The organism is Curtobacterium sp. PhB190 (assembly GCF_004365385.1).
Taxonomy (GTDB): Bacteria; Actinomycetota; Actinomycetes; order Actinomycetales; family Microbacteriaceae; genus Curtobacterium.
This window is the reverse complement of the sequence record NZ_SODN01000001.1, coordinates 284700-400042: the sequence shown is the minus strand read 5'-3', so window position 1 is coordinate 400042 and position 115343 is coordinate 284700. Positions and strand designations below refer to the sequence as shown.

The 115343-nt window shown below is 71.1% G+C and carries 101 protein-coding genes (2 of these 101 cut by a window edge); 40 read left to right on the top strand and 61 right to left on the bottom strand.

What is annotated here, in order from left to right; translation table 11 throughout:
* The 12 genes from EDF47_RS01795 to EDF47_RS01740 form a co-directional block, all read right to left on the bottom strand.
* Positions 1-742: the 5' portion of a hypothetical protein gene (locus EDF47_RS01795; RefSeq protein ID WP_133936636.1), read on the bottom strand. It extends 191 nt beyond the left edge of the window; 742 of the gene's 933 nt are visible here — the first part of the coding sequence; it begins with the start codon at positions 740-742; its stop codon lies off the left edge, out of view.
* The gene (locus EDF47_RS01790; protein WP_123292762.1) at positions 717-2771 is read right to left on the bottom strand and encodes a flagellar biosynthesis protein FlhA; all 2055 of its coding nucleotides are present in this window, start codon (positions 2769-2771) and stop codon (positions 717-719) included. The genes EDF47_RS01795 and EDF47_RS01790 overlap by 26 nt, the downstream gene beginning before the upstream one ends.
* Positions 2768-3961: an EscU/YscU/HrcU family type III secretion system export apparatus switch protein gene (locus EDF47_RS01785; RefSeq protein WP_123292761.1), complete on the bottom strand. Its 1194-nt coding sequence runs from the start codon at positions 3959-3961 to the stop codon at positions 2768-2770. Before EDF47_RS01785 ends, EDF47_RS01790 begins: the two co-directional genes overlap by 4 nt.
* A 6-nt stretch (positions 3962-3967) precedes the next feature.
* Positions 3968-4726: a flagellar biosynthetic protein FliR gene (locus EDF47_RS01780; RefSeq protein ID WP_131879997.1), complete on the bottom strand. Its 759-nt coding sequence runs from the start codon at positions 4724-4726 to the stop codon at positions 3968-3970.
* Positions 4726-5001, bottom strand: coding sequence for a flagellar biosynthesis protein FliQ (gene fliQ, locus EDF47_RS01775; protein WP_111084131.1), 276 nt, complete (start codon positions 4999-5001; stop codon positions 4726-4728). Before fliQ ends, EDF47_RS01780 begins: the two co-directional genes overlap by 1 nt.
* A 9-nt stretch (positions 5002-5010) precedes the next feature.
* Positions 5011-5757 carry a flagellar type III secretion system pore protein FliP gene (gene fliP / locus EDF47_RS01770; RefSeq protein ID WP_243698096.1) on the bottom strand — a complete coding sequence of 249 codons (747 nt, stop codon included), beginning with the start codon at positions 5755-5757 and terminating at the stop codon, positions 5011-5013.
* Between the two features lie 68 nt (positions 5758-5825).
* A complete protein-coding gene (locus EDF47_RS01765) occupies positions 5826-6353 on the bottom strand; it encodes a flagellar biosynthetic protein FliO (protein ID WP_123938086.1) in 528 nt (175 codons plus the stop codon).
* A 7-nt stretch (positions 6354-6360) separates the two neighbouring features.
* Positions 6361-7065, bottom strand: a complete 705-nt coding sequence (gene fliN, locus EDF47_RS01760) for a flagellar motor switch protein FliN (RefSeq protein ID WP_123292757.1) — start codon at positions 7063-7065, stop codon at positions 6361-6363.
* Complete coding sequence (locus tag EDF47_RS01755) at positions 7065-7943, bottom strand: flagellar motor switch protein FliM (protein WP_133936637.1); 879 nt, start codon at positions 7941-7943, stop codon at positions 7065-7067. The genes fliN and EDF47_RS01755 overlap by 1 nt, the downstream gene beginning before the upstream one ends.
* Before the next feature lie 88 nt (positions 7944-8031).
* Positions 8032-8961: a flagellar motor protein MotB gene (locus EDF47_RS01750; protein WP_133936638.1), complete on the bottom strand. Its 930-nt coding sequence runs from the start codon at positions 8959-8961 to the stop codon at positions 8032-8034.
* 2 nt (positions 8962-8963) lie between these two features.
* Positions 8964-9788 carry a MotA/TolQ/ExbB proton channel family protein gene (locus EDF47_RS01745; RefSeq protein ID WP_131879989.1) on the bottom strand — a complete coding sequence of 275 codons (825 nt, stop codon included), beginning with the start codon at positions 9786-9788 and terminating at the stop codon, positions 8964-8966.
* A 1-nt stretch (position 9789) separates the two neighbouring features.
* Entirely contained in the window at positions 9790-10071 is a 282-nt protein-coding gene (locus tag EDF47_RS01740; protein WP_131879987.1) for a flagellar FlbD family protein, read from the bottom strand.
* A 239-nt stretch (positions 10072-10310) separates the two neighbouring features.
* Between EDF47_RS01740 and EDF47_RS01735 the strand changes: the two genes are divergently transcribed.
* From EDF47_RS01735 to EDF47_RS01710, 6 genes are all read left to right on the top strand, one after another.
* Complete coding sequence (locus tag EDF47_RS01735; RefSeq protein ID WP_131879985.1) at positions 10311-11150, top strand: DUF4397 domain-containing protein; 840 nt, start codon at positions 10311-10313, stop codon at positions 11148-11150.
* A gap of 50 nt (positions 11151-11200) precedes the next feature.
* The gene (locus EDF47_RS01730) at positions 11201-11800 is read left to right on the top strand and encodes a class F sortase (RefSeq protein ID WP_132100410.1); all 600 of its coding nucleotides are present in this window, start codon (positions 11201-11203) and stop codon (positions 11798-11800) included.
* Between the two features lie 68 nt (positions 11801-11868).
* Entirely contained in the window at positions 11869-12414 is a 546-nt protein-coding gene (locus tag EDF47_RS01725; protein ID WP_131879981.1) for a sigma-70 family RNA polymerase sigma factor, read from the top strand.
* Positions 12411-13160: an anti-sigma factor gene (locus tag EDF47_RS01720; RefSeq protein WP_131879979.1), complete on the top strand. Its 750-nt coding sequence runs from the start codon at positions 12411-12413 to the stop codon at positions 13158-13160. The genes EDF47_RS01725 and EDF47_RS01720 overlap by 4 nt, the downstream gene beginning before the upstream one ends.
* 108 nt (positions 13161-13268) lie before the next feature.
* On the top strand, positions 13269-14837 hold the full coding sequence (locus tag EDF47_RS01715; RefSeq protein ID WP_185002989.1) for a UDP-N-acetylglucosamine 1-carboxyvinyltransferase: 1569 nt from the start codon (positions 13269-13271) through the stop codon (positions 14835-14837).
* A gap of 165 nt (positions 14838-15002) precedes the next feature.
* On the top strand, positions 15003-16130 hold the full coding sequence (locus EDF47_RS01710; RefSeq protein WP_165932374.1) for a DUF475 domain-containing protein: 1128 nt from the start codon (positions 15003-15005) through the stop codon (positions 16128-16130).
* A 1-nt stretch (position 16131) separates the two neighbouring features.
* On the opposite strand, the gene EDF47_RS01705 is transcribed toward EDF47_RS01710, so the two are convergent.
* On the bottom strand, positions 16132-17472 hold the full coding sequence (locus EDF47_RS01705; protein WP_243698090.1) for an MFS transporter: 1341 nt from the start codon (positions 17470-17472) through the stop codon (positions 16132-16134).
* A 216-nt stretch (positions 17473-17688) separates the two neighbouring features.
* Between EDF47_RS01705 and EDF47_RS01700 the strand changes: the two genes are divergently transcribed.
* The 3 genes from EDF47_RS01700 to EDF47_RS01690 all read left to right on the top strand — a co-directional run bounded on the left by EDF47_RS01700 (position 17689) and on the right by EDF47_RS01690 (position 22813).
* Positions 17689-20661, top strand: a complete 2973-nt coding sequence (locus EDF47_RS01700; RefSeq protein ID WP_133936639.1) for a glycosyl hydrolase — start codon at positions 17689-17691, stop codon at positions 20659-20661.
* Complete coding sequence (locus tag EDF47_RS01695; protein ID WP_123292749.1) at positions 20658-21152, top strand: MarR family transcriptional regulator; 495 nt, start codon at positions 20658-20660, stop codon at positions 21150-21152. The genes EDF47_RS01700 and EDF47_RS01695 overlap by 4 nt, the downstream gene beginning before the upstream one ends.
* 80 nt (positions 21153-21232) lie before the next feature.
* Entirely contained in the window at positions 21233-22813 is a 1581-nt protein-coding gene (locus EDF47_RS01690) for a Na+/H+ antiporter (RefSeq protein WP_131846864.1), read from the top strand.
* A 58-nt stretch (positions 22814-22871) separates the two neighbouring features.
* Here the strand turns inward: EDF47_RS01690 and EDF47_RS01685 are convergent, their stop codons facing one another.
* The 5 genes from EDF47_RS01685 to EDF47_RS01665 all read right to left on the bottom strand — a co-directional run bounded on the left by EDF47_RS01685 (position 22872) and on the right by EDF47_RS01665 (position 26640).
* Positions 22872-23720, bottom strand: coding sequence for a formylglycine-generating enzyme family protein (locus EDF47_RS01685; protein ID WP_131880222.1), 849 nt, complete (start codon positions 23718-23720; stop codon positions 22872-22874).
* A 50-nt stretch (positions 23721-23770) separates the two neighbouring features.
* Positions 23771-25312, bottom strand: coding sequence for an arylsulfatase (locus EDF47_RS01680; RefSeq protein ID WP_123292748.1), 1542 nt, complete (start codon positions 25310-25312; stop codon positions 23771-23773).
* A gap of 103 nt (positions 25313-25415) precedes the next feature.
* Complete coding sequence (locus EDF47_RS01675; protein ID WP_123292747.1) at positions 25416-25721, bottom strand: hypothetical protein; 306 nt, start codon at positions 25719-25721, stop codon at positions 25416-25418.
* A complete protein-coding gene (locus tag EDF47_RS01670; RefSeq protein ID WP_123339568.1) occupies positions 25718-26224 on the bottom strand; it encodes a DUF1269 domain-containing protein in 507 nt (168 codons plus the stop codon). Before EDF47_RS01670 ends, EDF47_RS01675 begins: the two co-directional genes overlap by 4 nt.
* Complete coding sequence (locus tag EDF47_RS01665) at positions 26221-26640, bottom strand: SHOCT domain-containing protein (protein ID WP_123339567.1); 420 nt, start codon at positions 26638-26640, stop codon at positions 26221-26223. Before EDF47_RS01665 ends, EDF47_RS01670 begins: the two co-directional genes overlap by 4 nt.
* Positions 26641-26794: 154 nt before the next feature.
* Between EDF47_RS01665 and EDF47_RS01660 the strand changes: the two genes are divergently transcribed.
* From EDF47_RS01660 to EDF47_RS01645, 4 genes are all read left to right on the top strand, one after another.
* A complete protein-coding gene (locus EDF47_RS01660) occupies positions 26795-27709 on the top strand; it encodes an HAD family hydrolase (protein WP_131879970.1) in 915 nt (304 codons plus the stop codon).
* Positions 27706-33720, top strand: a complete 6015-nt coding sequence (locus tag EDF47_RS01655; RefSeq protein WP_131879967.1) for an isopeptide-forming domain-containing fimbrial protein — start codon at positions 27706-27708, stop codon at positions 33718-33720. Before EDF47_RS01660 ends, EDF47_RS01655 begins: the two co-directional genes overlap by 4 nt.
* Before the next feature lie 74 nt (positions 33721-33794).
* Positions 33795-34793: an alpha/beta hydrolase gene (locus tag EDF47_RS01650; protein ID WP_243648784.1), complete on the top strand. Its 999-nt coding sequence runs from the start codon at positions 33795-33797 to the stop codon at positions 34791-34793.
* Positions 34794-34811: 18 nt separating this feature from the next.
* A complete protein-coding gene (locus EDF47_RS01645; protein ID WP_243648785.1) occupies positions 34812-35441 on the top strand; it encodes a hypothetical protein in 630 nt (209 codons plus the stop codon).
* Between the two features lie 86 nt (positions 35442-35527).
* Here EDF47_RS01645 and EDF47_RS01640 read toward each other — a convergent pair whose 3' ends face one another.
* The 18 genes from EDF47_RS01640 to EDF47_RS01555 all read right to left on the bottom strand — a co-directional run bounded on the left by EDF47_RS01640 (position 35528) and on the right by EDF47_RS01555 (position 50650).
* Positions 35528-36070: a DoxX family protein gene (locus tag EDF47_RS01640; protein ID WP_133936640.1), complete on the bottom strand. Its 543-nt coding sequence runs from the start codon at positions 36068-36070 to the stop codon at positions 35528-35530.
* A 153-nt stretch (positions 36071-36223) separates the two neighbouring features.
* The gene (locus tag EDF47_RS01635) at positions 36224-37399 is read right to left on the bottom strand and encodes a flagellar hook protein FlgE (RefSeq protein ID WP_123292728.1); all 1176 of its coding nucleotides are present in this window, start codon (positions 37397-37399) and stop codon (positions 36224-36226) included.
* Between the two features lie 50 nt (positions 37400-37449).
* The gene (locus EDF47_RS01630) at positions 37450-37893 is read right to left on the bottom strand and encodes a flagellar hook capping FlgD N-terminal domain-containing protein (RefSeq protein ID WP_133936641.1); all 444 of its coding nucleotides are present in this window, start codon (positions 37891-37893) and stop codon (positions 37450-37452) included.
* 25 nt (positions 37894-37918) lie between these two features.
* Complete coding sequence (locus tag EDF47_RS01625; protein WP_133936642.1) at positions 37919-39385, bottom strand: flagellar hook-length control protein FliK; 1467 nt, start codon at positions 39383-39385, stop codon at positions 37919-37921.
* Positions 39382-40116, bottom strand: coding sequence for a C40 family peptidase (locus EDF47_RS01620; RefSeq protein ID WP_131879957.1), 735 nt, complete (start codon positions 40114-40116; stop codon positions 39382-39384). Before EDF47_RS01620 ends, EDF47_RS01625 begins: the two co-directional genes overlap by 4 nt.
* Complete coding sequence (locus tag EDF47_RS01615) at positions 40113-40544, bottom strand: flagellar FliJ family protein (RefSeq protein ID WP_123292724.1); 432 nt, start codon at positions 40542-40544, stop codon at positions 40113-40115. The genes EDF47_RS01620 and EDF47_RS01615 overlap by 4 nt, the downstream gene beginning before the upstream one ends.
* Positions 40544-41887 (bottom strand): FliI/YscN family ATPase, encoded by a 1344-nt coding sequence (locus tag EDF47_RS01610; RefSeq protein ID WP_133936643.1) that lies wholly within the window; start codon positions 41885-41887, stop codon positions 40544-40546. The genes EDF47_RS01615 and EDF47_RS01610 overlap by 1 nt, the downstream gene beginning before the upstream one ends.
* Positions 41884-42546, bottom strand: a complete 663-nt coding sequence (locus EDF47_RS01605) for a hypothetical protein (RefSeq protein WP_123292722.1) — start codon at positions 42544-42546, stop codon at positions 41884-41886. Before EDF47_RS01605 ends, EDF47_RS01610 begins: the two co-directional genes overlap by 4 nt.
* Positions 42539-43597 (bottom strand): flagellar motor switch protein FliG, encoded by a 1059-nt coding sequence (gene fliG, locus EDF47_RS01600; protein ID WP_132100467.1) that lies wholly within the window; start codon positions 43595-43597, stop codon positions 42539-42541. The genes EDF47_RS01605 and fliG overlap by 8 nt, the downstream gene beginning before the upstream one ends.
* A gap of 8 nt (positions 43598-43605) precedes the next feature.
* A complete protein-coding gene (fliF, locus tag EDF47_RS01595; protein WP_133936644.1) occupies positions 43606-45279 on the bottom strand; it encodes a flagellar basal-body MS-ring/collar protein FliF in 1674 nt (557 codons plus the stop codon).
* Complete coding sequence (fliE, locus tag EDF47_RS01590; protein ID WP_131879949.1) at positions 45279-45614, bottom strand: flagellar hook-basal body complex protein FliE; 336 nt, start codon at positions 45612-45614, stop codon at positions 45279-45281. Before fliE ends, fliF begins: the two co-directional genes overlap by 1 nt.
* Positions 45614-46009 carry a flagellar basal body rod C-terminal domain-containing protein gene (locus tag EDF47_RS01585; protein WP_235035933.1) on the bottom strand — a complete coding sequence of 132 codons (396 nt, stop codon included), beginning with the start codon at positions 46007-46009 and terminating at the stop codon, positions 45614-45616. Before EDF47_RS01585 ends, fliE begins: the two co-directional genes overlap by 1 nt.
* Entirely contained in the window at positions 46006-46350 is a 345-nt protein-coding gene (locus tag EDF47_RS01580) for a flagellar basal body protein (protein WP_123292719.1), read from the bottom strand. Before EDF47_RS01580 ends, EDF47_RS01585 begins: the two co-directional genes overlap by 4 nt.
* A 219-nt stretch (positions 46351-46569) precedes the next feature.
* Positions 46570-46908, bottom strand: a complete 339-nt coding sequence (locus tag EDF47_RS01575; protein ID WP_133936645.1) for a hypothetical protein — start codon at positions 46906-46908, stop codon at positions 46570-46572.
* Positions 46898-47371, bottom strand: a complete 474-nt coding sequence (locus EDF47_RS01570; RefSeq protein ID WP_131879945.1) for a flagellar export chaperone FliS — start codon at positions 47369-47371, stop codon at positions 46898-46900. The genes EDF47_RS01575 and EDF47_RS01570 overlap by 11 nt, the downstream gene beginning before the upstream one ends.
* A 10-nt stretch (positions 47372-47381) precedes the next feature.
* A complete protein-coding gene (gene fliD / locus EDF47_RS01565; protein WP_243833985.1) occupies positions 47382-48770 on the bottom strand; it encodes a flagellar filament capping protein FliD in 1389 nt (462 codons plus the stop codon).
* Positions 48771-48874: 104 nt separating this feature from the next.
* Positions 48875-49714, bottom strand: a complete 840-nt coding sequence (locus EDF47_RS01560) for a flagellin (protein ID WP_207913253.1) — start codon at positions 49712-49714, stop codon at positions 48875-48877.
* A 117-nt stretch (positions 49715-49831) separates the two neighbouring features.
* The gene (locus EDF47_RS01555) at positions 49832-50650 is read right to left on the bottom strand and encodes a sigma-70 family RNA polymerase sigma factor (RefSeq protein WP_131879943.1); all 819 of its coding nucleotides are present in this window, start codon (positions 50648-50650) and stop codon (positions 49832-49834) included.
* Positions 50651-51105: 455 nt separating this feature from the next.
* On the opposite strand from EDF47_RS01555, the gene EDF47_RS01550 reads away from it, so the two are divergent.
* The 5 genes from EDF47_RS01550 to EDF47_RS01530 all read left to right on the top strand — a co-directional run bounded on the left by EDF47_RS01550 (position 51106) and on the right by EDF47_RS01530 (position 55448).
* Positions 51106-51591 (top strand): flagellar protein FlgN, encoded by a 486-nt coding sequence (locus tag EDF47_RS01550; RefSeq protein WP_123292716.1) that lies wholly within the window; start codon positions 51106-51108, stop codon positions 51589-51591.
* 4 nt (positions 51592-51595) lie between these two features.
* Positions 51596-53017, top strand: a complete 1422-nt coding sequence (gene flgK / locus EDF47_RS01545) for a flagellar hook-associated protein FlgK (RefSeq protein ID WP_131879941.1) — start codon at positions 51596-51598, stop codon at positions 53015-53017.
* Between the two features lie 2 nt (positions 53018-53019).
* Positions 53020-53901 carry a flagellar hook-associated protein FlgL gene (flgL, locus tag EDF47_RS20290; RefSeq protein ID WP_131879939.1) on the top strand — a complete coding sequence of 294 codons (882 nt, stop codon included), beginning with the start codon at positions 53020-53022 and terminating at the stop codon, positions 53899-53901.
* Positions 53898-54266 carry a flagellar assembly protein FliW gene (locus EDF47_RS01535; RefSeq protein ID WP_111086356.1) on the top strand — a complete coding sequence of 123 codons (369 nt, stop codon included), beginning with the start codon at positions 53898-53900 and terminating at the stop codon, positions 54264-54266. Before flgL ends, EDF47_RS01535 begins: the two co-directional genes overlap by 4 nt.
* A gap of 258 nt (positions 54267-54524) precedes the next feature.
* Positions 54525-55448 carry a hypothetical protein gene (locus EDF47_RS01530; RefSeq protein WP_131879938.1) on the top strand — a complete coding sequence of 308 codons (924 nt, stop codon included), beginning with the start codon at positions 54525-54527 and terminating at the stop codon, positions 55446-55448.
* A gap of 35 nt (positions 55449-55483) precedes the next feature.
* Here EDF47_RS01530 and EDF47_RS01525 read toward each other — a convergent pair whose 3' ends face one another.
* Positions 55484-56113: a hypothetical protein gene (locus EDF47_RS01525; protein ID WP_131879936.1), complete on the bottom strand. Its 630-nt coding sequence runs from the start codon at positions 56111-56113 to the stop codon at positions 55484-55486.
* A gap of 38 nt (positions 56114-56151) precedes the next feature.
* Between EDF47_RS01525 and EDF47_RS01520 the strand changes: the two genes are divergently transcribed.
* Positions 56152-57054 carry a hypothetical protein gene (locus tag EDF47_RS01520; protein ID WP_207906706.1) on the top strand — a complete coding sequence of 301 codons (903 nt, stop codon included), beginning with the start codon at positions 56152-56154 and terminating at the stop codon, positions 57052-57054.
* Positions 57055-57132: 78 nt separating this feature from the next.
* On the opposite strand, the gene EDF47_RS01515 is transcribed toward EDF47_RS01520, so the two are convergent.
* On the bottom strand, positions 57133-58101 hold the full coding sequence (locus tag EDF47_RS01515; protein ID WP_132100472.1) for a beta-ketoacyl-ACP synthase 3: 969 nt from the start codon (positions 58099-58101) through the stop codon (positions 57133-57135).
* Between the two features lie 131 nt (positions 58102-58232).
* Here EDF47_RS01515 and EDF47_RS01510 point away from each other — a divergent pair, with 131 nt between their 5' ends.
* Complete coding sequence (locus EDF47_RS01510) at positions 58233-59204, top strand: aldo/keto reductase (protein ID WP_131879932.1); 972 nt, start codon at positions 58233-58235, stop codon at positions 59202-59204.
* A 139-nt stretch (positions 59205-59343) separates the two neighbouring features.
* Here EDF47_RS01510 and EDF47_RS01505 read toward each other — a convergent pair whose 3' ends face one another.
* From EDF47_RS01505 to zapE, 3 genes are all read right to left on the bottom strand, one after another.
* Positions 59344-59994, bottom strand: a complete 651-nt coding sequence (locus tag EDF47_RS01505) for a tyrosine-protein phosphatase (protein ID WP_131879930.1) — start codon at positions 59992-59994, stop codon at positions 59344-59346.
* A gap of 130 nt (positions 59995-60124) precedes the next feature.
* Positions 60125-61399: an ammonium transporter gene (locus EDF47_RS01500; protein WP_111086361.1), complete on the bottom strand. Its 1275-nt coding sequence runs from the start codon at positions 61397-61399 to the stop codon at positions 60125-60127.
* Positions 61400-61604: 205 nt separating this feature from the next.
* Positions 61605-62624: a cell division protein ZapE gene (zapE, locus tag EDF47_RS01495; protein ID WP_123292707.1), complete on the bottom strand. Its 1020-nt coding sequence runs from the start codon at positions 62622-62624 to the stop codon at positions 61605-61607.
* A 136-nt stretch (positions 62625-62760) separates the two neighbouring features.
* On the opposite strand from zapE, the gene EDF47_RS01490 reads away from it, so the two are divergent.
* From EDF47_RS01490 to EDF47_RS01465, 6 genes are all read left to right on the top strand, one after another.
* Entirely contained in the window at positions 62761-63666 is a 906-nt protein-coding gene (locus EDF47_RS01490; RefSeq protein ID WP_123292706.1) for a sulfurtransferase, read from the top strand.
* Positions 63663-64121, top strand: coding sequence for a SufE family protein (locus EDF47_RS01485; protein WP_123938160.1), 459 nt, complete (start codon positions 63663-63665; stop codon positions 64119-64121). Before EDF47_RS01490 ends, EDF47_RS01485 begins: the two co-directional genes overlap by 4 nt.
* Positions 64122-64265: 144 nt before the next feature.
* Entirely contained in the window at positions 64266-69641 is a 5376-nt protein-coding gene (locus EDF47_RS01480; RefSeq protein ID WP_131879928.1) for a DUF6531 domain-containing protein, read from the top strand.
* Positions 69629-70048, top strand: a complete 420-nt coding sequence (locus EDF47_RS01475; RefSeq protein ID WP_123938162.1) for a DUF6188 family protein — start codon at positions 69629-69631, stop codon at positions 70046-70048. The genes EDF47_RS01480 and EDF47_RS01475 overlap by 13 nt, the downstream gene beginning before the upstream one ends.
* 274 nt (positions 70049-70322) lie before the next feature.
* A complete protein-coding gene (locus EDF47_RS01470; protein WP_123938163.1) occupies positions 70323-70772 on the top strand; it encodes a hypothetical protein in 450 nt (149 codons plus the stop codon).
* A 199-nt stretch (positions 70773-70971) separates the two neighbouring features.
* Positions 70972-71331, top strand: coding sequence for a hypothetical protein (locus tag EDF47_RS01465; protein WP_123938164.1), 360 nt, complete (start codon positions 70972-70974; stop codon positions 71329-71331).
* A gap of 128 nt (positions 71332-71459) precedes the next feature.
* Here the strand turns inward: EDF47_RS01465 and EDF47_RS01460 are convergent, their stop codons facing one another.
* Positions 71460-72683, bottom strand: a complete 1224-nt coding sequence (locus EDF47_RS01460) for an alpha/beta fold hydrolase (RefSeq protein ID WP_165918834.1) — start codon at positions 72681-72683, stop codon at positions 71460-71462.
* A 23-nt stretch (positions 72684-72706) separates the two neighbouring features.
* Here EDF47_RS01460 and EDF47_RS01455 point away from each other — a divergent pair, with 23 nt between their 5' ends.
* The 4 genes from EDF47_RS01455 (at position 72707) to EDF47_RS01440 (ending at position 78030) form a co-directional block, all read left to right on the top strand.
* Positions 72707-73288, top strand: coding sequence for a DUF3000 domain-containing protein (locus EDF47_RS01455; RefSeq protein ID WP_123938166.1), 582 nt, complete (start codon positions 72707-72709; stop codon positions 73286-73288).
* Between the two features lie 71 nt (positions 73289-73359).
* On the top strand, positions 73360-74541 hold the full coding sequence (locus EDF47_RS01450; protein WP_123938445.1) for an HRDC domain-containing protein: 1182 nt from the start codon (positions 73360-73362) through the stop codon (positions 74539-74541).
* A gap of 127 nt (positions 74542-74668) precedes the next feature.
* Positions 74669-75889 carry a thiolase family protein gene (locus EDF47_RS01445; RefSeq protein ID WP_123292696.1) on the top strand — a complete coding sequence of 407 codons (1221 nt, stop codon included), beginning with the start codon at positions 74669-74671 and terminating at the stop codon, positions 75887-75889.
* The gene (locus tag EDF47_RS01440; RefSeq protein ID WP_131879926.1) at positions 75886-78030 is read left to right on the top strand and encodes a 3-hydroxyacyl-CoA dehydrogenase NAD-binding domain-containing protein; all 2145 of its coding nucleotides are present in this window, start codon (positions 75886-75888) and stop codon (positions 78028-78030) included. Before EDF47_RS01445 ends, EDF47_RS01440 begins: the two co-directional genes overlap by 4 nt.
* A gap of 147 nt (positions 78031-78177) precedes the next feature.
* Here EDF47_RS01440 and EDF47_RS01435 read toward each other — a convergent pair whose 3' ends face one another.
* From EDF47_RS01435 to dut, 6 genes are all read right to left on the bottom strand, one after another.
* Positions 78178-78912 (bottom strand): hypothetical protein, encoded by a 735-nt coding sequence (locus EDF47_RS01435; RefSeq protein ID WP_123938168.1) that lies wholly within the window; start codon positions 78910-78912, stop codon positions 78178-78180.
* A gap of 68 nt (positions 78913-78980) precedes the next feature.
* Positions 78981-80912 carry a 1-deoxy-D-xylulose-5-phosphate synthase gene (dxs, locus tag EDF47_RS01430; RefSeq protein WP_123938169.1) on the bottom strand — a complete coding sequence of 644 codons (1932 nt, stop codon included), beginning with the start codon at positions 80910-80912 and terminating at the stop codon, positions 78981-78983.
* 200 nt (positions 80913-81112) lie between these two features.
* Entirely contained in the window at positions 81113-83929 is a 2817-nt protein-coding gene (gene acnA, locus EDF47_RS01425; protein ID WP_123292691.1) for an aconitate hydratase AcnA, read from the bottom strand.
* 129 nt (positions 83930-84058) lie between these two features.
* Complete coding sequence (locus EDF47_RS01420; protein ID WP_133936646.1) at positions 84059-84841, bottom strand: DUF3159 domain-containing protein; 783 nt, start codon at positions 84839-84841, stop codon at positions 84059-84061.
* Positions 84842-84866: 25 nt separating this feature from the next.
* On the bottom strand, positions 84867-85604 hold the full coding sequence (locus tag EDF47_RS01415) for a DUF3710 domain-containing protein (protein ID WP_228505736.1): 738 nt from the start codon (positions 85602-85604) through the stop codon (positions 84867-84869).
* Positions 85601-86092 carry a dUTP diphosphatase gene (dut, locus tag EDF47_RS01410; protein ID WP_133936647.1) on the bottom strand — a complete coding sequence of 164 codons (492 nt, stop codon included), beginning with the start codon at positions 86090-86092 and terminating at the stop codon, positions 85601-85603. Before dut ends, EDF47_RS01415 begins: the two co-directional genes overlap by 4 nt.
* 66 nt (positions 86093-86158) lie before the next feature.
* On the opposite strand from dut, the gene EDF47_RS01405 reads away from it, so the two are divergent.
* Both EDF47_RS01405 and EDF47_RS01400 read left to right on the top strand, forming a co-directional pair.
* Positions 86159-86596, top strand: a complete 438-nt coding sequence (locus EDF47_RS01405; protein ID WP_123938171.1) for a DUF3093 domain-containing protein — start codon at positions 86159-86161, stop codon at positions 86594-86596.
* A 29-nt stretch (positions 86597-86625) separates the two neighbouring features.
* Positions 86626-88782, top strand: coding sequence for an acyltransferase family protein (locus EDF47_RS01400; RefSeq protein WP_133936648.1), 2157 nt, complete (start codon positions 86626-86628; stop codon positions 88780-88782).
* Between the two features lie 99 nt (positions 88783-88881).
* On the opposite strand, the gene EDF47_RS01395 is transcribed toward EDF47_RS01400, so the two are convergent.
* Positions 88882-89181: a DUF4193 domain-containing protein gene (locus tag EDF47_RS01395; protein WP_031263038.1), complete on the bottom strand. Its 300-nt coding sequence runs from the start codon at positions 89179-89181 to the stop codon at positions 88882-88884.
* A 276-nt stretch (positions 89182-89457) separates the two neighbouring features.
* On the opposite strand from EDF47_RS01395, the gene sepH reads away from it, so the two are divergent.
* Positions 89458-90483 carry a septation protein SepH gene (sepH, locus tag EDF47_RS01390; RefSeq protein ID WP_165900980.1) on the top strand — a complete coding sequence of 342 codons (1026 nt, stop codon included), beginning with the start codon at positions 89458-89460 and terminating at the stop codon, positions 90481-90483.
* A gap of 47 nt (positions 90484-90530) precedes the next feature.
* Here the strand turns inward: sepH and EDF47_RS01385 are convergent, their stop codons facing one another.
* Complete coding sequence (locus EDF47_RS01385) at positions 90531-91697, bottom strand: nucleotide pyrophosphatase/phosphodiesterase family protein (protein ID WP_132100476.1); 1167 nt, start codon at positions 91695-91697, stop codon at positions 90531-90533.
* A 26-nt stretch (positions 91698-91723) separates the two neighbouring features.
* Here EDF47_RS01385 and EDF47_RS01380 point away from each other — a divergent pair, with 26 nt between their 5' ends.
* Positions 91724-94210: a DNA topoisomerase (ATP-hydrolyzing) gene (locus EDF47_RS01380; protein ID WP_123292685.1), complete on the top strand. Its 2487-nt coding sequence runs from the start codon at positions 91724-91726 to the stop codon at positions 94208-94210.
* Between the two features lie 227 nt (positions 94211-94437).
* Here the strand turns inward: EDF47_RS01380 and EDF47_RS01375 are convergent, their stop codons facing one another.
* Positions 94438-96564, bottom strand: a complete 2127-nt coding sequence (locus EDF47_RS01375; RefSeq protein WP_132100477.1) for a DNA topoisomerase IV subunit B — start codon at positions 96562-96564, stop codon at positions 94438-94440.
* A 168-nt stretch (positions 96565-96732) separates the two neighbouring features.
* On the opposite strand from EDF47_RS01375, the gene EDF47_RS01370 reads away from it, so the two are divergent.
* A complete protein-coding gene (locus tag EDF47_RS01370; protein ID WP_071255055.1) occupies positions 96733-96957 on the top strand; it encodes a hypothetical protein in 225 nt (74 codons plus the stop codon).
* Positions 96958-97094: 137 nt separating this feature from the next.
* On the opposite strand, the gene EDF47_RS01365 is transcribed toward EDF47_RS01370, so the two are convergent.
* The 5 genes from EDF47_RS01365 to EDF47_RS01345 all read right to left on the bottom strand — a co-directional run bounded on the left by EDF47_RS01365 (position 97095) and on the right by EDF47_RS01345 (position 102978).
* Positions 97095-97868 (bottom strand): hypothetical protein, encoded by a 774-nt coding sequence (locus EDF47_RS01365; protein WP_131878740.1) that lies wholly within the window; start codon positions 97866-97868, stop codon positions 97095-97097.
* On the bottom strand, positions 97865-99124 hold the full coding sequence (locus tag EDF47_RS01360; RefSeq protein WP_131878742.1) for a MurT ligase domain-containing protein: 1260 nt from the start codon (positions 99122-99124) through the stop codon (positions 97865-97867). The genes EDF47_RS01365 and EDF47_RS01360 overlap by 4 nt, the downstream gene beginning before the upstream one ends.
* A 4-nt stretch (positions 99125-99128) precedes the next feature.
* The gene (locus EDF47_RS01355) at positions 99129-100379 is read right to left on the bottom strand and encodes an RNA polymerase sigma factor (protein ID WP_123292681.1); all 1251 of its coding nucleotides are present in this window, start codon (positions 100377-100379) and stop codon (positions 99129-99131) included.
* A 193-nt stretch (positions 100380-100572) separates the two neighbouring features.
* Complete coding sequence (locus EDF47_RS01350; RefSeq protein WP_123938178.1) at positions 100573-101892, bottom strand: MFS transporter; 1320 nt, start codon at positions 101890-101892, stop codon at positions 100573-100575.
* Positions 101893-102048: 156 nt separating this feature from the next.
* Positions 102049-102978: a PAC2 family protein gene (locus tag EDF47_RS01345; protein WP_131879155.1), complete on the bottom strand. Its 930-nt coding sequence runs from the start codon at positions 102976-102978 to the stop codon at positions 102049-102051.
* A gap of 75 nt (positions 102979-103053) precedes the next feature.
* On the opposite strand from EDF47_RS01345, the gene EDF47_RS01340 reads away from it, so the two are divergent.
* From EDF47_RS01340 to sucB, 3 genes are all read left to right on the top strand, one after another.
* Positions 103054-104532 carry a leucyl aminopeptidase gene (locus tag EDF47_RS01340; protein ID WP_131846138.1) on the top strand — a complete coding sequence of 493 codons (1479 nt, stop codon included), beginning with the start codon at positions 103054-103056 and terminating at the stop codon, positions 104530-104532.
* Positions 104533-104686: 154 nt separating this feature from the next.
* Entirely contained in the window at positions 104687-106060 is a 1374-nt protein-coding gene (gene lpdA / locus EDF47_RS01335) for a dihydrolipoyl dehydrogenase (protein WP_123292677.1), read from the top strand.
* A 73-nt stretch (positions 106061-106133) separates the two neighbouring features.
* Positions 106134-107633, top strand: coding sequence for a 2-oxoglutarate dehydrogenase, E2 component, dihydrolipoamide succinyltransferase (gene sucB, locus EDF47_RS01330; RefSeq protein ID WP_131878746.1), 1500 nt, complete (start codon positions 106134-106136; stop codon positions 107631-107633).
* Positions 107634-107743: 110 nt separating this feature from the next.
* Here sucB and EDF47_RS01325 read toward each other — a convergent pair whose 3' ends face one another.
* Positions 107744-108574 (bottom strand): hypothetical protein, encoded by an 831-nt coding sequence (locus EDF47_RS01325; protein ID WP_131878748.1) that lies wholly within the window; start codon positions 108572-108574, stop codon positions 107744-107746.
* 128 nt (positions 108575-108702) lie between these two features.
* Between EDF47_RS01325 and EDF47_RS01320 the strand changes: the two genes are divergently transcribed.
* Positions 108703-109416 (top strand): DUF4191 domain-containing protein, encoded by a 714-nt coding sequence (locus EDF47_RS01320; RefSeq protein WP_133936649.1) that lies wholly within the window; start codon positions 108703-108705, stop codon positions 109414-109416.
* 184 nt (positions 109417-109600) lie between these two features.
* Here EDF47_RS01320 and EDF47_RS01315 read toward each other — a convergent pair whose 3' ends face one another.
* Positions 109601-110056 carry an RDD family protein gene (locus tag EDF47_RS01315; protein WP_123292673.1) on the bottom strand — a complete coding sequence of 152 codons (456 nt, stop codon included), beginning with the start codon at positions 110054-110056 and terminating at the stop codon, positions 109601-109603.
* Positions 110057-110198: 142 nt separating this feature from the next.
* On the opposite strand from EDF47_RS01315, the gene glnA reads away from it, so the two are divergent.
* Positions 110199-111623, top strand: a complete 1425-nt coding sequence (gene glnA, locus EDF47_RS01310; RefSeq protein WP_111087015.1) for a type I glutamate--ammonia ligase — start codon at positions 110199-110201, stop codon at positions 111621-111623.
* A 358-nt stretch (positions 111624-111981) separates the two neighbouring features.
* On the opposite strand, the gene EDF47_RS01305 is transcribed toward glnA, so the two are convergent.
* The 3 genes in view from EDF47_RS01305 to EDF47_RS01295 are tightly spaced (each overlapping or abutting the next) and all read right to left on the bottom strand, a layout consistent with a single transcriptional unit that may run on beyond the window.
* Complete coding sequence (locus tag EDF47_RS01305; protein WP_133936650.1) at positions 111982-113409, bottom strand: UDP-glucose/GDP-mannose dehydrogenase family protein; 1428 nt, start codon at positions 113407-113409, stop codon at positions 111982-111984.
* A complete protein-coding gene (locus EDF47_RS01300) occupies positions 113406-115025 on the bottom strand; it encodes a glycosyl hydrolase (protein ID WP_133936651.1) in 1620 nt (539 codons plus the stop codon). The genes EDF47_RS01305 and EDF47_RS01300 overlap by 4 nt, the downstream gene beginning before the upstream one ends.
* Positions 115018-115343: the 3' end of a glycosyltransferase family 2 protein gene (locus EDF47_RS01295; RefSeq protein ID WP_133936652.1), read on the bottom strand. Its footprint extends 1276 nt past the window's final position; the window shows 326 of its 1602 coding nt (coding positions 1277-1602); its start codon lies off the right edge, out of view; it ends in the stop codon at positions 115018-115020. Before EDF47_RS01295 ends, EDF47_RS01300 begins: the two co-directional genes overlap by 8 nt.

Below are 115343 nucleotides of genomic sequence, written 5' to 3'. Positions count from 1 at the left end.
CGGTCGCCCGGTCGTCCCACGCGGCGACGGCGAGCACCGCGTGGCCGTCGCGCACGCCGTCGGCACGCGCGAGGATCGCCGACCGCCGGTCGGCGGCGTCCGTCGGCCGCAGCGCGTGCCGGACGGCGAACAGCCCGGCCGCGGCGTCGACGTCGTTCGCCCGGCCGACCAACAGGACCAGGTCACCGTCAGCAGACCGCACTGCCGGGACAGCAGACCGCACGGCAGGCGCCGTGGACCGGGCCGCGCGCCGGCCGGGCGCGACGTCGGGGACGGTGGTCGGGCCTCCTGGCAGGGTGTCGGTGACGGCCTGGAGGCGCGGGTCGACGTCCGCAGGCCCGTCCGCTCCGGGCAGTGCGCGCGTCGGGCGCGGGGCGCTCCCCGTGATCCCGTCCGCCACGAAGCCGTCGAGCACCGACGCGAACGCGTCGGCACGCGTCGCCTGGGTGCCGTCACCGCGCGCGATGCGGGCCTCGGCGGCGTCGGCGTCGGCGAGCAGCGCCGCGATGCCGATCCGCTGGACGGGTGAGTCGGCGATCACGACGCGTGCGGTCGGGGTCTCCCCCGGTTCCGGCACCTCGACGGTGGCCTCGACGTGCGCCTTGCGGAACAGCCCGCCGATGCCCGGCGTGGTGACCCGCTCGGCGGCGACGATCCGTGCACCCGCGCCGAACTCGGTCCGGACGGCGTCGCGGACCTCGTCGAGCGTTGCGCCGTTACGCTGCAATCGGGTCGGCGGCACGGACCACTCCCACGGTCTCGATGGTGGAGCCCGCGGCGGTGGCCTCCTGGTACGACAGCACCGGGAGCCCGTTCGACTGGGCGGCGACCATGCGGTGCACGGCCGGGCGGAGCTGCGGGGCGCAGACCAGGACGGCGGACAGCCCCTGGTCCTCGATGCTGCGCACGGCATCGCGGACGGAGCCCAGGACCTGCTCGATGCGGTGGGCGTCGAGGACGATCTGGCTGCCCTGTTCGGATGGCCGCAGCCCCTCGAGCATCGACTGCTCGAGCAGCGGGTCGATCATGATGACGCGCAGGGTGCCCTGGTCGGTGTACCGGGCTGCGAGGGCGGGGCCGAGCGCGGCGCGGGCGGCCTCGACCAGCCCCTCGGGGTCGGTGGAGGCCTTGGCGCGCAGGGTCAGCGCCTCGCAGATCCGCCCGAGGTCGTTGATCGGCACGCGTTCGGCGAGCAGGCCCTGCAGCACGCGCTGGAGTTCGGCCATCGAGAGCATGCCCGGCACGAGTTCCTCGACCGCGGCGGGGTTGACCTGCTTGACGCCCTCGGTCAGGACCTTGACGTCCTCGCGGGTGAGCAGGCGAGCGGCGTTGTCACCGATGACGGCCTGCAGGTGCGTGACGAGCACGGACACCCGGTCGATCACGGTGGCGCCGGTCATCTCGGCGGCGTGCCGGAGTTCGGCGGGCACCCACTTGCCGGTCAGGCCGAACACGGGCTCGACCGTCGAGGTGCCCGGCAGCCCGTCCAGGTGGTCGCCGAGCGCCAGGACGCTGCGGGCCGGGGCGGTGCCGCGGCCGGCCTCGACGCCGGCGATCCGGATGGCGTAGGTCGACGGCGGCAGGTCGATGCTGTCGCGGGTGCGGACCGGCGGCACGACGATGCCCATGTCGACGGCGATCTTGCGACGGAGGGCACGGACCCGGCCGAGCAGGTCGTCGGAGGCGCCGGACACCATGTCGACCAGGTCGGGCGCCAGCAGGATCTCGAGGGCGTGCACGCGCATCTGCTCGATGAGGTCCTCGGGGGTGTCGCCGGAGGGCGCGGCGGCTTCGAGGGCCTGCTGCTCGGCGGCGGCGGACTCGGCGTTCGCGGCGTTCCGGCCGATGCGCCACGCGGTGAACAGCAGGGTCGCACCGACGAGCAGGAAGGGCAGGATCGGCATGCCGGGGATGAACCCCATCGCGATGGCGGCGACGCCGGCGATCATCAGGGCGTTGCGCGACTGCGAGAGCTGGGTGGCGGCCGAGGCACCCATCTCGGACTCCGCGCCGGAGCGCGTGACGATCATGCCGGTGGAGACCGCCATGAGCAGGGCCGGGATCTGCGTGACGAGGCCGTCGCCGATCGTCAGGATGCCGTACTTCGACAGGGCGTCGGTGGCGGACAGCCCGTTCTGCAGCATGCCGATCGCGATGCCGCCGATCAGGTTGATGATGATGATCAGGATGCCGGCGATCGCGTCGCCCTTGACGAACTTCGAGGCGCCGTCCATCGCGCCGTAGAAGTCGGCCTCGGCGGAGACCGCGGCGCGGCGGTCCTTCGCCTGCTGGTCGGTGATGAGCCCGGCGTTCAGGTCGGCGTCGATCGCCATCTGCTTGCCGGGCATGGCGTCGAGGGTGAACCGTGCCCCGACCTCGGCGACGCGCTCGGCACCCTTCGTCACGACGACGAACTGGATGACGATGAGGATCAGGAAGATCACCGCGCCGATGATGATCGACCCGGACACGGCGACGTGGCCGAACGCCTGGATGACGTCGCCGGCGAAGCCCTCGCCGAGCACGAGCCGGGTCGACGCCACGTTCAGGCCGAGGCGGAACAGTGTTGCGACGAGCAGCAGCGACGGGAACACCGAGAAGTCGAGCGGCTTCTTCACGAACAGCGTCGTGAGCAGGATCACCAGCGCCAGCAGGATGTTGATGATGATCAGGAAGTCGAGCAGGAACGACGGCACCGGCAGGATCAGCAGCAGGATGATGCCGACGATGAACACCGGGACGACGAGCTTCGGCAGGTCCTTGCGGTTCATGCGGGGAGTCCTTCGGTCGGGGTCTCGGCGATGCGCGGTGCGCGGAGTTTGCGGGGGCGGAGGTCACCGGTCAGCGTGGCCGGGTCGATGACGCTCGCCACCTCGTCGGGCGTGGTCGGCCTCGGCGGTGCGTGGGTGCCGGCAGCGGCGCCGCGGGCCTTCAGAGCCATCACGAACGACAGCACCCGGGCGACCGGCGTGTACAGGTCGACGGGGATCTCGTGCCCGAGCTCGCACGCGGCGTGCAGCGCTCGGGTGAGCGGGACGTCGCGCACGATCGGCACACGGTCCTCCTCCGCCCGGGCACGGATGACGTCGGCGACGGGCCCGGCGCCCTTCGCGACCACCCGCGGTGCGGCCTTGCCCGGCTCGTACTTGAGCGCGACGGCGTAGTGGGTCGGGTTCGTCATGACGACGTCCGCGGTGCCGACCGCCTGGATCATCCGGTTGCGGCTCATCGCGAGCTGGCGGGAGCGGCGCTGACCCTTGACGAGCGGGTCGCCGTCGCTCTTCTTCTGCTCGTCCTTGACCTCGCGCTTGGTCATCATGGTGCGCTTGCGGTTGCGCCGGATGACCACGAGCACGTCGATCGCGGCGAGGACGAGCCCGGCGGCGATCGCGGCGCGGAGCAGGGTGCCCGCGCCGTCCGCTGCTGCCTCGAGCACGGCGGACAACGGCAGCGAGCCGCTGGTCATGAGCACGGGCATCAGGCCCTGCACGGCGAACCAGAGCACGAGGCCGACGACGGTGGTCTTCAGCAGCGCCTTCGCCCCGTTCCAGAGCGCCTGGACGCCGAACACGCGCTTGAGGCCCGCGATGGGGTCGAAGTGCGACGCCTCGGGCGCGAGCTTGCGGATGTGCACCCCGCCCTGCGCGACGGCGGCCGCGGTGACGGCGACGAGCACCACCGCGAGCATCGGGCCGAGGGTCGCGCCGACGCTGGCCATCGCGTCGCCGAACACGTGGTTCATGGTGCCGATCGTCGGGTTCGCGATGACGGACTGCACGGCGACGAGCTGTGCCGTACCGGCGGCCGCCGCGTTGCCGATCATCGACGGCACCATGAGGGCGACGACGGCGATGCCGATCCACGCACCGAGGTCCTGGGACCGGCCGAGCTGGCCCTTCCGGTGGACCTCCTGCATGCGCTTCTGGGTGGCCTTCTCGGACTTCTCACCACTGTCGGACACGGCGCCTCACCCCCGTCCCGTGATCGCCTGGACGGCTTCACCGGTCAGCGACGACACCACCGAGGGCAGGGCCATGAAGAGCGCTCCGGCGAACAGGACGGTCAGCCCGATCTTGATCGGGAACCCCATCTGGAACGCGTTGAGGGCCGGTGCGACACGGGTGAGCAGGCCGAGGCCGACGTCCGCCAGGAACAGCACGACCACCAGGGGGCCGGCGATCTGCAGCGTCGCCAGGAACATCTGCGACATCGCCGCCACGAGCAGGTGGGCCAGACCGTCGACCGCGAAGCTGCCGGTGAGCGGCACGGCATCGAAGGAGCGCACGAGCCCACCGACGATGAGCTGGTACCCGCCCGAGGTGAACAGGAGCGCGAGCGCCGCCATCTGGAACAGCCGGGTGAACTGGGCGCCGTTGACCTGCGACTGCGGGTCGAACGCCTGCGCGAGCGTGAACCCGCCGAACAGGTCGATGAGCGCACCGGCGGACTGCACCGCGGCGAACACCAGGAACACCAGGAAGCCGAGCGACAACCCGACGACGAGCTGGGTGAGCAGCGCGAGCAGGAAGGGCCCGGTGTCGAGCGACTCGTAGCCGACGGCGACGCGGGGGGCGACGCCGATCGCCAGGCCGAGCCCGAGGATCACCTTCACGGTGCCGGGGAACGCCCGGTACGAGAACGGCGGCGCGATGACGAAGAACGCGACGAGCCGGACGCCGGCGAGCATGGTCGCCTCCAGACGGTCGGCGTTGATCGCGAGCTCCATCAGCCGCTGCCGAGGAGCTTCGGGATCATGTCGAAGGCGACGTGCGTGAACGCCACCATCTCCGAGATCATCCAGTTGCCGCAGACGACCAGGGCGATCGCGACGGCGACCGCCTTCGGCACGAACGAGAGCGTGACCTCCTGGATCTGGGTCACGGACTGGAACAGCGAGATCGCGAACCCTACGACGAGCGACGTGACGAGCACCGGAGCGGCGAGCTTGCCCGCGACCAGGAGCGCCTGGAGGACCAGGTCGATGACGGCCTGCTGGTTCATGCGTGCCCCCTAGACAACGTGGTAGCTCTCGATGAGCGACGTGATGATGAGGCCCCAGCCGTCGACCAGGACGAAGAGCAGGATCTTGAAGGGCAGCGAGATCATGACCGGCGGGAGCATCATCATGCCCATCGACATGAGTGCCGCCGAGACGACGAGGTCGATCACCAGGAACGGGATGAAGATGACGAACCCGATGATGAACGCGCTGCGGAGCTCCGAGATGATGAACGCCGGGATGACGGTCGTCATCGGCACGTCGGCCATCGACTTCGGGTTGTCGAGCCCTGCGGCGCGGGTGATCAGGGCGAGGTCCTCGTCGCGGGTCTGGTGCAGCATGAAGGTCCGGAGCGGCTTCGTGCCGATCTCGACGGCCTGGTTGAAGTCGAGGTGGCCGGCCAGGTAGGGCTGCAGGGCGTCGTCGTTGATGTGCCCGAGCACCGGCGCCATCACGAACAGCGACAGGAACAGCGCCAGGCCCGCGATCACCTGGTTCGGCGGGATCGACTGCAGGCCCAGGGCGTTCCGGGTCATCGCGAGGACGACGAAGATCTTCGTGAACGACGTCATCATGAGCATGAGCGCCGGGGCGACGCTGAGCAGCGTGATGCCGATGAGCGTCACGACGGCCGACGACGGGGTGCCGTCCGGGCCGTTCACGCTGACGCTGAAGTCGCCGTTCGCGGGAGCGGTCGGCGTCGCGGGGGCGGTCGGTTCGACGACGCCGGCGGCGTGGGCACCGGTCGCGGTGAGCATGAGGAAGCCGGCGACGACCGCCAGCCCGAGCAGGACGAGGGCGGCGGTGCGTCCGGTGCGGACCGCGGTCACCCGGCGCGCCGGTTCCGCAGGGCGGCGGCCGCCTGCCGCCAGGTGTCGACCGACAGGATCGAGCCCTGGAGCTGCTGCGCGGTCGGCACCGTGGTGCGCTGCGGACGACGGTTGCGCGGGCGCATCGGCAGCGGCGTCGCCGCGTCGGCCGGGAGGCTCTCGGTTGCGTCCGTCTGCAGTGTCAGTTCCTGACCGAACGCGTCGGCCGACGGGGCGGGACGCACGGGCAGCTGCACGGGTCCGGTCACGATGGTGAGCTCCGGAGCGGGCGCCTGCCCGCTCGTGAGCAGGCTGACGCCCTGCTCCGACACCCCGAGCACCAGGCGCTCCCCCTCGACGTCCACCACCACGACGCTCGCCTTGCCGCCGAGGCCCTGGCGACCGACGACCTCGACGGTCGCCGCACGGCGCCCGGAGGTCTTGCCCGCGAAGCGCTTCTTGCTGGCACGGTGCAGCACCCACATGAGGGCGAGCACGACGCCGAGCGACAGCGCGACGCGGAGCGTGATGAGGAGGGTGTCCACGCGGGGCTCAGAGGGATTCGGCGACGTCGAGGATGCGGGTGATCCGGACGGCGTAGTCCTGGTCGACGACGACGACCTCGCCGTGCGCGATGAGGCGACCGTTCAGCAGGACGTCGGCGGGCGCACCGGCGCTGCGGTCGAGTTCGACGACCGCGCCGGGCTCCATGCCGAGCACGTCGCGGACCGACATGCGGGTGCGGCCGATCTCCACGGTCAGGGTCATCTCGACGTTGTTGATGCGGCCGAGGTTGCCGGCGGGCACCCCGACGGGTGCGGCGGCCGAGACCGTGCCGTGCTCGCGCACCCGGATGCCGAACCAGCCGCTCGGGACACCACCGGCGGTCAGCTCGAACACCACCGTGTCGGGGTCGGCCAGCAGCGCGGCCGCCGACTCGCGGCTCGCCTCACCGAGGACCCCGACGCCGAGCACGGACGCGGCGGCCTCGAGCGACGGACGCAGCACGTCGGTGACGGCCACGATCCCGTGGTCGGTACCGCCGGCAGCGATGACGGCCTCGAGGTCGGTGAGCACGAGGGCCAGATCGGCCGACAGGCCGCCGACGAACGACGCGACCACGGCGTCGGTCGCCGCTTCGAGCACGACCGGGGTCGCGCCTCCCGGCAGCAGCAGCGCACCCAGCGGGACGGCCGTCGGCAGCTGCGCCGCGAGCGACTCGGCCGCGGTGGTCTGGAGGGTGGTCGTTTCGGTCATCAGTGCTGCTCCGTGCTCGTGGTGGTGACGACGATGCCGGCGAGGCGCGAGCCGTTCGCGCCGACCGCGGCGGTGCCGACGGGTTCACCGTCGACCGCGATGGTGAGGGGGCGGTGCTGCGGGTGCGGCAGCGGCAGGACGTCGCCGACCGCGAGCCGGAGCACCTGCGTGGGCAGGACCGTCGCCGGGGCGAAGCGCAGGCTGACGCCGACGGGGACGCCCGCGAGCTGCGCGTCGAGCAGGGCCTGGGCGTCAGCGGGCGACACGTGGGCGGCGGCCTCACCGAGCTGCGGCAGCACGGCCTCGGCCGGCAACGCGAGCGTGCCGGGGGCGACGCGGTCGCCGACGCGGATCGAGAACGCCGCGACGATCATCAGGTCGCCCTTCTGGGCGGCCTGGGCGAACTGCGAGTTGAACTGGAAGCCACCAGCCGTGACGTCGTGCGCGAGCAACCCGCCGAACGAGTAGCGGAGGTCGTCGAGGGCGTCCTCGACGATCTTGCGCACGAGGGCCTGCTCGATGGGCGTGAAGGTGCGCTCCGGGGTCGGCAGCGGCTTCGAGGCGCCGAGCGCGTGCGAGACCCAGGTCAGCGCGGCGTCGAGCGGGACCTGCAGGACGCCCTTCGGGGCGACGTCCGCGATCGGCAGCAGCACCATGCCGGTGAGCGCGGGCAGCGAGGCGGCGTACTCGTCGTACGTCACCATCTGCACCTGCTCGCAGGTGACCTGGCTCACGGCGCGCACCTTCGCGGTGAGCTGCGTGCCCCACTGCCGCGCGAAGGTCTCGAACGCGAGCTCGAGGACCCGGGCGTGCTCGCGGGCGAGCGTCGACGGGCGCGCGAAGTCGTACACCTCGGGCGCTGGCAGGGTCTCGGTCACGGGTGCGTCTATCGGTCGCCTGTGCGGCACCCGTCAGTGCTGTACCCCGTACTGGGGATGCGGGGTCTCCAGCCCCGTCGATCGTGCGTCAGCCCTGGCGTGCTCCGTCCTGCGCCTTCGCCAGTGCCGGCATCAGCGCGCTGACGTCCTGGTCGGCGTTCGACAGGACCACGATGTCGACCCGTCGGTTCAGGGCGAGGTCCTGGTCGGTCCCGCCCTTCGCGAGCGGCCGGCTCGACCCGAAGCCGACGCTCTGCACGTGGTCGCCCGGCATCCCGCCGCGCTCGACCAGGTCGCGCAGCACCCCCGTCGCCCGGGCCGCGCTGAGCTCCCAGTTGGTGGCGTACGGTGCCGTCGAGTTCCGCTGGTCGGCGTGCCCCTCGACGCTGACGTAGTGGTGGCTCGTCTTCAGGACCGGTGCGATCGCGTCCATGATCGACTTCGCCTGCTCGGACAGGTCCGCGCTGTTCGTGCCGAAGTAGGTCTCACTGCCGACGAGGCGGACGATCAGGCCGCGGGCGTCGACGGTGAACTGCACGTTCGCGGTCTGGCCGGCCTTCGCGAGGTTCTGCTTGATCGCCTGCTCGATCGCGGTGAGGTCGTCGAGCTCCTTCTGGGCGTCGGCGAGGTCCTGCTTCGTCGCGGTCACCGGCACGACGGTCGACGCGGGGTCGACGTTGGTGTCCTTCGTGCCGGACGACGCCGTCGAGTGGTCGGCCTGCGACTTGTCGGTGGAGTACCCGGAACCGTCCTCCACCTGGTCCTTCGTCACCACCGTGCCGCTGGCGGTGTCGACCTTCTGCGACTTCACCTCGCCGAAGCCGGTCGCCAGGGAGTTCTTCAGGGCGATGTACTTCTCCTGGTCGACCGTCGACATGGCGAACAGCACCAGGAACATGCACATCAGCACCGTGATCATGTCCATGTACGACGCCATCCAGCGCTCGTCGGGGTGCTCGGCCTCGTCGTGGCCCTTCTTCGCACGACCGCGGCCACGGCCACGGGGGTTGGCGCTCATCGTCAGGCCGCCAGCTGTTGGTCGTCGGCGTCGGCGTCTTGCTTGTTCTTGCCGGCCTTGCCCTTCGAGGTGTCGGTGCGCGCTGCCGGCGGCACCATCGCCTTGAGGCGTTCACCGAGCAGGCGGGGCTGGCTGCCGGCCTGGACCGCGAGCAGCCCCTCCATCAGGAGCGTCTGGCGGTCCGACTCGAGCTGTGCGAGCTTCCGGAGCTTGCCGCCGATCGGCAGCCACATGAAGTTCGCGGTGAGCAGGCCCCACAGGGTCGCGACGAACGCGCTCGCGATGAGGGGACCGAGCTCGTCGGGCTTGCCGAGGTTCGCGAGCACGTGGGTCAGGGACACGACGGTGCCGATGATGCCGACCGTCGGGGCGAAGCCGCCGAGTCCCATGAAGAACGCACTCGCACTGCGCGTGGGGGCCGCGTTCGACTCGATCTCGTCCTCGAGCAGGATCCGCAGCTCGTCGCCGTCGGTGCCGTCCGCGATGTTCTGCAGCGCCTTCTTCATGAACGGGTCGTCGTGCTTGTCGGCCTCCTGCTCGAGGGCGAGCAGACCGTTCGACCGAGCCGTCTCCGCCAGGCCCACGACGTCATCGATGACCGACTGCGGCGGCGTGACCTTGCCGGTGAACGCCTTCGGGACGGCCTTGAAGCTCGCGATGGCGTCCTTCAGCGTGGTGCTCGCGATGCCGCAGCCGATGGTCGCACCGAACACGAGCAGCATCGGCGCGGGCAGGAACAGCCCGGCGAGCTCGACGTGCTCCATCTCGACCATGCCGAACAGGGCGCCGAAGGCGAGCAGGATCCCGATGATCGTCGCGATGTCCACGTCAGCGTCCCCCGTCCTGCGTGCGGAGGGGGGCGACCGCGGCGAGCGTCGGCTGGGGGCCGGTGGCGTTCCGCGCGGTCGGCAGGTCGGTGCCGTAGGCCATGCCGACGATGCGGGCGCGGTACGCGGCGATCAGGTCGATGACGTCGGCCATGGACTCGCGGACGATGTACTTCGCCCCGTCGACCATGATGAGCGTCGTGTCCGGCGTCTCGTGGATGCGCTCCACGAGGTCGGGGTTGACAGCGAATGCGCTGCCGTTGAGTCGTGTGACGACGATCATGGCCCGTCCTGGTTCTCGATCGTCCCGCCGCCGTCCGTGGGGCGGGATGCTGCCCGTCCGTGGGCCTGCACGGAGGTCTATCGGCGGGTGGGGCCGGGGCGTTAGCAGCGGTCTGGCGGCGGCTCGGCTGATCCGCACGGATCCGGTGCATCCGATCGGGGTCCACGGCAGGTAGTGGGGGTACGACGTCGATGACGACGCCGTCCGCTCCGGCCCGGACCGGCCCGAAGGAGAACGCCATGCGCAAGACACTCGTCACCGGCCTGAGCGCCGGTGTGCTGTTCGCGGCCGCCGCGGTCGTACTGCCCGCCACCGCCGCGACCGCCGCCACCGGTGAGGCGACACTCTCGGTCCTCCACGCCGTCCCGGACGTCACCGTGGACGTGTACCTCGACGGGAAGCGGGCGATCGACGACTTCACTCCCGGCACCCTCGCCGGTCCGATGATGGTGCCGGCAGGTGCACACCAACTCGCCATCACCGCCTCGGACGCCGCCGACGCGTCGAAGCCGATCATCGGACCGGCGGACGTCTCGTTCGACGCGGGCGGCAACTACACCGCGGTCGCACACGACGCGGCGGACGGATCACCGACCGCCACGGTGTTCACCAACGACACCTCCGCCGTGCCCGCCGGCCAGGGGCGTCTCGTCGTCCGGCACGTCGCGGCCGCACCCGCGGTCGACGTCCTCGCCGGCGGGAAGGCCGTCGTCACGAACCTGTCGAACCCGGACGAGCAGGCACTGGAACTGGCGGCCGGCACGGTCTCGGCGACCGTCGCCGCGACCGGGACGACCGACCCCGTGATCGGCCCGGCAGACGTCGCGGTCACGGCCGGCGCCGACACCATCGTGTACGCGTGGGGCAGCCTGGACGACTCGAACCTCGCGCTCGCCACGCAGACGATCTCGGACCTCGGTGGCACGCCGAACGGTGTCCCCGCCGGCAACGCGGGTCTGGTGGCCACGAACGGTCAGGACTCCCTGCCGCTCGTCGGTGGTGCTGCAGCGGCCCTGGCCGCAGCCGCCGCGATCGGTGCCGTGCTGCTCCGTCGACGCACCGCAGCGGCCCGCCGCTGAACGTGCGGTTCCCAGTGCGGTCCGTCACGGTGACGGCCATCGTCGTCGCCGTGGCGGTCGCATCCCTGACCGGGTGCTCGTCGGCCGGATACGCCCCCGACGGGCAGCCGCCCGCCCTGCCGACGAGCACCCCCACTCCGGTCCCGACGGCGTTCTCGACCGCGGTGCCGCAGCAGGCAGCCACCATCCCCCCGGTCCGGCGCGCACCGGCTCCGACCGGCATCGTCGTCGACCACGACGGCATCAGCGCCCCCGTCCAGCCCGAGGGCGTCGACGGCAGCGGGGCGATGGGCCTCCCGCCCGACCCCGCGACCGCCGGGTGGTACCGGTTCGGCCCAGCGCCGTCGTCACCGGAGGGCACCGTCGTGCTCGCCGCCCACGTCGACGCCGTCGGGTACGGTATCGGACCCTTCGCCCGGCTCCGGGACGTCCCCCGCGGGACGACGGTCACCCTCACCGACGCTGCCGGTGCCGACACCCGGTGGCGGATCGACTCCGTCAGCACGCTCGAGAAGCAGGGCCTCCCCTGGGGAGACGTGTTCCGCGACGACGGACCGCGCCGACTCGTCCTGGTCACGTGCGGCGGCCGGTTCGACACGAGCACCGGACACTACGAGAGCAACCTCGTCGTCACCGCGGCACCGATCTGACCGAGGCGACCGACGGCCGCTTACGATCAGGTCGTGGTCGACGACGACCGCACCAGCGACAGGAAGACGTGACGACCATCCTCCCGGACGACGGCGAACTCTCCGACGCGTTCAGCGCCGGGGGCGAGCGCGCCCTGCGCGCCGTCTACGAACGCTGGTCGTCGCTCGTGTACTCCTTGGCCCTGCGGGCGCTGTCGGACCCGGCAGCCGCGGAGGACGTCACGCAGCAGGTCTTCGTGAAGGCCTGGCAGCGGAGCGCCAGCTACGACCCTGCCAGGGGTCCGCTCGGCGCCTGGCTGGTCGGCATCACCCGCAACTGCATCGTCGACGCCCTGAACGATCGCCGTCGGCACGCCAGCGCAGCCGACCCCGAAGTCGTCGAAGCGACGACGCCCGCACCGGAACCGGCGTTCGACCTGGCGGAGCGCGCACTGGTCGCGGGCGAGCTCGACCGACTCGACGAGACACCGAGACGAGTGATGCGACTGGCGTTCTACGACGACCTCAGCCATCGTGAGATCGCCGAACGGCTCGACCTGCCGCTGGGCACCGTGAAGAGCCACATCCACCGGAGTCTGGCTCGGCTCCGAACACGTCTGGAGGTGATCGAATGAAGCACGTCGACGACGAGACCCTGGCGATGCTCGCGGTCTCCGACCAGGTGGCTGAGGACGACGTCGCCGAACACCTGGCGTCCTGCGCCCGGTGCCGCGACGAGGTCGCCGTGCTGCAGCGGGTCGCCGCCGTCACGCGGGCGTCCGACGACCTCGAGCTCATCGCGCCACCGGACCACGTGTGGGACCGGATCGCGGCCGAGATCGCGCAGACGCCGCAGCAGGTGACCGCCCCCGTCGACCCGCGGTCCCACGTCGTGTCCCGTCGACCCCGGTCGGCCACGCGTCTTCGTCGTCTCGTGACGGTCCTGATCGCGGGTGCCGGCGTCCTCGCGGTCGTCCTGGGCATCGGCGTGGCGACCGGCGTCGTCCCCGGGTTGCCCCGTGGGGGCACCGAGACCGTCCTCGCGAACACCGAACTCGCGGCGCTCCCCGGCTGGTCCGGCACGTCCGGTACCGCCGAACTCGAACGCGACCGGGACGGGCGGGTGACGCTCGTGGTCGACCTGCACGGTGAACGCGGTCGATCCGGTACCGGTCCGCTCCGCGAGGTCTGGATGATGCGGTCCGACCTCGCCGGCCTGGTGAGCGTCGGCTACCTGGACGGCGACCGCGGCACCTTCACCGTGCCCGCCGACCTGGACACCGCGCGGTTCCCCGTGGTCGACGTCTCCGCCGAAGCGGACGACGGCGACCCGGCGCACTCCGGCGACTCGATCGTGCGCGGGACGCTGACCGATCCCTGAGCGTCTTCGTCCCCCGAATTCTCAGCTGTGACGTATTCGAGACCTCGGGGCGCGCAACGGGTGTCGTTCTCCAGTCGTTTTATCTCATGAGCGTGTTACGTTGGCGCCATGTCCGACACCACCACCGTCGTCTCGCCGGCCACCCCGGCATCCGCCGCCCCGCTCCGCGAGGTCGGTGCCCTCATCCGGGGCGCCCGCAAGGGCCGCAGCATGACCCAGGCGCAGCTCGCCGAACGCGTCGGCACCAGCCAGAGCGCGATCAACCGCATCGAACAGGGCGGCCAGAACCTGTCCCTCGAGATGCTCACCCGCATCAGCGACGCCCTCGACCAGCAGATCGTCTCGATCGGCGGCGCCCCGCAGCGTGCCCACCTGCGCGTGCAGGGCGGCCGGAAGCTCAGCGGCTCCATCGCCGTCAACTCGAGCAAGAACGCCGCCGTCGCGCTGCTCTGCGCCTCGCTGCTCAACCGCGGCGTCACCCGCCTGCACAAGGTCGCCAGGATCGTCGAGGTCGACCGGATCATCGACGTCCTCCGCAGCCTCGGCGCGAGCGTCACGTGGTCCGAGGACGGCGAGACCCTCGAGATCGTCGCACCGTCCGACCTGCACCTCGACGCGATCGACGCCGACGCCGCCCGCCGCACCCGCAGCGTCCTGATGTTCCTCGGTCCGCTCAGCGGCCGGTACGAGTCCTTCCGGCTCCCGTACGCCGGTGGCTGCGACCTCGGCACCCGCACGGTCGAGCCGCACCTCATCGCGCTGCGCCCCTTCGGCGTCGACGTCGAGGCGACCTCCGGCTGGTACGAGGTCGGCGTCGCGAACCAGGACGTCCCCACGAAGTCCGTCGTCCTCACCGAGCGCGGCGACACCGTCACCGAGAACGCGATCCTCGCCGCGGCCGCCCGCGACGGCGAGACCGTCATCCGCAACGCCAGCCCCAACTACATGGTGCAGGACCTCTGCTTCTTCCTCGAGCTGCTCGGGGTGCAGGTCGAGGGCATCGGCACCACGACGCTCCGCATCACCGGCAAGAGCCGCATCGACGAGGTCGTGGACTACTGGCCGAGCGAGGACCCGGTCGAGGCCATGAGCCTGCTGACCGCCGGCATCGTCACCGACTCCACGCTCACCGTCACCCGAGCGCCGATCGAGTTCCTCGAGATCGAGCTCGCGACCCTGGCCGAGATGGGCCTGCGGTTCGACGTCACCGACGAGTACCCCGCCGCGAACGGCCGCACCCGCCTGGTCGACATCACCGTGCACCCGTCCGAGCTGCACGCCCCGATCGACAAGATCCACGCGATGCCGTTCCCCGGGCTGAACATCGACAACCTGCCGTTCTTCGTGGTCATCGCCGCGATGGCCGAGGGCACCACGCTCGTGCACGACTGGGTCTACGAGGGCCGGGCGATCCACCTGCTCGACCTGACCCGCCTCGGCGCGAGCGTCACCCTGCGCGACCCGCACCGCCTCGACGTCACCGGTCCGACGCACTTCTCCGGTGCCGAGATCAGCTGCCCGCCGGCCCTCCGCCCCGCGGTGGTCATCCTGCTGGCGATGCTCGCGGCGAAGGGCGAGAGCGTCCTGCGCAACGTGGGCATCATCGCCCGCGGCTACGAGCAGCTGCAGGAACGGCTGAACTCCCTCGGCGCGTCCATCGAGACCTTCCACGACTGAGGCGACCGCCTGCCCGCGTGACCCGACGGCCCGTCCCCGCAAGTGGGGACGGGCCGTCACCCGTTCTGCGCGGATCGACCCGTGCCTCCAGGCTGATGCGCAGGAGCGCTCCACCACCCATCCAGGCGACCGGTGCTGGATGGGGTGATGGCCACGAGATCGCTCTTGACCGTCCCCCTGTCCATCACCGTCGCGGCCGCCGCGGCGGCCTGGTTCGTCCTCGGCCCCGCCGCCGCGCTGGCGTTCGTCGCGCTCGCGCTCCTCGAGATCGCGATGGCCGCCGACTCGTCGGTGCCGATGGCCGGCATCGCGGGACGGCTGCACTCCCCCGCCCGGCGCCTGTTCCTGTCGCTCGGGATCGTCGCAGGCGTCCTCGCGATGCGGCTGCTCCTGCCGCCGGCTGCCGTCGCGGTCGGCGACGCGACCGACCCCGCGAGCTCCGTGCAGGAAGCCGTCTTCGCCCCCGGCTCGTTCTCGGCGCACCTCGCCGAGGTGCGCCCCGCCCTCGCCGCCTTCGGCGCCGCCTTCATCTGGCTCGTGTTCGCCGAGTACCTGTTCAACACCGACCGTGCGTCGCGCAGGTCCTGGCTGGGCCGCCTGGAGGCCCGGCTCGCCGCCGTCGCGCGTCCTCGCGTCTGGTCCCTGGTCACCGCTGCGACGGGGGTCGCCGTCACGGCCGTCCTCGTCGGCGTCGACCGCGCATGGTCGCCGGGTGCCCTGCTGCCGGTCGTGCTCGGCGGTGCGGCGGGCATCGTCGCGTACCTCGGGTCGAAGCGCGTCGCCGCCTGGGCGCTCGACGGGGTCGGCTCGGACACCGCGTCGATCGGGGTCGGGCGGGGTGCCTGGCGGATCCACGCCCACGCGTCGACCGTCGTGTTCGAGCGGGGGCTCGTGGTGTTCATGCTGTTCGAGATCCTGGACGGCGTGTACAGCCTGTCCGGGTCCGGGACCCTCGGCGCCGACGGCCTCGGAGCGCTCGAACAGGCGGCGGTCGCGGTGGCGGCGATCGGCGTCGGTGCCGTGTTCCTGGCGCGGTTGACCTCACGGTTGGACGAGGCCGCGGGACTGAAGCGGCTGCGGTACCTGAAGGCCGGGGCGGCGTACGTGCTCGGAGTGCTCGCGGTGCTGCTGTGGGCGAGCCTGCTCGTGCCGATCCCCGGGGTCGTCGTCGCCTGGTTCGGCAGCGTGGTGATCGGTTCGGCGCTCGCGAGCTCGTTGCCGTGGCGGGCGTGGTGGCGGCGGGTGGCGCGGGGGTCCGCGAGGTCGCGCAGCAGCAGCGGCCTCGCTCCGTGAGTCAGCGGTGGTCGCGGCGAGCGGCGGCTGCGGGAGCGTCATCGCGGACACCGGCGGCGAAGAGTGCCTCCTGCGCGTCGGCGAGGTCCTTGCCCTCGATCGAGAACGCGTCGAAGACCGCGTGCCGGAACCCGAGCCACCCGACCACGACACCGACCGCGACGAGCGCCGTGAGGATGCCGTACATGACCTCGGGGTGGTCGAGGAGCAGCGGGGTCACGAACGCCAGCAGCGCCGCGGCGATCCGGGCCACCGCGATGATCGTGCCCTGGACCGAACCGCGGAGCAACGTCGGGAACGACTCCTGTGACCAGACCTTCATGATCGCCTCGAAGGCGAACGCGTTGCCCACCGCGCCGAACGCGAGCATCGCGACGAGGGTCGGCAGCGAGAAGCCGAACACGAGCGGCAGGCCGTAGCTCACCACGAGGCACACGGCGCCGACGATGTAGAACGGCATCCGCAGCCGACCGTCGACGATGCGCATGAACCAGAACGCGAGCAGCATCCCGATCGGCACGCTGACCAGGTTCATCGTCGAGAAGAACGGCACCGACAGCCCGACGACGTTGACGGCCACGTAGGCGCCGAACTGCCCGCCGGTGTTCGCACCGAGGTTCGTCAACGTGTAGAAGACCAGCAGGGACAGGAACGGCAGCAGGAAGATGCGCTGCGTCAGCACGTCGCGGATGCCGTGGCGGGCAGCACGGACGGTGTGTACGCCCGCGGCCTTCTCGGCATGGGCGTCGGACCACGTGGTGGACTCCGGGATCGTGAAGCGCAGGACCATCACGACGAGTGCGACGACCCCGACGTGCGCGAACATGATCTGACCACCGGCGCGGCCGAGGTCCCCGACGCCCGCCGAGATGGCGTAGGTCGCCAGGATCCCGGCGAACCAGAGCACCTGGGAGAAGCCGACGAGCTTACCCCGGTTCTCGTCGGTCGCCGCCTCGGAGATCGTCGCGAGCGAGACCGGCAGGTCCGCTCCGGTGCCGAGGCCGACGAGGATCGTGCCGATGAGCAGCCCCGCGAACGCCGGGCTCGCCACCAGGACCCCCGCACCGACGACGGTCATCGCCATCGTCACGATGAACACCGCCCGACGACCGAACAGGTCACCGAGCCGGCCGCCGGAGAGCGCGCCGATCGCGATGCAGAACGTGAGCGCGCCGGAGAGCACCCCGATCTGCGTGCCGGTGATGCCGATCGACTGCTGGTACAGGACGAGCGCGGTGCCGGAACTCACGATCGCGGCCGCGTCGATGTACGAGGCCATCCCCGAGACGACGGCGACCCACCAGGGGTGCGGTCGCCGGGCGGGCTGCTGGGGTCGGTTCACTGCGTTCTCCTTTGAACGTCGGCCGAACACCGGATGAAACGGTTCAACCGGTCGGCGGCACTGTAGCTCGCCGAGTGCCGCAACCGCAAGGATCGTTCACTCCGCCTGCTGCCCACAGCCTCGCTGTTCGTTTCCTGAGGACATTGACTTCTGCGAATCCCAGAACCTACGGTCATCGCAGCGGCACCGTCGCCGCGCGTTCCCGAGGAGAACACCATGTCGATCGAGCACCTCGCCCGTGGCGTCGCCCATCCGGCCATCGAGTACCGTCCGGAGCTGCGGTGGTGGCTCGCCGAGGGCCTGCACACCGATGTGACCCTCCGACGCGAGGTCGACACCGCCCACGCACTCGGGTTCGGCGGCATGGAGTTCCTGGCGATGGACGAAGGAGCGATCGACCACGGCCGGTACGGCTGGGGATCCGAGGAGTGGGTGCACGACTCGCAGATCGTCGTCGAGGAGACCACCGCCAGGGGCATGTCGGTCAGCTTCACGTCCGGGACGAACTGGTCGAACGCGAACCTGCCGACGATCGACGCAGACCACCCCGCCGCTGCGCAGGAACTCGACGTCGTGCACGAGGACCTGCCCGGCGGGACGAGCCGCTCGGGTGCGCTCCGTCGGATCGACCTCGACGCGCCGATCGCACACACGACGCTCCCCGGTGAACGCGGGACGGTGCGCGTCCAGACGCTCGTCGCGGTGGTCGCGACGCGCGTCGTCCCGGACTCCGCCGGTTCCGGCGCCGCGACCGTGCTGGACCCCGGCTCGGTGGTGGACCTGACCAGCGCGGTCACCGACGAGGCGCTCGACTGGACCGCACCGGAGGGCGGCACGTGGCGCTTGTCCACGTTCTGGAGCCACGGCACCGGCCAGACGGCGTCACCGTCGGCGACGGTCAACTGGACGGTGAACTACCTGGAGCGAGCGGGCGTCGACGCCGTGATCGACTACTGGGAACACGTCGTCCTGACCGCTGAGCTCCGCGCCGAGATCGCCCGCAACCCCCGTGCCCAGATGTACATGGACTCCCTCGAGCTGTCGACCTACGGCGCCGGTGGCCTCTTCTGGGGAGCGCACGTCGCCGAGGAGTTCCGGACGCGCCGCGGCTACCCGATCACGCCGTGGCTGCCGTTCCTGACCCGCAGCGCCCCGTTCATGGCGTCGAGCACCACGCACCACGCCGAACCGGTGCCGGACCGGGCGGTCGACGTCGAGAAGGTCCGCTTCGACTACGTCCGGACGCTCACCGACCTGTACATCGAGAACATGCTGCGCCCGTTCGCGGCGTTCCTGCACGCCAACGGCATGACGCTGCGGTCCGAGATCAGCTACGGGCTGCCGTTCGAGTTGACGCGCCCCGGGCCGGAGGTCGACGGGATCGAGACGGAGTCGCTCGAGTTCGCCGCCCAGATCGACGCGTACCGGCTGCTCGCAGGGCCGGCGCACCTGTTCGGCAAGCAGTACTCGTCGGAGACCGGTGCGACGACCCGCAACCACATGCTCGACCACCGGTTCTACGACCAGATCGTCGCGACGCAGCTCGCCGCCGGCATCACGAAGACCGTCCTGCACGGCTGGGCGAGCACCACGGGCGCCGAGGGCGTCACGAGCTGGCCGGGACACGAGGGCATGTGGAGCATGTTCTCGGAGCGCTTCGACGCCCGGCAGCCCGCTGCCGAGTTCTACCCGCTCTGGAACGACGCGATCGGCCGGTACCAGTACGTCCTGCGCCAGGGACGCCCGCGGATCGACGTCGGCATCCTGCACACCGACCACTTCACCGACAACGCGTCCGGCATGGTGTTCTGCGACGCCGACGGTGGCCGCGTCCCCGACGAGGTCGCCTACGGCCAGTACTGGATGCGCGACCGGCAGAACCACTGGTGGCGCGACCTCGGCATGCAGGACGCCGGGTGGACGTACGAGTTCCTCGACGGGTCGCTGCTGCTCCGCGACGACGTCCGGGTGGACGGCGGCCTGGTGCAACCGGACGGCCCCGGGTACCAGGCACTGCTCGTCTTCCAGAGCGCGCTCGATGCCGACGTCGCAGCACGCCTGCTCGCCTGGGCCGAGGACGGCGTGCGGATCCTCGTCGTGCACGGCACGCGTGAGCTCAAGTCGCTGATCGCCGGGACGGACACGCACCACCCCCGAGCGGCCGCCCGCACCCCGGGCCTCGACGGACGCGACGCCGAGCTCGCGGACACCGTCGAGCGGCTGCTGGCCCTGCCGTCGGTGACCGCGATCGACGACGCCGCCGACACCGTCGCCGCCCTGCGCGGCCTCGGCGTGACCGGCCGCGCCGAGTTCGTGACGGAGGACCGGAGCGTCCTGTCGCACCTGCGCGAGGACGGTGACCTGCTGCACGTGTACCTGTACCACTTCCTGTACGAGACGACCTCGGCGACCACCGTGGAGGTCGCGCTGCCCGGCACCGGCGCGGTGTACCGCGTCGACGCCTGGTCCGGCGCGGTGTTCCCCCACCCGGCCGCACGGACCGAGGGCGACCGGACGATCGTCACCGTGGACCTCGCGCCCGGTGAGACCGCGCTGTTCACGCTCGACCGCAGCGGGCCTGCGCGCGAGACCGCACTCGACGCCCGGCTCGGCGGACGCACGACGACCGACGTCGTCGTCGAGATGACCGACTGGCGGATCGCGGTCGAGAGCTGGGACGCGGGCGGTGAGGAGCTCATCACCGAGGACCGCGGCCACGGCTACGTCACGCGCGAGGTCCGGCCGCTGACCGACGTCCGACGACTCGACGCCGGTACCGGTCCGCTCCGTCCGTGGAAGGACCTGCCCGCCGTGGGACCGGAGGTCTCCGGGGTCGGCGAGTACGCCACGTCGTTCTCCGTCGACACGGTGGACGACGACGGCGCCCGGTTCCTGCTCGACCTCGGGTCGACGGCCGGCGGGCTCGGTTCGGTCGTGCTCAACGGCGGACCGGCACGCGGGTTCGACACCTCGCACCCGGTGGTCGACGTCACCGACGACCTGCGCGTGGGAGAGAACACGGTGGTCGTGCGGGTCGCCAGCTCACTCAACAACCGGTTGCTCGCCCGCGGGTACTACGAGGACGTCCCCGACGTCATCGCGCAGCTGCTCGGCGACCCCGACGCGGTGCAGACGACACACGTCCGCGACCACGGCCTGCTCGGTCCCGTTCGTCTGGTGGTCGGATGACCCGTCGCGGCGGACGACCGAGCGGTGTGGACCTGCGCCCCGTCATCACCCCCGACCCGTTCGACATCCGGGTCGCGCTCGCGGGCATCGTGCACTGGGCGGACAGCCCGCAGGTCCGGCAGCGCATGATGACCGCGATCGACTTCCCGGTGGCCGATCTGTCGATGTTCCTGGTGGTCAACCAGCTGACCTACCGCGGCGCGACGAAGCCGAGCGTGCTCGCGGGGGCGTTGGGCACCGGTCGTGCCAACCTCACGAAGATCGCGAACCGGCTCGAGGACATCGGGCTCGTGGTACGGGTACCGGCTCCCGATGACGAGCGCAGCGTGTTGATCGCGCTCACCGCCGAGGGCCGCGGGTACGGCGAGCGGATCAGCGACCAGCTCAGCCAGGACCTCGATGCGGTCCTCGCCCACTGGGGTCCGAAGGACGTCGACGCCCTCCGGCGGGTGCTCGCGCGCCTGCGACACGACGCGGCGAACGGGTCCTGAGCCGAGCGTCGCTCCGGCACCCGTGTGCACGATCACCGTCGGCCGCGTTGACTGGAGTGTCGGTCGAACGAGGAGTGCACGTGCTGGGTCCTGAACTGGTGGTCGTCCTCGGCCTCGCCATCGCACTGACGGCGGGGATCGCGGACCGGATCCGGGTGGCCCCTCCGGTCCTGCTGCTCGTCTTCGGCGCTGCGCTGGCCTTCGTGCCGGAGTTCGCGGACGTCGAGCTGCCGGCCGACGCCGTCCTGCTGTTGTTCCTGCCGGCGCTCCTGTACTGGGAGAGTCTGACGACGTCGCTGCGCGAGATCCGGAAGAACCTGCGCGGCATCGTCCTGATGGGCACGCTGCTCGTCGTCGCCACGGCGGGCGCCGTCGCCGTCCTGCTCCACCTGCTCGGCATGCCGTGGGGTCCGGCCTGGGTGCTCGGCGCCGCCGTGGCCCCGACCGACGCGACCGCGGTCGGAGTGCTCACGAAGATGCTGCCGCGCCGGAACGTCACCGTGCTGCGGGCGGAGAGCCTGGTGAACGACGGCACGACCCTCGTCGTCTACGGCATCGCGGTCGCCGTCACGGTGGGCACGCAGGAACTCACGTTCTGGGGCGTGTCGGGGATGCTCGTCCTGTCGTACCTCGGTGGGGTCGCCGCGGGGCTCGCCGCGGCGTGGGTCGGCACGCTCGTGCTGCGCCGGGTCGACACCGTGGTGCTCGAGAACCTCGTCACGCTCCTCGTGCCGTTCGGTGCGTTCCTGGCTGCCGAGGCGATCGGCGCCTCCGGTGTGCTCGCCGTGGTGGCGGCCGGCATCGTCGTCAGCCAGGTCGGGCCGAAGCTCGACCGCGCCGAGACCCGGCAGCAGGTCCGCGCCTTCTGGTCGTTCCTGACGTTCCTGCTCAACGGTGCACTGTTCGTCCTGGTCGGCATCGAGGCGATGGTCGCGGCCCGGGCGCTGACGCCGTCCGAGCTGCTCCGCGCCGTCGGCGTCGTCCTGGCCGTCGCGGTCGTGCTCGTCGTGGTCCGGTTCGCGTTCCTCAACGCCGCGGGCGGCACCGTCTGGCTCGTCACCCGTCGCACGGGAGGCGCGCCCCGCGAGGGCCACCGCGACCGGCTCGTGAGCGGCTTCGCCGGGTTCCGCGGCGCGGTCTCGCTGGCGATGGCCGTCGCCGTCCCCCGCGTTCTGGAGTCCGGAGCGGACTTCCCGGACCGCGACCTCATCGTCTTCGTCACGGCGGGCGTGGTCGTCGTCACCATCGTCGGTCAGGCACTCGTGCTGCCGGCGGTCCTGCGGCGGGCTGCGCTGCCCGAGGACGAGTCGGTCGGTGAGGAACGTCGCTACGCCGAGCGGACCGCGATCGAGGAGGCCCTCGACGCCCTGCCGCGGTTGGCACGGTCGACCGGAGCCGACCAGGCCACCGTCGACCGGGTGCGCAAGGACTACGAGGCGCACCTGGACGTCATCCAGGCGCGCGAGGAGGACGACGACGAGCACCCGGCGGTGCAGCGGCACGACACCGCCGTCGCGCTCGAGCTCGCCCTGGTGCAGCACAAGGCCGCGACCCTGCTGCGGCTCCGTGACTCGGACGAGATCGACGACCTGGTGCTCCGCCAGGTCCGCGCCGGCTACGACGCGGAAGAGGCGCGACTCGACGGCATCACCCCCGCGTAGCGGGACACCGGACGGGGCGGTCAGACCGGTCGCGCGCGGTCAGACCGGTCGGGGGCGGTCAGCCCGCGATGCGGAAGCCGATGTGGCTCATCCCGGTGTCGGACTCCTGGCCACGCCGTGCCGCCGGACGGTACCGGCGGCAGTAGCTGTCGGCGCACAGGAACGATCCGCCCTTCACGACCCGGCGCTCGACGGTCACGGCCTCGGACGCCGGCGCACAGCAGTCGTGCTCGGCGGCGGGGTCCACGTACCGGTCGCTCGTCCACTCCCAGACGTTGCCCGCCGTGTCGTGCAGACCGTAGCCGTTCGGTGGGAACGACCCGACCGGCGACGTCCGTCCGTACCCGCGTTCCGCGCGCCAGGGGAAGTCGCCGTGCCAGTAGTTCGCGCGCCGCTCCCCGGGGCGCTCCGCCTCGTCCCCCCAGGTGAACTCCGCGCCCTCGAGGCCACCGCGCGCCGCGAACTCCCACTCGGCTTCGGTGGGCAGTCGCCCGCCCGCCCACACCGCGTAGGCAGCCGCGTCCTCGTGGGCCACGTGCACGACCGGGTGGTCGGCGCGGTCGGCGATGGTCGAGCCGGGACCGGAGGGACGACGCCAGTTCGCGCCGGGCGTCCACGCCCACCACTGGCTGAGGTGTCGGAGGTCCACCGGCCCGCTCGTCCCGGTGAACACCATCGAGCCGGCGTGCAGGTTCTCGGCCGGGGCACCGGGGAACTGCGCCGGGTCGAGGGGCCGCTCCGCCACCGTGCGGTACCCGGTGGCACGGACGAACGCCGCGAACTCCCGGTTCGTCACGGCCTGCGGGGCGATCTCGAACGCGGCGACGGTGACGCTGCGCGCCGGGGACTCCTCCGGGTAGTGCTGGTCGGAGCCCATCGTGAACGCGCCGCCGGCGATCCGCACCATCGAGGAGCGGATCGCCGTGGCGGTGGCCGGGCCGGTGGTGGTCGGCACCGTCAGTCGCCGCCGGCCAGGAACGACTGCAGCTTGTCGACCGCCTGGTCGATGCTGAACGTCGCCGCGCGCTGTCGTGGCGGGAACTCCTCGAAGGTGTCCAGGAACTGGGTGACCAGCGTCGTGGCGGCGAGCAGCAGGTAGTCGTTCTCGAACAACCAGTCGAAGTACGTGTTCGACGTCTGGTCCGCTCGTTCGAACGGGTCGGTCCGCAGGTTGTAGAGCTTCGGGACCCGCAGCACGACGAACGGATCGAACCAGACCTGCAGGGTGCCGGTGACGCGCTGCTCCATGAACACCGCCTTCCAGTTGTCGAACCGGAGCGCGAGGACGTCGCCGTCGTCCGAGAAGTACACCAGGCCCGGTCGCGGACCCTGCTCGACCTCCCCGGTCAGGTACGGCAGGAAGTCGTAGCCGTCGATGTGCACCTTGTAGGTCCGGTCGCCGATCGTCTTCCCGACCTTGAGCTCCTCGACCGTGGTCGTGTCCCCCACCGCCGCCAGGAACGTCGGGAGCCAGTCGTGGTGCTGGATGATCGCGTTCGAGATCGACCCCGCCTCGATGTGGCCGGGCCAGCGGATCATCTGCGGGACCCGGAACGCGCCCTCCCAGTTCGTGTTCTTCTCACTGCGGAACGGGGTCATCCCGCCGTCCGGCCACGTGTTCATGTGCGGGCCGTTGTCCGTGGAGTAGATCACGATCGTGTCGTCCGCGATCCCGAGCTCGTCGAGCTGGTCGAGGAGCGAGCCGACCACCAGGTCGTGGTCGATCATCGTGTCGTGGTACGGCGACTGCCACCGGCCGGCCTGCCCCCGGCTCTCCGGCTTCGGGTGCGTCCGGAAGTGCATGTGGGTGGTGTTCATCCAGACGAAGAACGGGGTCTCGGACTCCGCCTGACGCCCGATGAAGTCCATCGCGGCGTCCGCGAACTCCTCGTCGATGGTCTCCATGCGCTTCTTGGTCAGCGGGCCGGTGTCCTCGACGCGCTGCTTGCCACGTCGTCCGTATCGACCGTCCTCGGTGTCGTCGTCCTCGTCGGTCGACCACGAGTGGATCACGCCGCGCGGCCGGGCCCGCTCGTTGAAGGCCGGGAACTCCTCGATGGACGGCCAGTTCGCCGACTCGGGCTCCTCCTCCGCGTTCAGGTGGTACAGGTTGCCGTAGAACTCGTCGAACCCGTGCGCCGTCGGCAAGAACTCGTTCTTGTCGCCGAGGTGGTTCTTGCCGAACTGCCCGGTGGCGTACCCGTGCGGCTTCAGCACCTCGGCGATCGTCGGGTCCTCGGCGCGGAGCCCCAGGTCCGCGCCGGGCATGCCCACCTTGCTGAGCCCCGTGCGGAACACGCTCTGTCCTGTGATGAAGGACGACCGGCCGGCGGTGCAGCTCTGCTCCCCGTAGGAGTCGGTGAAGCGCATGCCCTCATCCGCGATCCGGTCGATGTTCGGTGTGCGGTAGCCCATCAGGCCATCGCTGTAGGCGCTCAGGTTCGTGATCCCGATGTCATCGCCCCAGATGACCAGGATGTTCGGCTTGTCCTTCGGCATCGCTGTCCTCCTCGTTCGTGTGGTCGTGCTCGTGCATGGATCGTGCTCGGGTGCGCTCCGGTGCGGGCCACCCCGACCGGGTGAGATCGTGGACGTCGTCTGCTCAGCCCGTCAGCAGCGCGACGGCCACCGCGACGGCGGTCGCCAGCGCACACGCGATCGGCAGGAGCCCGAGTCCCTGGGCCGCCGTGGCGGTCGACCGCACCACCAGGTGCCGACCGTCGAACCGGCGCAGCAGGAACCCCAGGACCACGACGACCACGAGGCCGACCCCCGCGATCGGGAGCGTCCACCACCAGTCGAGGGGCGCCACGAGGCCGAAGACGACGAAGAAGGCCACGGTGGACACGAGCGACGCCGCCGTCACGAGGACGAGTGTCCGAGCCGATGGACCGACTGCGCTCGTCACGGGTGCCCACCAAGGTCGTGCGCGATCGCCCGGAGGTCCTCGTCGGAGAGCGTCGTCCGGAGCACCGTGCCGCCGAGGTCCGTCATCGCGCCGACGAGCCGGTCCCCGTCGACCGACGCCACCGAGACGATGACGGCCGCCCCGCCCCGCGCCAGCTCGGCGGCGAGACGCTCCCGGAAGTCCGCGTCCACGCCGGCACGGTCCAGGCTCGCGAAGAGCGCCCCCACCGCACCGCCGACGACGAGCCCCGCGAACGGCATGAGGAACAGGAACCCGAGCACGGTGCCGAACACCGCGCTCGAGGCCGCCCGTGCACCACGCTGCGAATCACGCCCGGTGGAGTCGACGTGGGTGCGACCATGCTCGTCGACGTGCACGACGGCGATGCCGTCGAGGGCGATCTCCGCGCGGCGGTCGAGGCGCAGTGCGGCGTCGTGCGCCGCCCGGGCGCCGTCGTCGTCGTCGAAGGCGATGACGACAAGCTCGGTCGCCCGGTCGCTCACGCCGCAGCCGGTGCCGGCGCCGCGCGGGTGCTGCCGACCGCGTTCGCCTTGATCGCGTCGAACTCCGCCGCCGTGATCGTGCCGGCGTCGAGGAGTGCGCGTGCCTTCGCGATCTCGTCGGACGGGGACGTGCCCGCCACGGTGCGGATGTAGCCGTCGGCGGCGTCCTTCTGCCGCTGGGCGGACTCCGCGCTGCGGTCCGCCATCCCACGACCGCGTGCGATCAGGTAGACGAACGTCGTCAGGAACGGCACGAAGACCAGGAAGAAGACCCAGATCGCTTTGTACCACCCGCTGAGCGAACGATCCCGCACGAGGTCCGCGAGGACCGAGAAGAGCGCCATGAGCGAGGCGATGAGCGCCGAGATGAGCAGCCCGTACCAGATCACTGCCCAGAACGTGTACCAGAAGTCCATGATCGTGTTCCCTTCAGGAGTGCGTGGGCGTGCTGTCTAGCGCCGACGGCGCGCGGCCGGCACCACCCGCTTCGGGCGATCCGGCGCGACGGGCTTCCCGGTTCACCCGATCAGGATGGTGCGCACCGGCCCGCGCGGCCGGACGATCCGGGGCATGGACACACTCCCCTCCTGGCGCCCGGGGCACGCCCGCGACGCCGTCGAACAGTTCCTGGCCCGCACGACCGGCGGGGACACCCCGCTGCCGGTCGACGACCGCGTCGCCGTCTTCGACAACGACGGCACGCTCTGGAACGAGAAGCCGATGCCGACCCAGCTGCACTGGCTCGTCCAGCAGTGGGCCGCTGCAGCGTCCGCCGACCCGGAGCTCGCTCGCACGCAGCCCTACGCGGCCGCGCAGTCCGGTGACCTGTCGTGGATCGGGGGCGCCGTCGACCGGCACGCGAGCGGGGACGACTCCGATCTCCGGCTACTGCTGGCGGCGGTGGGGCGTGCGACCGCCGGCATGAGCGTCGACGACTACCGACGGCTCGTGTCGGACTTCTACGCGCACGCCGAACACCCCGTGCTCGGCGTTCCCTACGCGGCGACGGTCTACCAGCCGATGGTCGAGCTCGTGCGGCTCCTGCACGAGCACGGGTTCACCTGCTACGTGGTGTCCGCGGGGGAACGCGACTTCATGCGTCCCATGACGGAGCAGAACTACGGCATCGCCCCGGAACACGTCATCGGCTCCGCCATGGGCCTGGAGTACGTCGACGGCGAGGTCCGCTACGTCGACGCACTCGCGTTCTTCGACGACGGCCCGGAGAAGCCCGTCCGGGTCTGGAGCCGGATCGGACGGCGGCCGGCGGTCGCGGTCGGGAACTCCGACGGCGACCGGGAGATGCTCGAGTACACCGTGCCCGGCCACGCAGGACTCCGTCTGCTCGTCCACCACGACGACGACACCGGCCGCGGCGACCAGCCGTACGACAAGGGCGCCGAGGTCGTGCTCCGTGAGGCCGACGAGCGCGACATCACCGTGGTCAGCGTCCGCGACGACTGGGCCACGGTGTTCCCGACGTGAAGCGCATCGGCCGGAACCACGTGCTGCGCTCGGCGATCGCCGCGACGACCGCGGTGCTCCTCGCGACCGGGGCGATCGTGACGACAGCGGTCCCCGCATCGGCTGCGGACCCTGCGGCGATCGAGGTGAACAAGCTGGTCGACGGCGGCAAGAGCGCCACCCTCGGCCCCGGCGACGAGTTCACCTTCACGATCCGACTCGGGTGCGATGACGCCGACTGTGTGGACGCCCGGATCGTCGACACCCTGCCGGCGGAGCTCGAGGGCTTCCCGATCGTCGACCTCAGCGCCACTCCGCCCAACCCCGCCGCGCCGGCAGACCCGGACTGGGTCGTCACCCACACCGGCTGCGGCGGCACACCGGCGACGGTCGTCACCAGCGACCCGCCGTGCGTGGGCACCCTCGAGTTCGTCCAACCGCTCGCCGACGGCTCCCAGGGCCTCGCCGCGGGCCAGGCGTACACGCTCACGGCGACCCTTCGGGTCCCCGCCGACCTCCCGCCGACGTGGCCCCACAACGGCCAGCCGATCACGAACACCGGTACCGGCACCGCGGACAACGCCGCGACCGCGTCCAGCGCCGCGAAGGTCACCGTGGACATCCCGACGACCGTCGACGTCGCGACGACGAAGTCCTGGACGCCCACGAACGAGCAGTACTCCCCCGGCGCACCGTCGACCATCGAGCTCTCCGCCTCGAACGCGTCGAACGTCCCCGCCACGTCCCTCGTCGTCCAGGACCCGTCGAACGCGGCGGAGGGTGCGGCGACGCTGGACGCCACGAACCCGTTCCGGTACGTCGACGTCACCGGACCCGGCACGATCGCCCTGCCCGCAGGAGCGACCGCCGTGCAGGTCGACGCGTACGTGCTCGACCCCGGGACCGGCACCTATCGCTGGGTCACCGGGACTCCTTCGCCGCCGGGATCCGCGACGTTCCCGGCCGGCGTCGACGACGCCGACGTCGCCGGGGTCCGGTACACCTTCACCGGCCCGGACGGGGCCGTCCTCACGCCCGGCGATCCGGCTGCCTCGATCCAACTCGACGTCGGACAGCGCAGCACCGAGCGGGACTCCGACGTCGAGCTCGGCGAGGGATGGTCCGCCACGAACACCGCCGCCGCCACCGTCTCGGTCCCCGGGCAGGACCCCGCGACGAGCACGGCCTCCGCCGAACACACCGTCTCACCGACGAACCTCGGAGCAGCGGTCACCAAGTCGATCGACCCGGCGCGGGTCCCCGCGGGCACGAACGCGGTCGGCAGCGTGACCGCCACGAACACGTCGGACGGACCGGTCGAGGAACTCCGCGTCAGCGACCTCGACTACTTCACCGCCGACGTCGGCTTCGCCGGGTTCAGCAGTCCGCTCGCGTACCCCGCGACCGCCACCGGCGCCGACGTCGTCTGGCACTTCAGCGACGGGACGACCCGCACCGATCCGTTCGCCGACGGCGACACCCCGGCGGCCGCGGCCCCGGACGGCACCTTCGTGACCGGGTTCGAGATCGTGTACGACGGCCCGATCGATGCCGACGCGACGACGACGACGCGCTTCGGCATCGACACCGCGCTCGATGCTGCCGACGACGCACCACTCCGGACCACCAACCGTGCGACGGCCTCCGTACGCAACGGGGGTACGACCGCCGACGACGGCGCGTCCGCGCCGCTCGACGTGTTCCGCCCGGACATCGAGATCGCGCTCTCCAAGACCCTCAGCCCGCAGGAGCCGATCGCACCGGGCGGGACGGTCGTGGCCCAGCTCCCGGCCACGACCAGCACGGACTCCGCGTTCGTGACCCCGACGACGATCACCATCGAGGACGTCGCGCCGACGCCCCACGACGACGGATCGTTCTGGAACGCGTTCGACCCGGTCGCGATCGCGCCCACGCAGGTGCCCGCGGGCACCACGCTGACCATCGACTACACGTCCGACGACGGCGCCACCTGGCAGCCGCTCCCGATCGACGGCCTCCCCGCCACCGGCCCGACGAACTTCTCCGGCACCGTCCCCGCCGACCTCCGAAGCGCGATCACCGGACTCCGGTTCGTGTTCACGAACCCGGACGGCTTCCCGCAGGGCACCACCGTGCAACCCAACGTCGTCTCGCAGGCCCGTGCGGACCAGCGGTACGGCGGTGGATCGACGAGCACCCCCGACGCCGGTCCGTCGACCTACACCAACACGGCGACCGCACAGGGCGAGGGTGCCGTCGACGGCGGCACCACCATCGAGAGCGACGTCGTCGAGGCCGACGCCGACGCCGACATCGAGTCGACGACCGGGACGGGGAGCACGATCGCCGGGAAGCGGTGGACCGACACCGACTTCGCCACCGACCGGACCACCGTGGACAGCCAGTCCGGCGAGCAGTTCGGGTCCGTCCTCGAGTGGGGCTCGCGGACGACCGGGACGTCCCAGATCGTCGTCACCGATCCAGCAGGCAACGCGGGGAACCCGGCCGCCACCGTCTTCCAGGCGTTCGACCTCGAGTCGATCGACCCGATCGCGGTGAGCACCGACCCGCTCTGGCGGTGGGACACCGTCACCTCCGTCGAGCTCTTCAGCGACGGGACGTGGTCCACCGTCCCGGCGCCGACCTCCGGCTGGGTCGACCAGACCGGCTTCGTCGGGTACGCGCTGACGAGCGAGCAGACCGCTGCGACGACGGGCGTCCGGATCACCGTGGCGCCCGACGACGACGCCCGCGCGGCGAGCACCGACCCGACCCGACCCGTTCCGGGGTCGGGGATCGCCACGAGCACGACGCCGCGACCGTTCCACCTCACCTGGGAGCTCCGGAACTCCCTCCGAGCACCGGGCACCGCCGACGTCGAGTGGGTGAACGGCACCACCGACTACAACCTCAGCACCGCCGGGTCCGTCCGCAACGCGGTCGACGTCACGGCCACGACCGACGACGGAGACCAGAGCTCCACTGCGGTCGACGACCTCGTCATCCTCGACCGGCCGCCCCTCGTCGGGCTCGCGAAGACCTCCGAGCACGACAGCCTCGCCGTCCCGGCACGCGGTGACGTCGACCCCGACGAGTACCCCACGAACGACTTCACCGTCACCGCCACGAACGGCTCCGCCTCGCGCGCGTCGTACGTCCGCGTGACCGACCCGATGCCGTGCACACCGGCGACCCTCTCCGACTGCACGAGCGACCCCGACGCGTGGTCGGCGGACCCCTTCGACGGAGCCGACTCCACGACCGGCAACCCGTTCGAACGGTTCACCCTCACCGGACTCGACTTCAGCGTCGACGACGACGAGGTCGACGCGGACGCATCGACGGTGACGTTGCTGCACCGGAGTGACACCGGGACGACCTCCAGCAGCACGACCTCGATCACCGGCGCCCGGGCCCAGACCGCGGCACAGCTCGCGGACGTCGTCGGCGTCAGCGTCGTCTACCAGGGCACGGACCCCACCCGCACCGGCGGGACCATCTCCACCGGCCGACCGCTGACCATGACGATGCACACGCAGTTGCGGGCGACGCTCCGGAGCCTGCCGTCCGTCCCCGTGACCGCGACGACCACCGTCACGAACCGGGCGTTCGCGCAGTCGTACGACCCCGTCCTGGCGCCGTCCGGTCAGACCAGCACCCCGACGGACACGGCCTCCGCGGCCGTCGCGCTGGTCCGCGGCGTCCTCGACGTCACCGCGGAGAAGACCTTCACACCGGACACCCTGCTCGAGGCCGACCGCAGCGACACGATCGACGTGCGCCTCGACGGTGCGCAGGGCGACGACGCGACGGTCTCGCCGGACACGGTGACCATCGAGGACACCGACCAGGACTTCTGGAACGACGTCCGGCTCGCAGCGTTCTCCGCGGACGACGTGACGTTCCCGGCCGGGGCCGACCGGGTGAGCGTCGACGTCCAGCTCGACGGCCAGCCTGCGTGGGAGCTCGGGGCGGCATCCGACTCGGCGACGTTGCCGACGTCTGACACGGCCGCGATCACGGGCATCCGCTTCGTCTTCGACCGAGCGGACGGCGACGTCCTCTCCCACGCCGACCCGCCGGCAGCCTGGACCGCCGCCGCGGTGCTCCACGTCGTCGTGCTCCCGGTCGGCCGGGACGGTGCACCCGTCCGGTTCCCCGGCACCCTCGACGACTCGGCGACCGTCACCGCCCACCGCAGCGACGACACGCTCTTCCCCGACGCCACCGCCGCCGCGGACGACACCCTCACGCTCGACCCGGGTACCCGCCAGCTCGACGTCGCCAAGGCGCCCGCGAACGACCAGCACACCGTGCCGGTCGGGACCCCGGTCCCGTGGACCGTCACGATGCGCAACACCGGGACCGGCATCGTCACGCTGACGTCCGTGCGCGACGAGCTCCCCGAGGGCCTCACGTGGGACGGAACGGACCCGACGTTCCGCACCTCGCCCGACGGGACCCTGTCCGCCGACGTCACGACGGTCCAGGACGGCCGGACGATCACGTTCACCTGGCCCACCGACGACGACCGGATGGCCCCGGACGAGACGTTCACCATCACGATCCCCCTGACGCTGGAACCCGGTCTGCACGAGGACGAGCGCGCCACGAACTCGGCCGTCGCCGTCACCGGCTCGGCGCTCGACCGCTGCACGAACGACTCCGGCAACGGGCAGGGCACCATCTCGGGACTCCCTGCCGAGGAGTGCGGCACGACCAACTACGTGCAGCCCACGCCCGGGCCGGCGCTGCAGACGAGCAAGGCGGTGCGTGGCGACGTCGTCGACCCGCTCGTCTCGGGTGCGTCCGACCCGTCGGACCCAGGCACGTCCTGCACCCCGGACGACGACGGCTTCACCCTCCCGCCCTGCGTCGCCGCCACGCGTGTCGGCGGGACCGACGAGTGGCGCGTCCGGACGACGAACACCGGCACCGTCGACCAGGACCGGGTCACCTTCGTCGACCCGCTCCCGCAGCCCGGCGACCGGCTCCTCGCGACCGGGGCTCCGCGTGGGAGCAGCTACCGGCCGGTGTTCGACGACTCCTTCGGCGTGGAGGTCGACGCACCGCTCGGTGCGACGACGACCTGGCAGGTCACGACCGACCGCACCGTGTGCTCGACCACCGACTCGACGACCTGGACGGACGACTCGCTCTGCTCGACGAACACGTGGACCGCGAACGATGCGTTCACCGGCGACTGGGACGACGTGACGGGCCTGCGCGTCTCGGTCGACCTCGGGTCCGTCGGCGGGCTCGACCCGGGCGAAGCCGTCACGGCCCGGTACCGCACCGTCGACGAGCCGGTGACCGCCGCGCACCCGGACGGTGTCCCCACGACGGTCCCGCTCCGCGACGAGACGGCCTTCAACCAGGTCGGGACCACCGCCACACTGAGCGACGGCGGACTCCCGATCGCCCAGGCGCCGGTGAAGGTCGGCGTCGCACCGTCCGTCGGGTCGATGCTCATCCGGAAGCAGGTGACGGGCGCCGGCGCAGGCCGAGCCCCTGATCGGTTCGACGCCGACGTCCGGTGCGAGGTGGCCGGTGTCGCGCTCGACCTGGGTGGTGCCGCCGTGGTGGCCCTCACGTCCGAGAACGCCCTCGAGGCGCGCATCGACGGCATCCCGGTCGGCGCCACCTGCGACGTCGCGGAACGCGGTGCGGTGGGCGCGTACGGGGAGGACGCCCGGACCGTCGCTCCGGGCACGGTCCGGGTGCTGGTCGCATCGACAGCCGACCAGAGCGTGCCGACCCTGCAGGTCGTGACGATCACCAACGACTACGACTTCACCCCCACCCCGCCGACGCCGACCCCGACCCCGACACCCACACCGGCACCGGGCCCTCCGTCGGTGACACCGGGTGGGGACGGCAGCGGGTCGGGTCCGGTCGGCCCCGCTCCGGACTCCCTGGCGTCCACGGGCTACGACGGTCGTCAGGCGGTCGTGGCGCTCGCCATCGCCGCGCTCCTGCTCACCGGTGGCATCGCGATCCGCCGTTCCACCCGCCGTCGGCGTCGAGACGGGACCAGGTGGTCCGGGTGAGGACGCGCCCGGGTGCGGGGCCGACGAGACGAGCCCGTCGCGGCGACGATCCGTCGAGCGGGTGGGCCCCGGACGTGCTCGGTCCCGACTTCGAGGCCCGCTCGTTGCCGCTCGAGGACGACGACGAAGGACCGGTGACCGCGACCCTGGTGCGGCGCACCCGGACCCACCGGCTCCCGCGACGGTGGCGGACCGCGATCCCGTGGCGGTCGGGCCACCTCCCCCTGGGCGGCGCCGACGTGCTCTACGTCCACGGATGGTCCGACTACTTCTTCCAACGCGAGATGGCCGAGCACCTCGAGGCGCTCGGCGCGCGCTTCTTCGCACTGGACCTCCGCAAGTACGGCCGGAGTCTGCTGCCGCACCAGACCCCCGGGTACGTCGACGACCTCGCCGTCTACGACGAGGACATCGCTGCGGCACTCGACACCATCGGGCACGGTGACCCCGAGCACGGACGTCGGCGACTCATCCTGTTCGGCCACTCGACCGGCGGGCTGACGCTGGCGCTCTGGAACAGCCGCCACCGGGGTGTGGCCGCCGGACTGGTGCTCAACAGTCCGTGGCTGGAGTTCCAGGCGACCGGCTTCGCCCGCGAGCTGATCGCTCCGCTGATGAAGCTCGGCGCGCGACGCAACCCCCTTGCTCCGCTCCCGACCGTCGACCCCGGCTTCTACACCCGCGCCGTGTCGAGCGGGTCCGACGGCAGCTGGACCTACAACCAGGCCTGGCGTCCGGAGCGCGGCTTCCCGCTCCACCCGGGGTGGCTCGCGGCGGTGTTCGCCGGTCAGGACCAGGTCGCCCACGGGCTCGGTGCCGAGACCCCGACGCTCGTGCTGCTCAGCACGCACAGCCTGCTGTCCCCGAAGTGGTCGGAGGAGATGACCCACGTCGACGTCGCACTGAACGTCGACGCCGTCGCGCACCGGGCACTCTCGCTGGGCGACGACGTCAGCGTCGCCCGGATCCACGGCGCCCTGCACGACGTGATGCTCTCGGAACCCCGGGTCCGCGAGACCGCCTACACCGCCATCCGACGGTGGGCACGCACGCTCCCCCTGCCGGGCGCCTGACCGACCAGGACGATGACGATGACGATGACCGAGAAGCCCGAGCGCCCCCACTGGACGCGCCGACGCGAGGTGGCGACCGTGGTCCTCCTCTCGATCACCGCGGTGGTGACCGCCTGGTGCGGCTTCCAGGCGTCGAAGTGGGGCGGCGAGATGTCCATCTCGTTCAGCCAGGCGTCGAGCGCCCGGATCCAGGCCGCCGACGCCGCGTCCGGCGCGCGCGACGCACGGCAGTGGGACGTCACCATCTGGGTGCAGTGGGTGCTCGCCGATTCACGGGACGACGCCACGCTCCGCAGCTACGTGCAGGAGCGGTTCTCCCCGGAGCTCCGCACCGCGTTCGAGGAGTGGGACGGTACCGGTCGGACCGCGGACGGGCCGTTCGCGACGGACGCGTACGTGCCCGCCGGATCGGACCGCGCGGCAACGCTCTCGGCGAAGGCCGACCGGCAGTTCGACCGTGCCCTCGCCGACAACCAGCAGTCCGACGACTACTCGCTCCTGACGGTGCTGTTCGCCCTCGTCCTGTTCTTCGCGGCCGTGTCGGACCGAGGTGGCCGCGAGTGGGCCCGCATCGCGTTGTTCGTCGCCGCGGTCATCGGCCTCGTCGGCGGGGCGTGCCTGCTCGCCACGTTCCCCGTCCTGGTCTGAGACGGGCGCGAGCGCGGCAGGAGCGCCGACCACGGACAGGACGGGAGGCCCGGTGCCAGCTGGCACCGGGCCTCCCGTCTCGTGGTCTACGCGTCTTCGGGCGCCGCCGCGTCGGACGCGAGCGCCTTCCGACGCTGCGCGACCTGGACCGCGATCGCGACCGGGATCGCGGCGAGGGCGACCGCCCGGAGCCACGGGCGGTCGAACACGTGCCGGGTGGCGTGGTCGAGCGACACCGGACCGGGGCCGCCGAGCGCGAACATCGCCGCCGAGAAGCCGAGGAACGCCGGGAACTCGAAGCCGCCGTCCGCGTTGAAGAAGCCGTTCGGGGTGTGCACGCTCGACGCGACGCCCATCGTCGTCGCGGCGCCCGCACCGGCGATCGGGGTGGCGAGCCCGAGTGCCAGGGCGGCACCGGAGCCGGCCTCGCCGATGCCGGCCAGCACGGCGTTCCGCTTGGCGGGGCGGAACCCCATCGCGTGCATGCCCTGCGCGGTGCCCTCGATGCCTCCGCCGCCGAACGCGCCGAAGAGCTTCTGGGAGCCGTGCGAGGCGAGCACGGCTCCGAGGGCGATGCGGAGCAGGGTCTTGGCGGTGACCGAAGCGGTACCAGTGGTGTGCGAGCTCATGCGCGCGACGGTACGCCGCGACGGTCCGCCGCGACCGGCGATCGTGAGCAGAAATGGTCGGGTCGCCCGGAGGCACCCGACCATTTCTGCTCACGAAGCGCACGACGCGAAGCGCGACGCGCAGCGCACGGCGCCGCGACGCGCGCAGCGCGCCTACCGCTTCAGGTTCGTCAGCTCCTGCAGCACCTCGTCCGAGGTCGTGATGATGCGCGCGTTCGCCTGGAACCCGCGCTGCGCCACGATCAGGTTCGTGAACTCCTGCGACAGGTCGACGTTCGACATCTCGAGGGTGCCCGCCGCGAGCGACCCGACGCCGGCCGAACCGGGACCGCCGACGGTCGCGGTGCCCGAGTTCCCGGTGGCGCGGTAGCCCGAGGCGCCGGTCTTCTCGAGGCCCGCCGGGTTGGCGAACGTCGCGAGGGCGATGCGGCCGAGGGCGAGCGACGCACCGTTCGAGAACGTGCCCGTGACGGTGCCGTCCTTCGAGATGGCGTAGCCCTGCAGGGCGCCGGCTTCGCGGCCGTTCTGCGAGCCGATCGACGCGGTGTTGAGCGAGGCGAAGCCCGTGAGCTCCCCCATGTCGACGGCGATGCCGCCGACCGTGAGGGCGCCGCCGGAGGTCAGCTTGCCGTCGGTGCCGAACGTGAGCGACCCGTTCGTGGTGGTCCCCTGACCGTTGCGTGCGGTGACGTCCCAGCCGGTGCCGGTGCGCGTGTAGGCGAGGGACATTGTGTGCTTGGCGCCCGAGGCGTCGTAGACGGTGGCCTCGCGGGTGATGGTGTCGCCGACGGCGGTCTCGGACGGCAGGTTGCCGGCGACCGAGGCCGAGGTGGTGCGGACGGCCGGTGCAGCGGCGTCGAGCGGCAGCGTGATGTCGGCGAGGCCGCCGTTGTCGTTGACCACGCCGTTGGTGGCCGGGTAGCCCTGCACGATCTTGCCGTCGGCGGTGACCAGGCGGCCGTCCGCGTCGAAGTCGAACGCACCGGCGCGGGTGTAGACGGTGTCGTTGCCGAGGCGGGTGACGAAGAAGCCGTCGCCGGAGATCATCAGGTCGGTGGCCTTGCCGGTGGCCTGGGCGGAGCCCTGCGCGAAGTTGGTGGAGACGCCGGCGACCTGGACGCCGAGGCCGATCTGCGCCGGGTTGGTGCCGCCGACACCGGTCTGCGGTCCGCCGGCACCCTGGGTCATCTGCGACAGGGTGTCCTGGAAGACCGTCGACGAGGCCTTGAAGCCGACGGTGTTGACGTTGGCGATGTTGTTGCCGGTGACGTCGAGCATCTGCTGGTGCGAGCGGAGGCCGGAGATCCCGGAGTAGAGCGAGCGGAGCATGGTGCGTCCTTTCGGAGAGGCAGGGAGAGCAGGAAGGGGAAGAAGAACGGTCAGGAAGCCGGAGCGGTGGTGGTGATGCCGGAGATCACGTCGAGAGCGACCTCCTTCCCGTTCACGGTGACCGTGGGCACGCTGTTCGCGTACGACACGGCCGAGGCGGTCCCGGTGACGGCGGTACTCGTCGCAGCGTCGGTGTAGCTGACCTGCTTGCCGACGAGGTTCGCGGCGGCGATGCGCATCTGGAGCGAGAAGTTCTCGTTCCCCGTCGTGGTCTGGTTGGTGATCTGCTCCATCATCGCGAGCTGCGTCTGCTGGCTGATCATCTGGTTGGTGTCCATCGGCGACGACGGGTCCTGGTTCTGCAGCTGCGTGACGAGCAGCTTCATGAACACCTCGGAGTCCATCGTCTGGGACTTCTTCGCGGTCGAGTTCGCGGCGAGGGCCGCGGCCTGGGCAGCCTGGTCCACGCTGCCGGTGATGGCGTCGATGGGCATGGTCTGGTTCCTGTTCGTGAGCCGGTCAGGCGAGGACGTCGAGTCCCGCGGAGCGGATGGTGGAGGTGGACGTGGCGGCTGCGGAGGCTGGCTGCGCGGCGGAGGTGCGCCGTGCCTCCAGGCCGGTGTCGGCACGCAGGCGGCCGTCGGCCGGTCGCTGGTCGCGACCCGCCGACGTGCCCGGGTGGTTCTGCGACGACAGGTCGAGCGTGGTGCTCAGCCCGGTGCCGGCGGCGTCGCGCCGCAGGTCGGGCAGCACCTGGCGGACCGCGTCGCGTCCCGCTTCGGACGCCGCGAACAGCTCGACGTGCATGCCGTGCGCCGTCACGTGCGCGCGGACCGTGACCGGTCCGAGGCTGTCGGGCACGACCTGCACCGTGACGATGTGCTCCCCGGGGCCGGCCTGCGCGAGCGAGAACACCGGTCGCGCGAGCTGCTGCCCGAGGGGCGCGGGCGTGGCCGACGGAGCGGCGGCCGCCGTGACCGGGGCGGGCGCGGCGGTCGGCGTGGTGGGCAGGACGAAGGGCGTCTCGCCGCCGCGCGTGGTGGTGACCGCCGGGAGGCCCGGATCACCCGCCGTCGATCCCTGCTGGTCCGTCCCGTGGCCGGTCTGCCCACCCTGCGCGGCGGTCGCCGCTGCCACCGTGACGACGGCCGGGGTCGCGGTCGCGGAGCCGTCGGTGGGCTGGGTGGGCTGGGTGGTCGGGCCGGTCGGCTGGAGCGCCGCTGCTGCTGCGGCTGCAGCGGCAGTGGCAGTGGGCGCGCTGCTCGTGCTCGTGCTCGTGATCGTGACTCCGACGGTGCCGGTGCCGGTGCCGGTCGTCCCGCCGGACGGCGTGCCGGGCCTCGGGATGTCCGACGCCGGTGACGGTGCGGACCCGTCGGTGGGGACTACGGCGGTCGGGGCCGGTGCCGGTACGGCGGCGGATGCGGCGGACGCCGTGGTGTTTGCCGACGGCGGGACCGCGGCGCCCGTGTCAGTGGGAGCCCCGGTGGCAGCGGCGGGGACGGCAGCAGACGTTGTCGACGTGGTCGTCTCCGGGGCGGGCGTCGTCGGCACCACGGTGACGTCCTGCGCCGTCAGCTCGGGCGCGTTCGACGTCGCCGGCGTGAGCGGCTCAGCCGGGATCGTCGCTGCGACCGGAAGCGTCGAGACTGAGGCGGGCACCGTCCCGGTGGGCATGGGCATGGGCGTGGGCGTGAGCGCCTGGGCCTCCACGGCGACACCGGTCGCGCCGTCAGCGACAGCCGCCACGTCTGTCCCGGTGCTGGTCGTCGAAGCGTTCGGCGCCGTGGTCGAACCGGTGTCGTCGGCTGCGCGGGAGTCGTCCCGGCGTGCCGGTGCACGCTCGCCGGCACGACGATCGGTCGCGGCGGCCGCGGACAAGGCGGCGTCGAACGACCCGGCACCGCCGGCGTCGGACGTGGCGCGGGCGGGCGCAGCGCTGCTCGTCGGAGCGGGCGCGGGCTGGGTGGCGATGGTCAGGCTCATGCGGCGCTCCCGGACTGCATCATGGACAGCAGCGCGGCGGTCTGCAGGTCGGTGGCGCTGCTCGCGGCGGTGGTCGCGGTCGTCGCCGGGGTGGCGGACGCCTGCGCCGGCACGATGCGGCGGATGGTGGCGATGTCGGCGTCCGAGTACCAGTTGTCGACGATGCGGACGTCCTTGCCGGGGCGCGGCGCGTGCAGCACCTTGCCGTCGCCGACGTAGATGACGACGTGGCCCTCGCCCTTCGGGATGATCAGGTCGCCGGGCTGTGCGTCCTTCAGGGAGCCGACCTCGACGCCCATCTTCGCCTGGTCCGGCACGACCCGCGGCATGGTGACGCCGAGGTCCTTGAACACCGTCTGCACCAGGCCCGAGCAGTCCATGCCAGAGGTCGTCGTGCCGCCGAACACGTAGGGCACGCCGAGGTACTTCTTCGCGTCCGCGACGACGTCCGACCCGGTGGCGCCGCTGCCCGTCGCGAGGGTGCCCGCGCCAGCGTCGACCGACGTGGCGGGCGCGCTGCTGGTGGTCGCCGCAGCGGCGGCAGCAGCGGTCGCGGTCCCGGTGCCGGTGTTCCCGGTCGCCGTGGCCAGGGCGTCGGCGAAGGCGCTCGACGACGCGCTGGTCGACCCGGCGGACGACGACGTACTCGTCGCCGCGGCCGAGCCACCGCGCAGGGTGTCGATCTGGGAGCGGATCTCGGAGATCCGGGAGAGCACCGCTTCGACGCTCATCGGGCACCACCTTCCGTGCGGCGTCGTGCCGCGATCTCGTCGAGGGCGTTCTGTTCGGTGCGGAGTTCCTCGGCGGCCTGCTCGGCGGCGTGCTTGCCCTCGAGCTTCTCCAGGCCGACCGCGGCACGGCGTGCGGCGGTGTACTCCTCCTGTGCCCGGTCGGCGTCCGCGCGGCGGGTCCGGACCACGGCGTCGAGCTCCTCGAGCATCCCGCGGGTCGCAGCACGCGCAGCGGCGACGGCGCTCAGGGTCGCGGCGTCCTCGATCGGCTGCGCGCCCTCGGCGTCGGCGAGGCTGCGGCGCGCGGCGATCCGGGCGTCGGCGGCATCGCGCACGCGCTCGTTCGCGGTCGCGAGCGAGGCAGCGGCGCGGTCCTGTTCGGTGTGCCGCAGGCGCAGGAGCCCCGCGAGCGGGAACCGGCGGGCCATCACGACACCCCCAGCTGCTGCACGAGACCGCCGAGTCGCTGCCAGGACGCGTCGGCGGTCGCCCGCTCGTCCATCCCCTGGCGCAGGAACGCGTCGATCGCACCCTGGTGGTCGACGGCGGCGTCGACGAGCGGGTTCGAGCCGCGCTGGTACGCGCCGACGTCGAGCAGGTCCTGGGCGGCGGCGCGCGCGGCCATCACCTTGCGGAGGGTCGTCGCGGCGCCGCGCTGCGCCGGGCCGGTCACCTTCGAGGCCACACGGGACACCGAGCCGAGGGCGTCCACGGACGGGAAGTGCCCGGTGATCGCGAGCTTCCGGTCGAGCACGACGTGACCGTCCAGGATGCTGCGGGCGGCGTCGGCGATCGGTTCGTTGTGGTCGTCGCCGTCGACCAGCACGGTGTACATGCCGGTGATGCTGCCGACGCGGTCCGTCCCGGCACGCTCGAGCAGCCCGGCGAGCACGGAGAACGTCGACGGCGGGTAGCCCCGGGTGGCCGGCGGCTCCCCCACCGAGAGCCCGATCTCACGCTGCGCCATCGCGACGCGGGTGAGCGAGTCCATCATGAGCACGACGTCCTGGCCGGCGTCGCGGAACGACTCGGCGATGCGGGTGGCCACGAACGCGGCGCGCAGACGCATGAGGGCGGGCTCGTCCGAGGTCGACACGACGACGATCGAGCGGGCGAGGCCCTCGGCGCCGAGGTCGTCCTCGAGGAACTCGCGCACCTCGCGGCCACGCTCCCCGACCAGTGCGATCACGTTGACGGCGGCGTCGCTCCCCCGGGCGATCATCGACAGCAGCGACGACTTGCCGACACCGGAGCCCGCGAAGAGCCCCATGCGCTGGCCACGGCCGACGGTGGTGAGGGTGTCGAGCACCCGCACGCCGAGCTGCATCGGGGTGTCGATGCGGGTGCGTGCCATCGCGTTCGGGGTCGCGTGGTCGAGCGGCACCCAGTCGACGGGCTCACCACCGGCACCGACGAGCGGTCCGCGGTCGTCGATCGGCCGGCCGAGCCCGTCGAGCACTCGGCCGAACAACCCGGCACCCGTCGGCACGAGCACCGGCCGGCCGGTGGGGCGTGCGGGGGTGCCGGCGGTCACACCGGTGAGGCGTCCGAGGGGCATGCAGCGCACGCCGGTGGCGTCGGTCGCGACGACCTCGACGGCGGTCTGCACGCCGTCCTCCGGTCCGACCGTGACGACCTCGCCGACGTGGGCGTCGAGCCCGGCGATCGTCAGCCCGAGGCCGACGGCGCTCGTGACGACGCCGACCCGCTGGGGTGCGGCCTGCCGCAGGGCGTCGTCGAGCCCGCGGGGGCGGAGCAGCGTGGCGGTCACGCGGACACCCCCTGCAGCTCGACACCGAGCGCGGTGCGGGCACGGTCGAGTGCGGTGGCGATCCGGGCGTCGAGGATGCCGTCCGGCAGGTCGACGACGGCGTCGCCGTCCCGCAGCGCGGGGTCGGCGACCACGGGCACCGGCAGGTCGACGTCGGCGACGCGTGCGGCGTCCGCCGGGCTGAGCCGGACGGCCACCGGGACGCTGCGGTCGATGGACGCGAGCGCCCGCCGGACGGTGGTCTCGGCACCGGACGTGATCCGGGCCTCCCGGTCGTCATCGGTACCGACCGCCGGACGGGAGGCACGGATCTCGTACCCGACGATCGCCTCGGCCAGGTCCGTGGCCGCGCTGGCGACGGACGCCTCGGCGTCGCTGAGGACGGGCGCGACCGTGGACAGCATCGCGTTCGTCGCGGCGTCGAGGACGGCGATGCGGCGGACGGTGTCCGCGCGCAGCGACGCGGTCAGCGCGGCGTGCTCGGCCTGCAGGCGGGCGCGCAGGGCGTCCGTCTCGGCCTGTGCGGCGCGGAGTCCCGCGGTGTAGCCGGCGGCGTGGCCGCGGACGTCGGCACCCGACGCACGGTCGGTCGCGGCGGCGGTGCCGATCGCGGGGAAGGCGATGCGCTGCACGGTGCCGGCGGTCGTGGTGTCAGTCAACGAGCTCGTCCTCCTCGGCACGGTGCACGGTGATGACGCCCTGCGCCTCGAGCTCGCGCACGGAACGGACGACCTCGGCGCGCGCTTCCTCGACCTGCGAGACGCGGACCGGGCCCATGGCCTGCAGTTCGTCGTCGAGCAGCGAGCGGTTGCGCTCGGACACGTTCGCGCGGATCGTCTCGACGACGGGTCCGGCGGCACCCTTCATGGCGGTCGCGAGGAGCTTCGAGTCGATGCCACGCAGCACCTGCTGGATGTCGCGGGACTCGAGCTTCACGATGTCCTCGAAGGTGAGCATGCGCGAGCGGATGTCCTCGGCGAGTTCCGGGTCGCGGGCCTCGAGTCCGTCGAGCACGGCCTTCTCGGTGGCGACGTCGGAGCGGTTGATGATGTCGACCAGGGGCGCGATGCCGCCGACGACCTCGACGCTCTCGCGCGGCGACACGACGGCGCCGGCGCGCTGCCGCAGGACACCGGCGACGATCCCGACGGCCTCGGGGGTCGCGCTGCCCATCGTGGCGAACGCCTGCGCGACGTCGGTGCGGACGCGCTCGTCGACACCCGCGAGGACGGCGCTCGCCTGACCGGGCTTGAGGTGTGCCAGGACGAGGGCGATGGTCTGGGGCAGCTCGCCCTCGAGCAGGGTGATGACCTGCCCGGGCTCGGCGTCGTCGAGGAAGTCGAAGGACTGGCCGGCCAGGTTCGAGGCGAGTCGGTCCATCACGCCGGCGGCGCGCTCGGCGCCGAAGGACGCCTCGAGCAGCCCGAGCGCGGTCTCCTTGCCGCCACGCTTCTGCAGCCGGCCGCTCATCGTGATCCGGTGGAACTCCGACATGGTCTGGTCGACGACGGTGTCCTCGACGCGGCGCATCCGGACGATCTCGGCCGAGATCTCCTCGGCCTCCATCTCGGTGAACTGCTTCATCACCTCGGCCGCGCGGTCGGTGTCCATCTGCATGAGGATGAGCGCGACCTTCTGGGCGCCGGTCAGCGCACGGTCGTTCGAGCCCTTGCCGGTGCCCGGGCCGTTGCCGTTGCTGCCGCTCGGCATCAGGGCGCTCACACCGGTGCCCGGTCGTCGAGGAGCCCGCGCAGGAGCTCGGCAGTGTGCTTCGGGTCGCGTTCGGCCAGCGCGGAGATGTCCTGACGGCGGCGCTCGGCCGTGATCTCGTCGGTCGTCAGCACCTCGGTCGGCGGGTCACCGGCGGGCATCGTCGAGAGCACGGCGGTGGGGGCGTCACCGGCACCGAGGGTCGCGCGGTCGGCGGCGCCGTCCATCGCGAGGGGCAGCTGGAACGTCTCGCCGGCGAAGGCGTCGAGTTCGCCGAGGTCGACGGCCTCGCGCTCCTGCTTCCGGCTGCGACGGGCGATGACGAACATGACCGCGATGAGCGCGAGCAGGATGCCGATGACGATGCCGGCGGTGCGGATCGACGACCACAGGGCTTCCTGCTGGTCGGCCTTCTGCTGCGCCTCGAGGGCCTTCGCAGCCTGGTCGGCTCCGCTGGTGTCGAAGTCCATCATCGCGACCTTCACCTGGTCGCCGCGGTCCTGGTCGACACCGGCGGCGGCCGACACCAGGTCGTTGATGCTCTGCAGGTTCGCGTTCTGCACGGCGTCGGCCTTCGAGTTCAGCGCGACCGAGATGGTCTGCCGGTCGAGGGACCCCGACGGGATCTGCGTGGTCTCGGTGGTGTGGTCGACGGCGTTGTTCTTGGTCGCCGACTCGTTGGTGTAGCCGTCGTCACCGGTGCCGCTCGTGGCGGTGCCGTTCGGCACCGCGATGTTGTCCGGGCCGAGGACCCCGGTCGCACCGCTCGACGCCCCCGCGGCACCCGAGCCGTACTGCTCGGTGGTGCTCGACTCGTTGAGCGCGACCGGACCGGAGGTCGGTGACGTGTAGCTCTCCGACGTGCGGGTGCCGGACTCCTGGTTCATCGTGCCGGAGACCACGACGGTCGCGTTGCCGGCGCCGAGGGTGGTGTCGAGCAGGTCCTGGATCTTCTTGCTCGTCGCGGCGTCGTAGTCGGCGGCCTGGTCGGCACCGCTGCCGGTCGCACCGGTCCCGACGGCGGACAGCGTCTGCCCCTTGGCGTCGACGACCGAGACGTCGGTGGTCTGCATGCCCTCGACCGAGGCGCTGGTCAGGTGCACGATCGCCTGCACCTGGTCGGTGCTCAGCTGCGTGCCGTTGTCGGTGGCGATGAACACCGACGCCGTCGGGTCCTTCTCCTCGGACACGAACACGGACTTCTCCGGGATCGCGAGCTGCACGGTCGCGGTCTGCACGCCGTCCATCGCACCGATGGTCTTGGCGAGCTCGCCCTCCATCGCCCGCTTGTAGGTGACGTCCTGCTGGAACTCCGAGCTCGTCACGCCCATCTGGTCGAGCAGCGAGTAGCCGCCCTCGTTCGACGACGGCAGCCCGTTCGACGCGGCCTTGAGGCGCTCCGAGTACACCTGCGCCTGCGGCACCAGGATCGTCGCGCCGCCGTCGGTGAGCTGGTACGGCACACCGTCGGTCTGCAGCTGGTCGGTGATGGAACTCGCGTCGGCGGCGGCCAGCCCGGTGAAGAGCGGCGCGTAGGACGCCTTGCCGAGCCACGACGCCAGGGCGATCCCCCCGAGCACGAGCGCGGCGATCACCAGGATCGCGATGGTGCGCTGGGCGGCGGAGAAGCCCTTCACGTACGCGGACAGGCGCGCGAAGACGTTCTTGACGGCGACGGGCATCAGGCCTGCATCCTCATGATCTCGTTGAACGCGTCGACGCCCTTGTTGCGGACGGCGGAGACGAGCTCGAGCGTGACCTGCGCGCGGGTGGCGGCGATGGTCGCGTCGTGGATGTCGTCGAGGTTGCCGGTGACGGCCTTGAGCGCGAGGGTCTTCGAGTCGCTCTGCAGCGCCTGCAGCCCGTCGACGGCGTTCCCGAGGCTGGCGGCGAACCCGCTGCCGTCGGTGCTGGTCGCACCCGTAGCGCCGGTGACGTCGCTGGAGGTGCCGGACACACTGGTCAGTGCGTTCGTCATCGCGTTGGTGGTCACACCGTTGACGGCGTCGATGGGCATCAGTTCTTCCCGATCTGCAGTGCCGCCTCGTAGGCGGTCTTGGCACGGTCGACCACGGCGGCGTTCGCCTGGTAGCCGCGCTGGGCCATGATGAGGTCCGCCATCTGCGTGCCGAGGTCGATGTCCGGCATGCGGACGTAGCCCTCGTCGTTCGCGAGCGGGTTGTCCGGGTCGTAGGTCACGCGGCCGGCGGCGCTGCCGAACGCGGCGCCCTTGACGTAGGCGCCGGACACGCCGTTGCCCTCCTGGACCTCGACGTAGCGGGCCTGGAACGCGGTGTCGTCCATCGACTTCACGGTGTTCGCGTTCGCCATGTTGTCGGCGACGGCGTCGAGCCACTTCCGGTGCACGGTCATGCCGGTGCTCGCGATGCCGATCGCGTCGAAGGTCGTCACGAGTTCGTCCGCATCGCCGCACGGACGCTCGTGAGCTCGGAGTTCATCGCCTGCGTGGCGAACTGGTACCGGAGCACGGTGTCGACGTTGGAGAGCGTCTCCTCGTCGAGGTTGACGTTGTTGCCGTTCGTGTTCGTCGGCTCGAGGCTGCGGGCGACCGTCGGCGCGGTGTTCCCGCTGCCGTCGGTGATCGACTTCGCCAGGGCGTCCTCGAACTGGACCTTCTCGGCGTGGTAGTTCGGCGTGTTGATGTTCGCGATGTTGTTCGCGATCACCTTCTGGCGCATCGACAGGCCGTCGAGTGCGCTCTGCAGCGCGACGCTCGTCACGGAATCGAACACGGTGGTCCCCTCGTCAGGCGTCGCCCGTGGGACGTCGCCGTGCGGTGGTGGCCGATCCGTGGCCGAACTGGTGAGCGATCCGTGCTCGTGTGGCGCTATCGGTGCCCGTCCCCGGCCGCGTTAGCCCTCGCCCCGAACGGGGGTGGCACCACTTCTGCGACAGACCACTCGTCGAACGACGCGTGCTTCGTCGCGGAACAGGTGTGGCGGGAGCGCGGGTCAGGCGGACGCGTCGAGGTACACCGCGCCACGGGGCTCGCGGGTCGCGTCGACGGCGCGCAGCGCACCGAGGTGCTCGAGCGTCGCCCGTCGGTCCGACTCCAGTTCCGAGATGCGGTCGCGCTGCGCAGCGAGCAGTCGGGAGGCACGCCCCACCAACGCGCGCGGCACCGGACCCAGCCCGGCCGGCTCCGACCACCCCACCACGGCCGTGGGGTCGGCCGCCTGTCGGGCGGCGTCGTGTTCCAGGGAGTCGAGCAGGGCCTCCCAGGCGAGGCGGTGGTCGACCTGCTCGGGCGACGGTGTCGTTTCACGCGACGGTGCCGGTTCAGGCGACACCGAGGGCTCCGCCCGTCGACTGCTGGCGGGTCGGCGTCGCCGGCAGCGACGCGGCAGCGTCGTGCCACGACTGCCGCAGGGGTTCGAGGATCCGGATGCAGTCGCGCGTCGCCTGGACATCACGGTGCACGTTCGCGGTGATGAGGGACGTCGACGCGTAGTTGTAGACGGCGAGCAGGCCCTCGCCCCCGTCCCAGACGTCGATCCGCAGCGTGGACGACAGCTCGCCGACGATCGCCTGCGCGTGCAGCAGCTGCTCGCGGGCGGCGTCCCAGTCGGCGCTGGTCTGTGCGGCCTCGGCGCGGTGCAGGTCGAGCAGCAACCGGTCGTAGAGCATCGTGACGAGCTGCGCCGGGGTGGCCGACAGGACGGCCTCGTTCGTGTACTGGGCGCGACGCTGGTCGGTCACGGTGCGGGGCTGCGCGGCCTGGCGGAAGGCGGCGGCCTGGAAGTCGAAGGTCATGGTGATCCCGTCAGCTCGTCGTCGCCGCGAGCTGGCTGGCGAGCCAGCTGGACTGGGACTGGAGCTTGCTGAGGCTGGTCTCGAGCGACGAGTACAGCGTCTGGAGCGATGCGCGGCGCATCGTGAGTCGGTCGGTCCAGCTGTCTATCTGGGTGTTGAGGTCCTTGGCGACCGCCTGCTGGCCGGTGATCGTCGTGGTGATGGACCCGTCGTACTTGTCGGACGCGGCGGTGGCGGCGGCACCCACGTTCGCGGCGACGCCGGACAGCATCGCCTGCGTGCCCTCGGGGTCGGTGGCGAGGGCCTTCTGGAAGACCTCGGCGTCGAAGGTGAAGCTGCCGTCCTTGGTGATCGAGATGCCGATCGACGACGGCGACTTCCCGCCGACGGGCGCCGACATGGTGCTGCCCAGGCGCTGCACGGCGTCGCGCGTGGTGCCGTCGCCCATCAGGACCCCGGCGGTCGTGGTCGTCGACCCGCTGGTGGCACTCGTGCTGCTCGTCACCGCGGTGTTCGTCTTGTAGTAGGCCGAGACCGCGTTCATCGCGTCGACGAGTCCGGACGCCACGGACTGGGCCTTCGTGGTGTCCTGCGCGACGCCGACCGTGACCGGGTCCGTCGAGGCCCTCGACACGGTGACGCTGAGCCCGGGGACCAGGTCGGTGAACGTGTTCGTCGCGCTCGTGATCGTCTGCTCGGCGGCGGTGCCGGCCCACAGCGTGACGCTGGCGTCCTTCGCCTGGGCGACGACCGCGGCGCCGACCTCGGTCAGCACGTTCGTCGCGGTGCCGGCGGTCACCTGGTCGGCGGTCCCCCGGTACACCTCGAAGCCCCCCGCGGCCCCGGTCTTGGCGGACGTGAGCTGCAGCCGGTAGAGCTTGGTGCCGTCGGCGGCCGCACCCGCGGCGACCTTCGTGGCGGTGACGCCGGCCCCGGACTTGTTGATCGCCGACACCGTGTCGTCGAGGGAGCCCGACGACGGCGTGACGGTGGTCTTCGTGCCGTCGGCACCCACCAGGGTGATCGGTTCGGCAGCGGCCGACCACGTGGACATCGCGGCGGTGACCCCGACCTGGGCGGACGCGGTCGAACCGACGCTGAACGTCAGCGACCCGGCGCTCGCGTTCGTGCCGGTGACGGCGGTGACGCCCGACGACGAGCTCGTGGCCGTGAACAGGTCGAGCGAGGTCGCCTTGGCGGCGTCCTTCGCCTTGGTCGCGAGGGCCTGCACCAACCCGTTGATCGTCTGCAGTGACGAGATGAACGAGTTGGTGCTCGTGAGCTTGTTCTTGAGCAGGGTCTGCGGCACGCCCTCGACGCTCATCAACGAGTTGATGAGGTCGGTCGTCTTGAGCCCGCTGACGAGCCCGTCGATCGCGAGGCTGGTGCTCGAGGACACGGACGATGACATCGTCGACACTCCCTGGCGTCGTGGGGATGGTCAGGAGGGCGACGCCGCCTCCCGGGAAGCCTGAACGATCCCGGAAGGCGGCGTCGTGGGTGCTAGCGCAGGAGCGAGAGCACGCCCTGCGTGCTCTGGTTCGCCTGCGCGAGCATCGACGTGCCGGCCTGGCTGAGGATGTTGTCGCGCGTGTACTTGACCATCTCCTCGGCCATGTCGACGTCGGTGATGCGCGAACCGGCAGCGGTGAGGTTCTCCTTGGCCACGTTCGTCACGTTGATGGCGTGGTCGAAGCGGTTCTGGACAGCACCGATGCTCGAACGTGCCGAGGACACGTACTTGATCTGCTCGTCGATCGCGGTGATGGCGGCCTGAGCGTTCGTCGCGCTGTCGAAGGTGAGGGCGCCGACAGCGGTCGACACGGACTCCACGTTGGACTTCGACAGGTCGACCTCGATCTGGCTCGCCGCGTCGCCGTTGGCGCCGACCTGGAACTTCAGGACGCCTGCAGCGCCGGCGGAGCCGTCGAGCAGGTTGATGCCGTTGAAGTTGGTCGACTGCGAGATGCGGGTGAGCTCCTTGGTGAGCTCGCCGACCTCGGTGGTGATCGCCGTGCGCGAGTCCTCGTTGTTCGAGTCGTTACCGGCCTGGACGGCCAGGTCGCGCATGCGCTGGAGGATCGAGTGGGTCTCGGTGAGCCCACCTTCAGCGGTCTGCACGACGGAGATGCCGTCCTGCGCGTTGCGGGCGGCGACCGTGAGGCCACCGACCTGGGACTTCAGCCCCTCGGAGATCGACAGACCGGCCGCGTCGTCGGCAGCACGGTTGATGCGGAGACCCGACGAGAGCTTCTCGAGGGACTTCGACAGGTCGTTCTGCGTCGAGTTGAGGTTCCGGTACGTGTTGAGTGCCGAGAGGTTGGTGTTGATGGACATACCCATGGTGGTTTCCTCCGTGAATGCTGGGTCGTACTACAGCCCGTCCGTGGGCTGACGTGGATGACTCTCGACCGGGTGCCGGGAGTCGTTAGGGAATCGACGGAAATACCCGTCGACGGTTCAGCTCGCCGCCACGGCGACCGGCGCGGTCGCGTCGTGGACGGCACGTGCGACGCCGGCGGCGGCGTTCGACGCGACGCGTGCGAGGTAGGCGCTCCGGCGGGCCGCGGTGGTGCGCGAGGCGGGTTCGGCGGCGGCACCGCCGTCCCCGTAGTGGGCGGCCAGTCCGTCGCGGAGCAGGCGCATCGCCTCGGAGCGCTGCTGCGAGACGGCGGAGTGCGTGATGCCGAGTTCCGCGGCGACGTCGGTCACCGAGCGGTCCCCGAAGTAGACGGCCTCGACGACGAAGCGCATCCGCTCGGGCAGTGCCTCGACGGCTGCGCGCAGGTAGCGGCGCTTCTCGGTCTCGAGCAGGTCGTCGCCGGGCAACGGCAGGTCGGCGGCGACGAGGTCGGGCACGGTCTCGTCGAGCGGCGCGACGATGCGGGCCGCGTCGCTCATGGCGTCCGAGGCGGTCTGCCGGTCGACACCCATCGCGTCCGCGATCTCCTGCACGCCGACGCTCCGGCCGAGTCGGGCGGACAGGGCCTCCTGCGTGGCGAGGGTCTCGCGGATCCGCTTCCGGGTGCCACGGGATGCCCAGTCGGCCGAGCGCATGTCGTCGGCGAGGGCTCCGGCGATCCGGGTCCGGGCGTAGGCGCCGAAGGGGACGCCGAGGGTGGGGTCGAACGCGTCGGCAGCGGCGACGAGGGCGAGGGAGCCGACGGCGGCGAGGTCGTCGCGGTCCAGGTGCGTGGCACGGGAGCGGACGTCGGCGACGATGTAGCCCACGAGCGGGAGGTGCTCCACGATCATCGCGTTGCGTGCGGTGCGGTCCATGCTGATCCCCTGATCGACCTGACGTGACTGTCTCGACTCACCCGTCCCTGGGCACGACGGACGCCGGCCTCGGATGGCCGGTGCGTACGCCGAAGACCCGCCCGGTTCCCTCCGAGCGGTGCACCCCGCGCCCCTGTGAGGCGGTTCGAGGTCGCCCTCGTGGTGCGTTCTGAATGTATCGGCTGGCAATGTCCTGAACAGGGGTTCATCCGTCCCCAGTGCGGGGGCATTCGCGGTGTTTCCCGGTCGGCATTTGGGGGGACCCAGCGCGTAGAACGACCGTTTCCGTCCCCCGGACGGGGTGCGTTTCCCGATTGTCCGGGAGGCCCGGGGGACGTCCGCCTCGCAGGTCACGTCCCCCGCCGCTTACGACCACCGCCGTCGGGTCGATAGGTCTCGGTGTCCGCCGGATGGTGGACCCGAACACCCGACGACGACCCACACGGGAGGAGCTGATGAGCGTGAACGACCTGTCCGCCGTGCTCTGGCGCGAACGCGAACTGCTCGAGCTGCTCACCTTCAAGCTCGAGGAGGAGCAGCTCCTGCTCACCGCGGGCCGTTCCCGCTGGGTGTCGCACGCCAGCCGCGAGGTCGAGCAGGTCCTCGAACGACTCCGCAGCACCGGACTCGAGCGCGCCGCGTCGAGTGCCGAGGTCGCCGAGGAGTGGGGCGTCCCCGCCGATGCACCCCTGCGCGACGTCGTCGCCGCAGCGCCGAACGGCCCGTGGGGCGAGATCCTCGCCGCGCACCTGACCGCGATGGTCGAGCTGACCACCCAGATCGGCGCCCTGCGCGACGAGAACGACCGCTTCCTGCGCACCGCCGCCCAGGCCACCGAGGAGACCCTCGCCGGCACCGTGACGACCGCCGCGACCTACGACGCCTCGGGCACCTCCGGTCCCGGCTCCGACGGCGCTCGCCTGTTCGAGGGGACCCTGTAACCCCGTGGTCAGCACCTTCGGCTCCCTCGCCACCGCGTACTCCGGCCTCGCCGCAGCCCGTGCCGGCATCGACGTCACCGGCCAGAACATCGCGAACGCCGGCACCGCCGGGTACACGCGGCAGCGCGTCACGCAGAACTCCATCCCCGCGACGCAGACCGGGTTCATGCGCGGCACCGCCGCCCTCGCCGGTCAGGGCGTCTCCGTCGACGGCATCGCCCGCCTGGCATCGCTGACGCTCGACGTCGGCGTCCGGGTCGCCGCGGGGTCCTCCGCCTACGCCGACGCCCGTGCGACGGCACTGTCCGCCCTCGAGGCCGGCCTGCACGAGCCCGGCAAGGACGGCCTGAGCGCCAAGCTCGATGCCTTCTGGTCGTCGTGGAGCGAACTCGCCAGTCACCCCGACGACCCGGGTGCCGCCAGCGCCGTCCTCGGCGCAGCGGGCACCGTCGCCTCGGCGCTGGCAGCCGGATCGAAGGCCGTCGACGCGCAGTGGTCCTCGGTCCGGGGCACCGCGGCCGGCCAGGTGACCCAGCTGAACGACGCCGCGAAGCAGGTGGCCGACCTGAACGGGCGGATCCGCACCGCACTGGCCTCCGGCGGCACCGCGAACGAACTCCTCGACCAGCGTGACCAGCTCACCGAGCAGATCGCGACGCTCGCCGGCGGGACGACCCGCACCAACGCGGACGGCACGGTCGACGTGCTGCTCGGCGGCAACCCGCTCGTGCAGGGCACCGACGCCCGCGCCGTCGCCCTCGGCGGTGGCGAACGCCTCGCCGACGGCGCCGCGGTCACCCTGACCTGGACCTCCGGCACCGCCGGCGCGGTGTCCCTCAGCGGCGGGTCGATCGGTGGCGCCCTCGCCGTCCTCGCCCCGGCGAACGGGAACGGCACGGGCGGCGCGCTCGCCCAGGCCGCCGCGTCCTACGACGCCGTCGCGACCCAGCTCGCGGCGACCGTCAACGCCGTCCATGCCACCGGCACGACCCCGGCCGGCACCACCGGCACCGCGTTCTTCGCCCTCGCGGCGGGCGTCCCCGCAGCGCAGGGCCTGTCCGTCGTCCCGACGGACGGCACCGGCCTGGCGACGCGGAACGCGGCGGGGCAGCTCGACGACTCGTTCGCCGATGCGCTCTCGCGACTCGGCACGGGCCCTGGAGCCGCCGACACGACCTGGGCGACGTTCGTGGCGGGGGTGGGCACCGCCTCCCGGTCGGCCGCGACGGAGTCGACGCTCACCGGACTCGCCCTGACCAACGCGCGCACCCAGCAGCAGTCGGGCGCCGGCGTCGACCTCGACGAGGAGAACGTGAACCTGCTGAGCTACCAGCACGCGTACCAGGGCGCGGCACGCGTCCTGACCGCCGTCGACGAGATGCTCGACACCATCATCAACCGCGTCGGACTCGTCGGGAGGGGCTGATCGTGATCACCCGGGTGACCACCCAGATGTCGATGGCCGCGGCCTCGGCACGGCTGCAGACCGGTGCGGCGCGCGTGGCGCAGCTGACCGAGCAGGCCACCACGCTGCAGGCGATCCAGAAGCCGTCCGACGACCCGGTCGGCACCGCGTCGTCGATGCAGGTCCGCAAGGAACAGGCCGCCGCCGCGCAGCACACGCGCAACGCGAACGACGCCGTCGCCTGGCTCGCGACCACCGACAGCGCCCTGTCCAGCGTCTACTCGGTGCTGAACAGCGTGCGGGACCTGACCGTGCAGGCGGCGAACTCCGGCACCATGAGCGACACCGACCGCGACGCCTTCATCACGCAGTTCCAGTCGCTGAAGTCCGACCTCGAGGCACGGGCCAACACGACCTACGGCACCCGCTCGGTCTTCGCCGGCGCCTCGACCGCCGCCGCCGCGTACGACCCGGCGACCGGGTGGGCGGCCTCCGGCACGGACGTCTCCCGCCGGATCGGCGACGGCACCACCGTGCGCGTCGACACCGCCGGGGCGGACGTCTTCGGCACCGGCGCGTCGTCCGTGTTCGGGGTGCTCGACTCCATCGTCAGCGACCTGCAGAACGGGGTGAACGTGAACGCGCGGATCGACGACGTCGACGGCGCGCTCGGGGCCGTCCGCGGCGCCCAGGCCGACGTCGGTGTCCGGCACGCGACCGCCCTCGCCGCGCAGGACTCGCTGAAGACGGCAGCCGTCTCACTCGAGAACCGCCGCGCCGGCATCGAGGACGTCGACCTCGCCAAGGCCGTCCTCGACCTGCAGGTGCAGCAGACCAACTACCAGGCAGCCCTCGCCGTCACCGCGAAGGTCCTGCAGCCGACCCTGATGGACTACCTCCGATGAGCATCTCCCTGACCTTCGCCGTCCCGCCGTTCGGCCTGTCCCCCGCACCGGTCTTCACGCTGACCCCGGTGGACGGCGCCGAGGGCCTGTTCACCCTCGTCGGGGGTTCCTCGCGCTTGTTCGTGCTCGACGCCGCAGTGCACCTGCCGTCGTACTCGCCCGAGCTCACCGACGAGCAGGCCGCGGGGCTCGAGCTGACCGATCCCGCCGACGCGATGCTGCTCGTGGTGGCGAACCCCGGCGCGTCCGGCACGACCGTCAACCTGCTCGCGCCGATCGTCGTGAACGCCCGGACCGCCGTGGGCGCGCAGCTCATCCTGGAGGACCAGGACCTGCCGCTGCGGGCGGAGCTCGCGCGGGCGTAGGTGCTGCGGGGGCTCGTCGGCCGCACGCGTTTTGCGACAATCCACGAGTCGATCGGCGCGTGGTTCGTCGGAACATGCGCACGCAACCGTTGCGTGTGCATGAGTCGACAAAGCACGAGGTGATCAACACGTGCATCGTCGCAAGGTGCACACGAATAGAGCGCCCTCGTTCCTCCACACAGGGCGGTTGCGCTCGACTGTCCACAGATCGTCGCGGTCGGGCCCTCGCTCCGACTCGCTTCCAGCAGCCTGTGGGGCATGGGCAGAGCGAACGACATCGAACTCATCCGCACGACCGGCCTTCCGGATCCCGAACGCCGGGCGCTCGAGCGTGATGTCCACCGCGGGGTCCTCGAACGGATCCGCCCCGGCGTCCTGGTCCGGCCCGGGGCGCTCGACCATCTCCACCCTGGTGAACGACACCACGTGCTCGTCCGAGCATCGCTCCACCGCGTCCGCGCCACTGACCTCGTGTCGCACCAGTCCGCGTGCGCTGTGCTCGGGCTGCCGCTCGTCGGCGAAGCTCCGATGAAGGTCCACGTGTCCGACCCGACGACCACCCACACGCGGGTGACCGCCTGGTTCGTCCGGCACGGCACCGCAGCCCGGCCACCGACCGCGTACATCGAGTCCGGCGGACTGCGGACCACCGGGTGGGCGCGGAGCGCGGTGGACGTCGCTGCGACCCGTCCGTTGCTCGAGTCGCTGCCGGTCGTGGACCAGCTGCTCGCCGATCGGCGCACGACGCCCGAGGCGCTGGCCGCTCATCTCGAACTGCGGGGCTCGGCGCAGGCAAAGGCGAGGGTGGCGATCGGGATGGGGTCGGCGCAGTCGGGGTCGCCGGCGGAGTCGGTGTGCCGGGTGCGCTTCCGGCAGGTCGGGGCGCCGGAGCCGGTGCAGCAGCACGAGTTCCGACGGACCGGCGGTGGGACGGCCGTCGTGGACTTCTGGTTCCCGGATCAGGGCGTCGTGGTCGAGGTCGACGGTCGCGCGAAGTACGAGGACCCGACGATGCTCGAGGGGCGGAGTACCGCCGAGGCGCACTGGCAGGAGAAGCGTCGCGAGGACTTCGTCCGGTCGTTCCCCGAGGTCCGGTTCGTCATCCGGTTGTCGTGGGCCGACCTCATGCAGCCCGACCGCGTGCGTGCAGCACTCCGCCGGGCGGGTGTCCCGTGCCGGTGATGCGCAGGCGAGCGGCTCCGAGGGGCCGGCCGGGATCAGCGGCTCGGCGCCTCCGGGTGGTGCGCACGCTGCCGTTCGACCACGAGCGGTGCACTCGGCACGCCACCGCCGACGATCACTTCGCCGGTGCCGACCCGCACGCCGTGGACCCGCCCGACGCCCTTCACCACACCGGCACGGCGATCCGGGTCGGGCTCGCGGTGGTCGCCCCCGGCTGCGAGTTCGGCGTCGCGGACGGCGACCGTCCCGAGCACCTGGGCACCGGCGCCGAGCTCGGTGGGGCCGTCGACGAGGCAGCCGCCCGACAACCGAGCGCCGTTCCCCACGCGCACGTCCGCCACGGTGGCCGTGATCGTGACGGGCCCCGGGCCAAGTTCGGCACCGGAACCGATGGTCACCCGGGCCGCGGTGGCGACGACGGAGACCGGGCCCGGACCGAGCCGCGCGCCGGATGCGACGGTGATCGAGCCCCCGGCACGCGTCTCGAGCACGGCTCCGGGGTAGAGCACCACCCCGGCTGCGAGGGTGACGTCCGCGCCGACGAGCACGGAGCCGGGGTCGAGCACCACGACCTCGGGCAGCAAGCCGCGCACCTCGGCGACCGTCAGGAACCCGGAGGCCCGACGAGCGTCGTCAGCCGGACCGGGCGCGCCGTCGATGTCCATCCAGCGAGCCTCCCACATGCCCGGCGTACGGTGAGCGCATGGCCCGCTCCCCGAAGGACCAGGCGATCGTGCCGCTGCCGAACGCCCAGGTCTCCCCCATGCCCGACGACTCCCGGACCCCGCAGCCGCAACAACCCGGCGGGTGGGTCAAGTGGCTCGACCGTGCCATCAGCGTCCAGCGCCCGGTGGTCGTGGCGCACGTCAACGCGATCCGCCGACGCAAGCCGGACGCCACCCCTGCCGAGGTCATCCAGATCCTCGAGCGGCAGTACCTCACCGCGGTCACCACCGGTGGCGCAGCGGTCGGTGCGAGCGCGGTCATCCCGGGCGTCGGGATGGTGGCCGCCCTCGGGCTGAGCGGCGCGGAGACGGTCGGGTTCCTCGAGACCACCGCGCTGTTCGCCCAGTCGGTGACCGAGGTGCACGGCATCGCCCTGGATGACCCCGAACGGGCACGGACCCTGGTGATGGCGATGATCCTCGGTGCTCCGGGCACACAGCTCATCAAGCAGCTCGGCGGGCAGATCGCCGGCGGTCAGGCGCGCACGGCGTTCTGGGGCGAGATGGTGACCTCGTCCCTGCCGAAGCAGGTCGTCAACGGCCTCGGCGGGCAGGTCCGCGACCAGTTCATCAAGCGGTTCGCAGTGCGTCAGGGGACGTCGGTGCTCGGCCGTGCACTGCCGTTCGGGATCGGCGCAGCCGTCGGCGGGCTCGGCAACCACGCGCTCGGGCGGAAGGTCATCCAGGCCTCGCGGACCGGGTTCGGGCCGCCGTCGGCACACTTCCCGATCATCCTCGAGCCCAAGCCCGCGAAGCCCGAGAAGCAGCCCAAGGAGAAGCAGCTGAAGGAGCCCAAGCAGCCCAAGCAGCAGAAGCAACTCGGCTGGCGCCGCGGCTCCGCGAAGGACGAGGACCTCTGGTCGGAGACGCCCGAGCGCTGAGCCGGGCGGCAGGCCCGATCAGAACGGCCGAGGCCCGATCAGAACGACCGACGCCCGATCAGAACGACCGAGGCCCGATCAGAACGACCGCACCGGCGTCCTGACGACCTGTCCGGCGTGCGCGAACCCGCCGCCGAAGCCGAACAACAGCGCGGGGACGCCCTCGGGCAGGTCGCCACGCGCCCACGCCTTCGACAACCCGAGCGGGACGCTGGCGGCCGAGGTGTTCCCGGACTCGACGACGTCGCGGATGACGAACTTCGACTCCCCGCCCAGTGCGGTGACGAGCGGCTCGATGATCCGCAGGTTCGCCTGGTGGAACGCGAACACCTCGATGTCGTCCATGGTGAGCCCGGCGGCCTCGACGACCTTGCGGGCGTGCCCCTCGGCCTCGGTGATGGCCCAGCGGTAGATCGATCGGCCCTCCTGGTTGAACCGACCCGGCGACCCCTCGACCCGCACCGCGTCGAGCAGGTGCGGCACGCTGCCCCACGAGACGGGGCCGATCTCGGGGACGTCGGCCGCGCCGAGCACGGCGGCCCCGGCCCCGTCACCGACGAGCACGCACGTCGACCGATCGGTCCAGTCGGCGATGGCGGAGAGGGTCTCGGACCCGATGACGAGCGCGACGTCGGTGGACCCGACGCGGATCGACTGGTCGGCGAGGGCGAGCGCGTACTCGAACCCGCTGCACGCGGTGTTGATGTCGATGGGCGCCGGGCCGTTCGTCATCCCGAGCGCGGCGGCCACCCGACCGGCGGTGTAGGGCGCACGGTCCTGGTGCGTAGTGGAGGCGACGATGACGAGTCCGACGGCCGAGGGCGAGACGCCGGCGTCGGCGAGGGCGTTGCGGCCCGCTTCGATCGCCATCGACGTGACGGTGTCGTCCGGCCCGGCGATGTGGCGGGTCTGGATCCCGGTCCGGGTGCGGATCCACTCGTCGTTGGTGTCGACCATGGTCGAGAGTTCGTCGTTGGTCAGGATGCGTTCGGGCTGGTGGTGACCGAACCCGAGGATCCGGCTGCCACGGAGTGCTGGGGTGTTCACCGTCGTCACGGTACTCCTCCCCCGAACCAGAACATGCCCCCGACGGCATGCGGCGGCGCAGCGACGCAGCATGCAGAACCGGTACTCCCAGGGCCTGGCAGGGTGCCCCTCGGAGCGCGTAGACCGGACCCATGGACTACACACACCTCGGACGGACAGGGCTGTCGGTTTCACGGGCAGTGCTCGGCACGATGAACTTCGGCCCGGAGACCACTGAAGACGACTCGCACGCCATCATGGACCGGGCCCACGAGCTCGGCGTCAACTTCTTCGACACCGCCAACGGCTACGGCGGCTCGGTGGGCAAGGGCGCCACCGAGGAGATCATCGGCCGCTGGTTCGCGAAGGGCGGCGGCCGTCGCGAGAAGACGGTCCTGGCGACGAAGGTCTACGGCGACATGATCGACTGGCCGAACGGCGGCAAGCTCAGCGCCTTCAACATCCGCCAGTCGCTCGACGCCAGCCTGCAGCGCCTGCAGACGGACCACATCGACCTGTACCAGTTCCACCACGTCGACCGTGCGACCCCGTGGGACGAGATCTGGCAGGCGATCGACGTCGCCGTGCAGCAGGGCAAGGTCCTGTACGTCGGGTCGTCGAACTTCGCCGGCTGGCACATCGCCCAGGCGCAGGAGGCTGCGAAGCGCCGCCACACCTTCGGCCTGGTGAGCGAGCAGTCGATCTACAACCTCGTGGTGCGCGACATCGAGCGCGAGGTCCTGCCCGCCGCCCGCGAGTACGGCCTCGGCGTCATCCCGTGGTCCCCGCTGCAGGGCGGCCTGCTCGGTGGTGTCATCGAGAAGACCGAGAACGGCTCCCGCCGTCTGTCGGGTCGCAGCGCCGAGTACGTCGAGGGGCACCGCGACCAGCTCACCGCCTACGAGTCGTTCGCCAAGGAGCTCGGTCACACGCCCGGCGAGCTCGCCCTCGCGTGGCTCCTCCACCAGCCCGGTGTGACCGCGCCGATCACCGGCCCCCGCACGATGGAGCAGTGGGAGTCCGCGGTCCGCGCCGTCGACATCCGCCTGGACCAGCGTGCGCTGAACCGGCTCGACGAGATCTTCCCGGGGCACAAGACCTCACCGGAGGACTACGCCTGGTGAGCTGACAGAACGGGCCGGGACCACGGCCCGCGATCAGGACCACGGACGGGAGGCACGGTGCGCGTCGGACGCGCACCGTGCCTCCCGTCCGCCGTTGCGACCACTGCCCGTGGCAAGTCGCCAGGACGACGCACGCCCGTCAGAGCGCTGCGATCTCCGCGTCCGTCAGCCCGGCCCAGCGCAGGTACGCGGTGACACTGCCCCACCGCGCCTCGACGTGCCGGATCACGGTGGTCATGGTCTCCGGCACGCACCGTTGCGCGACAGCGGTCGCCTCGGGGTCCGTGCTGACCGCACGCTCTGCGGCGAACCGATCGGACAGCCCGGCAGCGCTGGCGGCGTAGTCGTCGCCGACGGCCTCGATCGACGCACCCCAGAGTCGGGCGAGCAGTCCGCTGACGACGCCGGTGCGGTCCTTGCCGGCGGAGCAGCAGACGAGCACGTCGCCGTCGGACCGGGCGATCGCGCGGAACGCGGCGGCGATCCCGGTGCGGTGGCGCTCGAGCCAGTCGATGTACTGCTCCTCGAGCTGCACGGCCTGGGTGCCGGACTCGACGGTCGACGGGTCGAACAGCGGGACGAGCCGGTAGCCGTCGGTGGTGCCGAGCGGGTGCGGGACGCGGGCGACCTCGTCGTCACGGCGCAGGTCGACCACGGCCGCGAGTCCGTGCGGGTAGGCGTCGGCACCGACGCGTTCGGTGTTGGCGCGGTACACGGTGCGAGGGCGGGCGTCCTGCAGGGCCGGTCCCCCGACCTCGCGCAGGTTGGTGAGGGTCGACGTCGTCGTCATGCCGTCAACCCTGCCAGACGCCAGACGCCAGATGACCGACGACAGACCGCACGACGACGGGCCCCGCGCTTGCTGTGTGCGCGGGGCCCGTCGTCGTGCGGGTGGTGCTGGTGGAGCTGGTGTCTGCTGGCTAGCGGACCGAGACCGGCGAGTCGTCGGTCTGCTCGTAGAGGACGTAGCCCTCTTCGCCGTGGACCGCGGTGTCGATGCCGGCGACCTCGTCCTCGGTCTTGACGCGGAAGCCGATCGTCTTCTCGATGAGGAAGCCGATGACGAACGCCAGGACGAAGGAGTAGATGCCGACGGCCAGGGCCGCGGTGGCCTGCTTGCCGAGCTGCTCGAACGAGCCCGAGTAGATCAGGCCGGTGTCGTTGGCGAAGAAGCCGAGGTACAGCGTGCCGACGATGCCGCCGACCAGGTGGACACCGACGACGTCGAGCGAGTCGTCGAAGCCGAGACGGTACTTCCAGTCGATGGCGAAGCAGCAGATGATGCCGGCGACGAAGCCGAGCAGGATGCCCCAACCCGGGGTCAGGTTGGCACATGCCGGGGTGATGGCGACGAGACCGGTGACGGCACCCGAGGCGGCGCCGACCGAGGTGGCCTTGCCGTCCTTGAGCTTCTCGACGAGCAGCCAGCCGAGGATGGCGGCGGCCGGTGCGGCGAGGGTGTTGACCCAGGCGATCGCGGCGATGCCGTCAGCGGCGCCCTCGGAGCCGGCGTTGAAGCCGAACCAGCCGAACCACAGGATGGCGGCGCCGAGCAGGACGAAGGGCGGGTTGTGCGGCTTGTGCGCACCCTTGGCGAAGCCGACGCGCTTGCCGAGGACGAGCGCCAGGGCGAGACCTGCTGCACCGGCGTTGATGTGTACCGCGGTGCCACCGGCGAAGTCGATGACGCCCCACGTGGCAGCCCAACCCGAGGTCAGGTTGAAGACCCACGAGGCGACGGGGAAGTAGACGACGGTGACCCAGATGCCCGCGAAGACCATCCAGGCGCCGAACTTGGCGCGGTCGGCGATGGCGCCGGAGATGAGCGCGACCGTGATGATCGCGAAGGTGGCCTGGAAGCCGACGAACGCCATCGACGGGTACGCGGCCTGGATGTTCGAGGACTGCGCCTCCTCGAAGGCCTGGCCGAGGCCGATCTGGTTCCAGTCGATGCTGAAGAACCCGACGACACCGGAGACCGCCGTGCCGTCCCCGTGGTTGGCGAAGGCGATCGCGTAGCCGTAGAGCACCCACAGGACGCTCACGAGTGCGATCGCACCGAACGACATCATCATCATGCTGATGACGGACTTGGCCTTCACCAAACCGCCGTAGAAGAAGGCCAGGCCGGGTGTCATGAACAACACCAGCGCCGCCATGACCAACACGAACGTCGTGTTGCCCTGATCAAGCATCTGTTCACCTCTCGATTGCACGAGCGGCTCTTGGACCGCCTCGGGTGACACCGAGTCTGGCGAGGTGACGTTTCACGAGGGGGCACGATGTGTTTCGCGGATGTAACGCGACGGCGCGGTTTGTAAACGTCGTGTTTCGCACGGCCCGATGCCCCCTGGACAGGGGGTGCACCGACCGGTCAGCGGATGCCCCGGACGGTGCGGGTCAGTCCTGGGCGCGGCTCAGGGCCACGACACGGCTCGCTGCGCGCAGGTACTTCTTGCGGTAGCCGCCGTCGAGCATGGCGTCGGGGTACACCTGGTCGAGCGGCGTGCCCGAGGCCACGATCCGGACCTGGGCGTCGTACAGCCGGTCGACGAGCGCCACCCACCGGAGCGCGTCGGTCTGGTCCGTGAAGGCCCGGACGTCGGTGAGCCCGACGGCGTCGAGGTCCTCGACGAGCGCGACGTACTTCGACGGGTGCACCGAGCCGAGGTGCGCGACCACGGCCGAGAAGTCGTCGAGCGTGACGGTGCCGGCCGGCAGCGCCGCGGCCACGTCGGACACCACGCCGGCCGATTCGTCGACCGCGCGGCGGCGGTAGTCGAGCCCGTCGATCCGCATGGTGTCGAACCGGTCGGACATCGCCTGGATCTCCCGCAGGAAGTCCTGGGCCGCGAACCGGCCCTCTCCGAGCGCGCCGGGAGGCGTGTTCGAGGTGGCGGCGAACCGGGTGCCGGTCTCGCTCAGCTCCTTGATCAGGCGGGTCATGACCATGGTGTCGCCCGGGTCGTCGAGCTCGAACTCGTCGATGCAGACCAGCGCGGTCCCGCGCAGCAGGTCGACCGTGCCCTGGAACCCGAGCGCGCCGACCAGGGCCGTGTACTCGATGAACGTGCCGAACGTCTTCCGCCCGGAGGCCGCGTGGTACGCCGCGGCGAGTAGGTGGGTCTTGCCGACCCCGAACCCGCCGTCCAGGTAGACGCCCGACTTCGCGGCGGGCTCGACCGACTGCTTGCGGCGGCCGAACAGCCCGCGACGTGGCGCGTCGGTCGGCCCGGCCGCGACGAACGCGGCGACGGCGTCGCGCACGTCGGCCTGCGAGGCGTAGTCCGGGTCGGGCCGGTACGAGTCGAACGAGGCGGCCGCGAACTGGGGCGGTGGCACGAGTGCCGCGGCCATCTGCTGCGGGGTCACCTGGGGGTCACGGTCGACGAGGTGCGCTGGCGCGGTGTTCGTGGACAATCAGGGACCCTTCCGGGAAGCAAGTCGTGCGGTGTCACGTTGCGGCTGGGGCACGGTACGTCCGCGTACCGTTGCCCACAGGCACCGACGACCGATCCTAGTCCGGTGCCGGATGACCACCTGGAGGTAGCCCACCATGACCGCACCGGTCGACCCGTCCGAGAAGTTCACCGCCTACGCCCACCCGGAGCGTCTCGTCTCCACCGAGTGGCTGCAGGAACAACTGGACGCCCACACCCCCGACCTGGTCGTCGTCGAGTCCGACGAGGACGTCCTGCTCTACGAGACCGGACACATCCCCGGCGCGGTCAAGATCGACTGGCACACCGACCTCAACGACCCGGTGCAGCGCGACTACATCGACGGCGAGGCGTTCGCCGAGCTGCTCGGCAGCAAGGGCATCGGCCGCGAGACCACCGTCGTGGTCTACGGCGACAAGAACAACTGGTGGGCCGCGTACGCCCTCTGGGTCTTCTCGCTGTTCGGCCACGAGGACGTCCGCCTGCTCGACGGTGGCCGCGCGAAGTGGATCGCCGAGGACCGCGCCCTCACCACCGACGAGACCGTCGTCACGCCGGCCGAGTACCCGGTCGTCGACCGGATCGACACCGAGATCCGCGCCTACAAGGACGACGTGCTCGCCCACCTCGGCAAGCCCCTCATCGACGTGCGCAGCCCGGGCGAGTACGACGGTTCCCGCACCACCGCGCCCGACTACCCGGAAGAGGGTGCGCTGCGCGGCGGCCACGTCCCCACCGCGGTGAACATCCCGTGGGCGACCGCCGCCGCACCGGACGGCACCTTCAAGCCGCGCGCCGAACTCGACGCCATCTACCGCGAGGGCGCCGGCATCGGCGATGCGGACGAGGTCATCGCGTACTGCCGCATCGGCGAGCGGTCGAGCCACACCTGGTTCGTCCTCCAGCACCTGCTCGGCTACGACAGCGTCCGCAACTACGACGGCTCGTGGACCGAGTGGGGCAGCGCCGTCCGCGTCCCGATCGTGCAGGGCGCGGAGCCGGGTACAGTTCCGAACCGATGAACGACAGCACCGAGGCCACCCTCCCCGCCACCCTCGCCGAGATCCGCGACGACTTCCTCGCCCTGGGCCAGAAGGACCGCCTGCAGCTCCTCCTCGAGTTCTCGAACGAGCTGCCCGCGCTGCCCGAACGGCTGCAGGGGCACGAGGACGAACTCGAACGGGTCGAGGAGTGCCAGTCCCCCGTGTTCATCACGGTGACCGTGGGCGAGGACGGCGACGCACTCGACGTCGTCCGCATGCACGCGACCGCGCCGCGCGAGGCGCCGACCACGCGCGGCTTCGCCTCCATCCTCGCGCAGGGCCTGAGCGGCCTGACGGCAGCGCAGGTGCTCGCCGTGCCGGCGGACTACCCGCTGACCATCGGCCTGTCCGAGGCGGTCAGCCCGCTGCGGATCCGCGGCATGGTGGGCATGCTCGGACGCGTGCAGCGTCAGGTGCAGGCTGCGGTGTCGTAGACGCGACCGGAAAGCGGACGGGAGGCCCGTGGCGGATCCGCCACGGGCCTCCCGTCCATCTCCCCTCGGCACGCATGCCGTCCTCTGGAATTTCAGTCCGGATCCGTGCCAGGATGGTGCGGTCAGCACCAGGGGGGAATGACGATGGCGAAGATCCACGGGAACGATCCGACCGGCTACTCGTACAGCGCGGCGGATGCACTCAAGTCGGCTTCGACGGCGCTCGCGTCGTCGATCGACGGCCAGTCCGGGTCGCGGTCGTCATCGGTGACGACTGCGCGTGCGGAGTTCCGGGGCTACTTCTCCGAGGTCTTCGCGGACAACGCCGACATCGCCTCGCGCAGCGCGACGAAGCTCGTCGAGTCGCTGCAGAGCCTGTCGGGGTTCGTGCAGCAGCTGCGCGACGCCGCGAAGGACGAGGACGACCGGCGGAAGCAGGCGAAGGCGTGGGACGCCCGCAAGCGTGAACGCGAGGAGAACTTCCTCGTCGCCGCCGGGCACGAGGTCTCGACGTGGTTCGGCGGGGGCGACGACCCGAAGCCTCCGGAGCCCGAGCCGGAGCCACGACTGCAGGCGGACGAGGTCAGCGTCACGGGGCGGGAGTTCCCGGCGGGCGGCGGGACCAGCGGTGGGACGTCGTCCGCCGTCCCCGCGGACCTCCGCTCCTTCGAGGCGACCACCCGGACGCTCGACGCCGATCTGTCCGGCGCCGTCTCGACGTTCCGGAACGCCCTGAGCGACTACGAGGCCGAGTGCAACCCGTGCTGGGGCACCCTGAACGCCCAGTCGCTGCTGACCGCGGTGAACGACTGGCTCACGGCGAACGGGAAGGACGCCGACTGGGCGGGCACCGTCGCAGCGCAGTTCGAGGCCGCCGGTGGCGGTGCCGGGCCTGCGACGCTGTCGGACGCGGCGATCGCGGCCGCGCTGTCCTCGGCGGGGATCGACGCAGGTCGCGACGACTTCACCATCGGGCCGTTCTCGGCGATGGGGACGCCCCCGACCAACGGGTTCGCCGACGACCCGGTCAACACGGCCACCGGCAACTTCCTCGAGCCCGAGACCGACCTGTCCTTCGCGGGGCAGGCCGCGTCGCTCCGGCTCACCCGCATGTACAACTCACTCGACGGCCGCGTCGGGGTGTTCGGACTCGGGTGGTCCTCCATCCTCGACATCCGGCTCGAGGTCAGCGACGAGGCCGCCTCGGTCGTGCTGGACGACGGCCGGCAGGTCGACTTCCCACGGCAGGGGGACGGGTGGAGCCGCGGCGTCGGCGAGGACCTGTGGCTCCGGGCCGAGCAGGACTCGCTCGTCGTGCGGGACAACGCCGGCGGCCGGTGGGCGTTCACGCCGTCCGGACTGTGGCTGAGCAGTGCGCGTGGAGCGGGCACCGCCGTGACCGTGCGACGCGACGAGCACGATCGGATCACGCGGCTCGCGCACGTGTTCGGGCGGTTCGTCGACATCGAGTACAGCGGCGACCGGGTGGCGTCCGCGACGGCGTCGGACGGGCGCCGCGTCGAGTACCACTACGACGAGGGCCGCCGGCTGGTCCGGGCGACCGACGCCGTCGGCAGTCGCCGGTACCGCTGGAACGCGGACGGCCTGATCGACCGGGTGACCGCTGCGACGGGAGTCGTCGAGTGCGAGAACACCTACGACGACCGCGGCCGGGTCGTCGAGCAGCGCACACCGTTCGGTCGACGGGTCCGGTTCTCGTACCTGCCGGGTCGGGTCACCTCGGTCTCCGACATCGACGGGGTCCACGCGAACACCTGGATCGCCGACCGGAAGGGCCGCGTCGTCGGGATCATCGACACCGACGGGCAGCGCCAGTCGATGTCGTACGACCCGCACGGCAACCTCGTCTCGGTGACCGAGCGCGATGGTCAGGTGACCGTCCACGGGTACGACGACCGCGGGCGTCGGGTCCGGACCGTGACGCCGGAGGGCGCCGATCTGACCTTCGGGTACGACGAGCAGGACCGCATGACCACGGTGGTCACCGCGAACGGTGGGGTCGTCGAGTACGGGTACACGGGCGACGACCGGAACCCGTCCGTCGTCATCGACCCTGTCGGCGGTCGCACGCTGCTCGAGTGGCGGGACGGCGTGCTCGTCCGCACCACCGATCCGACGGGCGTCGTCGTCACGTTCCACCACGACGCGTCCGGTGAGCTCGTCGGCGTCGAGAACGCCGTCGGCGACACCGCACGTCTGATGCGCGACGCCGGAGGCAGGATCGTCGAGGCCGTCACGCCGCTCGGCAACCGGACCCGGTACCGCTACGACGCCGCCGGGCTGCTTACCGCGCGCGAGGACCCGGACGGGGGACTGTGGCGGTTCGAGCACGGCGACGGCGGTCGGGTCACGGCGACGATCGACCCGACCGGTGCCCGCACGGAAGTCACCTACGGTCCACACGGCGAGGTCGTCTCCACCACGGACCCCCTCGGTCGCGTCGTCGCGAAGGACTTCGACGCGTTCGGCAACGTGTCGACGATGACCCTGCCCGACGGTGCCGAGTGGGCGTTCGTGCACGACGCGCTCTCCCGGCTCGAAGCCGTGGTCGACCCGGCCGGTGGCACCTGGGAGCGGGAGTACGACGCGGTCGGAGCCCTCGGCGCCACCGTCGACCCGACCGGTGTCCGCACTGAGGTCGGGCGCTCGCGCGCGGACGGCGTCTCCACGGTCCGCGACGCCTTCGACGCCGTGTCCGTGACGACCGACGAGTTCGGGCGTCCGACCCGGCTCGAGCACGCGGATTCCTCTGCTGAGCTGACGACGTACGACGCGTGCGGCCGCCCGGTCGAGCTCGTCGACGCGAACGGTGGCCTCGCCCGCATCGAACGTGACCTCGCCGGACGCGTCGTCGCCGTCACCACCCCGGCGGGCCGCACCACCCGGTACGAGTACGACGCGTGCGGCCGACCGGTCTCCGCGATCGATCCCGCCGGCGCACGCACCACGCTGACCTACGACGCCGATTCGCGGGTCGTCGCGCGCACCCTGCCGACCGGCGAGGTCGCACGCACCGAGTACGACCGCCAGGGCCGGGTCGTCCACGCCGACGTCCCCGGGGTCGGCACCGTCCGGTACCGGTACGACCGGGTCGGTCGCGTGGTCTCGGCGCGGGACACCCGCTTCGGCCAGCGGACCTTCCGGTACGACGCCGCAGGACAGCTCGTCGCTGCGGTGAACGGGCTCGGCGGCACCACCCGCTACGAGCACGACCAGCGTGGACGCCTCGTCCGCACCGTCGATCCGCTGGGTGGCGTGACCGTCCGGACGTACACGCAGCTCGACAACGTGGCCTCGTCCACCGATCAGCTCGGGCGCACGACGACGGCGACCTACGACCCCGCCGGACGACAGCTCACCCAGACCGACCCGGACGGCACCGTGCTGCGGTGGGAGTACGACGCAGCCGGTCGGGAATCCGCGCAGTACGCCGGCGACCGTCTGATCGGCCGCATCGACCGCGATGCCCGCGCCCGCACGGTGACGATCACCGATGAGACCCGTCCGGACTCCCCCACTGCCCACGTCCTCGAGTTCAGCCGGCTGGGGCAGCTCGTCCGACGCTCGACCGGCGCCCGGGAAACGCGGTGGACCAACGATGCCGACGGGCTCCGCACCTCGGTGCAGTCCCCCGACGGGTCCACGACCCGGTACACGCACGACGCCACCGGACGGGTCGTCCGGGTCGAGCACTCGGTCTTCGGCGAGGTCCGGTACGAACACGACCCGGCAGGCCAGCTCCTGCAGGCCCGCGCCGGCGATCAGTTGCAGACCTGGGAGTACGCGAACGGACACGTCGTCCGGCACGCGCGCATCGACTCGGACGGCACGCACCTCAGCACCATCGGGCGCGACGCCGACGGGCGCATCACCCGGGTCGACGGACCCGGCGGGAGCACCACCTACGAGCACGACGATGCCGCGCAGCTGGTGGCGTCCGTCCAGGACGGCAGTCGCACGGGCTGGGTCTACGACGCAGCAGGTCGCCTGGTCGAGGAACGAACGGACTCCGGGGCCCGACGGTTCTCGTACGACGCCGCCGGACAGCTGACCAGGGTCGACGCTCCGGACGGGGCGCCCGAGGCGGAGTACGCCTACGACGGCGCAGGTCGACGGATCCAGACGGTCCGAACGGACGGCGTCGCGACCACGTACCGCTGGGCCCCGCAGGGTCACCTCACCGGGGTGGCGGAGACCACCGCGGCGGGCAGCACCACGACCGACCTGCACGTCGACGCCCTCGGTGAACTCGCCGATGTCGACGGCGTCCCGATCGACTGGGACACCGCCGCGTTCGCGCCGACGCTCCTCGCTGTCGGCGACACCCCGGTCGTCCGCGCTCCCGGTGGTCTCACGGGGGTGGGCGACGGGTGGGCAACCAGCGGTCGGCGCACCACGAGAGCAGCCGACGACGCCGACCCGTGGCAGACGCTCCTCGACCTCGGCGGCTCCGGCCTGCCCGGCGGGATCGCCCTCGGCGCCGACGGTTCGCTGCAGGTCGCCGGCTTGGAGTGGATGGGTGCCCGCGCCTACGACTCGTCGTCGCGCGGCTTCCTGTCCATCGACCCGGTCACCGCGCCCGCCGGAGCAGCCTGGGCGGGCAACCCCTACTCGTTCGCCGGCAACGATCCGCTGCACGCCATCGACCCGCTCGGTCTCGCGCCCGTTACCGACGCGGAACTGGAGGCCTACGCGGCGGCCGAACAGGGTCCGCTCGCCCGGGCCGCCGCGGCCACCGGTGACTGGTTCGCGGACAACTGGGAGTACGTCGCCGGCGGCGCGATGGTCGTTGCGGGCGGTGTGCTCGTCGCCACCGGTGTCGGCGGTCCGGTCGGCGCGATGCTCATCAGCGCCGGTGCCGACACCATCATCCAGAAGGCCACCACCGGCGAGGTGAACTGGGGCCAGGTGGCCGTCAGCGGGGCCTTCGGTGCCGTCGGCGGTGGTGCCGGAGCCCTGATCGGGAAACACCTGCTCGGGAACGCGGCAGAAGGAGCGGTCGAGAACGTCGCGAACTACGCGGTGAGTGGCCAGCCGGTGACCCCGGGTGGTCTGCTCCGGAACGCGGCCGAAGGTGCCGCGACGTCGGCGGCCACCGGCGGCACGATGTCGAAGGTGCACCTGCCGACCGCGGTGAACAAGTTGGACGACCTCGCGCCGACCCCGCCTGTCAACGTCCTCCCGTCGAGCGGGAAGACGTTCGTCGTGACGCCACAGGGGACGGCCTACGACATCCCTGCTGGTTGGGACATCGGACCGGCTCGGACCAACCGAGGGCTCGTTGCGCAAGATCCTGCTTCTGCAGCGAACCCGGGCATGCACGACGATGCCAACATGATCCGGGTGATGGAACCCACCGAACGGTATCCGAACGGCTACAGCCGTTACAGCAACGACTACGGGCAATGGCTCGATCCCCGAACGGGGAAGCCCGGCTCAAAGCCGGACAGCCATGTTCCCAGTGAGCACCAGGGAGAGTACCTCGGATGGCCGAACTGACCGCAAATGACGTTCACCTCGCACTCGTCGGCGAGACTGTCGACCTCATCTGGATCGACTTCAGGCTCACCCTCGCGTTCTCGAACCGGAGCATGGTCTCGTTCGAGACCACCTTCGCGATCAGGGATACGGATGGTGTGACGGTCTCGGTGGATCCGGAAGACAAGGATTCCCTGCTCCCCGCTCTCCATCTCCACACACAGAACGTCACGGGAGCTCGGATCGACGAAAGTGCGCTCGAAATCACATTCTCATCGGGAACGACTCTTCGAGCAGAACCGGACGACGATTACGAATCGTGGCATTACTCCGGCCCTGAGACGCCACCGGTCAGAGCGACCGCTCTCGGAGGTGGCAACCTGTTCATCTCGATACCTGGTGACGGCACTCCGATCGAGCGCGGTTGAGCTGAGCTGAGGATGGCCGCGCAGCCAGATGCCTCGACCAGACGAGGTCCGGAACCGACACAACCCATCGTCGGCGGAGATCCGACGGTGACGGACGCACCCCCGGACATCTCGATCGGCCATCTCCGAGCGGTCACCAACGATTCGACTGTGGAGCTCCATCCGGCGGACCTACTCGAAGCAGGAGCCGAACCTCGTACCGTTCATCGACCCACTCGAAGCCCTCGGGGAGGAGGACGTCCTGATCTGTCAGGTCGAGCACGGCGATGAACTGGTGACCGTGGTGCTCTTCGCGACGGATCGAACGCTCGTGGCGGCCACGGCGATCGACCGATTCGTCGGTCTCGTCCACATCACCGTCGAGGAGCTGTGCGCGCGCCTCCGTGTGTCGAACGCCCCGGGGGTGGAACTGGCGCTCGAGGTGGCATCGCAGTGTCGGTCCGAGGAGCGGGTCCGCATCTTCGAGCAGGGCGCGCTGTCGACGGCACGGACGTTCCTGACGAAGTACACGATGGCCGCCGAGAAGGGCTTCGACGTCCGTGGACTCGACGGGTTCGCACGTGCGCTTGTGCCGCTCGGTAGCGAGCAGCCGGGGTTCTGCACCGTGCAGGCTGACGCCGCGGTCGCGATCACCGCGTTCACGCCCGGCAGGATCGACGTCCTCGCCGCCATGAGCGTCGGCGGGCTCTCGCCCCAGACAGGAACGACCGAGGAGAACGGATGACCACGACAGTGCCGAGCGACCTGGGGATGGTCACGCACACGATCCCCGCTGATCACGTCGCGTTACCCGACCTCGTGCAGTTCTTCGCGGGCTCGAAACACTAGGGCTCGAAACGCCAGGGCGCGAGACACCAGGCCTCGATTCAACCGAGCTCGTCTGGGTCCTCACGACGCTGTCCGCCGTCACGTCCCCTGACCATTTGGTCGAGGCGCTCCCCCTCGAACGCCGTGTCAACACGGCGGAGGACCCAGGGCTCATCCTCAACCAAGCCGAGGCGACGGACATCGCCGACAGCATCTGGCAGCTCATCGACGGCGAGTTCCTCGGGTACCTCCCTGGCACGGACCTGACCGACGAGACGAACCTGGTCGTCCGCATCGACGCGTTCGACAGCGGCGAATGGACCGTGACGGTCCGACCGCCGCTCACGACGATGAGCGATGCCTTCGACCGGACGCACGGCCCAGCGCAGCCCGGCCGACCGGCGACTCGTCTCGAGGAGGTCGGGCCTCGCCAGCAGACGACGAACGGAACGAGTGCCACACCGGCCGCTTCGTGAGCAGAAAGGGTCGAGTGCGCGACGGTGATCCGACCATTTCTGCTCACTATGCGACCGAACGGACGCAAGGGCAGACGGGAGGCCCGTGGCGGATCCGCCACGGGCCTCCCGTCCGTCTGTCCCTGCGTCTACCGCGCGCTGGCCGCCCCGCGACGCTGGACCACCTCGGTGAGCCACGCGAGGATGCGGGCGTCGAACCAGTCGGCGTCGTGGTTCCAGAGCTTGGTGTGCCGGGCCGTGGTCTGCACCTCGAGCCGTACCAGGTCGGGTCGGGCGCGTGCGAGGTCGTGCGAGGCCGAGGACGGCACGAACCCGTCGTCGTCGCTGTGCAGCAGGAGGATCGGCACCGTCAGCTCGGCGGACCGGGTGACCATGTCGAGCTCGCGCAGGTCGACCGGCTGCTGCAGGCCGGCGAGCCGGTGCAGCACCGGGGTGCGGAGCAGACGCTGAGCGACCTCGCGAACCGGCCGCGGCAACCCCATCAACTGACTCTGGGACTTGAGCACCGCGTGCCAGTCGACCACGGGCGACTCGAGCACCACGCCGTCGACGAGTCCGGCGAAGCGTGAGCGCAACAGGGTCTGCAGCACGACGGCACCGCCCATCGACCAGCCCATGAGCACGACGCTCTGCGCGTTCTGCGCACTGAGCCACCGGAGGACGGAGTCGATGTCCTCCCACTCGGTGCTGCCGAGGCCGTAGCGGCCGTCGACGCTCGGTGGTGCGACGCCGTCGTTCCGCCACGAGGCGAGCACGACCGAGTAGCCGGCGGCGCGGAAGACGGGGACGGCGCGGATGGTCTCGGCGCGGGTGACACCGCGGCCGTGCACCAGGACGGCCCACGGGGCGTCCGGGTCGTCGGCACGGACGACCCAGGCCGGTGCGGGGCCGTTCGGGGTGGGGATGTCGATGTCCTCGACGGGCACGTCGAGCTCGCCGGGGGTCAGGTAGAACCAGCCGCCCCAGCGACCGCGGCGTGCAGCGGTCGGGTCGCCGGCGTCGATCGCGATGATGCGGCGCGTGACCGTGGTCTCGGTGGTGCCGAGGACCTCGCCGACGCGCATGTGCCCGGTGCCGGCGCCGAACCAGAGCGAGTAGCGACCCTGCAGCTCGGTGTCGGCGGTCCGCTCGATGGTCACCGTCATCCGGACCGGGTCGACGGCGTGGATCGGGACGCGTTCGGTGCGCTTGCGGTCCGGGGTGACGACGGCGCGGGCGACGGCGGCGACGAAGCCACCGATGACGGCCGTCCCCACCGCGGCGGCGGCCAGACCGGCACCGAGGGCGATGAAGCCGGCCGATCGTGCGGTCTCCTGGACGGCGTCCTCGGCGGGTCGCGCGGATCGGGACATGGCCCGGAGCCTAGTCTGCATGTGTGTCCGAAACCCGAGAGCCCGACGCCTTCGCGCGGCTCCGCGCGTTCGTGTCCTCCGGCAGCAGCCGCTCCGAGACCACCGTCACCGAGATCCCCTCGCCCACGCGGATCGCACCGTTCTCGATCGCCCTGGCGGCGGACGTGTCCGGCACCGCGCACGGCGTCGAGTCGGACCTCGGCACCGGACGGTTCATCGCCCTGTACGACCCCGAAGAACCCGAGGGCTGGGGCGGCGCGTTCCGGGTGGTCTCGTTCGCGCAAGCACCACTCGAACCCGAGATCGGTGTCGACGAGTTCGTCGCCGACGTCACGTGGAGCTGGCTCGTCGACGCGCTCGAGACGCACGGTGCCGAGTACGACCACGCTTCGGGCACGGCCACCAAGATCATCTCGCGCGGGTACGGCGACCTCGCCGCACAGGGCGACGGCGCCCAGCTGGAACTCCGCGCGTCGTGGACGCCCCGCGGCGACGACCTCACCGCACACGTCCAGGCATGGCAGGACATCGTCGCCATGCTCGCCGGTCTGCCTCCTGCCTCGGACGGCGTGACCCTGCTGGCCCCGAGGAGGCTCGCCAAGTGACCGACCCCGCCAGTTCGACCCCCGGTGCACCGGACCCCGCGTTCGAGGACTCGCACGAGGCCGTCAAGGTCATCGACTCGCGCGACGACTACCTCGACGCCGTCGCGGCGATCGCCGCCGGTCACGGGCCCGTCGCCGTCGACGCCGAGCGCGCCAGCGGCTACCGCTACTCGCAGCGCGCCTACCTGATCCAGGTGTTCCGTCGCGGTGCCGGTGCGTTCCTGTTCGACCCGATCCCGATCGGCGACTTCTCCGAACTGCAGGCGGCCATCGTCGACGAGGAGTGGCTGTTCCACGCCGCCTCGCAGGACCTGCCCTGCCTGCAGGAGGTGGGTCTCGTCCCGACCCGCATCTTCGACACCGAACTCGGAGCCCGCATCGCCGGGTTCCCCCGCGTCGGTCTCGGCGCCGTCGTCGAGCAGCTGCTCGGGATCACGCTCGCCAAGGCGCACTCGGCAGCGGACTGGTCGACCCGGCCGTTGCCGCAGTCGTGGCTCGTGTACGCGTCGCTCGACGTCGAACTCCTGCCCGACCTGCGTGACGCCCTCGCCGCGAAGCTCGACGAGGCCGGCAAGTCCCGGATCGCGGAAGAGGAGTTCGACGCGGTGCTGCACCGCGCCCCGAAGCCCGTCCGTGCCGAGCCGTGGCGCCGGCTGTCCGGCATGCACGCGCTCCGTGGCGCCCGCGCCCTGGCGATCGCCCGGTCGCTCTGGGTCGCCCGTGACGAGTACGCCCGCGCCGCCGACATCGCTCCGGGGCGCACGATCCCCGACGCCGCTATCGTCGCAGCGGCAGCCGCCGCACCGTCGTCGCGCGCCGAACTCGGCGGCCTGAAGGCCTTCACGGGTCGCGCCAGCCGTTCCGAGCTCGATCGCTGGTGGGCCGCGGTCGACGAAGGCCTGACGACCGAGGACCTGCCGAAGCTCCGCGGATCCGGTGAAGCGACGCTCCCGCCGCCCCGCGCCTGGGCCGACCGCAACCCCGCGGCCGACCGCCGGTACAAGGCCGCACGGGCCGCGGTGACGAAGCGGTCCGAGGAGCTCGACATCCCGCTCGAGAACCTGCTCACGCCGGAGACCCTGCGTGTGGTCTCGTGGGCACCGCCGTCGCCGCCGTCGACCGAGCTGGTCGGGGCCGCCCTCGCCGCACACGAGGCCCGCCCCTGGCAGGTGGAGGAACTCTCCTCGATCATCGCGTCGGCCTTTGTCGCTGCTGCACAGCAGCCCGCGCCGACGGATGACGTCGAGTCGTAGGAACCGCCCAACCGGCATGCGGCCGCCCAGCCTGGGGGCATAGCGTCGGGAGCGTCGCCGGGCGAGGCCCGGCCGGCCGGAGCGACCAGCGTTCCGGCCCGATCGATGAGGATCTGGGAGGCCCGGATTGCCAAAGGCATCAGACGTCGTGTTCGTGGACGGAGTTCGGACACCGTTCGGACGAGCCGGCGAGAAGGGGGTGTTCTGGAAGACCCGGTCCGACGACCTCGCGGTGCACGCGATGCGCGGACTGCTCGACCGGAACGCCTCGCTCGACACCGCAGCGGTGGACGACGTCGCCGTCGCGGCGACCACGCAGCAGGGTGACCAGGGGCTGACCCTCGGCCGCACCGTCGGCATGTTGGCCGGCCTGCCGAAGTCGGTCCCCGGGTACGCGATCGACCGCATGTGCGCCGGTGCCATGACGAGCGTCACGACGCTCGCGGGTGCCATCGCCTTCGGTGCCGCGGACATCGCGATCGCCGGTGGCGTCGAGCACATGGGACGCCACCCGATGGGCTTCAACTCGGACCCGAACCCGCGGTTCATCGCGGAACGCATGGTGTCGAGCGACGCGCTGGTGATGGGGTCCACCGCCGAGCGCCTGCACGACCGCTTCCCGGCGATCACGAAGGACCGCACGGACGCCTACGCCGTCCAGTCCCAGCAGCGCTACGCCGCGGCGTGGGCCGCCGGCAAGCTGCAGCCCGACGTCATCCCGGTCGAGGTGAACAAGGGCGACGGGTGGGACGTCATCAGCACCGACGAGCCGCCGCGTCCGGGCACGACGCTCGAGGCGCTGGCCGCGCTGAAGACGCCGTTCCGCCCGCACGGACGGGTCACCGCCGGCAACGCCGCCGGCCTCAACGACGGCGCGACCATGAGCTTGCTCGCCTCGGCCGAGGGCGCCAAGGAGCACGGCCTGCCCACGAAGATGCGCATGGTCTCGTTCGCCTTCGCCGGCGTCGAGCCCGAGGTCATGGGCGTCGGCCCGGTCCCCGCCACCGACAAGGCGCTGTCGAAGGCCGGCCTGTCGATCGACGACATCGGCCTGTTCGAGATCAACGAGGCGTTCGCGGTGCAGGTGCTCGCGTTCCTCGACAACTACGGCATCGCGCAGGACTCCACGAACGTCAACGCGTGGGGCGGCGCGATCGCCGTCGGCCACCCGCTGGCATCGAGCGGTGTCCGCCTGATGAACCAGCTCGCCGCGCAGTTCGCCGAGCGTCCGGACGTCCAGTACGGCATCACCACGATGTGCATCGGACTCGGCCAGGGCGGCACCGTCATCTGGGAGAACCCCGGCTTCAGCAAGTCCGCAGCACGTTCGGCTCGGAAGGGGGCATGAGCATGACCACCGTCGACACCGACCGTCTGTCCGAACTCAGCGAGGACGAGGTCGTCACGCACTCGTTCGTCAAGCACGTCACGATGCCCTCCGGTGGTACCCTGGCGCTCATCACGCTCGACAACGGCAAGGACTACAAGCGTCCGAGCACCCTCGGGCCGCGGACGCTGCGCGAACTCTCCGGTGTGCTCGACACCCTGAAGACCGAGGCGACGGCCGGCACGATCCAGGGCGTCGCGATCACCGGCAAGGAGTACTGCTTCGCTGCCGGTGCCGACCTGTCGCAGGCAGCGTCCGTGCCGTCGCGGGACGTGGCGCACGACCTCGCGGCCCTCGGCCACGCCACCCTCCGCAAGCTGTCCGACCTCGGCGTGCCGTCGTTCGCGTTCATCAACGGCATCGCCCTCGGCGGCGGGCTCGAGATCGGACTGCACTGCACCTACCGGGTGTTCTCGTCCGCGGCGCAGGGCATCGGCCTGCCCGAGGTCTTCCTCGGCATCATCCCGGGCTGGGGCGGCGCGACGCTGCTCCCCCGTCTGATCGGTCCGGAGCGCGCGCTGCGGGTCATCGTGGAGAACCCCCTCAAGAACAACCGCCTGATGGACGGAGCGGCCGCGGTCGAGATCGGCATCGGCGACGCGCTGATCCCGTCGGTGACGTTCCTGCCGTCAGCCGTCGCGTGGGCCGACGGCGTCATTGCCGGTCGCGTGTCGGTCAAGCGGCCGGGCGAACCGGGCATGCTCGAGAAGGCTGCCTGGGGCACGGTCGTCAAGGTCGCCCGTGGGCAGGTCGCGTCGAAGATCGGGACGGTGCCGAAGTCGCCGTTCCGCGCGCTCGACCTCGTCGCCGCCGCTCGCGGCGGCTCCCTGGACGAACGGTTCGCCGACGAGGACGACGCCCTCGCCGACCTGCTCTCCGGTGACCAGTTCGCCGCGTCGATGTACGCGTTCGACCTGGTGCAGAAGCGTGCGAAGAAGCCCGTCGGTGCTCCGGAGGGTGTCGAGCCGAAGAAGATCACGAAGGTCGGCGTCCTCGGTGCTGGTCTCATGGCATCGCAGTTCGCGCTGCTCTTCGCCCGACGACTCGGCGTCCCCGTCGTGATCACGGATGTCGACCAGTCCCGCGTCGACGCCGGTGTGGAGCGGATCCGCGGTGAGGTCGGCAAGCTGCTCGAGAAGGGGCGGATCTCCCCCGACGACGCGAACCGCATCACCGCACTCGTCAGCGGGTCGGTGTCGTACGACGCCTTCGCCGACGCCGACTGGGTGATCGAGGCCGTCTTCGAGGAGATGAGCGTCAAGCAAGAGGTCTTCCGGAAGATCGAGCAGGTCATCGCGCCGGACGCCATCCTCGCCACCAACACCTCGTCGTTGTCCGTCTCCGAGATGGGCTCGGTGCTGTCCGACCCGTCGCGCCTGGTCGGGTTCCACTTCTTCAACCCGGTCGCCGTGATGCCCTTGCTCGAGGTCGTCCGCACTGCCGACACCTCCGACGAGACGCTCGTCACGGCACTCGCCGTCGCGAAGACCCTCAAGAAGACGGCGATCATCACGGCCGACCAGCCGGGCTTCGTCGTCAACCGGGTGCTCGCACGGGTCCTCGGTGAGGCGATGCGCGGCGTCGAGCAGGGCACCTCGTTCGACGTCGTGGCGGCCGGTGCCGCGCCGCTCGGACTGCCGATGTCGCCGTTCGAACTGCTCGAGCTCGTCGGTCTGCCGGTGGGTGCGCACGTGCTCGACTCGCACCACGCCGCTTGGCCGGAGCGCTTCTACCCCGGTGACGGGCTGAAGAAGATCGCCGAGCACGGGAAGATCCTGACCCGCGACAAGAAGGGCAACGCGACCGGGTACGACCCCGCCGCCGTCAAGCTCGTCGCGCCGTCGAAGAAGGACGCGAAGCCGGTCGACGCCGCCGCGATGCAGCAGCGCTTCGAGGACGCCCTCGCCGACGAGCTGCACCGCATGCTCGAGGACGAGGTCGTCCAGCACGTCGAGGAGATCGACCTCGGCCTGATCCTCGGCGCGGGCTACCCGTTCCAGGCCGGTGGGATCAGCCCCTACCTCGACCGCAGTGGTGCGTCCGAGCGCGTGTTCGGTGGGAGCTTCCACGACCCACTGATCGTCGGCCCGGTTTCCCGGTAGCCGGCGCGAGTCCCCCCCCCCCCGCACAACCGAAGTCACCCCGAACCGCAGATCGCCGTGGTTCGGGGTGACTTCGGTTGTGCGGCACTGATGCGGGCCGCCGCCGCCAGCATCCCCGACGTCCGCCGCCTCCGACAGCGCCCGCCGTCAACCACCGACGCAGTCGTTGCTGCCGCTGAAGCACGGCGGGACCGACGGCCGTGGTGCCGGCGGCTCGGGCGGCTCGTTGTCGTACGACGTGAAGTACGCGGCGCTGTGCGTCACGACGAGCACGTAGTCCGCCCCGCTCGCCCGGACCGCGTCGTCGCGTCCGTCGACGCCGAGACCCGGTGCGGACTGCACGACGGACGACCCCTCCGACTGCCACAGTCCGAGTGACCCGTCCCAACCGCGGACCCGCACGACCGCGAACCGGTCCTGCCCGAGGTCGTTGCCGAGTGCGATCGACTGCCGCCCACCGATGTCGACCAAGTACGGTGTCGAGCCGTCCGGCTGGATCGCCTGTGCCACGAGGTCCTCGTCGGTCAGGCCGCCCGTGCGCAGCGCCGGTCCGGCGATGCGCACCGCGTCGACCGGTGTGGTTGCACCGTCGATCGTGTACACCGCTCCGGCGTCGATCCGACACGTCGTGCCCGAAGCGGGCTGGAAGAACCCGGAGTTGCTCGCGTGGCCGCACGAGTCCGTCCAGGTGGCATCAACCCGGTGGACTGCGGCGGTGCCCTCCCAGTCGACCACACGGTGCATCGTCTGTCTGGCGCCGACCCGGGCATCTGCACCGAGCTCCGGCGTGACCGTGCCGTCGTTCATCGCTGCGCACCCTGAGGACAGCGCCACCACCGCGAGACCGATCGCCACCGCCGTCGTCCTGAACCCCCGTCGCATGCGGCGATCCTGCCAGACGTCCCCGAGGGACATGCCCCTGTCGGCATGCGTGACCCTCCGCGACCCGCCTAGCGGTCGGCGGACTCCCGCGACCGCGCGGGCTTCGCCTGCGGCAACTTCGTCCCGACGACCTGGTCGATCACGTCGCGGGCGATCGCCTGCGCCGTCAGTCCGACGTCGGCGAGGATCTGCGACCGGGTCGCGTGGTCGATGAACTCGTCGGGCAGCCCCAGCTCGTTCACGCCCGTGTCGACCCCGGCGGCCCGCAGGTCCTGCCGGAGTCGGGTCCCGACGCCACCGACGCGCACGCCGTCCTCGATCGTGATGACGAGCCGGTGCGTCCGCGACAGCTCGATGAGCGAGCCCGGGATCGGGACCACCCAGCGCGGGTCGACGACGGTGACGCCGATGCCCTGCGCCTCGAGCAGCGCCGCGGCCTCGAGCGCCGTCGGCACCATGGAGCCGACGGCCACGAAGAGCACGTCCTCGACGCCGTCCGCAGCGGCGTGCAGCACTTCCACACCATCGTGGAGGCGACGGACGGCGGGGATGTCGGGCCCGACCTGGCCCTTCGACCACCGGAGGACGGTGGGGGCGTCGTCGACGGCGATCGCCTCGCGGAACTCCTCGCGCAGGGTTGCTGCGTCACGCGGTGCGGCGATCCGGATGCCGGGCACGACCTGCAGCAACGCGAGGTCCCACATCCCGTGGTGCGATGGTCCGTCCGGTCCGGTGATGCCGGCACGGTCGAGCACGAACGTCACGCCGGCCTTGTGCAGCGCGACGTCCATCAGCACCTGGTCGAAGGCGCGGTTGAGGAAGGTCGCGTAGAGCGCCACCACGGGGTGCAGGCCGCCGTAGGCGAGACCGGCGGCGGTCGTCACGGCGTGCTGCTCGGCGATGCCGACGTCGTACACGCGGTCGGGGTGCTGCTCCTGGAACAGGTGCAGTCCGGTCGGTCGGAGCATCGCTGCCGTGATCGCGACGACACGGGGGTCCGAATCGCCCACAGAAGCCAGGGTCGACGCGAACACCGAGGTCCACGACGGACCCGACGCGGCGTCGAGCGACTCCCCCGTCTCCGGGTCGATGTGCCCGACGGCGTGGAACTGGTCGGCCTGGTCGCGCAGGGCGGGTTCGAACCCGTGGCCCTTCTCGGTGATCGCGTGCACGATCGTCGGGGCGCCGTAGGCCTTCGCCTGCCGGAGCGCTGCCTCCATCGCACGCTGGTCGTGTCCGTTGACCGGCCCGATGTACTTGATGTCGAGGTTCGAGTACAGCGCTTCGTTGTTCGTGAAGCGCGACAGGAACCCGTGCAGCCCCCCGCGCATCCCGCGGTACACGGCCCGGCCGGGAGCACCGAAGCGATCGGCCACGGCCCGGGAGGTCTCGTACAGCGCCCGGTACTCACGCCGCGTGCGCATGGAGCTGAGGAACCGCGCCATGCCGCCGATCGTCGGAGCGTACGAGCGGCCGTTGTCGTTGACGACGATGACCAGGCGGCGGTCGTTGTCGTCCGAGATGTTGTTGAGCGCCTCCCACGTCATCCCACCGGTGAGGGCGCCGTCACCGACCACCGCGACGACGGTGCGGTCGGTCTGTCCGGTCTGCCCGAACGCGCGGGAGATCCCGTCGGCCCAGGACAGGGACGACGACGCGTGCGAGGACTCCACGATGTCGTGCTCGGACTCGCTCCGCTGCGGGTAGCCGGCGATGCCGCCCCGCTCGCGGAGCTTCGAGAAGTCTTGCCGCCCGGTGACGAGCTTGTGCACGTACGACTGGTGCCCGGTGTCGAACACGAAGGGGTCGTTCGGGGAGTCGAACACCCGGTGCATCGCGAGCGTCAGCTCGACCACGCCGAGGTTGGGCCCGAGGTGCCCACCGGTCTTCGCGACCTCGGCCACCAGGAACCTGCGGATCTCGGCGGCGAGTTCGGTCATCTGCACGTCGGAGAGACGCTTCAGGTCGCGCGGCGACGTGATGCTGCTGAGCAGGCTCACGGGCGCTCCTTTCGTGGGGGCTGTCGGCCCACTCTATTCTCGTGGACTCCCATTCAACCGACCTCGCAGGCTCGGTCGGCGCTGGCGCCGCGCGCCGCTGGCGCGTCGCATCATGCGGAGCGCGCGGGAGGCCCGTGGCGGGTTCGCCACGGGCCTCCAGTCCGTCCTGTGGTCGCGTCAGCGACCCGTGCTCGGCTCGCTCAGACGAGCGACCGGAGCACGTACTGCAGGATGCCACCGTTGCGGTAGTAGTCGGCCTCACCCGGGGTGTCGATGCGGACGACCGCGTCGAACTCGACCGGCTGCTTGCCGGCGGGCGAGTGCTCGCTCGGCGTCGCGGTGACGTGCACGGTCTTCGGGGTCCGGCCTTCGTTGAGCTCGGTCAGGCCCGAGATCGAGACGACCTCGGTGCCGTCGAGCCCGAGGGACTCGACCGTCTCGCCCGCCGGGAACTGCAGCGGGACGACGCCCATGCCGATGAGGTTCGAGCGGTGGATCCGCTCGAAGCTCTCGGTGATGACGGCGCGGACGCCGAGCAGGTTCGTGCCCTTGGCCGCCCAGTCGCGCGACGAACCCGAGCCGTACTCCTTGCCACCGAAGATGACGAGCGGGATGCCCTGCTCCTGGTAGTGCTGCGAGGCGTCGTAGATGAACGACTGCTCGCCGTCGGCGGTCGTGAAGTCACGGGTGTAACCGCCCTCCACGCCGTCGAGCAGCTGGTTGCGCAGGCGGATGTTCGCGAACGTGCCGCGGATCATCACCTCGTGGTTGCCGCGACGCGAGCCGTAGGAGTTGAAGTCCTTGCGGTCCACGTCGTGCTCGGCCAGGTACTTGCCGGCCGGGCTGTCCGCCTTGATCGAGCCGGCGGGCGAGATGTGGTCGGTCGTGACCGAGTCACCGAGCTTCGCCAGCACGCGGGCGCCGGAGATGTCGGACACCGCGTCGGGCTGCATGGTCATGCCCTCGAAGTACGGGGGCTTCCGCACGTAGGTCGACTCCTGGTCCCACTCGAAGGTGTCGCCCGTGGGGGTCGGCAGGTTCTTCCAGCGGTCGTCGCCCTCGAACACGGAGCCGTACTCGTGGGTGAACATCTCGGTGTCGATCGACTCGTCGATGACCTGCTGGACCTCGGCCGCGTCGGGCCAGATGTCCTGCAGGTAGACGTCGTTGCCGTCCTGGTCCTTGCCGAGGGCGTCCTTGTCGAAGTCGAAGTGCATCGACCCGGCGAGGGCGTACGCGATGACCAGGGGCGGGGACGCCAGGTAGTTCATCTTGACATCGGGGTTGATGCGCCCCTCGAAGTTGCGGTTGCCCGACAGGACGGCGGTGACGGCCAGGTCGTTGTCCTGCACGGCCTGCGAGATCTCCTCGGGCAGCGGGCCCGAGTTGCCGATGCAGGTGGTGCAGCCGTAGCCGACCGTGTAGAAGCCGAGCTGCTCGAGGTATGTCGTGAGACCGGCCTTCTCGTAGTAGTCGGTGACGACCTTGGAACCGGGGGCGAGCGTCGTCTTGACCCACGGCTTCGAGGTGAGGCCCTTGGCGGCGGCGTTCCGCGCGAGGATGCCGGCCGCCATCATGACGGACGGGTTCGACGTGTTCGTGCACGAGGTGATCGCGGCGATCGCGACGGCACCGTGGTCGATCGTGAACGGGTCGGCCCCGTCCATCGCGACCTTCGTCGGGGCCGAGGCCGTCGACGGGGCGCTCGACACGTAGACGTGCTCGTGCAGGTTGGTGTCCTCGTTGGTCGAGCCCGCGGCGATCGGGTCGGAGGCCGGGAAGGTCTCCTCCACCGCGTCGTCGAGGTCGGTCTGCTCGCTCGGGGTCGTGTAGTTGTTCAGGTCGACCTCGAACTGGTCCTTCGCCTTGGACAGTTCGATGCGGTCCTGCGGACGCTTCGGCCCCGAGATCGACGGCACGACCGTGGAGAGGTCGAGCTCCATGTACTCGGAGTACGCCGGCTCGACCGAGGCGTCGTGCCACAGGCCCTGGGCCTTGGAGTACGCCTCGACCAGGGCGATCTGCGCCTCGTCGCGACCGGTCAGACGCAGGTAGTCGAGCGTGACGTCGTCGACCGGGAAGATCGCCGCGGTCGAGCCGAACTCGGGCGACATGTTGCCGATGGTGGCGCGGTTCGCGAGCGGGACGGCGCTGACGCCCTCGCCGTAGAACTCGACGAACTTGCCGACGACACCGTGCTTGCGGAGTTCCTGCGTGATGGTGAGCACCACGTCGGTCGCGGTCACGCCGGCCGGGATCTCACCGGAGAGCTTGAAGCCGACGACCTTCGGGATGAGCATCGACACCGGCTGGCCGAGCATCGCTGCCTCGGCCTCGATGCCGCCGACGCCCCAGCCGAGCACGCCGAGCCCGTTCACCATCGTGGTGTGCGAGTCGGTGCCGACGAGGGTGTCCGGGTAGGCGTAGGTCTCGCCGTCGAAGTCACGCGTGTAGGTGACCTTCGCCAGGTACTCGATGTTGACCTGGTGCACGATGCCGGTGCCCGGCGGGACGACCTTGAAGTCCTCGAACGCGGTCTGGCCCCAGCGGAGGAACTGGTAGCGCTCTCCGTTCCGCTCGTACTCGAGGTCGGTGTTGCGTTGGAGTGCGTCCGTGCTGCCGAAGAGGTCGGCGATGACCGAGTGGTCGATGACCATCTCGGCCGGGGACAGCGGGTTGATCTTGTTCGGGTCGCCGCCGATGTCCGCCATCGCCTCGCGCATGGTGGCGAGGTCGACGATGCACGGCACGCCCGTGAAGTCCTGCATGACGACGCGCGCCGGCGAGAACTGGATCTCGGTGTCCGGGTCGGCGTCGGGGCGCCAGGAGCCGAGCGCGCGGATCTGCGCCTCGGTGACGTTCTTGCCGTCCTCGGTGCGGAGGAGGTTCTCGAGCAGCACCTTCAGGCTGTACGGGAGCTTCTCGTGCCCGGGCACCGTGTCGATCCGGTGGATCGCGTAGTCGACACCCCCAACCGACAGTGTGTCCTTCGAGCCGAAGCTATTGACTGCAGCCACCGTGCCGCCTCCCTACTGATCGGTTTGCCCTCATCATCGCGGGCCGTGGTCCGTCCCACCAGCAAGGCAAACCTAATCCCGCTGACGCCGGAGCGCCGGACGGGAAAGTCTCTTGATGTCGAGACAACTCTACACCGTGGCGGCGTCGTCCCTCCGCACGAACACGGTGCGCACCAGCAGCCACGTGACCCAGAGCACGGCGGCGTAGAGCGGGACACCGAGGATGAGCTTGAGGCCGGCGAGCAGCTCGACCTGCGCGGTGAGGTAGAGCGGCACCTCGACGGCCAGGCGGAGTGCGAAGAGCCCGACCCAGATCCAGGTGGCGACCGTCAGCACGCGGCGCTTGACCGGGTCGGCGCGCCAGTCGACGTGCGAGCCGTCCTCGTTCGCCGGCAGCAGGAACCCGACGACCAGACCGATGAGCGGCCAGCGGACAGCCAGTGACACCAGGAGCCCGACCAACCACACCGAGTTGATGATGATCCCCGGGATGAAGTTGCTCTCGGCGCGTCCGGTGATGAGGGCGAGGCCGGCCGACACCGCGACGCCGAGGATGCCCGCGAAGGACATCGTCAGCGACTGTCGCTGCACCAGGCGGAGCACGACGAAGACGAGTCCGACGACGACCGGGATCACGACGCTCGGCACGAGCTCCTTCGTGATCGCGTAGACGACGAGGAACGCGAACCCGGGCAGCACCGACTCGGCGAGCCCGCGGATCCCGCCGACGGCTCCGAGCAGCGCGCGCCCGGAGGGCGCCTCGCCAGGGGCGACGCGGGCGATGCCCGCGTTCTGCACCGCGTCGCGGAACTGCGCCGAGAACGACGGCGCAGCGTCAGGGATCCCAGCGGACGCGGGCACGGCTTCGGACCCGGCCGTCTCGGGTCGGTGGGTGTCGTCGTGTTCCGGCACCGTGCCTCCAGGGCGGGTCAGGTCGTCAGATCGCGGTCTGCGTCGACTTCGGCATGTGCAGCGGGATGAGGTCGCGCGGCGGCATCGGCGTCGTGCCGCGCACGACGACGACGCTGCGGAACAGCTCCTCGATCTCGCTCGCGTCGTCGGGCTGCTCGGCGGCCTTGCCGGCGATCACCCCGCGCAGGAACCAGCGCGGGCCGTCGACGCCGACGAAGCGGGCCGGCCGGACGCCGGCGGTGCCGCCGTCGCCGTCGACCGCGACGGGCACGGACGCGCGGAGCTCGGGGCCGAACGGGCCGTCGACCTCGGTCACGACACCGCCCTGGCGCTCGATCTGCTCGGCGATCTGTGCGCGGATCTCGTGCCACAGACCCGTCGAGCGCGGTGCGGCGAACGGCTGGACCTGCAGCGTCGAGTCGTCGTAGTCGAGCCCGACCGCGACGACGCGCTGCGAGCCCTCCTCGACCTCGAGGCGCAGGTGCAGGCCTTCGCGCGGCAGGACCTTCACGCCGCCCAGGTCGACGTACGGACGGACCAGGTTCGCCTCGGTCTCGTCGTGCGGGCCGTTCTCGGCACGGTCCTCGGGTGCGGACTTGTCCGTCGGGGCGACCCCGTCGACCTCGTCGAGGTCCGCGTCGGCGTCCGTCGCGATGTCGACCTCGGGGGTCGTGTCCGCGATCTCGACCTCGTCGGCGACGGCCTCGGCCACCTCGACCTCGGCCACCTCGCCCTCGTCACGCTTGCGTCGACCGAACTTCATGCGCGCGTTCCTTCCTGAACATCATCGGCGGCGCCGGTGCCGGCACCGCTCCGGTCACCGTAGCCGGACGAGCCGAAGCCACCCTGGCCCCGGACGCTGTCGGGGAGTTCCTCGACGTGCGTGTACGTCACCCGCGGCACGGGCATGACGATCAGCTGTGCGATCCGGTCACCCACGTGCACCTCGTACGGCTCGGACCGGTCGGTGTTGAGCAGCGAGACCTTGATCTCACCGCGGTACCCGGAGTCGACCGTGCCCGGGCTGTTGACGATGGTGATGCCGTGCTTGGCGGCGAGCCCGCTGCGCGGGACCACGAACGCGGCGTACCCCTCGGGGAGCGCGATCCGCAGCCCGGTCGCGGCCAGGTGGCGCTCGCCCGGCTGCAGCACGAAGGCCTCGGTCGAGACGAGGTCGGCACCGGCGTCGCCGGGGTGGGCGTGTCCGGGGCGGTTCTCCCCGGTCCAGAGGACGTCGACTGGTTCGGTCACGTGTCGAGGGTAGTGCAGAGACGTGACCCGACCGTGACCTGCCCCGAGTCGTGGTCGAATGGACCCGTGACCCTGTACCGCGAACGACTCTGGGCCCCGCCCGCCCTGTACCTGGCGACGGCGCTCGTCATCCCCGCCACCCTGCTCGTGTTCCTGCCCATCAGCGTGCTCGCCGGTGTGCTCGTGGCGATCGGCATGGAGCTCGGCGTCCTCGTGCTCCTGTGGGCACTCGCACCCACCATCGAGGTCACGGACAGCGAGTTCCGCGCCGGCAAGGCGCACCTCCCCCGCGCACTCGTCGGCAGCGTTGAGGCGTTCGAAGGCGCCGAGGCGACCACGCAGCGCGGCCCGAAGCTCGACGCACGAGCGTGGACGCTCTTCCGCGGCTACGTGCGCGGGGTCGTCAAGGTCGAGGTCCGCGACGACGCCGACCCGACGCCCTACTGGCTGGTCAGCGTCCGGCAGCCCACCAAGGTGGTCGAGGCCATGCAACATACGCGCTGACCTGGTATCTCACATGCCAGTCTGGGGTGATGGATCGTTCTCCACCACCCCGTACGAAACCACCCCGTACGAAACCACCCAGTACGAAACCACCCAGTACGAAACCACCCAGTACGAAACCACCCAGTACGAAGCGGATCGATGTCGAGGCCCTTCGCGGCGTCGCGGTCGCCCTGGTGATCACCGAACACGCGCTCGGCACCCCTGCCGGCGGGTGGCTCGGAGTCGACGTGTTCTTCGTCCTCTCCGGGTTCGTGATCACGCGGAGCCTGCTCGCTGAGCACGTCCGCACCGGCCGCATCGACCTCGTCGGGTTCGCGGTGCGTCGGATCCGGCGTCTCCTCCCCGCCGCGCTCGTGGTCGTCGTCGTCACCGTGTCGGTCTCGGCGGCGCTCTGGTTCCGGCCCAGGTTCGTGTCCGTGCTCGGCGACGCCCTCGCGGCGCTCGTCGGCACGATGAACTGGCATCTCGTCCGCCAGGATGCCGACTACTTCGCCGAGACCGCGGCCTCGCCGCTCCGGCACTTCTGGTCGCTGGCCGTCGAGGAGCAGTTCTACGCCGTGTGGCCGGTGCTCCTGCTCGCCGTCCTGGCGGTCTGCGGACGTCGGCGCGCTGGTCTGGTCCCTGTTGTGGTCGCCGCACTCACGGCCGTCGGGACCGTCGTCGCCGTCGGTGCCGGTCCCGTCACGGACTCTGCCTACTTCCAGACCTGGGCCCGGGCATGGGAGCTCCTCCTCGGAGCGACCGTGGCGACGCTGCCGACCGTGGCGACGCTGCCGACCGTGGCGACGCGGTCGACCGTGACCGCGCACCCGACGCCGCGGGCACTGCCGACAGCCGTCACCGTCGGGCTCGGATCGGTCGGCGCGGGTGGCGTCATCATCGGGGTGCTCCTCGCCCCCGTGTCGCCGTTCCCGACGGTCCCGGTCGTCGTCGGGACCGCATTGGTGCTCGTGGCCGGCGACCTGCAGCTCCGGCTCCCCGCGGTGCGGTGGGTGGTCCGGCCCGTGGTCGCGCTCGGTCGGGTCTCCTACTCGGCGTACCTCTGGCACTGGCCGCTCTTGGTGTTCGCCGCCGTCGTCGCCCCCGGGGCGATGGGCACGGCGGCTGCGGTGACGGTCACACTCGTGCTCGCCACCCTCTCGACGCGGTACGTCGAGGAGCCGCTCCGGACCCGACGTCCCGTCGGGCACCGGCCACGACACCGACAGCGCCTCCGACGGCTCCCACTGGTGGTCCCGGCGATCGTGGTCACACTGTCGGTCGCCACGATGACCGTCGGGGATCCGGCCTCCGCGGCGCGGCTGCTCGAGCGACCACCCACGAACGCCCCCGAGCGACTCCCGTTCGCGGACGCTCGCGCACTCCGCACCGCCGTGGCCGTCGACGGGCACCCGGACGCCACAGCACTCGCCGCCGGTGCCACCCGCGCCTCCCTGCCGCCCGCCATGCGGGACGGCGGCTGCCTCGTCGGCGTCGGCGAGCCCCTCCGGACGTGCGGCGCGACGACCGGGGCCGATGTGCTCGTGGTCGGCGACTCCACCACCGTCGCGTGGTCGCCGACCGTCGTCGGAGCGCTACCGACGGGTACCGCCATCGGCGTGACAGGCGTGGCGAGCTGCAGCGCCGTCATCCCGACACGCGCGGTGCGGCACCGGTGGTCCGATGCCTGTCTGACGGCCAAACGGGCCCTCCACCGGGCGGTCACAGCGGCTGACCCCCGACTCGTGGTCATCAGCGCCGTCACGGGCGAGTACCGGGAGCACCTCGGCGACCTCCCAGCGGGCCGTGCAGCCGCGCTCTGGGAACGGTCGATGGCCGAGACGATCCGCGCGTTCCGCCGCGACCACCACCGCGTGCTCGTGCTCAGCGCACCCCAGTACGGTCCGGACTCATCCACGTGCCCCGACCGGATCCACGGGTTCGGACCGTGCGCCGCTTCGGTCACCCCGGACGCCCGAGCGAAACGCACCGCGGAGGCCGCCGCGGTCCGCTCGAGCGGACCGGGCGCGGCGTACGTCGACATGGCCGCGTGGTCGTGCAGCAGCGACGGCTCGTCGTGCCCCGCGGTGATCGACGACACGCTCGTCCGGGTCGACCAGGTGCACACCACGAGAGCGTTCGCGGACCGCCTGGTCCCGGTGCTGCGTCGCGCAGTCGACTGGGACGCGTTGCTGCGACGCTGACACGCACAGGTGACGGGAGGCCCGGCACGCGTCCGTCCCGCACCGTACGACGAAGGCCCCGCATCCTGGAGGATGCGGGGCCTTCGGTCATCGGTGCGTCTAGAGCGCTGCGCATTCCGCGCAGACCGGCCCGAGTTTCGACTCGTGGTCGAGCTGGGAGCGGTGCTTCACGAGGAAGCACTCGACGCAGGTGAACTCATCGACCTGCGGGGGCAGCACCACGACGTCGAGGTCGACGTCGCTCAGGTCCTGCCCGGCGAGTTCGAAGCTGCCGGGGTTGTCCGAATCATCGTCGACGACCCCCGACATCTTGTCGGGAACGCGCTCCTTGAGGGCCTCGATCGACTCCGAATCGGAGTTGTCATCGGTCTTCCGGGGGGCGTCGTAATCGGTGGCCATGCCCATCCATTTCTCGTATCGAGAGGTCGTCGCCGGGTGATCGGCGGCGACAGTTTGCACTACGTCCCGCCAGAGTGCAAACCGAGATCTGCGGCGGGTCGTCACGGCGCTGCAACCCGTGACCGGATCGGAACATTCCCGACACCCGTCGCCACTGATGCGCAGACTCCGCGGCACGCCCGTGCGCCTCCGCGGAAACCGTCCGCGACCACTGCATACTCACGGGGTACGACGCACGACCGTACGCGACGCTGGGAAGGCTGGACCATGCAAGACGTGAGAGTCATCGGAGTCGAGGCAGGCGCACTCCTCCTGGCGACCGACGGCGGTACCGAGTTCCGGTTGCCCGTCACGTCCTCGCTGCCGGGGCAGGTGCGTCAGGCCAACCCGGACGCCGGTCCGCAGAAGCGGGTCTCCCCCAAGGACGTCCAGGCCCGCATCCGTGGTGGTGCCGACGCCGCCGAGGTCGCGGCCGCGCTCGACGTCGACGTCGAGTACGTCCGACGCTTCGAGGGCCCGGTGCTCGCCGAGCGCGCGTTCGTCCTCGACGCCTCGCACCGCGTCCCGGTGACCCCGGTCGACGACGAGGCCCCCGACACCTTCGGCGCGGCGATCACCGCGAAGCTCGAGGCCGGCGAGGCCACCGCGATCAGCTGGGGCTCGTGGAAGCACCCGGAGAGCGGCTGGCAGGTCCGGGTCCGCTACACCGCGGCCGAGGTCGAGCACGACGCCCAGTGGCGCTTCGACCCGAAGACCTCGACGCTCGTGCCGGACAACGGCGACGCGCACCGGCTCTCGCACACCGACGACGAGGGCATCGCGCCCCGCCTGCGCGCCGTGGAGTACGAGCAGCAGGACGACGACGGCACCCGCTTCGACTCCGGCGCCTTCCGCGTCGAGGAAGAGGACGAGGCTGTCACGAACCCCGACGTCCCCGACCGCGCACCGCTCCGTGCACCGCTGCCCCGCATCGGCCAGGCGGCCGTCGAGGAGCGCGCACCCGGCAACGAGACCGCCGACCTGCTCGAGGCGCTCCGCCGCCGCCGTGGGGAGCGCGAGGCCGCCTCGTTCGGCGAACAGCGTGACGAGCCGGCCCGCGGCACCTCGATCAGCGTCGTCGACATCCCGCTGCAGGGGTTCGAGGACGAGCCCGAGGGCGACACCGTCCCGCCGTCGGCCGACGCCCGTCCGGCATCGGCGCCCGAAGCCGAGGGCCGTGCGGAGCGCAAGAAGCGCAACCGCCGGTCCATGCCGAGCTGGGACGAGATCGTCTTCGGCACCCGCCCGGAGGACCCGGCCTGATCAGCTCGGACTGACCTGATCAGCTCGGACTGACCCGCGGCCGGCTGCTACTGCGCGAACGCCCCGGCAAGCCGAAGCGGGACGAACGTCTCCTCGTCGGTCATCGCGCCGTGCTGACCGATCATGCGCTTCGGTACCTCGCCGTCCCGCAGCGCGCGGTCGTCGTTGAACGCCCACGACCCGCGTGCCACGACGATCACGTCGCCGATGCGCGGAACGACCTGTGGCGCGACCGCACCGAACCACCCGGCGGCGATCGCCTCGTCGCGGCTCGCGACGTACGCCTTCTTGCCGTAGCGCGCCCGGAACGCCCCGACCAGCCCGCGCACGTCGGTGCCCGGCGCCACCGTGAGCTGGCGGCACCGCGGATCGCCCGCCACCCCGACGACGTCCGTCAACAGGAGCGAGTCGATGGCGATGTTCGCGTGGTCGGGCACGTCGAGCACACCGTGGTCCGCGGTGACCAGGACACCCACGTCCGACGCACCGCGGGCATCGAGGCGGGCGAGCTCGCCGTCGAGCAGCTCGAGCGTCGCCGTCCACCGGTCGGACTGCCACCCGGACTTGTGGCCGATCGAGTCGAGCTCCGGCACGTACAGGTACACGAGCGACCGACCGGTGGCGGTCTCGGCCAGGGCAGCGTCGATGCGCTCCGGGATCGTGTCCGCCGACACGTACCGCGCGCCGCCGAGGACGTTCGCGGTCATGCCCGACGCCCGGTACCGATCGGGGCCGATGACGACGGGGTCGACGCCGAGCTCCGCGGCGCGGGTGAAGAGCGTCTCGGTGAGGAACCAGTCCGCGGGGACCTCGGTGTCCCACCCGCCCAGGAGGTTCATCACGGCGCCGGTGTCCGGGTTCCAGCCGCTGTAGCCGACGACGCCGTGCGTGCCGGGCGACCGTCCGGTGGTCAGGGTGCTCAGCGCCGCGGCTGTCGTGGTCGGGAACCCGCTGCGTAGCTTCTTCGCGGTGCCGGACCCCTTGGCGGCCGTGAGCCAGCGGGCGTGTCCGGCGCGAGCCGACAGCGCGACGCTCCCGAGGCCGTCGACCAGGACGACGATCGCGGAACGGGCGGGACGGAGGGCGATCCGGGCCTCCAGGCCGTGGTCACGCGACCACGCGCCGTCCGCAGCCCCGAGCGCCACGAGGCAACTCGGGAAGACGTCGGCGAGGTTCGCGGCGGCGTCGGGGGCCGTCGGTACGCTTGTTCCCATTCCAACGAGTCTTCCAGAAAGGTGCCATGGCACGCACGGACGCAGTCGGCCTGCCCGACGGTGAGCGCATCGAGGACGTCGACGTCTCCGAGGAGATGCAGGGCTCCTTCCTCGAGTACGCGTACTCCGTCATCTACTCGCGGGCGCTGCCCGATGCGCGCGACGGCCTGAAGCCCGTCCAGCGGCGCATCCTGTACCAGATGGCCGAGATGGGCCTGCGGCCCGACCGCGGGCACGTCAAGAGCGCCCGCGTCACCGGCGAGGTGATGGGCAAGCTGCACCCGCACGGCGACGGCGCGATCTACGACGCGCTGGTGCGGATGGCGCAGCCGTTCACGATGCGCGTGCCGCTGATCGACGGCCACGGCAACTTCGGGTCGCTCGACGACGGTCCCGCCGCCGCCCGGTACACCGAGGCCCGCCTGGCCGAACCGTCGATGGCGATGACCGAGGGCCTCGGCGAGGACGTCGTCGACTTCGTCCCGAACTACGACAACCAGATCATGCAGCCCGGGGTCCTGCCCGCGGCGTTCCCGAACCTGCTCGTCAACGGCGCGTCGGGCATCGCGGTCGGCATGGCCACGAACATGGCGCCGCACAACCTGGGCGAAGTGGTCGAGGCCGCGAAGCACCTGCTGATGAACCCGCAGGCCACCCTCGAAGAGCTGATGGAGTTCGTGCCGGGGCCGGACCTGCCCTCCGGTGGCACCATCGTCGGGCTCTCCGGGGTCCGCGACGCCTACGCCACCGGGCGTGGCACGTTCCGGACCCGGTCGAAGGTGAGCGTCGAGAACCTCACCCCGCGCAAGGTCGGGCTCGTCGTCACCGAGCTGCCGTACCTGGTCGGCCCCGAGCGCGTCATCGAGAAGATCAAGGACGGCGTCCAGTCCAAGAAGCTCGTCGGCATCTCGGACGTCAACGACCTGACCGACCGCAACCACGGGCTCCGGCTCGTCATCGGCATCAAGAGCGGGTTCAACCCCACCGCGGTGCTCGAGCAGCTGTACAAGCACACCCCGCTCGAGGACGGATTCGGCATCAACAACGTCGCGCTCGTCGGCGGGTCCCCGCGCACGCTCGGGCTGCGCGAGCTGCTCGACGTCTACGTGCAGCACCGACTGTCGGTCGTCACCCGGCGGTCGGAGTACCGGCTCGCGCGTCGTCGCGAGCGGCTGCACCTGGTCGAGGGACTGCTCATCGCGATCCTCGACATCGACGAGGTCATCCAGGTCATCCGCACCTCGGACGACTCCGAAGCCGCACGGAGCCGGCTCCGTGACGTGTTCGACCTGTCCGAGGTGCAGGCCGAGTACATCCTCGAACTGCGGCTCCGACGCCTGACGAAGTTCTCGCGCATGGAGCTCGAGGCCGAGCGCGACCAGCTGCTCGCCGACATCGCTGCGCTCGAGGAACTCCTGGCGTCCGACGAACGGCTCCGTGCCCAGGTCGCGCTCGAGCTCACCGAGGTCTCCGACAAGTTCGCCACCCCGCGCCGAACCCTGCTCACCGAGGCCGACGCCCCCGTCAAGGGCGGTCGCAAGGCCGCGGTCGACCCGGAGTCGCTCCAGGTCGCCGACTCGCCGTGCCGCGTGCTGCTCTCGACCACCGGACGGCTCATCCGCGTCGACATCCCGACGTCGGAGCTCAGCATCGTCCGCGTGCCGAAGCGCTCCAAGCACGACGCCGTCCGGTCCGCCGTGGTGAGCACCGTCCGGGGCCAGGTCGGCGCGCTGACCTCGACCGGGCGGGTCCTGCGGCTCTCCCCCGTCGACGTCCCGGCGGTGCCGCCCGCCGCGGTCCGGCTCGACGCCGGCGTACGGGTCACCGACTTCCTGGTGCTCACCAAGGGCGAGACGGTCGTTGCACTCGTCGACCTGTCCGGCGCGTCGTCGGACTCCCTCGCCATCGGTACCGCGCAGGGCGTCGTGAAGCGCGTCGTCCCCGGAGCCTGGCCCGACAAGCCCGAGTTCGTCGCCATCGGCCTGAAGCCCGGCGATGCGGTGGTCGGCGCTGCCCAGGCACCCGAGTCCGACGACCTGGTGTTCATCAGCTCGAACGCCCAGCTCCTGCGCTTCCCCGCGTCCGGCGTCCGTGCCCAGGGCTTGCCGGCCGGCGGTGTCGCGGGCATGGCGCTGGCGTCCGGGTCCTCGGTGATCTGGTTCGGGTCCGTCGCCCGGTCCGACGACGCCGTGGTCGCCACCGTGTCCACGACCTCCACGGCGCTTCCGGGCACCGACTCCGGCCGCGCCAAGGTCTCCGCCCTGTCCGAGTTCCCCGCCAAGGGCCGGGCGACCCAGGGTGTCCGGGCGCACGCGTTCCTGAAGGGCGAGGACGGGCTCACCGTGGGCTGGGCGGGCATCGCTCCCCCGCACGCGGTCGGCACGGACGGCGCCGCGCGGACCCTGCCCGACTGGCTGTCGAAGCGTGACGGGTCGGGTGCGCCGCTCGAGGCGGTCATCGGCTCGATCGGTGGCAGTGCTGCGGCGCTCGACGGCACCGCTGGCGACGCGTAGCGCGCGGCAGCCCCTCCCTGCGAAAGCGACAGTGTCCCGCGAACAGTTCGCGGGGCACTGTCGCGGTGGCGGCACGGACCGCGCACGGTGGCGGCACCGTGTCGCGCTGGCGGCACCGAGACTCGGGCTGAGCGACCGAAATCCGAGCACGCAGCCCGAGACGAGTCGCTGAGGCCGAGACTCGGGCCAGCGGCGCCAGCGGCCGCGCGGCCAGCGCCGCCGCGCGGCTACGCGTCGATGCGGTCACGGTCCAGACCCTCGCCGGCCAGGATGAACTCCTTGCGCGGGGCCACGTCGTTGCCCATGAGCAGCTCGAACACCTTCGCCGCGCTCTCGGCGTGCGTGATGTTCACCCGCCGCAGGGTCCGGTGCGCGCGGTCCATCGTGGTCTCGGCCAGCTGGTCGGCGTCCATCTCACCGAGACCCTTGTACCGCTGGATCGGCTCCTGGTACTTCTTGCCGGTCTTCTCGAGCTTCTTCAGCACGGTCTGCAGTTCCTGCTCGGAGTACGTGTAGAGCGTGTCGTTCGGCTTGCCGCGGTTCACCACGACCACCCGGTGCAGCGGCGGCACGGCGGCGAACACCCGGCCCTGCTCGATCATCGGTCGCATGTACCGGAAGAACAGGGTCAGCAGCAGCGTGCGGATGTGGGCGCCGTCGACGTCGGCGTCCGACATGATGATGACCTTGCCGTAGCGCGCCTGGTCGATCTCGAACGTCCGGCCGGAGCCGGCACCGATGACCTGGATGATCGACGCGCACTCGACGTTCGACAGCATGTCCGACACGGACGCCTTCTGCACGTTGAGGATCTTGCCGCGGATCGGCAGCAGCGCCTGGTACTCGCTGTTGCGTGCGAGCTTCGCGGTCCCCAGCGCCGAGTCGCCCTCGACGATGAAGAGCTCGGTGCCCTCGGTCTCCTGCGACCGGCAGTCCGCGAGCTTCGTCGGCAACGAGGAGTTCTCGAGCGCGTTCTTCCGGCGCTGCGTTTCCTTGTGGGCGCGGGCCGAGATGCGGGTCTTCATCTCGGCGACGACCTTCTCGAGCAGGGTCGCGGCCTGGGCCTTCTCGGTGCGTTGCGTCGACGTCAGGATCTCGGTGATGCGCTTCGACACGACCTGGTCGACGATCTTGCGCACCGCCGGCGTGCCGAGGATCTCCTTCGTCTGCCCCTCGAACTGCGGCTCGGGCAGTCGGACGGTCAGCACGGCGGTCATGCCGGCGAGCACGTCGTCCTTGTCGAGCTTGTCCTGCCCGACCTTGAGCTTGCGGGCGTTCGCCTCGACCTGTGCTCGGACGGCCTTGACCAGACCGGACTCGAAGCCGGCCTGGTGCGTGCCGCCCTTCGGCGTGGCGATGATGTTGACGAAGCTGCGGAACACCGTCTCGTAGCCGTCGCCCCACCGCAGCGCGAGGTCCACCTCGCAGGAGCGCTCGACCGAGGTCGACACCATGTGGCCCTTGTCGTCGAGCATCGGGACGGTCTCGGTGAAGGTCCCGGTGCCCTGCACGCGCCAGACGTCGGTGACGGCGGTGTCGGCCGCGAGGTGCTCGACGAACTCGCCGATGCCGCCCTCGTAGCGGAAGCGCTCGACGACCGGGCCGGCCTCGACGGCGGTCCCCGTCGCCTCGGCACGCGCAGCTGCGGCCTCGATCGAGGACACGCGCTCGTCGGTGATCGTGATGCCGAGTCCGGGCACCAGGAACGCCGTCTGCCGCGCCCGGGTGACCAGGTCATCGGTGCTGAACCGCGCATCGGCGGTGAAGATCTGCCGGTCCGCCCAGTACCGGATCCGGGAACCCGTGACGCCCTTCTTCACCTTGCCGACCACCCGAAGCTCGCTGCCCGAGGTGAACGGGCTGAACGGGGCGTCCGGACCGATGCCCTCGGCGTCGTCGAACGTGCCGGGCTCGCCGCGGTGGAACGACATGGCGTAGGTCCTGCCGCCGCGGTCGACCTCGACGTCGAGGCGCTCGGACAGGGCGTTGACCACCGAGGCACCGACGCCGTGCAGTCCGCCGGACGCCGCGTACGACCCCGACCCGAACTTGCCACCGGCGTGCAGCTTGGTGAACACGACCTCGACGCCGGTCAGTCCGGTCTTCGGTTCGACGTCCACCGGGATGCCACGAGCGGTGTCGCGGACCTCGACCGAACCGTCGGCGTGCAGCACGACGCCGATCTCGTCGCCGTGCCCCGCCAGGGCTTCGTCGACGGAGTTGTCGATGATCTCCCACAGGCAGTGCATGAGCCCACGGGAGTCGGTCGAGCCGATATACATCCCCGGACGCTTCCGGACCGCCTCGAGCCCTTCGAGGACGGAGAGATGGCGTGCGGAGTAGTCGGAGCTCACCGTCCGATGCTACCGAGCGGCACCGACACCCTCGGCGCGGACACTCGCACTGGGGACAACCGATCCGCGCTCAGCGAAACAGCGCTGCACAATGCATCGTTCTCAGGCATCACGTGTTGAAATGGTGCAACCACCCGGCACCACCTGCGATCCGTGAGGAGCACAGCAATGACCCAGACCGTGCAGGACCCCTCCATCGACGAAGTCAGCAACCACCAGCTGACCGCCGCCGACCGTTGCGACAGCTGCGGAGCGCAGGCCTACATCCGAGCCACCATGTCGAGCGGCGAGCTCTTCTTCTGCGCGCACCACGGCGCCGAGTTCAAGGACAAGCTCGCGGCGACCGCCATCGAGTGGCACGACGAGAGCAGCCGACTCTACGAGTCGAAGTAGCGCGCGAAGGCGCGAGCACAGCAAGACGGGAGGCCCGGTGCCAGCTGGCACCGGGCCTCCCGTCTGTCTGTTGCCCGTCTCAGAACGCGCGGAGACGACGAAGGCCGGGTCCCGTCGGGACCCGGCCTTCGTGAGCGTCACGCGATGCGCTTGAACGCCTTGTCGACGTAACGATCGACCGTCGCGCGCGCCTCGCGTGCGTAGCGGTCGATGGTCGCCGTCTGCTCCGGGTCCGGCGAGTACTCGCGGCCCAGCCGTGCGGCGGCCGCGGCGAGGACACCATCGGTCAGCTGCGGGTTGAGCGGCAGGATCGGACCCTGCGTGTGCGTGCCGAACGACGTGCCGACGATCGCACCCTCGACCGGGGCGCCCGCCTGGTTGCCGCCGCCGGACACGACGTCGGCGAAGGGGGTGACCCCGGCCGCGAGCTCGATCGTGGTGGCGTGGTCCTCGAAGCCGGCGAGCCGCTTCGACGCACCGGGGAGCAGCGGGTACCGGGTCTCGAGGACGAAGTAGTTGACCCGACGTTCGGCACCACGGACGGCTCGTGCGTCGAACACGCCGAACCCGGCGAGCGGAGCACCCTCGGTGGGCACGACCTCGTTCGTCGCCAGGTCGAACCCGCCGCCGACGGCGATGACCGGCACGCCGTCACTCGCGAACGAACGGAGCGGAGCACCGATGCGGGCGACGTCGGCACCGAGTGAACGCATCGCGCTGAGCGGACCGTTGCCGATGACCACGACGTCGGCCGCGGCGGGCAGGTCGTCGCCGGGCGCGTACTCGAGCACCTCGGTGTCGAGGCCGGCTGCGGCGGCACGGCGGACGAGGGCCGCGACGTTGCCGCGGTCCCCCGAGACGCCCATCTGCCGGGGGTAGACGTGCAGGATGGTCAGCCGATCGGCCGTCATGCGGTCTTCTCCATGTCCGGGTGGCCGAGGGCCCTGCGGGCGATCATCATGATCTCGTAGTTGACGATGAAGTTCTTCGTCCCGCTGGTCGTCGACCCGAGCTGCTCCATGTGCTTGATCGCGGCCTCGACGTCGGGGTCGACCCGGCCGATGCGGACACCGGCGTGCTCGAGGGCGATCGCGATCTGCCAGGCCTTGTCACCGGAGACGACGTCCACGTGGTCGAGCTTCGAGAAGTCGATGTCGTAGATCCAGGAGATGTCCGGCGTGCCCTCGTCGATCGCCATGAGGACCTGCTCGGGGCGGTCCGGCAGCGCGTCGAGGTTGAGCTGGAGGCTCGCGGCGTTCTTGAACATCGTGAACTCGGCGGACTCGCCGGCGATCGGGAGTCGCTCCCCGCGGCCGTACGCCGGCTTCATCGTGCCGAAGGCCTTCGTGACGGCGTCGGCGCGGAACTGCGTGCCGAGTGCCGCGCTGGCCGTGGCGGTGGCAGCAGCAGCGTCGACCGCGTAGTGCAGGCCGCGTGCGGGCAGGCGCACCGCGATGTCGGCACCGTCGAACCGGATCGTCGCACCGTCACCGGTGTTCACGACGACCTCTGATTCGGCGACGTTCGGCTGGGCGTCCTGCCGGTCGAAGTCGTCGGCGTTCTGCAGGCCGTTCGGTGCGGCGGCGACGACCTCGGCGCTCGCACCGAAGCGCAGCACCCGCTGGCCGGCCCGCGCTGCGTAGGCATCGAGGAACTGGTCGTCGCGGTTCGTGATCACGTTCGCCGTGGACAGTGCCGCGGTGTCGAGCATCATGTCGGCGACGCGCTCGGTCTCGAAGAACCGGTACAGCTGGTCGACCTGCACGTTGAGCATCGTCACCGTGGACGGCGACAGGATGCCGGCGAGCTCGACCGCGAAGGCCTCGTCGACCTCGAGGATGCCGATGTCCGCCTTCAGGCGACCAGTCAGCGACACCTCGGACAGCAACGCCGACGCGATGCCCTGCGGCAGGTTCGCCCCGGACGGGTTCGTGAAGACACGGAGCCCGTGCGCCCGGACGATGTCCGAGATCATGTGCGTGGTCGTCGACTTGCCGTTCGAGCCGAGCACGAAGACGACGCCGTTCGGGAACTGCTTCGTCACGTGCTGCAGGAAGTCCGGCACGAGCTTGAGCACGATGAAGCCGGGGTACGCGGATCCCCCGCCCCGCGCTCTGGCGAGGGCACGGAGGATCCGCCCGATCAGGATCGGGATGAAGAACCGCATCGGCCTACTCGAGGTAGTCGCGCAGCGACTGCGACCGCGACGGGTGGCGGAGCTTCGCCATCGTCTTGGACTCGATCTGACGGATGCGCTCACGCGTCACGCCGAACGTGTCACCGATCTGGTCGAGGGTCTTCGGCTGGCCGTCACCGAGGCCGAAGCGCATGCGGATGACGCCCGCTTCGCGCTCGGACAGGGAGTCGAGCAGGCTCTCGAGCTGCTTCTGCAGCATGGTGAAGCCCACTGCGTCAGCCGGCACGACCGCCTCGGTGTCCTCGATGAGGTCACCGAACTCGGAGTCGCCGTCCTCGCCCAGGGGCGTGTGCAGGGAGATCGGCTCGCGGCCGTACTTCTGCACCTCGACGACCTTCTCCGGGGTCATGTCGAGCTCGCGGGCGAGCTCTTCCGGAGTGGGTTCGCGACCGAGGTCCTGCAGCATCTGGCGCTGGACACGAGCGAGCTTGTTGATGACCTCGACCATGTGCACCGGGATGCGGATGGTGCGGGCCTGGTCGGCCATGGCGCGGGTGATCGCCTGGCGGATCCACCACGTCGCGTAGGTCGAGAACTTGAAGCCCTTGGTGTAGTCGAACTTCTCGACCGCACGGATCAGGCCCAGGTTGCCCTCCTGGATGAGGTCCAGGAACTGCATGCCACGGCCGGTGTAGCGCTTGGCGAGCGACACCACGAGGCGGAGGTTCGCGCCGAGCAGGTGCGACTTGGCGCGCTGGCCGTCGCGGGCGACCCAGCGCAGCTCACGCTCGGCCGGCTTGGTCAGCCCGGTCGAGTGCTGCAGCTTGTCCTCGGCGAACAGGCCGGCCTCGATGCGCATCGCGAGCTCGACCTCCTGCTCGGCGTTGAGCAGGGCGACCTTGCCGATCTGCTTGAGGTAGTCCTTCACCGGGTCGGCGGTCGCACCCGTGATGGTCGTGGAGTAGACCGGGGCTTCGTCGTCGTCGGTCTGCGAGATGACGAGCGCGCCAGCGGCGACCGCAGCGGCGGCGTCGGGCTTGATCGCCTTGTCGTCGGTGTCCTCGACGTCCTCGGTCGGCTCGTCGGTGGCTTCGTTCGCCTCGTCGACGGGGTCGACCTTCTTCGCCTTCGGGGCGGCCTTCTTGGCCGGGGCCTTCTTGGCGGGGGCCTTGGTGGCGCGCTTCTTCGGCGCGGCGGTTCCCTCGGCGTCCGTGGCGTCCTCTGCCACAGCACCTTCGGGCTGAGTGTCCTTCGTGGGATCGATCGTCGTGCTCCGGGCAGCCATGCGATCACCTCTCTCGTCGTGCCACGTTCGTGGGGTCGTGGCCTCCCTCGCCGCCCAGGGCCCGAGCCGCAGTCCCCCGCGTCGTCGAGTCCTACCGTTCCGGGCAGCACTAAGACCCATGTCAAGTCCCCCGGGTTGATCGGCGCTCCGAAGTGCTCCGACAGGATGGGGGTCCTGAGTGGGTCCGTGATCATTATTGCACGTGCCGCTTCCGCAGGCGCGCAACGAGTGCAACCCAGAGCGGTCCGACGCGTATTCCCTCCTCCGCGTGGAGCACCCGGCGCGTGCGGTGCCGGGCGTGCAGGAGCATCGCGACACCGAACCCGACCACCAGGTACTGCACCGTGAGGGCCACGCGGAAGTTGTCCCAGGCGAACACGGTCTCACCGGTGACGCGGGACATCACGTCGAGCAGCAGCCCGATCAGGTACATCATCACGAAGGCCGCCAGGAACCCGCCGACGTTGACGACGCCGTTCGCGGACCCGAGGGAACCCACGGGGTTGAACGTCCGGGCGAAGTCGAACCCGATCAGCGAACCGGGGCCGCCGATGCCCATCGCCACGACGAGGAGCACGAGCAGCCAGGTCGGCGGGTGGCCGGGCCAGAGCAGGATCGCGGTCCACACCACGGCGAGCAGCACGACCACGCCGAGCACGAGGTTCGAGCGGCGCATCGGGAACCGCGCGCACAGCAGCCCGAGCACCGGCCCGGCCACGAAGCCCACGGCGACGATGATCGTCAGGAAGCCGGCGGCCTCGGCGGGGCTGTACCCGAGCCCGCGGAGCATCGGGACGCCCCACAGCAGCGAGAACACCGTGCCGGACGACTGCGTCACGTAGTGGGACCAGAACCCGAGCTGCGTGCCCGGCCGACGCAACGCGTGCCCGAACGTCCGGAACGCGGCGCCCCACGAGTGCGGCAGCGGGATCGTCCCGGTCCGCACGACCACGGGGCCGTTGCGGACGAAGACGAACGCCAGGACGAGCCCGACGGCACTCGCGGCGGCGGCGACCCCGAACGCGGGCGTCCACCCCGCGGCGTGCAGGAGCACGGCGAACGGGAACGCCGACAGGATCTGGCCGATCTGCCCGAGGTTGCCCGTCCACTGCGAGATCTGCGGCAGGATCCGGCCGCTGAACCACATCGGCACCAGGCGGATCACCGAGATGAACGTCATCGCGTCGCCGGCGCCCACGAGCACCCGGCCCGCGATCGCCGGGCCGATCGTCGGCGAGAAGGCCACGACGGCCTGGCCGACCACGAGCAGCGCGGCGCCGAGCAGGACGAGCTTGCGCGGCCCCACCCGGTCGAGCGCGACGCCCACCGGGATCTGGAGTCCGGCGTACACGGCGATCTGCACGACCGCGAGCGTGGACAACACCGCCGCCGAGACGGCGAACCGGTCCTGCGCGTCCACCCCGGACACCCCGAGCGAGGACCGCTGCACGACCGCCAGGACGTAGGCGAGCACCGCGATGCCCCAGATCAGGTAGGCGCGACGGGAGTTCACCCCGACAGGCTACCGATCCGGCGGAGCCGGATACGCGACGTGTGTCGCCGACGCAGGTGACGGCCTGGTCGCGACCGGACGACCGACGGGAGGGACGGTGCGGGCCCGCCCCGGGCCTCCAGGCCGCCGTTCCGGACCGTCCAGGGCCCGACCCGGCTACTCGCCGCCGTCACCCTGGGTGCGACGATCCGCCAGGAAGCGCTCGAGCTCGGCCGCGATCGCGTCCGCGGTCGGCACCTCGCCGTCGACGTCCGTGAGCGGCGACGCGACCGGGTTGCCCTCCATGTACGTGTCGTGGCGTTCCTCGAGCACACCGACGAGTCGCTGCAGCTCGGCGTTGCCGGCGACCTGCTCCTCGACCCGGGTGAGGAACTCGCGACCCGCCTCGCGCAGGGCGTCCGTCGGGAAGATGAGGCCGGTGGCCGCGGCGATGCCGGACAGGGCCGCGACGGCCGCGTCCGGGAACTCGGTGTCCGACAGGTAGTGCGGGACGAGCAGGACGAGCCCGGTGACCTGCGCACCGGAGGTCGCGAGCCGGTGCTCGACGAGGTGCAGGACGTTCGCCGGCGCCTGGGTCTCGGGCTTCCAGACGCTCATCTGCTCGACGAGGTCGGCGCGGGTGCCGGAGACGGTCAGGCTGATCGGGCGGGTGTGCGGGACCGGCATCGGGATCGACTGCACCCAGGTGGTGTCCGCGACCTGGAGCTGGGCGGCGAGCCCGGTGACGGCGTCCACGAACCGGTTCCACTGGAAGTCCGGCTCGTACCCGGACAGGAACAGGAACGGCTGGCCGATCTCGTCACGCACGAGGTGCAGCGCCAGCCGGGGCGGCTCGACGGCGGCGATGTGGTCGTGCTCGAAGGTGATGACGGGCCGGCGTGCACGCCAGTCGAGCAGCACGTCGGGGTCGAACTCGGCGACGAGCTGGGTGTCGAGGTCCTCGAGCACCGACGTCGTGACCTGGGCAACGGCCGAACCGGCGTCCGCGAAGCCGGTGAGCCCGGCGACCAGGTGCAGCCCGGCCGGGACGGTCGGGGCGGCCTCGTCGAACGTGTAGAGCTCCTCGGGGTGGTTCACCGTCCCCATGCTAGGCGGGGCCACCGACGCCCCCGCGCGGGACGACCACGCCGACAGCGAACAGTGCGTGGATAGGGTTGGAGCATGGTCCGACCGACGCTCTCCACCGACTCCTCCGCCCCCTCCTCGATCTCCGCCGACGTCCTCGTGGTCGGCGTCCGGCCCGGTGCCGACGGTGCCCCCGCGACGATCGCCCAGCCGGCCACGACACCGTTCTCCGCGCTCGACGACCTCGACCTCGCGGCGATCGGCGCGACGGGCGCCAAGGACCAGCTCGTGCGCATCCCGGCCGTCGGCGTCGACGCCGCGAGCATCGCGCTCATCGGGCTCGGCACCGGGACCGACGCGGCCGCGTACCGCTCGGCCGCCGGCAGCGCCGTCCGCCAGCTGCCGCACGCCGCGTCGATCGCCCTCGCGCTGCCGACCGACACCGACGCACTCGTCGAGGCAGCGCTCGAAGGCGCGGCGCTCGGTGCCTACGCCTTCACGCGGCACAAGGGTGCCGGCACGACCGGGCCGACGCGTGGCGACCAGCGCGTGACGGTCCTCGCGCCGTCCGCCGCGACGGACGCCGCGGTCCGTCCGGCGATCGTGGCCGACGCCGCGTCGCTGGTCCGCGACCTCGTGAACACCGCCGCCGGCGACCTGGGACCACAGGACGTCGCCGACGTGGCGACCGGGCTCGCCTCGGACCTCCCGCTCACCGTCGAGGTCCTCGACGAGCAGGCACTCGAGGAGCAGGGCTTCGGCGGCATCCTCGGCGTCGGCCGTGGTTCGGCGCGTCCCCCGCGCCTGGTCGTCGTCCGCTACGCACCGGAGTCCGCCACGAAGCACCTCGCCCTCGTCGGCAAGGGCATCACGTTCGACTCGGGCGGGCTCTCGCTCAAGCCGGCGGCGTCGATGCTCGGCATGAAGACCGACATGACCGGCGCCGCCACGGTGCTCGCCGCGACCGTCGCCGCCGCACGCCTGGGCCTCGACGTGCGCGTCACCGCCTGGCTCGCACTCGCCGAGAACATGCCGTCGGGCACGGCGACCCGCCCGGGTGACGTCCTCACCCTCAAGAACGGCAAGACCGTCGAGGTCACGAACACCGACGCCGAGGGCCGCCTGGTGCTCGGCGACGGCATGGCCGCTGCTTCGCTCGAGACGCCCGACGCCATCGTCGACGTGGCCACCCTGACCGGCGCGCAGGTCGTCGCGCTCGGCGACCGCACAACCGGCCTGATGGGCAGCGACGACCTCGTCGCGAAGCTCCGTGCCGTGGCCGAGGGTGTGTCGGAGCCGATCTGGCCGATGCCCCTGCCCGAGGAACTCGACGCCCGGCTCGCCAGCGACGTCGCCGACATGGTCAACGCCACGGTCGGCAACCCGGCCGGCGGCATGCTGCTCGCGGGCAAGTTCCTGGAGCGCTTCGTCGGCGAGGACATCCCGTGGGCGCACCTCGACATCGCCGGTCCGTCCGAGCACAAGGGCGGCGGCTACGGGTGGCTCGGCAAGGGCGCGACGGGTGTGATGGTCCGCACGCTCATCGCGCTCGCAGAAGACCTCCAGTCCGAGTAGTAGGTTTGGTACCGGTGGGACGGGGCATCGACGCGCCTCCCACCGGTACTGCACGGGACGGGACCGGAACCACGCGGTCCGACCGTCGGACGCCGCCCCCGCGGTGTCCACGTAGGGCCCGATCGGCCCGACACGCACGAGGGAGTTGCACCAGGTGACGGAACAGACTTACGACGTCGTGGTCCTCGGTGGCGGGAGCGGTGGCTACGCCGCTGCGCTCCGGGCCGCCGAACTCGGCATGAGCGTCGCGCTCATCGAGGGCGACAAGCTCGGAGGGACGTGCCTGCACCGTGGCTGCATCCCCACCAAGGCGCTGCTGCACGCGGCCGAGGTCGCCGACGCGACGCGCGACGCCGAGAAGTACGGCGTGATCGCGGAGTTCGCCGGTGTCGAGGTCCCGAAGGTCATCGAGTACCAGCAGGGCGTCATCACCTCGAAGTACAAGGGCCTGCAGGGCCTCATCAAGGCCCGCGGCATCACCGTCGTCGAGGGCTGGGGTCGACTCACCTCGCAGAACACCGTGCAGGTCGGCGACCAGAACATCGTCGGCAAGAACGTCGTGCTCGCGACCGGCTCCTACTCGAAGTCCCTGCCCGGGCTCGAGATCGGCGGCCGCGTCATCACCTCCGAGACCGCACTGCGCATGGACTACGTGCCGAACAAGGTCGTCATCCTGGGCGGCGGCGTCATCGGCGTCGAGTTCGCCAGCGTCTGGAAGTCCTTCGGCGCCGAGGTCACGATCGTCGAGGCGCTCCCCCACCTCGTCCCCGCTGAAGACGAGTCGATGTCGAAGCAGCTCGAGCGTGCCTTCCGCAAGCGCGGCATCGAGTTCTCGCTCGGTGTCCGGTTCCAGGGCGTCGAGCAGCACGAGAACGGCGTCGTCGTGACGCTCGAGGACGGCAAGACCTTCGACGGCGACGTCCTGCTGGTCGCGGTCGGTCGTGGCCCGGTCACGCAGAACGTCGGCTTCGACGAGGTCGGCGTCGCCATGGACCGCGGCTTCGTCACCACGAACGAGCGCCTCGCCACCAACCTGCCGAACGTCTACGCGGTCGGCGACATCGTCCCCGGCCTGCAGCTCGCACACCGCGGCTTCCAGCAGGGCATCTTCGTCGCCGAGGAGATCGCCGGCCTGAACCCGGTGATCATCGAGGACAAGAACATCCCGAAGATCACGTACTCCGACCCCGAGGTCGCCTCCGTCGGCCTGTCGCAGGCCAAGGCCGAGGCCGAGTACGGCGCCGACAAGGTGGACTCGTACGAGTACAACCTGGCCGGCAACGGCAAGAGCCACATCATCGGTACGTCCGGTTCGGTCAAGGTCGTCCGCGTCGTCGACGGCCCCGTCGTCGGCGTGAGCATGATCGGCGCCCGCGTCGGCGAGCTCATCGGTGAAGCCCAGCTCGCCGTGAACTGGGAGGCGTACCCGGAGGACATCGCTCCGCTCGTGCACGCGCACCCGACGCAGAACGAGGCCCTGGGCGAGGCGTTCATGCACCTCGCGGGCAAGCCGCTGCACGCGCTGTGACCCGCACGAGTCCGCGCCCTGTGACAATGACATCCACAACAACTGCAACCCCCCGCGAAGAGGAGTCCACCCGATGAGCGAATCCGTCAGCCTCCCGGCGCTCGGCGAGAGCGTCACCGAGGGCACGGTGACCCGATGGCTGAAGAACGTCGGTGACCGGGTCGAGGTCGACGAGCCGCTGCTCGAGGTCTCGACCGACAAGGTCGACACCGAGATCCCGTCGCCCGTCGCCGGCGTCATCGAGGAGATCCTCGTGCAGGAGGACGAGACCGTCGAGGTCGGCACCGCGCTGGTGAAGATCGGCGACGGCTCGTCCGACTCCGGTTCCTCCGACTCCGGTTCGTCCGACGAGTCCTCGAACGAAGCCGCTGCCGAGGCAGAGGCCCCCGAGGCCGAGCCGAGCACCGAGCAGGAGTCCGAGACCCCCGCCCCGGAGCCCACCGAGCCCGAGCCGGCCCCCGCCGGACAGACGCAGCCCGCGGCCCCGCAGGCCCCGTCCGCACCGCCCGCGGCCGCTCCGGTCCCGCAGGCCGCTCCGGTCCCGCCGCCCGCCGCCGCACCGCCGGCCGCCGTCCCGGCGCCGGCAGCTGCTGCACCCGCACCGGCCGCGCCGAGCGCGACCACCGCCGCCGCGGTGCCGAACCCGACGCAGGACGGCGCAGCCTCCGGCTACGTCACGCCGCTCGTCCGCAAGCTGGCGAACGAGCAGGGCGTCGACCTGTCCACCGTCACCGGTTCCGGTGTCGGCGGGCGCATCCGCAAGGAGGACGTGCTCGCGGCCGTCGCGAAGGCCCCGGCCGCCGGTGGTGCAGCTGCACCCGCCGCCGCGTCCGGTCCGTTCGTCGCCGAGGTCTCGCCGCTGCGCGGCACCCGCGAGAAGATGACCCGCCTGCGCAAGGTCGTGGCCGAGCGCGCCGTGCAGTCGATGACCTCGACCGCACAGCTGACGAGCGTCGTCGAGGTGGACGTCACGAAGGTGGCGCAGTTCCGCGACGCCCACAAGGCGGAGTTCCTCGAGAAGACCGGTTCGAAGCTCTCGTTCATGCCGTTCTTCGCCCTGGCGGCGTCCGAGGCGCTCAAGGCCCACCCGAAGATCAACTCGACCGTGGAGGGCGACGAGATCGTCTACCCGGAGTCCGAGAACGTCTCCATCGCGGTGGACACCGAGCGCGGCCTGCTGACCCCGGTCATCAAGGACGCAGCCTCGCTCGACCTGGCGCAGTTCTCGAAGTCCATCGCGGACCTGGCGGAGCGTACCCGGAACAACCAGCTCAAGCCCGACGAGCTCGCCGGCGGTACGTTCACGCTGACGAACACCGGTTCGCGTGGCGCGCTGTTCGACACCCCCGTGGTGTTCCTGCCGCAGTCGGCGATCCTCGGGACCGGCATCGTCACGAAGCGTCCCGCGGTCGTGAAGGTCGACGGCCAGGAAGCGATCGCGATCCGTTCGTTCGTGTACCTCGCGCTGTCGTACGACCACCGGATCATCGACGGTGCGGACGCCTCGCGCTACCTGGTCGCGGTCAAGAACCGCCTGGAAGCGGGCAACTTCGCGCCCAACCTCGGGTACTGACCCCAGCACCACGGCCGACGGCCCCCGTTCCCCCTCGTGGGGAGCCGGGGCCGTTCCCGTTCCCGCTCCGGTTCGTCGGCGTCCGGGGCGTCCGGGGGTGTCCGGGCGCGTCAGCCACCACCACCCGCACCGGTCCCGGTGTCCGTTCCGGCACCGAGCACGGACACCGCGGCGACGACCGTACCGATCGCGACGACGACACCGACCACGGCGCGGCGGAGCGGCAACCGCCGACCAGCACCGAGCGGGATGCCGCGCTCGACGACCTCGCGCAGTCGAGCCGCCGGGCCCGTCGTGTCGAGCGGCGGGTCCGCCTCGACGAACACCAGGTCGGCTGGCGGTGGGGCCCATCGGAACGGCCGCGGAGGCGCCGCACCCCGGACCGTGTCGAGCGCCGCGCACACGGTGCTGCGGTCGCCGTCGAGCGCCGCGAGGAGCGCAGCGTCCACCTCGTCGCGACTCGGATCGCGCGGGTCGACACGGTCCCAGACGACCCGGGCAGCGAGTACGAGGACCCGTGCAGCATCGTCACCGGGCAGCTCCGTGCCGTCGCGGACGGCTCCAGCCGGGCGATCGCACAGCACCACGGCGCCCGCGTCGTCCACCAGGACGTCGTCGATCCCGGCGACGCCGAGCCGCACCGCGCCGTCCACGGCCGCGACGAGGAGCTCGAGCAGCGGCACGCAGAGGGTCACCGCGACCCCGGTCGTCGGGGTGCCGAGACGGTCCAGCGCCACCGGGAGCGGCGTGCCGCGTGGGCGGTCGAGCAGGGTCACGAGCCCGCCGGCCCCGGTCCGGCCCACCGCCTCGACGGGCACCAGGTGCCGGTGTCCGGTGGCGCACCGGTCCGCGATCCAGGCCGCCACGGCAGCGTCGTCGGCCGGCGCGACCCAACGGTCGCTGCGGGCGTCGTCGACGCTCTGGTCGGTGCTCGGGTCCATGGTGACGAGCGTGGCGGAGGCGAGCCGGGCCTCCTGTCCGTCCTGCCCGGTCTGTGGACAACGCGTGTTCGCGCACAGCCGGACCGACTGCGGTCTCCCCCGGACCGCGGAGGCCGTATCCTGTCAGCATGGCACGCAGCACTTCCACAGACACGAAGGCGAAGGAGCCGGGGCGTCTCAAGCAGATGTTCCAGGTCTTCCAGATGACCCGACGGGCCGACCCGTCGTCCGTCTGGTGGTTCGCCCTCGCATTCGTCGGCCCCGCCGTCCTCGGCATCGTGCTGGCGCTGGTGCTCCCGGGCCAGAACTGGCTCGCGATGATCCTGTGGATCGTCGCCGGTGTCCTGATGGGCGTGCTGCTCTTCCTCATCGTCCTCGGCCGGCTGGCCGAGCGGGCGGCGTACTCGCAGATCGAGGGCCAGCCCGGCGCCGTCGGTGCGGTGCTCTCCAACTCGCTGCGTCGGCAGTGGCGCTCCAGCGAGATGCCCGTCGCCGTGCACGGTCGCTCGCAGTCCGCGGTCTACCGCGCGGTGGGGCGTCCCGGCGTCGTCCTCATCACCGAGGGCCAGCGCGGCAACCTGAAGCGTCAGGTCGACGAAGAGCGTCGCAAGGTGCAGCGCATCGTCCCGAACGTCGCGGTCCACGTGGTCAGCGTCGGTGACGGCGACGACACCCTCACGCTGCACAAGCTCCCCCGTGCCATGAACAAGTTCAAGAAGTCACTCAACCGCAACGAGGTCCTGGCCGTCGCGAACCGCCTCGACTCGCTCACGCAGAGCCCCGCCGCGGCGATCCCGAAGGGCATGGACCCGATGCGTGCCCGTGCCGGACGTCCGCGCTGACCCGTCCACGAACCACCACGCAGAACGCCCCCGACCGTGCCAGGTCGGGGGCGTTCTGCGTGCGTGCGTTGCGGTCGCTGGTGGCGGCAGGTGGTGCGAGGTTGTTCACTCGGTGCGAGGACGGAACGACGCACGGAGTGATCAACCTCGCACCGTGCGTGCGACCGGTGGCGCGGGGCGCCGGTCAGCGGCGGACGAGCACCGTGCCGGCGATGCGGTCGTGGGCACCGCGGCTGTCCCGGTCGATGATGAGCGCCGGCACCACCAGGCAGAGCAGGACGGTCCGGACGACCGGACGCCACACCCCCACGTAGCCCCCGCGCATCGGCACGACGCGCAGCCCGACGCAGATGTGCCCGAACGAGCCGGACAACAGGCAGATGAAGAGCACCTGGAGCGCGGCGAAGATCGCCAACTGCACCCACGAGTGCGCGATGTCCCCGGAACCGTTCACCGGCGACCAGACCCCGGTCACGTAGGCGATGAGGTCGGCGAGGGCACCGTCGATGAGCAGGGCGACGATCCGCCGTCCGATCCGCCCGACGCTGCGGGGTCCTTCCTCCGGCAGACCGAGGTCCTTGCCCGGCCAGCCGTCGGGGTGCTCGGAGGGCGCGGACGGACTGGAGGAGCTGCGGGCCATGCCCCCAAGCGTAGGCGACCTGCCGCCCGTAACACGCCCGAAACAATTCAGTCACGTCCGGGAAACCCCGTGTCAATAGCCTCGTCGGAGGTGCCTTGATCGGTACCTCCGACATCACCCAACCCATTGGAGATCGGCCCCCATGTTCAGCGATTCCTCCGAGGTCCTGGCCTTCATCAAGGACACCGACGTCAAGTTCCTCGACATCCGATTCACGGACCTGCCGGGTGTGCAGCAGCACTTCAACATCCCTGCCTCGACCGTCGACGAGGACTTCTTCTCGGTCGGCCAGCTCTTCGACGGCTCCTCGATCCGCGGGTTCGCGTCGATCCACGAGTCCGACATGCAGCTGATCCCCGATGTGACCACCGCCTACGTGGACCAGTTCCGCGCCGAGCGCACGCTCATCATGATCTTCGACATCTACAACCCGCGGAACGGCGAGATCTACGGCCGCGACCCGCGCCAGGTGGCGAAGAAGGCCGAGAAGTACCTCGCGTCGACGGGCATCGCGGACACCGCGTTCTTCGCCCCCGAGGCCGAGTTCTACATCTTCGACGACGTCCGCTACTCCGTCACCCAGAACGAGTCGTTCTACGCGGTCGACTCCGAAGAGGGCGCCTGGAACACCGGTCGTGACGAAGAGGGCGGCAACCTCGCCAACAAGACCCCGTACAAGGGCGGCTACTTCCCCGTGTCGCCGGTCGACAAGACCGCCGACCTGCGCGACGACATCACCCTCAAGCTGATCGACGCGGGCTTCGAGCTCGAGCGCTCGCACCACGAGGTGGGCACCGGCGGCCAGCAGGAGATCAACTACAAGTTCGACACGATGGTCCACGCCGCGGACGACATCCTGAAGTTCAAGTACATCGTCAAGAACACGGCGGACCAGTGGGGCAAGGTCGCCACGTTCATGCCGAAGCCGCTCTTCGGCGACAACGGCTCGGGCATGCACACCCACCAGTCGCTCTGGTCGGACGGCAAGCCGCTCTTCTACGACGAGAACGGCTACGGCGGCCTGTCCGACCTGGCCCGTTGGTACATCGGCGGTCTGCTGAAGCACGCTCCGGCGCTGCTCGCTTTCACCAACCCGTCGATCAACTCGTACCACCGGCTGGTCAAGGGCTTCGAGGCCCCGGTCAACCTGGTCTACTCGGCTGGCAACCGCTCGGCTGCGATCCGCATCCCGATCACGGGCACCAACCCGAAGGCCAAGCGCATCGAGTTCCGCGCGCCGGACGCCTCGGGCAACCCGTACCTCGCCTTCGCCGCGCAGCTGATGGCGGGCCTCGACGGCATCCAGAACCGCATCGAGCCGCACGAGCCCGTCGACAAGGACCTCTACGAGCTCCCGCCCGAGGAAGCAAAGGGCATCCCGCAGGTCCCCGGCTCCCTCGACGAGGCGCTCGACTTCCTCGAGGCGGACCACGAGTTCCTCACGAAGGGCAACGTCTTCACCGAGGACCTCATCCAGACTTGGATCGACTACAAGCGTGAGAACGAGATCCTCCCGCTGGCACAGCGCCCGCACCCGTTCGAGTACGAGCTGTACTTCGGCGTCTGATCCTCGCTGAGACACGAAGGCCCCGCACCGTCAGGTGCGGGGCCTTCGTGTGTGTGTCGCGACAGCGACAGTGTGCCGCAAACCATCCGCAGGATTGTGTCGCTTTGGCGGGGGGGTACGGACGCGACCGCCTGGAGGCCCGGTGCCGGTCCGGCGGACGGGCACCGGGCCTCCCGGCTGGTCGCGACGCACGTTCCTTCCCATCGCATCCGGACTGGGAAGCCGAATCGGGCGTACCTGGTCGAAAGTTCCGACCAGGTACGCCCGTTTCGACCACCTGTGCTCGATCCGACCCGGCACCGCGCACACGGGAACGGGGCCCGTGCCGCCCGGCACGGACCCCGCTTCGCAACGGTGACTAGCGAGCCGTGGCCAACGAGTCGTTCGTCCCCGCTGCGACGCTCACGGGTGCACCCGTGACCGGCGTGGGCCGCCCCAGGGAACGGACGGTCCACCCCGCTTTGACCCAATCGTGGACCGGGAGGCAGTTGCGCGCGTCGATCACGACGCGGCGACCGACGAGGTCACCGAGGGCGACCGGGTCGGCGGTGATGATCTCGTCCCACTCGGTGAGCACCAGGACGACGTCGGCGCCCTCGATCGCGTCCGCCATCGACGCGGCGTAGCTCAACGTCGGGAACGAGCGCTTCGCCGGCTCCATCGCCTCGGGGTCCCAGAGGGTGACCTGGGCGCCGCGCAGGTGGAGTGCAGCGGCCACGTTGAGCGCCGGGGAGTCCCGCACGTCGTCGGTGAGGGGCTTGAACGCGGCGCCGATGACGGCCACGCGACGGTTCAGCACCGATCCCCCGGCCGAGTCGATCGCCATGTCGATGACCCGCTGGCGCTGGCCCATGTTGATCTCGTCGACCTGCTGCATGAGGCCGACGACCTGGCCGGCCCCGATCTCGTTCGCGCGGTACATGAGCGCCCGGATGTCCTTCGGCAGGCACCCGCCGCCGAACCCGAGGCCGGCGTTCAGGAACTTGCGGCCGATGCGGGCGTCGTGGCCGAGGGCGTCGGCGAGGGTCGACACGTCGGCGCCGGTGATCGCGCACATCTCGGAGATCGCGTTGATGAACGAGATCTTCGTGGCGAGGAACGCGTTGGCGCTCACCTTGACGAGCTCCGCGGTGGCGAGGTCCGTGGTGATGACCGGTGTGCCCTCGCCGATCGGCGCGGCGTAGACCTCGCGGATGACGGCGTCGGCAGCCTCGGACGCGCCGCCCCAGACCAGGCGGTCCGGGTGCAGGGTGTCCTCGACGGCCTTGCCCTCGCGGAGGAACTCCGGGTTCCAGATGAGCTCGGCGTCGATCCCCGAGGGGGTGAACTCGCGGACGATGCCGCGCAGTCGCGCCGCGGTGCCGACCGGGACCGTCGACTTGCCGACGATGAGTCCCGGGTGGGTGAGGTTCTCGGCGACGCCGCGGGTGGCGCTCTCGACGTACGCCAGGTTGGCGGCGTGCGAGCCCGCCTTCTGCGGGGTGCCGACGCAGACGAAGTGGACGTCCGCGGCGGCGACGGCCGAGGCGATGTCCGCCGTGAACCGGAGCTTGCCGCTCGCGACGTGCTTCGTGATGAGCTCGGGCAGGCCGGGTTCGAAGAACGGGACCTCGCCGGCGGACAACGCGGCGAGCTTCGCCGGGTCGACGTCCACGCCGATGGTCTCGAAGCCCATCTCGGCCATGGCGGCCGCGTGGGTGGCACCGAGGTAGCCGGTGCCGATGACGCTGATGACGGGTGCGGGACGGGTGTCGGCCTGGTCGGGCGACTTCTTGGACGCGGTCATGGCGTGACCTCCTGCAGGTCGTAGTCGATGTCGTTGCGCTTGATGCCCTCGGCGAAGGCCGCCAGGGAGTCGGCTCGCGAGTTGAGTCGCCAGTCGTTCGTGGTGCGTGTGCCGTCGACGATCGTGGTCGCGGTCTCGCTGAAGTACGCGAAGCCGATGATGTCCGAGTTGGCGGGGTCGGCCAGGGCGTCGAAGAGCGAGTTGATCCACTGGGTCTTCTGGGGGTTCGAGACGCTGCCCCCGGTCTCGGTGGCCCCGATCTCGTTGAGCACGATGCCCTTGCCCGGCGCGACCTGCCGGATCTGTGCGAGCGTCGCACCGAAGGTGTTCTCGAAGGTCGGCTGCTCGGTGGCGTCACGGTAGTAGCCGCTCATGCCGACCCAGTCGACGTACTCGGCGCCCGGGTAGTAGTTCTGCATGTACTCGAGCGTCTGGTACTTCGCGTTGCCGAGCTTGTCGATGCGCGACGGCGACCAGTCCCAGATGGCGTACTGGTTCGCGCCGTTGGCCTGGAAGACGTTCCAGACGTGCTGCCACATCGCGGTGTACGAGCCGGCGGCGTTCTGCTGCTTCGCGGATTCGGACCAGTTGTACCACTGGCCGTTCATCTCGTGGTCGAACCGGATGACGAGCGGCTGGCCGTTCGCCGCCAGGGACTTGGCGTACTGCGTCAGGTAGGCGTCGAACTTGCCGGAGATGACGTCCTCGTTGGTGTAGCCCTCGACGTAGGGCTCGTCGTTGCCCGTCTGCGCGGGCACCGACTCCCACGTCATCATCGGCAGACGTCCGTTCGCCCACGAGCGCTGGACCGCGTTCTGGTTGAAGTCCTGGTCGAAGCCCTGGAAGAAGCCGACCATGTTCGTCGCCTTCCCCACCTCTTGCGAGACCTGGTCGTACTCGGACCAGTTGAACGGGGACTGCGCCGTGTACAGGCCGTACCAACGGGACTGCTGCGCGAGGATGTCCGCCTTGGTCGGGACCGCGACGGGCGTGGTACCCGGGTCGGTCGACGGGCCGGGGTTCGGGTTGGTGACCCCACCGGAACCACCACCCGAGCCGCCGGAGCCACCGGAACCCGACCCACCGGCCGAGGTGCCGCCGGAACCGGAGCCGGAACCGGAGCCGGAACCCGACCCGGACCCGTTGTCGGAGACAGCGGACCCGCCGGACCCGGAACCCGAGCCGGAGCCCGAGGTGCCGGCCCCGTTCGCACCGGAACCCGACGCGGTGACGGAGGACGAGCCTCCCGAGCCCTTCGCGGAACCGAGCTGGGACTGGAGCGACGCGATCTGCGCCTTGAGCTCCGTGATCTGGTCGCCACGCGACCCGGCCTGGGCGGTGCGGGAGTCGAGCTTGCCCTCGAGCGCCCAGATGCGGTCCTGGGCGGCGTCGAGCTGCGTCTGCAGTTCGGCGGCGGACACCTTCTTGGCCTTCGGGGCGGTGACCCCGAGGGCCTGGTGCACGGCGGTGGAGACGGGGCCGGCCGGGGAGACCCAGACCGACCAGGTGATGAGGGCGAGGGCGAGGACGATGGCGGTCGTGCCGACGGCCGTCCAGCGGGCGTGCTTGCTCGACTGCGCCCACCAGGTACTGGAGGAGCGGATGATGTCAGACAATGAGGAAGGCCTCCAGGACGAAGATCGCGATGCCGATGCAGTACGGGATCGCGGCGTACGGGTTGTACCGGCGGGCCTTCACGGGGGCGGTCCGTGGGGCTGCGGGCTGCACTGCTGCTGCGGCAGCGGCCTCGCGCCGGGTCGCGAGCACGGTCGTGGTGGAGCTGGTGGTGGCGTCGGCCCCGAAGAGCTCGTCGAACGCGCGGTCCACGGCCACCTGGTCGCTCCCGAGCGGCACGCGTCCGTCGACGGCCCGGGCACGGTCCGCGGCGTCGATCGGGCTGACCGGGGTCTGGGTGCCGAAGGACGACGGCTGCG

Bases quoted from the DNA above. Each gene is read 5' to 3' on its own strand.
- EDF47_RS01790 (WP_123292762.1), bottom strand. From the start codon at position 2,771: ATGAACCGCAAGGACCTGCCGAAGCTCGTCGTCCCGGTGTTCATCGTC.
- EDF47_RS01780 (WP_131879997.1), bottom strand. From the start codon at position 4,726: ATGGAGCTCGCGATCAACGCCGACCGTCTGGAGGCGACCATGCTCGCC.
- fliQ (WP_111084131.1), bottom strand. From the start codon at position 5,001: ATGAACCAGCAGGCCGTCATCGACCTGGTCCTCCAGGCGCTCCTGGTC.
- fliP (WP_243698096.1), bottom strand. From the start codon at position 5,757: ATGCTCACCGCGACCGGTGCCCACGCCGCCGGCGTCGTCGAACCGACC.
- fliN (WP_123292757.1), bottom strand. From the start codon at position 7,065: ATGACCGAAACGACCACCCTCCAGACCACCGCGGCCGAGTCGCTCGCG.
- EDF47_RS01750 (WP_133936638.1), bottom strand. From the start codon at position 8,961: ATGAGCGCCAACCCCCGTGGCCGTGGCCGCGGTCGTGCGAAGAAGGGC.
- EDF47_RS01740 (WP_131879987.1), bottom strand. From the start codon at position 10,071: ATGATCGTCGTCACACGACTCAACGGCAGCGCATTCGCTGTCAACCCC.
- EDF47_RS01735 (WP_131879985.1), top strand. From the start codon at position 10,311: ATGCGCAAGACACTCGTCACCGGCCTGAGCGCCGGTGTGCTGTTCGCG.
- EDF47_RS01720 (WP_131879979.1), top strand. From the start codon at position 12,411: ATGAAGCACGTCGACGACGAGACCCTGGCGATGCTCGCGGTCTCCGAC.
- EDF47_RS01715 (WP_185002989.1), top strand. From the start codon at position 13,269: ATGTCCGACACCACCACCGTCGTCTCGCCGGCCACCCCGGCATCCGCC.
- EDF47_RS01700 (WP_133936639.1), top strand. From the start codon at position 17,689: ATGTCGATCGAGCACCTCGCCCGTGGCGTCGCCCATCCGGCCATCGAG.
- EDF47_RS01695 (WP_123292749.1), top strand. From the start codon at position 20,658: ATGACCCGTCGCGGCGGACGACCGAGCGGTGTGGACCTGCGCCCCGTC.
- EDF47_RS01685 (WP_131880222.1), bottom strand. From the start codon at position 23,720: ATGGTGCGGATCGCCGGCGGCGCGTTCACGATGGGCTCCGACCAGCAC.
- EDF47_RS01680 (WP_123292748.1), bottom strand. From the start codon at position 25,312: ATGCCGAAGGACAAGCCGAACATCCTGGTCATCTGGGGCGATGACATC.
- EDF47_RS01665 (WP_123339567.1), bottom strand. From the start codon at position 26,640: ATGGACTTCTGGTACACGTTCTGGGCAGTGATCTGGTACGGGCTGCTC.
- EDF47_RS01660 (WP_131879970.1), top strand. From the start codon at position 26,795: ATGGACACACTCCCCTCCTGGCGCCCGGGGCACGCCCGCGACGCCGTC.
- EDF47_RS01645 (WP_243648785.1), top strand. From the start codon at position 34,812: ATGACGATGACCGAGAAGCCCGAGCGCCCCCACTGGACGCGCCGACGC.
- EDF47_RS01640 (WP_133936640.1), bottom strand. From the start codon at position 36,070: ATGAGCTCGCACACCACTGGTACCGCTTCGGTCACCGCCAAGACCCTG.
- EDF47_RS01635 (WP_123292728.1), bottom strand. From the start codon at position 37,399: ATGCTCCGCTCGCTCTACTCCGGGATCTCCGGCCTCCGCTCGCACCAG.
- EDF47_RS01630 (WP_133936641.1), bottom strand. From the start codon at position 37,893: ATGCCCATCGACGCCATCACCGGCAGCGTGGACCAGGCTGCCCAGGCC.
- EDF47_RS01625 (WP_133936642.1), bottom strand. From the start codon at position 39,385: ATGAGCCTGACCATCGCCACCCAGCCCGCGCCCGCTCCGACGAGCAGC.
- EDF47_RS01620 (WP_131879957.1), bottom strand. From the start codon at position 40,116: ATGAGCGTCGAAGCGGTGCTCTCCCGGATCTCCGAGATCCGCTCCCAG.
- EDF47_RS01615 (WP_123292724.1), bottom strand. From the start codon at position 40,544: ATGGCCCGCCGGTTCCCGCTCGCGGGGCTCCTGCGCCTGCGGCACACC.
- fliG (WP_132100467.1), bottom strand. From the start codon at position 43,597: ATGCCGAGCGGCAGCAACGGCAACGGCCCGGGCACCGGCAAGGGCTCG.
- fliF (WP_133936644.1), bottom strand. From the start codon at position 45,279: ATGCCCGTCGCCGTCAAGAACGTCTTCGCGCGCCTGTCCGCGTACGTG.
- fliE (WP_131879949.1), bottom strand. From the start codon at position 45,614: ATGCCCATCGACGCCGTCAACGGTGTGACCACCAACGCGATGACGAAC.
- EDF47_RS01570 (WP_131879945.1), bottom strand. From the start codon at position 47,371: ATGACCTTCGACTTCCAGGCCGCCGCCTTCCGCCAGGCCGCGCAGCCC.
- EDF47_RS01560 (WP_207913253.1), bottom strand. From the start codon at position 49,714: ATGGGTATGTCCATCAACACCAACCTCTCGGCACTCAACACGTACCGG.
- EDF47_RS01555 (WP_131879943.1), bottom strand. From the start codon at position 50,650: ATGGACCGCACCGCACGCAACGCGATGATCGTGGAGCACCTCCCGCTC.
- EDF47_RS01550 (WP_123292716.1), top strand. From the start codon at position 51,106: ATGAGCGTGAACGACCTGTCCGCCGTGCTCTGGCGCGAACGCGAACTG.
- EDF47_RS01535 (WP_111086356.1), top strand. From the start codon at position 53,898: ATGAGCATCTCCCTGACCTTCGCCGTCCCGCCGTTCGGCCTGTCCCCC.
- EDF47_RS01530 (WP_131879938.1), top strand. From the start codon at position 54,525: ATGGGCAGAGCGAACGACATCGAACTCATCCGCACGACCGGCCTTCCG.
- EDF47_RS01525 (WP_131879936.1), bottom strand. From the start codon at position 56,113: ATGGACATCGACGGCGCGCCCGGTCCGGCTGACGACGCTCGTCGGGCC.
- EDF47_RS01520 (WP_207906706.1), top strand. From the start codon at position 56,152: ATGGCCCGCTCCCCGAAGGACCAGGCGATCGTGCCGCTGCCGAACGCC.
- EDF47_RS01510 (WP_131879932.1), top strand. From the start codon at position 58,233: ATGGACTACACACACCTCGGACGGACAGGGCTGTCGGTTTCACGGGCA.
- EDF47_RS01505 (WP_131879930.1), bottom strand. From the start codon at position 59,994: ATGACGACGACGTCGACCCTCACCAACCTGCGCGAGGTCGGGGGACCG.
- EDF47_RS01500 (WP_111086361.1), bottom strand. From the start codon at position 61,399: ATGCTTGATCAGGGCAACACGACGTTCGTGTTGGTCATGGCGGCGCTG.
- EDF47_RS01490 (WP_123292706.1), top strand. From the start codon at position 62,761: ATGACCGCACCGGTCGACCCGTCCGAGAAGTTCACCGCCTACGCCCAC.
- EDF47_RS01485 (WP_123938160.1), top strand. From the start codon at position 63,663: ATGAACGACAGCACCGAGGCCACCCTCCCCGCCACCCTCGCCGAGATC.
- EDF47_RS01480 (WP_131879928.1), top strand. From the start codon at position 64,266: ATGGCGAAGATCCACGGGAACGATCCGACCGGCTACTCGTACAGCGCG.
- EDF47_RS01475 (WP_123938162.1), top strand. From the start codon at position 69,629: ATGGCCGAACTGACCGCAAATGACGTTCACCTCGCACTCGTCGGCGAG.
- EDF47_RS01460 (WP_165918834.1), bottom strand. From the start codon at position 72,683: ATGTCCCGATCCGCGCGACCCGCCGAGGACGCCGTCCAGGAGACCGCA.
- EDF47_RS01440 (WP_131879926.1), top strand. From the start codon at position 75,886: ATGAGCATGACCACCGTCGACACCGACCGTCTGTCCGAACTCAGCGAG.
- EDF47_RS01435 (WP_123938168.1), bottom strand. From the start codon at position 78,912: ATGCGACGGGGGTTCAGGACGACGGCGGTGGCGATCGGTCTCGCGGTG.
- EDF47_RS01415 (WP_228505736.1), bottom strand. From the start codon at position 85,604: ATGAAGTTCGGTCGACGCAAGCGTGACGAGGGCGAGGTGGCCGAGGTC.
- EDF47_RS01400 (WP_133936648.1), top strand. From the start codon at position 86,626: ATGGATCGTTCTCCACCACCCCGTACGAAACCACCCCGTACGAAACCA.
- EDF47_RS01395 (WP_031263038.1), bottom strand. From the start codon at position 89,181: ATGGCCACCGATTACGACGCCCCCCGGAAGACCGATGACAACTCCGAT.
- EDF47_RS01385 (WP_132100476.1), bottom strand. From the start codon at position 91,697: ATGGGAACAAGCGTACCGACGGCCCCCGACGCCGCCGCGAACCTCGCC.
- EDF47_RS01380 (WP_123292685.1), top strand. From the start codon at position 91,724: ATGGCACGCACGGACGCAGTCGGCCTGCCCGACGGTGAGCGCATCGAG.
- EDF47_RS01370 (WP_071255055.1), top strand. From the start codon at position 96,733: ATGACCCAGACCGTGCAGGACCCCTCCATCGACGAAGTCAGCAACCAC.
- EDF47_RS01365 (WP_131878740.1), bottom strand. From the start codon at position 97,868: ATGACGGCCGATCGGCTGACCATCCTGCACGTCTACCCCCGGCAGATG.
- EDF47_RS01360 (WP_131878742.1), bottom strand. From the start codon at position 99,124: ATGCGGTTCTTCATCCCGATCCTGATCGGGCGGATCCTCCGTGCCCTC.
- EDF47_RS01355 (WP_123292681.1), bottom strand. From the start codon at position 100,379: ATGGCTGCCCGGAGCACGACGATCGATCCCACGAAGGACACTCAGCCC.
- EDF47_RS01345 (WP_131879155.1), bottom strand. From the start codon at position 102,978: ATGGGGACGGTGAACCACCCCGAGGAGCTCTACACGTTCGACGAGGCC.
- EDF47_RS01340 (WP_131846138.1), top strand. From the start codon at position 103,054: ATGGTCCGACCGACGCTCTCCACCGACTCCTCCGCCCCCTCCTCGATC.
- sucB (WP_131878746.1), top strand. From the start codon at position 106,134: ATGAGCGAATCCGTCAGCCTCCCGGCGCTCGGCGAGAGCGTCACCGAG.
- EDF47_RS01325 (WP_131878748.1), bottom strand. From the start codon at position 108,574: ATGGACCCGAGCACCGACCAGAGCGTCGACGACGCCCGCAGCGACCGT.
- EDF47_RS01320 (WP_133936649.1), top strand. From the start codon at position 108,703: ATGGCACGCAGCACTTCCACAGACACGAAGGCGAAGGAGCCGGGGCGT.
- EDF47_RS01315 (WP_123292673.1), bottom strand. From the start codon at position 110,056: ATGGCCCGCAGCTCCTCCAGTCCGTCCGCGCCCTCCGAGCACCCCGAC.
- glnA (WP_111087015.1), top strand. From the start codon at position 110,199: ATGTTCAGCGATTCCTCCGAGGTCCTGGCCTTCATCAAGGACACCGAC.
- EDF47_RS01305 (WP_133936650.1), bottom strand. From the start codon at position 113,409: ATGACCGCGTCCAAGAAGTCGCCCGACCAGGCCGACACCCGTCCCGCA.